Source organism: Oricola sp. (assembly GCF_022763245.1).
Taxonomy (GTDB): Bacteria; Pseudomonadota; Alphaproteobacteria; order Rhizobiales; family Rhizobiaceae; genus Oricola.
This window is the reverse complement of record NZ_JALEGV010000014.1, coordinates 282,997-396,073: the sequence shown is the minus strand read 5'-3', so window position 1 is coordinate 396,073 and position 113,077 is coordinate 282,997. Positions and strand designations below refer to the sequence as shown.

Annotated in this window: 105 protein-coding genes, 1 tRNA gene, 2 pseudogenes and 1 riboswitch (1 of these 109 cut by a window edge); of the genes and pseudogenes, 71 read left to right on the top strand and 37 right to left on the bottom strand. The window is 66.0% G+C overall.

The features are described from left to right. Positions 1–3: 3 nt before the first annotated feature. Positions 4–639, top strand: a complete 636-nt coding sequence (locus MRY80_RS09625; protein ID WP_293290423.1) for a sulfotransferase family 2 domain-containing protein — start codon at positions 4–6, stop codon at positions 637–639. A 45-nt stretch (positions 640–684) separates the two neighbouring features. Here MRY80_RS09625 and secA read toward each other — a convergent pair whose 3' ends face one another. Continuing rightward, entirely contained in the window at positions 685–3,558 is a 2,874-nt protein-coding gene (gene secA / locus MRY80_RS09620) for a preprotein translocase subunit SecA (protein WP_293290421.1), read from the bottom strand. A 246-nt stretch (positions 3,559–3,804) separates the two neighbouring features. On the opposite strand from secA, the gene MRY80_RS09615 reads away from it, so the two are divergent. The 5 genes from MRY80_RS09615 to MRY80_RS09595 all read left to right on the top strand — a co-directional run bounded on the left by MRY80_RS09615 (position 3,805) and on the right by MRY80_RS09595 (position 7,597). Next, positions 3,805–4,695: a peptidylprolyl isomerase gene (locus MRY80_RS09615; RefSeq protein WP_293290419.1), complete on the top strand. Its 891-nt coding sequence runs from the start codon at positions 3,805–3,807 to the stop codon at positions 4,693–4,695. A gap of 21 nt (positions 4,696–4,716) precedes the next feature. Continuing rightward, the gene (gene argJ, locus MRY80_RS09610) at positions 4,717–5,961 is read left to right on the top strand and encodes a bifunctional glutamate N-acetyltransferase/amino-acid acetyltransferase ArgJ (protein WP_293290417.1); all 1,245 of its coding nucleotides are present in this window, start codon (positions 4,717–4,719) and stop codon (positions 5,959–5,961) included. A gap of 8 nt (positions 5,962–5,969) precedes the next feature. Then, positions 5,970–6,722, top strand: a complete 753-nt coding sequence (locus MRY80_RS09605) for a GNAT family N-acetyltransferase (protein WP_293290416.1) — start codon at positions 5,970–5,972, stop codon at positions 6,720–6,722. 17 nt (positions 6,723–6,739) lie between these two features. Continuing rightward, positions 6,740–7,156, top strand: coding sequence for a (deoxy)nucleoside triphosphate pyrophosphohydrolase (locus MRY80_RS09600; RefSeq protein ID WP_293290414.1), 417 nt, complete (start codon positions 6,740–6,742; stop codon positions 7,154–7,156). 129 nt (positions 7,157–7,285) lie between these two features. Next, positions 7,286–7,597: a hypothetical protein gene (locus tag MRY80_RS09595; RefSeq protein WP_293290412.1), complete on the top strand. Its 312-nt coding sequence runs from the start codon at positions 7,286–7,288 to the stop codon at positions 7,595–7,597. Between the two features lie 12 nt (positions 7,598–7,609). Here MRY80_RS09595 and MRY80_RS09590 read toward each other — a convergent pair whose 3' ends face one another. Continuing rightward, a complete protein-coding gene (locus MRY80_RS09590) occupies positions 7,610–8,458 on the bottom strand; it encodes a methyltransferase domain-containing protein (protein WP_293290410.1) in 849 nt (282 codons plus the stop codon). Between the two features lie 50 nt (positions 8,459–8,508). Here MRY80_RS09590 and MRY80_RS09585 point away from each other — a divergent pair, with 50 nt between their 5' ends. The 4 genes from MRY80_RS09585 to MRY80_RS09570 all read left to right on the top strand — a co-directional run bounded on the left by MRY80_RS09585 (position 8,509) and on the right by MRY80_RS09570 (position 10,892). After that, positions 8,509–9,252, top strand: a complete 744-nt coding sequence (locus MRY80_RS09585; RefSeq protein ID WP_293290408.1) for a ComF family protein — start codon at positions 8,509–8,511, stop codon at positions 9,250–9,252. An 80-nt stretch (positions 9,253–9,332) separates the two neighbouring features. After that, positions 9,333–9,590: a glutaredoxin 3 gene (gene grxC / locus MRY80_RS09580; protein ID WP_293290406.1), complete on the top strand. Its 258-nt coding sequence runs from the start codon at positions 9,333–9,335 to the stop codon at positions 9,588–9,590. Between the two features lie 35 nt (positions 9,591–9,625). Continuing rightward, entirely contained in the window at positions 9,626–10,429 is an 804-nt protein-coding gene (locus MRY80_RS09575) for a carbon-nitrogen hydrolase family protein (RefSeq protein ID WP_293290492.1), read from the top strand. 34 nt (positions 10,430–10,463) lie between these two features. Then, complete coding sequence (locus MRY80_RS09570) at positions 10,464–10,892, top strand: DUF1178 family protein (RefSeq protein WP_293290404.1); 429 nt, start codon at positions 10,464–10,466, stop codon at positions 10,890–10,892. A gap of 36 nt (positions 10,893–10,928) precedes the next feature. Here the strand turns inward: MRY80_RS09570 and ubiG are convergent, their stop codons facing one another. Beyond that, positions 10,929–11,675 (bottom strand): bifunctional 2-polyprenyl-6-hydroxyphenol methylase/3-demethylubiquinol 3-O-methyltransferase UbiG, encoded by a 747-nt coding sequence (ubiG, locus tag MRY80_RS09565; protein WP_293290402.1) that lies wholly within the window; start codon positions 11,673–11,675, stop codon positions 10,929–10,931. A gap of 199 nt (positions 11,676–11,874) precedes the next feature. On the opposite strand from ubiG, the gene MRY80_RS09560 reads away from it, so the two are divergent. From MRY80_RS09560 to MRY80_RS09510, 11 genes and pseudogenes are all read left to right on the top strand, one after another. Next, complete coding sequence (locus MRY80_RS09560) at positions 11,875–13,128, top strand: aspartate kinase (protein ID WP_293290400.1); 1,254 nt, start codon at positions 11,875–11,877, stop codon at positions 13,126–13,128. Positions 13,129–13,255: 127 nt separating this feature from the next. After that, positions 13,256–15,475 (top strand): phosphoenolpyruvate--protein phosphotransferase, encoded by a 2,220-nt coding sequence (ptsP, locus tag MRY80_RS09555; RefSeq protein ID WP_293290490.1) that lies wholly within the window; start codon positions 13,256–13,258, stop codon positions 15,473–15,475. A 25-nt stretch (positions 15,476–15,500) separates the two neighbouring features. Next, the gene (prfA, locus tag MRY80_RS09550; protein ID WP_293290398.1) at positions 15,501–16,574 is read left to right on the top strand and encodes a peptide chain release factor 1; all 1,074 of its coding nucleotides are present in this window, start codon (positions 15,501–15,503) and stop codon (positions 16,572–16,574) included. Next, positions 16,571–17,443: a peptide chain release factor N(5)-glutamine methyltransferase gene (gene prmC / locus MRY80_RS09545; RefSeq protein ID WP_293290396.1), complete on the top strand. Its 873-nt coding sequence runs from the start codon at positions 16,571–16,573 to the stop codon at positions 17,441–17,443. Before prfA ends, prmC begins: the two co-directional genes overlap by 4 nt. Positions 17,444–17,726: 283 nt before the next feature. Continuing rightward, positions 17,727–18,413, top strand: a complete 687-nt coding sequence (locus MRY80_RS09540; protein WP_293290394.1) for a DUF4167 domain-containing protein — start codon at positions 17,727–17,729, stop codon at positions 18,411–18,413. 272 nt (positions 18,414–18,685) lie between these two features. Further along, positions 18,686–21,298 (top strand): ATP-dependent chaperone ClpB, encoded by a 2,613-nt coding sequence (gene clpB, locus MRY80_RS09535; RefSeq protein WP_293290392.1) that lies wholly within the window; start codon positions 18,686–18,688, stop codon positions 21,296–21,298. Between the two features lie 151 nt (positions 21,299–21,449). Further along, a pseudogene (locus tag MRY80_RS09530) lies at positions 21,450–22,789 on the top strand (L,D-transpeptidase). Between the two features lie 10 nt (positions 22,790–22,799). Then, the gene (locus MRY80_RS09525) at positions 22,800–23,168 is read left to right on the top strand and encodes an MmcQ/YjbR family DNA-binding protein (protein WP_293290390.1); all 369 of its coding nucleotides are present in this window, start codon (positions 22,800–22,802) and stop codon (positions 23,166–23,168) included. 95 nt (positions 23,169–23,263) lie between these two features. After that, positions 23,264–24,145, top strand: coding sequence for a 3-hydroxybutyryl-CoA dehydrogenase (locus MRY80_RS09520; RefSeq protein ID WP_293290388.1), 882 nt, complete (start codon positions 23,264–23,266; stop codon positions 24,143–24,145). Positions 24,146–24,413: 268 nt separating this feature from the next. Then, entirely contained in the window at positions 24,414–25,256 is an 843-nt protein-coding gene (locus MRY80_RS09515; RefSeq protein ID WP_293290488.1) for a MoxR family ATPase, read from the top strand. Positions 25,257–25,265: 9 nt separating this feature from the next. Then, on the top strand, positions 25,266–25,637 hold the full coding sequence (locus tag MRY80_RS09510; RefSeq protein ID WP_293290386.1) for a hypothetical protein: 372 nt from the start codon (positions 25,266–25,268) through the stop codon (positions 25,635–25,637). A gap of 84 nt (positions 25,638–25,721) precedes the next feature. Here MRY80_RS09510 and MRY80_RS09505 read toward each other — a convergent pair whose 3' ends face one another. Continuing rightward, positions 25,722–26,561, bottom strand: a complete 840-nt coding sequence (locus tag MRY80_RS09505) for a hypothetical protein (protein WP_293290384.1) — start codon at positions 26,559–26,561, stop codon at positions 25,722–25,724. Between the two features lie 651 nt (positions 26,562–27,212). Between MRY80_RS09505 and MRY80_RS09500 the strand changes: the two genes are divergently transcribed. The 5 genes from MRY80_RS09500 to MRY80_RS09480 all read left to right on the top strand — a co-directional run bounded on the left by MRY80_RS09500 (position 27,213) and on the right by MRY80_RS09480 (position 29,317). Further along, positions 27,213–27,599, top strand: a complete 387-nt coding sequence (locus MRY80_RS09500; RefSeq protein WP_293290382.1) for a hypothetical protein — start codon at positions 27,213–27,215, stop codon at positions 27,597–27,599. 160 nt (positions 27,600–27,759) lie between these two features. Next, on the top strand, positions 27,760–28,038 hold the full coding sequence (locus tag MRY80_RS09495; protein WP_293290380.1) for a hypothetical protein: 279 nt from the start codon (positions 27,760–27,762) through the stop codon (positions 28,036–28,038). A 30-nt stretch (positions 28,039–28,068) separates the two neighbouring features. Beyond that, complete coding sequence (locus MRY80_RS09490; protein WP_293290378.1) at positions 28,069–28,194, top strand: hypothetical protein; 126 nt, start codon at positions 28,069–28,071, stop codon at positions 28,192–28,194. 34 nt (positions 28,195–28,228) lie between these two features. After that, on the top strand, positions 28,229–28,498 hold the full coding sequence (locus tag MRY80_RS09485) for a DUF1488 family protein (RefSeq protein ID WP_293290376.1): 270 nt from the start codon (positions 28,229–28,231) through the stop codon (positions 28,496–28,498). Between the two features lie 3 nt (positions 28,499–28,501). Then, positions 28,502–29,317, top strand: a complete 816-nt coding sequence (locus MRY80_RS09480) for a transglutaminase family protein (RefSeq protein WP_293290374.1) — start codon at positions 28,502–28,504, stop codon at positions 29,315–29,317. A gap of 53 nt (positions 29,318–29,370) precedes the next feature. Here MRY80_RS09480 and MRY80_RS09475 read toward each other — a convergent pair whose 3' ends face one another. The 5 genes from MRY80_RS09475 to MRY80_RS09455 all read right to left on the bottom strand — a co-directional run bounded on the left by MRY80_RS09475 (position 29,371) and on the right by MRY80_RS09455 (position 32,806). Beyond that, positions 29,371–29,604: a hypothetical protein gene (locus MRY80_RS09475; protein ID WP_293290372.1), complete on the bottom strand. Its 234-nt coding sequence runs from the start codon at positions 29,602–29,604 to the stop codon at positions 29,371–29,373. A 9-nt stretch (positions 29,605–29,613) separates the two neighbouring features. Next, entirely contained in the window at positions 29,614–29,868 is a 255-nt protein-coding gene (rpsU, locus tag MRY80_RS09470; RefSeq protein WP_293290370.1) for a 30S ribosomal protein S21, read from the bottom strand. A gap of 34 nt (positions 29,869–29,902) precedes the next feature. Next, positions 29,903–30,139: a hypothetical protein gene (locus MRY80_RS09465; protein ID WP_293290368.1), complete on the bottom strand. Its 237-nt coding sequence runs from the start codon at positions 30,137–30,139 to the stop codon at positions 29,903–29,905. A 104-nt stretch (positions 30,140–30,243) separates the two neighbouring features. Then, entirely contained in the window at positions 30,244–30,450 is a 207-nt protein-coding gene (locus MRY80_RS09460; protein WP_293290366.1) for a cold-shock protein, read from the bottom strand. Between the two features lie 427 nt (positions 30,451–30,877). Beyond that, entirely contained in the window at positions 30,878–32,806 is a 1,929-nt protein-coding gene (locus MRY80_RS09455) for a diguanylate cyclase (protein WP_293290364.1), read from the bottom strand. A gap of 279 nt (positions 32,807–33,085) precedes the next feature. Here MRY80_RS09455 and MRY80_RS09450 point away from each other — a divergent pair, with 279 nt between their 5' ends. From MRY80_RS09450 to MRY80_RS09395, 12 genes and pseudogenes are all read left to right on the top strand, one after another. Next, a complete protein-coding gene (locus MRY80_RS09450; RefSeq protein WP_293290362.1) occupies positions 33,086–33,313 on the top strand; it encodes an RNA-binding protein in 228 nt (75 codons plus the stop codon). Next, positions 33,313–33,798: a Panacea domain-containing protein gene (locus tag MRY80_RS09445; RefSeq protein WP_293290360.1), complete on the top strand. Its 486-nt coding sequence runs from the start codon at positions 33,313–33,315 to the stop codon at positions 33,796–33,798. The genes MRY80_RS09450 and MRY80_RS09445 overlap by 1 nt, the downstream gene beginning before the upstream one ends. After that, positions 33,782–34,186, top strand: coding sequence for a hypothetical protein (locus MRY80_RS09440; protein WP_293290359.1), 405 nt, complete (start codon positions 33,782–33,784; stop codon positions 34,184–34,186). The genes MRY80_RS09445 and MRY80_RS09440 overlap by 17 nt, the downstream gene beginning before the upstream one ends. Before the next feature lie 43 nt (positions 34,187–34,229). After that, positions 34,230–35,113: pseudogene (locus tag MRY80_RS09435) on the top strand (IS1 family transposase). 50 nt (positions 35,114–35,163) lie between these two features. Then, positions 35,164–35,241: riboswitch (SAM riboswitch) on the top strand. A 61-nt stretch (positions 35,242–35,302) separates the two neighbouring features. After that, positions 35,303–36,232: a homoserine O-succinyltransferase gene (gene metA, locus MRY80_RS09430; protein ID WP_293290357.1), complete on the top strand. Its 930-nt coding sequence runs from the start codon at positions 35,303–35,305 to the stop codon at positions 36,230–36,232. After that, on the top strand, positions 36,225–36,680 hold the full coding sequence (locus MRY80_RS09425; RefSeq protein ID WP_293290355.1) for a GNAT family N-acetyltransferase: 456 nt from the start codon (positions 36,225–36,227) through the stop codon (positions 36,678–36,680). Before metA ends, MRY80_RS09425 begins: the two co-directional genes overlap by 8 nt. Before the next feature lie 89 nt (positions 36,681–36,769). Continuing rightward, positions 36,770–36,846 (top strand) — tRNA-Arg (locus tag MRY80_RS09420). A 451-nt stretch (positions 36,847–37,297) separates the two neighbouring features. Then, positions 37,298–38,752, top strand: a complete 1,455-nt coding sequence (locus tag MRY80_RS09415) for an NAD-dependent succinate-semialdehyde dehydrogenase (RefSeq protein ID WP_293290486.1) — start codon at positions 37,298–37,300, stop codon at positions 38,750–38,752. A gap of 46 nt (positions 38,753–38,798) precedes the next feature. Continuing rightward, the gene (locus tag MRY80_RS09410; RefSeq protein WP_293290353.1) at positions 38,799–39,389 is read left to right on the top strand and encodes a tripartite tricarboxylate transporter TctB family protein; all 591 of its coding nucleotides are present in this window, start codon (positions 38,799–38,801) and stop codon (positions 39,387–39,389) included. 3 nt (positions 39,390–39,392) lie between these two features. Continuing rightward, a complete protein-coding gene (locus MRY80_RS09405) occupies positions 39,393–40,910 on the top strand; it encodes a tripartite tricarboxylate transporter permease (protein ID WP_293290352.1) in 1,518 nt (505 codons plus the stop codon). Further along, complete coding sequence (locus tag MRY80_RS09400) at positions 40,907–41,872, top strand: tripartite tricarboxylate transporter substrate binding protein (protein ID WP_293290350.1); 966 nt, start codon at positions 40,907–40,909, stop codon at positions 41,870–41,872. Before MRY80_RS09405 ends, MRY80_RS09400 begins: the two co-directional genes overlap by 4 nt. A 101-nt stretch (positions 41,873–41,973) precedes the next feature. Further along, positions 41,974–43,515: a sulfatase-like hydrolase/transferase gene (locus tag MRY80_RS09395; protein WP_293290348.1), complete on the top strand. Its 1,542-nt coding sequence runs from the start codon at positions 41,974–41,976 to the stop codon at positions 43,513–43,515. A gap of 55 nt (positions 43,516–43,570) precedes the next feature. Here the strand turns inward: MRY80_RS09395 and MRY80_RS09390 are convergent, their stop codons facing one another. The 6 genes from MRY80_RS09390 to MRY80_RS09365 form a co-directional block, all read right to left on the bottom strand. After that, positions 43,571–44,263, bottom strand: a complete 693-nt coding sequence (locus MRY80_RS09390; protein ID WP_293290346.1) for a GntR family transcriptional regulator — start codon at positions 44,261–44,263, stop codon at positions 43,571–43,573. Between the two features lie 106 nt (positions 44,264–44,369). Continuing rightward, positions 44,370–46,085 (bottom strand): serine hydrolase domain-containing protein, encoded by a 1,716-nt coding sequence (locus tag MRY80_RS09385; RefSeq protein ID WP_293290344.1) that lies wholly within the window; start codon positions 46,083–46,085, stop codon positions 44,370–44,372. After that, positions 46,075–47,688 (bottom strand): ABC transporter ATP-binding protein, encoded by a 1,614-nt coding sequence (locus tag MRY80_RS09380; RefSeq protein ID WP_293290342.1) that lies wholly within the window; start codon positions 47,686–47,688, stop codon positions 46,075–46,077. The genes MRY80_RS09385 and MRY80_RS09380 overlap by 11 nt, the downstream gene beginning before the upstream one ends. Next, positions 47,685–48,563: an ABC transporter permease gene (locus tag MRY80_RS09375; protein ID WP_293290340.1), complete on the bottom strand. Its 879-nt coding sequence runs from the start codon at positions 48,561–48,563 to the stop codon at positions 47,685–47,687. Before MRY80_RS09375 ends, MRY80_RS09380 begins: the two co-directional genes overlap by 4 nt. Positions 48,564–48,577: 14 nt before the next feature. Beyond that, positions 48,578–49,525 carry an ABC transporter permease gene (locus MRY80_RS09370; RefSeq protein WP_293290338.1) on the bottom strand — a complete coding sequence of 316 codons (948 nt, stop codon included), beginning with the start codon at positions 49,523–49,525 and terminating at the stop codon, positions 48,578–48,580. Positions 49,526–49,669: 144 nt separating this feature from the next. Further along, positions 49,670–51,259 (bottom strand): ABC transporter substrate-binding protein, encoded by a 1,590-nt coding sequence (locus MRY80_RS09365; RefSeq protein ID WP_293290336.1) that lies wholly within the window; start codon positions 51,257–51,259, stop codon positions 49,670–49,672. A gap of 632 nt (positions 51,260–51,891) precedes the next feature. On the opposite strand from MRY80_RS09365, the gene MRY80_RS09360 reads away from it, so the two are divergent. Next, on the top strand, positions 51,892–53,274 hold the full coding sequence (locus MRY80_RS09360; RefSeq protein WP_293290334.1) for an aspartate aminotransferase family protein: 1,383 nt from the start codon (positions 51,892–51,894) through the stop codon (positions 53,272–53,274). 57 nt (positions 53,275–53,331) lie between these two features. Here the strand turns inward: MRY80_RS09360 and MRY80_RS09355 are convergent, their stop codons facing one another. After that, a complete protein-coding gene (locus MRY80_RS09355) occupies positions 53,332–54,246 on the bottom strand; it encodes a LysR family transcriptional regulator (protein WP_293290332.1) in 915 nt (304 codons plus the stop codon). 103 nt (positions 54,247–54,349) lie between these two features. On the opposite strand from MRY80_RS09355, the gene MRY80_RS09350 reads away from it, so the two are divergent. The 3 genes from MRY80_RS09350 to MRY80_RS09340 all read left to right on the top strand — a co-directional run bounded on the left by MRY80_RS09350 (position 54,350) and on the right by MRY80_RS09340 (position 59,377). Beyond that, complete coding sequence (locus MRY80_RS09350) at positions 54,350–55,324, top strand: TAXI family TRAP transporter solute-binding subunit (protein ID WP_293290330.1); 975 nt, start codon at positions 54,350–54,352, stop codon at positions 55,322–55,324. Between the two features lie 64 nt (positions 55,325–55,388). Further along, positions 55,389–57,818 carry a TRAP transporter fused permease subunit gene (locus tag MRY80_RS09345; protein ID WP_293290328.1) on the top strand — a complete coding sequence of 810 codons (2,430 nt, stop codon included), beginning with the start codon at positions 55,389–55,391 and terminating at the stop codon, positions 57,816–57,818. Then, complete coding sequence (locus MRY80_RS09340) at positions 57,815–59,377, top strand: sulfatase-like hydrolase/transferase (RefSeq protein ID WP_293290326.1); 1,563 nt, start codon at positions 57,815–57,817, stop codon at positions 59,375–59,377. The genes MRY80_RS09345 and MRY80_RS09340 overlap by 4 nt, the downstream gene beginning before the upstream one ends. 15 nt (positions 59,378–59,392) lie before the next feature. Here MRY80_RS09340 and MRY80_RS09335 read toward each other — a convergent pair whose 3' ends face one another. The 3 genes from MRY80_RS09335 to MRY80_RS09325 are packed head-to-tail and all read right to left on the bottom strand — an operon-like array spanning position 59,393 to position 70,612. Beyond that, on the bottom strand, positions 59,393–63,046 hold the full coding sequence (locus tag MRY80_RS09335; protein WP_293290324.1) for a CHAT domain-containing tetratricopeptide repeat protein: 3,654 nt from the start codon (positions 63,044–63,046) through the stop codon (positions 59,393–59,395). Positions 63,047–63,056: 10 nt separating this feature from the next. Then, complete coding sequence (gene pbpC, locus MRY80_RS09330) at positions 63,057–65,153, bottom strand: penicillin-binding protein 1C (RefSeq protein WP_293290323.1); 2,097 nt, start codon at positions 65,151–65,153, stop codon at positions 63,057–63,059. A gap of 2 nt (positions 65,154–65,155) precedes the next feature. Then, positions 65,156–70,612 carry an alpha-2-macroglobulin family protein gene (locus MRY80_RS09325; protein ID WP_293290321.1) on the bottom strand — a complete coding sequence of 1,819 codons (5,457 nt, stop codon included), beginning with the start codon at positions 70,610–70,612 and terminating at the stop codon, positions 65,156–65,158. 299 nt (positions 70,613–70,911) lie between these two features. Between MRY80_RS09325 and MRY80_RS09320 the strand changes: the two genes are divergently transcribed. From MRY80_RS09320 to MRY80_RS09240, 17 genes are all read left to right on the top strand, one after another. Then, positions 70,912–71,919, top strand: a complete 1,008-nt coding sequence (locus tag MRY80_RS09320; RefSeq protein ID WP_293290319.1) for a Gfo/Idh/MocA family oxidoreductase — start codon at positions 70,912–70,914, stop codon at positions 71,917–71,919. Then, entirely contained in the window at positions 71,916–73,487 is a 1,572-nt protein-coding gene (locus tag MRY80_RS09315) for a CoA-transferase (RefSeq protein WP_293290317.1), read from the top strand. The genes MRY80_RS09320 and MRY80_RS09315 overlap by 4 nt, the downstream gene beginning before the upstream one ends. Continuing rightward, positions 73,484–74,251 (top strand): enoyl-CoA hydratase/isomerase family protein, encoded by a 768-nt coding sequence (locus tag MRY80_RS09310; protein WP_293290315.1) that lies wholly within the window; start codon positions 73,484–73,486, stop codon positions 74,249–74,251. Before MRY80_RS09315 ends, MRY80_RS09310 begins: the two co-directional genes overlap by 4 nt. A gap of 2 nt (positions 74,252–74,253) precedes the next feature. Continuing rightward, a complete protein-coding gene (locus MRY80_RS09305; RefSeq protein WP_293290313.1) occupies positions 74,254–75,789 on the top strand; it encodes an aldehyde dehydrogenase family protein in 1,536 nt (511 codons plus the stop codon). Between the two features lie 50 nt (positions 75,790–75,839). Beyond that, positions 75,840–77,090, top strand: coding sequence for an ABC transporter substrate-binding protein (locus tag MRY80_RS09300; RefSeq protein ID WP_293290311.1), 1,251 nt, complete (start codon positions 75,840–75,842; stop codon positions 77,088–77,090). A gap of 55 nt (positions 77,091–77,145) precedes the next feature. Then, complete coding sequence (locus tag MRY80_RS09295) at positions 77,146–78,042, top strand: sugar ABC transporter permease (RefSeq protein ID WP_293290309.1); 897 nt, start codon at positions 77,146–77,148, stop codon at positions 78,040–78,042. After that, on the top strand, positions 78,042–78,923 hold the full coding sequence (locus tag MRY80_RS09290) for a carbohydrate ABC transporter permease (protein ID WP_293290307.1): 882 nt from the start codon (positions 78,042–78,044) through the stop codon (positions 78,921–78,923). The genes MRY80_RS09295 and MRY80_RS09290 overlap by 1 nt, the downstream gene beginning before the upstream one ends. Positions 78,924–78,927: 4 nt before the next feature. Then, positions 78,928–80,040, top strand: coding sequence for a sn-glycerol-3-phosphate ABC transporter ATP-binding protein UgpC (gene ugpC, locus MRY80_RS09285; RefSeq protein WP_293290305.1), 1,113 nt, complete (start codon positions 78,928–78,930; stop codon positions 80,038–80,040). Positions 80,041–80,045: 5 nt separating this feature from the next. Next, positions 80,046–81,533: a GMC family oxidoreductase gene (locus MRY80_RS09280; RefSeq protein ID WP_293290303.1), complete on the top strand. Its 1,488-nt coding sequence runs from the start codon at positions 80,046–80,048 to the stop codon at positions 81,531–81,533. Beyond that, a complete protein-coding gene (locus MRY80_RS09275; RefSeq protein WP_293290301.1) occupies positions 81,530–82,288 on the top strand; it encodes a 3-ketoacyl-ACP reductase in 759 nt (252 codons plus the stop codon). The genes MRY80_RS09280 and MRY80_RS09275 overlap by 4 nt, the downstream gene beginning before the upstream one ends. A 9-nt stretch (positions 82,289–82,297) precedes the next feature. Next, positions 82,298–83,884, top strand: a complete 1,587-nt coding sequence (locus MRY80_RS09270) for a GMC family oxidoreductase N-terminal domain-containing protein (protein WP_293290299.1) — start codon at positions 82,298–82,300, stop codon at positions 83,882–83,884. A 2-nt stretch (positions 83,885–83,886) separates the two neighbouring features. Then, on the top strand, positions 83,887–85,050 hold the full coding sequence (locus MRY80_RS09265) for a dihydrodipicolinate synthase family protein (RefSeq protein WP_293290297.1): 1,164 nt from the start codon (positions 83,887–83,889) through the stop codon (positions 85,048–85,050). Positions 85,051–85,059: 9 nt separating this feature from the next. After that, positions 85,060–86,070, top strand: a complete 1,011-nt coding sequence (locus MRY80_RS09260) for a LacI family DNA-binding transcriptional regulator (RefSeq protein WP_293290296.1) — start codon at positions 85,060–85,062, stop codon at positions 86,068–86,070. An 18-nt stretch (positions 86,071–86,088) separates the two neighbouring features. Continuing rightward, entirely contained in the window at positions 86,089–86,400 is a 312-nt protein-coding gene (locus MRY80_RS09255) for a Dabb family protein (RefSeq protein WP_293290294.1), read from the top strand. Between the two features lie 390 nt (positions 86,401–86,790). Continuing rightward, the gene (locus tag MRY80_RS09250) at positions 86,791–87,684 is read left to right on the top strand and encodes a hypothetical protein (RefSeq protein ID WP_293290292.1); all 894 of its coding nucleotides are present in this window, start codon (positions 86,791–86,793) and stop codon (positions 87,682–87,684) included. After that, positions 87,677–88,207, top strand: a complete 531-nt coding sequence (locus tag MRY80_RS09245; protein ID WP_293290290.1) for a hypothetical protein — start codon at positions 87,677–87,679, stop codon at positions 88,205–88,207. Before MRY80_RS09250 ends, MRY80_RS09245 begins: the two co-directional genes overlap by 8 nt. Positions 88,208–88,302: 95 nt before the next feature. Next, positions 88,303–89,388, top strand: a complete 1,086-nt coding sequence (locus MRY80_RS09240) for a nucleotidyltransferase family protein (protein ID WP_293290289.1) — start codon at positions 88,303–88,305, stop codon at positions 89,386–89,388. An 85-nt stretch (positions 89,389–89,473) separates the two neighbouring features. Here MRY80_RS09240 and MRY80_RS09235 read toward each other — a convergent pair whose 3' ends face one another. The 4 genes from MRY80_RS09235 to MRY80_RS09220 form a co-directional block, all read right to left on the bottom strand. Further along, on the bottom strand, positions 89,474–89,614 hold the full coding sequence (locus MRY80_RS09235; RefSeq protein WP_293290288.1) for a hypothetical protein: 141 nt from the start codon (positions 89,612–89,614) through the stop codon (positions 89,474–89,476). Between the two features lie 116 nt (positions 89,615–89,730). Next, on the bottom strand, positions 89,731–90,402 hold the full coding sequence (locus MRY80_RS09230; protein ID WP_293290286.1) for a DUF2461 domain-containing protein: 672 nt from the start codon (positions 90,400–90,402) through the stop codon (positions 89,731–89,733). An 11-nt stretch (positions 90,403–90,413) separates the two neighbouring features. Beyond that, complete coding sequence (locus MRY80_RS09225; protein WP_293290284.1) at positions 90,414–90,788, bottom strand: TfoX/Sxy family protein; 375 nt, start codon at positions 90,786–90,788, stop codon at positions 90,414–90,416. 30 nt (positions 90,789–90,818) lie between these two features. Continuing rightward, the gene (locus tag MRY80_RS09220) at positions 90,819–91,109 is read right to left on the bottom strand and encodes a hypothetical protein (RefSeq protein WP_293290282.1); all 291 of its coding nucleotides are present in this window, start codon (positions 91,107–91,109) and stop codon (positions 90,819–90,821) included. A gap of 136 nt (positions 91,110–91,245) precedes the next feature. On the opposite strand from MRY80_RS09220, the gene MRY80_RS09215 reads away from it, so the two are divergent. Continuing rightward, positions 91,246–92,523, top strand: coding sequence for a DUF4147 domain-containing protein (locus tag MRY80_RS09215; protein ID WP_293290280.1), 1,278 nt, complete (start codon positions 91,246–91,248; stop codon positions 92,521–92,523). Between the two features lie 138 nt (positions 92,524–92,661). Here the strand turns inward: MRY80_RS09215 and MRY80_RS09210 are convergent, their stop codons facing one another. From MRY80_RS09210 to MRY80_RS09195, 4 genes are all read right to left on the bottom strand, one after another. After that, positions 92,662–93,270: a DUF1629 domain-containing protein gene (locus MRY80_RS09210; protein ID WP_293290278.1), complete on the bottom strand. Its 609-nt coding sequence runs from the start codon at positions 93,268–93,270 to the stop codon at positions 92,662–92,664. Positions 93,271–93,310: 40 nt separating this feature from the next. Beyond that, positions 93,311–93,940, bottom strand: coding sequence for a DUF1629 domain-containing protein (locus tag MRY80_RS09205; protein ID WP_346433394.1), 630 nt, complete (start codon positions 93,938–93,940; stop codon positions 93,311–93,313). 2 nt (positions 93,941–93,942) lie between these two features. Continuing rightward, positions 93,943–94,689, bottom strand: a complete 747-nt coding sequence (locus tag MRY80_RS09200) for a DUF1629 domain-containing protein (RefSeq protein ID WP_293290275.1) — start codon at positions 94,687–94,689, stop codon at positions 93,943–93,945. Positions 94,690–94,778: 89 nt separating this feature from the next. Next, positions 94,779–95,963 carry a VWA domain-containing protein gene (locus tag MRY80_RS09195; RefSeq protein WP_293290273.1) on the bottom strand — a complete coding sequence of 395 codons (1,185 nt, stop codon included), beginning with the start codon at positions 95,961–95,963 and terminating at the stop codon, positions 94,779–94,781. 74 nt (positions 95,964–96,037) lie between these two features. On the opposite strand from MRY80_RS09195, the gene MRY80_RS09190 reads away from it, so the two are divergent. After that, positions 96,038–96,412: a VOC family protein gene (locus MRY80_RS09190; protein WP_293290271.1), complete on the top strand. Its 375-nt coding sequence runs from the start codon at positions 96,038–96,040 to the stop codon at positions 96,410–96,412. Between the two features lie 30 nt (positions 96,413–96,442). On the opposite strand, the gene MRY80_RS09185 is transcribed toward MRY80_RS09190, so the two are convergent. From MRY80_RS09185 to MRY80_RS09175, 3 genes are all read right to left on the bottom strand, one after another. After that, the gene (locus MRY80_RS09185) at positions 96,443–96,757 is read right to left on the bottom strand and encodes a hypothetical protein (RefSeq protein WP_293290269.1); all 315 of its coding nucleotides are present in this window, start codon (positions 96,755–96,757) and stop codon (positions 96,443–96,445) included. A gap of 144 nt (positions 96,758–96,901) precedes the next feature. Further along, positions 96,902–97,498: a T6SS immunity protein Tdi1 domain-containing protein gene (locus MRY80_RS09180; protein ID WP_293290267.1), complete on the bottom strand. Its 597-nt coding sequence runs from the start codon at positions 97,496–97,498 to the stop codon at positions 96,902–96,904. A gap of 177 nt (positions 97,499–97,675) precedes the next feature. Continuing rightward, positions 97,676–98,842, bottom strand: coding sequence for a M20 aminoacylase family protein (locus MRY80_RS09175; protein ID WP_293290265.1), 1,167 nt, complete (start codon positions 98,840–98,842; stop codon positions 97,676–97,678). A gap of 190 nt (positions 98,843–99,032) precedes the next feature. Between MRY80_RS09175 and MRY80_RS09170 the strand changes: the two genes are divergently transcribed. The 3 genes from MRY80_RS09170 (at position 99,033) to MRY80_RS09160 (ending at position 103,050) form a co-directional block, all read left to right on the top strand. Further along, the gene (locus MRY80_RS09170) at positions 99,033–100,220 is read left to right on the top strand and encodes a D-alanyl-D-alanine carboxypeptidase family protein (RefSeq protein WP_293290263.1); all 1,188 of its coding nucleotides are present in this window, start codon (positions 99,033–99,035) and stop codon (positions 100,218–100,220) included. Between the two features lie 7 nt (positions 100,221–100,227). Beyond that, the gene (locus MRY80_RS09165; RefSeq protein WP_293290261.1) at positions 100,228–101,265 is read left to right on the top strand and encodes a GTP-binding protein; all 1,038 of its coding nucleotides are present in this window, start codon (positions 100,228–100,230) and stop codon (positions 101,263–101,265) included. 105 nt (positions 101,266–101,370) lie between these two features. Beyond that, a complete protein-coding gene (locus MRY80_RS09160; RefSeq protein ID WP_293290259.1) occupies positions 101,371–103,050 on the top strand; it encodes an alpha/beta-hydrolase family protein in 1,680 nt (559 codons plus the stop codon). Here the strand turns inward: MRY80_RS09160 and MRY80_RS09155 are convergent. The 5 genes from MRY80_RS09155 to MRY80_RS09135 all read right to left on the bottom strand — a co-directional run bounded on the left by MRY80_RS09155 (position 103,040) and on the right by MRY80_RS09135 (position 106,630). Continuing rightward, the gene (locus tag MRY80_RS09155) at positions 103,040–103,282 is read right to left on the bottom strand and encodes a sulfurtransferase TusA family protein (RefSeq protein WP_293290257.1); all 243 of its coding nucleotides are present in this window, start codon (positions 103,280–103,282) and stop codon (positions 103,040–103,042) included. The two genes, MRY80_RS09160 and MRY80_RS09155, sit on opposite strands and share 11 nt — an antisense overlap. A 2-nt stretch (positions 103,283–103,284) precedes the next feature. Next, a complete protein-coding gene (locus MRY80_RS09150; protein ID WP_346433390.1) occupies positions 103,285–104,328 on the bottom strand; it encodes a murein L,D-transpeptidase family protein in 1,044 nt (347 codons plus the stop codon). A 126-nt stretch (positions 104,329–104,454) separates the two neighbouring features. After that, positions 104,455–105,414, bottom strand: a complete 960-nt coding sequence (locus MRY80_RS09145) for an acetyl-CoA carboxylase carboxyltransferase subunit alpha (RefSeq protein ID WP_293290484.1) — start codon at positions 105,412–105,414, stop codon at positions 104,455–104,457. A 98-nt stretch (positions 105,415–105,512) separates the two neighbouring features. Continuing rightward, positions 105,513–106,445, bottom strand: a complete 933-nt coding sequence (locus MRY80_RS09140) for a site-specific tyrosine recombinase XerD (RefSeq protein WP_293290255.1) — start codon at positions 106,443–106,445, stop codon at positions 105,513–105,515. Between the two features lie 35 nt (positions 106,446–106,480). Next, positions 106,481–106,630: a histidine kinase gene (locus tag MRY80_RS09135; RefSeq protein WP_293290253.1), complete on the bottom strand. Its 150-nt coding sequence runs from the start codon at positions 106,628–106,630 to the stop codon at positions 106,481–106,483. 176 nt (positions 106,631–106,806) lie between these two features. On the opposite strand from MRY80_RS09135, the gene MRY80_RS09130 reads away from it, so the two are divergent. The 4 genes from MRY80_RS09130 to MRY80_RS09115 are packed head-to-tail and all read left to right on the top strand — an operon-like array spanning position 106,807 to position 110,251. Further along, complete coding sequence (locus tag MRY80_RS09130) at positions 106,807–107,409, top strand: shikimate kinase (RefSeq protein ID WP_293290251.1); 603 nt, start codon at positions 106,807–106,809, stop codon at positions 107,407–107,409. Next, positions 107,406–108,527 carry a 3-dehydroquinate synthase gene (gene aroB / locus MRY80_RS09125; RefSeq protein ID WP_293290249.1) on the top strand — a complete coding sequence of 374 codons (1,122 nt, stop codon included), beginning with the start codon at positions 107,406–107,408 and terminating at the stop codon, positions 108,525–108,527. The genes MRY80_RS09130 and aroB overlap by 4 nt, the downstream gene beginning before the upstream one ends. Before the next feature lie 7 nt (positions 108,528–108,534). Next, on the top strand, positions 108,535–109,791 hold the full coding sequence (locus tag MRY80_RS09120) for an HlyC/CorC family transporter (RefSeq protein WP_293290247.1): 1,257 nt from the start codon (positions 108,535–108,537) through the stop codon (positions 109,789–109,791). Between the two features lie 22 nt (positions 109,792–109,813). Then, positions 109,814–110,251, top strand: a complete 438-nt coding sequence (locus tag MRY80_RS09115) for a YqaA family protein (protein ID WP_293290245.1) — start codon at positions 109,814–109,816, stop codon at positions 110,249–110,251. 54 nt (positions 110,252–110,305) lie between these two features. Here the strand turns inward: MRY80_RS09115 and MRY80_RS09110 are convergent, their stop codons facing one another. Further along, positions 110,306–111,031 (bottom strand): dienelactone hydrolase family protein, encoded by a 726-nt coding sequence (locus tag MRY80_RS09110; RefSeq protein ID WP_293290482.1) that lies wholly within the window; start codon positions 111,029–111,031, stop codon positions 110,306–110,308. Positions 111,032–111,185: 154 nt separating this feature from the next. Here MRY80_RS09110 and MRY80_RS09105 point away from each other — a divergent pair, with 154 nt between their 5' ends. Continuing rightward, a complete protein-coding gene (locus MRY80_RS09105; protein WP_293290243.1) occupies positions 111,186–111,782 on the top strand; it encodes a class IV adenylate cyclase in 597 nt (198 codons plus the stop codon). Positions 111,783–111,994: 212 nt separating this feature from the next. Further along, entirely contained in the window at positions 111,995–112,417 is a 423-nt protein-coding gene (locus MRY80_RS09100) for a cytochrome c (protein WP_346433389.1), read from the top strand. Positions 112,418–112,487: 70 nt separating this feature from the next. Here MRY80_RS09100 and MRY80_RS09095 read toward each other — a convergent pair whose 3' ends face one another. Next, positions 112,488–112,775 carry a BolA family protein gene (locus MRY80_RS09095; protein WP_293290239.1) on the bottom strand — a complete coding sequence of 96 codons (288 nt, stop codon included), beginning with the start codon at positions 112,773–112,775 and terminating at the stop codon, positions 112,488–112,490. A 178-nt stretch (positions 112,776–112,953) separates the two neighbouring features. On the opposite strand from MRY80_RS09095, the gene MRY80_RS09090 reads away from it, so the two are divergent. Continuing rightward, positions 112,954–113,077: the beginning of a J domain-containing protein gene (locus tag MRY80_RS09090; protein WP_293290237.1), read on the top strand. 500 nt of this gene lie beyond the right edge of the window; the window shows 124 of its 624 coding nt (coding positions 1–124); its start codon is at positions 112,954–112,956; the stop codon falls past the right edge of the window.

Here is a 113,077-nt window from a genome sequence, read left to right as displayed (position 1 = left end):
AGCATGATCCTGTCACTGACCCACCGATTCCTGTTCATTCATGTCCCGAAAACCGCCGGAACGAGCGTTCGGGTCCTGCTGTCGCCCTACTCGATCCGGCCGGACAAGAGCCAGTATCGCCGCTTCCTGTCCCACCTGCCGGTGCGCGAGGATCCGACCAAAGCCGATCTGCGCCAGCACGCGACCGCCGGATTTGCACGGGTAAAACTGGGCGACGAGCTCTTCAGCGACCTCTACAAGTTCACGTTCGTGCGCAATCCGTTCGACCGGATGGTCTCGGCCTATGAATTCACCCGAAGCCACACCGGTCACCACAGGCACGACGCAACCGCCAGGATGAGCTTCTCCGAATTCCTCGCGGCCCGCCGCACGAGACTGTCCGGACGGCGCAAGGACCAGTGCGATTTCATCTTCGACCGGTCCGGCAACCTGCTGATGGACGATGTCTACCGGTTCGAATCGCTCTCCGACGAGATCGCAACGCTGTGTCAGAAGCTGGGTGTGGAGAAGCCGGAAACCTTGCCGCATCGCAAGCGCATCGACCGGCGCGCCTATCGCGAATACTACACCGCGAAAGACCGCGAGATCGCGTCACGCATGTTCGCGCGCGATCTCGAACGTTTCGACTATTCGTTCTGACCCCATGGGCGCGCCGCTGCCCGGCGCGCCAAGAGCGGTCTCTGGTCAGGTGCCGGTCATGTCCTGCGACACGAACGCGCCATGGCAATGCTTGAACTTCTTGCCGGAGCCGCAGGGGCAGGCCTCGTTGCGGCCGACCTTGCCCCAGGTCGCGGGATCGTTCGGATCGCGCTCCTGCTCGGGCACCTGGCCGGTGGGGATCGCCGCGCCATAGGCGGACGGCTCGGACATCTCGTCCTCGCCGGTCGTGGCGTCGGTGTGATGGGCTTCCATCTCGGGCAGTTCGGGCGCCGGCGCCTGGGCCTGCTCGCGCACGATCTCGACGCGCATGAGCTGCGCCGTGACCGCCTGGCGAAGGTTGGCCAGCATCGCCTGGAACATCTCGAAGCTTTCCTGCTTGTATTCCTGCAGGGGGTCGCGCTGCGCATAGCCGCGGAAGCCGATGACGGAACGCAGATGGTCGAGATTGACCAGGTGTTCCCGCCACAGCGTGTCGAGCGTCTGCAGCACGATCGATTTCTCGACATATTCGGTGATTTCCGGGCCGAAGCGCTCGGCCCGTTCCGCCGCCGCCTTCTCGACCGCCTCGCTCAGGCGATCGACGATGTCGTCCTCGGCGATCCCCTCCTCGGCGGCCCACTGGTCCACGGGCACGTCGATGTTGAGCAGCGTGTTGACCGCTTCCTTCAGGCCGGCGATGTCCCACTGCTCGGCATAGGCCTTTTCCGGGATGTGCTTGGAAACGATGTTCCCGACGACTTCCTGGCGCATCTCCTTGACGGTGTCCGAAAGGCCCGTTCCGTCCATCAGTTCCTTGCGCTGCTCGAAGACGACCTTGCGCTGGTCGTTCATCACGTCGTCATATTTCAGGACGTTCTTGCGGATGTCGAAGTTGCGCGCCTCGACCTTCTTCTGCGCCTTCTCAAGCGCCTTGTTGATCCAGGGATGGACGATCGCCTCGCCTTCCTTGAGACCGAGCTTCTGCAGCATGCCGTCCATGCGTTCCGACCCGAAGATGCGCATCAGGTCGTCCTGCAGCGACAGGAAGAACTTGGAGCGGCCCGGGTCTCCCTGGCGGCCGGAACGGCCGCGCAGCTGGTTGTCGATGCGGCGGCTCTCGTGGCGCTCGGTCGCCAGCACGTAGAGACCGCCAGCCTCCAGCGCCTGCCGCTTCAGCCGCTCGATGTCGGCTTCGATCTCGGCGATGCGCTGGCTGCGCTCCTCGCCTTCCGGCATGTCGCCGAGCTCCTGCTCGATGCGCATTTCCAGATTGCCGCCGAGCTTGATGTCGGTACCGCGGCCGGCCATGTTGGTGGCGATGGTCACCGCGCCCGGCACGCCGGCCTGGGCGACGATATGCGCCTCGCGCTCATGCTGGCGGGCGTTCAGCACCTCGTGCTTGACGCCGCCGGCCTTGATCACGGTGTCGAGGCTCGCAAGCGCGGTCTCCAGAAAGTCGCGCAGCTCCTGTTCCTTGCCCTCCTTGATCGCGTCGAGACGCGCCTTGACCGATTCGTGGATCTGCTTGAGCCGCTTCGTGTCGCCGAGAAGCGTGGAGAGAAGTTCCGACTTCTCGATGGAGGCGGTGCCGACGAGAACCGGCTGCCCCTTCTGCTGGGAGGCGATGATGTCCATCACCACGGCGACGTATTTCTCCTCGACCGTGCGGTAGACCTCGTCGTCCTCGTCGATGCGCTGGATCGGCAGGTTGGTCGGAATCTCCATGACGCCGAGACCGTAGATGTCGGCGAATTCCTCGGCCTCGGTCGAGGCCGTGCCGGTCATGCCGGCCAGCTTGTCATACATGCGGAAGTAGTTCTGGAACGTCACCGAGGCCAGCGTCTGGTTTTCCGGCTGGATGGCGACGCCTTCCTTGGCTTCCAGCGCCTGGTGCAGGCCTTCCGAGAAGCGGCGGCCCGGCATCTGGCGGCCGGTGAACTCGTCGATGATGACGATCTCGCCGCTCTTGACGATGTAGTCCTTGTCGCGCTGGAACAGCGTATGCGCCTTCAGGGCGTTGTTGACGTGGTGGACGACCGCGACGTTCTCGATGTCGTAGAGCCCGGCCCCCTTGAGAAGCCCCGCTTCCGCCAGCATCTGCTCCAGCTTCTCGGTGCCGTCTTCGGTGAAGGTCGCCGAACGCTGCTTCTCGTCGACCTCGTAATCCTCCGGCAACAGGTTCGGAATGAACTTGTCGATCGCGATATAGAGTTCGGACTTGTCGTCCAGCGGACCGGAGATGATCAGCGGCGTGCGCGCTTCGTCGATCAGGATGGAGTCCACCTCGTCGACGATGGCGAAGACATGGTCGCGCTGCACCATCTGCGCGCGCTCATACTTCATGTTGTCGCGCAGATAGTCGAAGCCGAGCTCGTTGTTGGTGGCGTAGGTGACGTCGCAGTCATAGGCGGCCTTGCGCTGCGCGTCGTCCATGCCGTGCACGATGATGCCGACGCTCAGGCCGAGGAATTCGTAGAGCCGGCCCATCCATTCCGCGTCGCGCCTGGCCAGGTAGTCGTTGACCGTGACCACATGCACGCCGCGCTCGGTCAGGGCGTTGAGATAGACGGGCAGCGTGGCGACCAGCGTCTTGCCCTCGCCCGTCTTCATCTCGGCGATCTCGCCCTCGTGCAGCACCATGCCGCCGATCAGCTGAACGTCGAAGGGGCGCATGCCGAGCGCGCGTTTGGCGCCCTCGCGGGCGACCGCGAAGGCCGGCACCAGAATGTCGTCGAGCGTCTTGCCGTCTTTCAGCTGCGCCTTGAACTCGTCGGTCTTGGCGCGAAGCTGCTCATCGGTCAGGCCCGCAATTTCGTCTTCGAGCGCGTTGATCGCGGCAACCTTCGGATGCAGCGATTTCAAACGACGATCGTTGACGGAACCAAAAATCTTGCGGGCGATGCCGCCGAAATTGACCATGAAAATGGTCCTTTCCCAAGGATTGGCCGCATTGGGACAGCGGCCTGAAACAATGCGTTGTGCGTCGGTCGTGCGATACTATTTCGCCCGGCGTTCCTGCCATTCGGAGGTGGACGCGATAGCCAAGGACAGATAAGAGGGGCCAATAGTGATGTCAACGCTACGGCGGACCGCGAAAACCGGCGATTTGCAGAGCGTTCCGGTCACATCGAGGCAAAAACTTTCCCGCAACCAAGCGAGTGATCCATGCAGTCTTTCCGTTCGTCCAGTCGTCTTTCCGCAATGTCCGCGCGCGGCCTGGCTGCCGGCGTGATCATGGCGTGCGCGGTCGTTGCCGGCCTGCCGCAGACCGTTCTCGCTCAGGATGGCGACGAGGTTCTCGGCACGGTGAACGGCCAGGCGATCACCCGGCAGGATCTGGACCTGACGCTGAACGACCTCAAGGATCAGCTCGGACAGATGCCGGCTGAACAGCGCGACGGCGCAGCGCTGACGGCGCTGATCGACATCCGTGCGCTGGCCCAGAAGGCCGAGGAAGCCGGTCTCGACGAGACCGACGACTTCAAGCGCGAAATGGAATTCCTGCGTCAGCGCGCCCTTCACAACGCCTATTTCGTCAAGGAAGTCCTCGGCAAGATCACCGAGGACGAGATCCGCGCGCGCTACGACAAGGAGATCGCCGCGACGCCTGCCGAAAACGAGGTGCACGCCCGCCACATCCTGCTGGAGACCGAGGACGAGGCGAAGGCCGTGATCGCGGAACTCGACGGCGGCGCGGATTTCGAGACGCTGGCCAAGGAGAAGTCCACCGGACCGTCCAGCTCCAGCGGCGGCGACCTCGGCTACTTCACCCGCGGCCGCATGGTTCCCGAATTCGAGGAAGCCGCCTTCGCGCTCGATGTCGGCGCCTACACCAAGGAGCCGGTGAAGACGCAGTTCGGCTGGCACGTGATCAAGCTGGAAGACAAGCGCGCCGTGCAGCCGCCCGCCTTCGCCGAAGTGAAGAACCAGATCCAGTCGATCCTGCTGCAGGAGCGCTATTTCGAGACGCTCGGCAAACTGCGTGAAGAGGCCGAAATCGAGATCACGGATCCGGCGCTCAAACAGGCCTACGAAAACGCAACGGCCGCGCAATAAGCGGCCATCCTCGGAGTCAGCATGTCCAGCGTCGCCGTTTCACCGCTTGCACCGAAAACCTATCCCGAGATGCCGGCGATTGACGGCGTGCGCATCGCCACGGCCAAGGCCGGCATCAAATACAAGGGCCGGGTCGACCTGATGGCCATGGTCTTCGACGAGGGCACCGCGGTCGCCGGCGTTCTCACGACCTCGAAATGCCCGTCGGCGCCGGTCGACCTGTGTCGCGAACACCTGGCCGGGGGCCGAGCCCGCATCCTCGTCGTCAATGCCGGCAACGCCAACGCGTTTACCGGCAAGAAGGGCCGCCACACCACGGCGGTCGCCGCCCGCGCCGCCGCCGAAGCGGCCGGCTGCTCGGAAGGCGAAGTCTTCCTCTCCTCCACCGGCGTGATCGGCGAGCCGCTCGACCCTTCGCATTTCGAGCGCCACCTCTCCGACATGGTGGCCGGCGCCGCCGGCGATCGCTGGACCGAGGCCGCCCACGCGATCATGACGACGGACACCTTTCCCAAGCTCGTCACGCGCACCGTCACGCTCGGCGACGCCGAGGTGACCATCAACGCGATCGCCAAGGGCGCCGGCATGATCGCGCCCGACATGGCGACCATGCTGTCCTATCTCGCGACCGACGCGCCGATCGCAGCACCCGTGCTGCAGGCCCTGCTGTCGCGCTACACGGCATCGACCTTCAACGCGATCACGGTCGATAGCGACACTTCGACCTCCGACACTCTGCTCGCCTTTGCCACAGGCAAGGCCTCCGCCCGCGGCGCGCCGACGATCGAAACGATCGACGATCCGCGGCTGGCCGCCTTCGAAACCGCCTTTGAGGCCTGCCTGCTCGATCTCGCGCTAATGCTCGCGCGCGACGGCGAGGGCGCGACCAAGCTGATCCGCGTCGAAGTGATCGGCGCCGTCTCCGGCGCATCGGCGAAACGCATCGCGATGTCGATCGCCAATTCGCCGCTGGTCAAGACGGCCGTCACCGGCGAGGACGCCAATTGGGGCCGCGTCGTCATGGCGGTCGGCAAGGCCGGCGAACCCGCCGACCGCGACCGGCTCGCCATCTGGTTCGGTGACATCCTCGTCGCCAGCGAAGGCGAACGTGCAGAATCCTATTCGGAGGCTGCGACCAGCGCCTACATGAAGAACGACGAGATCGTCATTCGCGCCGATATCGGCCTCGGCGAGGGCCGGTTCACGGTGTGGACCTGCAACCTCACCAAGGAATATGTCGCCATCAATGGCGACTACAGGAGCTGACTTCCGCCATGCCTGGGCTCGCACTGGTCCGCCGCCTGGAAGCCGTCGGTTTTCGCGCCTGGCCCGCCACGTCGGTTCACTATGACGGCAGCTGGGCGGTGCGGCTCACCGCGGGCCACCCGGCGAAACGGCTGAACTCGGTCAACCCGCTCGACCCGTCGGACTTCGGTGACATCGACCAGCGCATCGCCCGGGCCGCCAAGCGTTTCGGTGCCTATGGGCGCCCGCTCATCTTTCGCCTGTCGCCGCTCGCGCCCTCGAAGCTGAACGCCTATTTCGACGCGCATGGCTGGCGGCGGTTCGACGAGACCAACGTCATGATCGCGTCGCTGGATGCCATCGATCTGGAAGGCGGCATCGACCAGATCCCCTTGCAGGACATCGGCCGATACGTCGATGCGTCGATCGCCATCCGCGACGAGGACCCCAGCATCAAGCCGGGCCTGACGGAGGTGGTGGAATCGATCCGTCCGCCGAGCGGCATGTTCGTTCTGGAAGACGAGAACGGTCCGGTCGCCTCGGCGCTCTGCGTCCACGACAACGACCTCGCCGGCCTCTTCGATGTCGCCGTGCGCCCCGACCAGCAGGGCAAGGGCTATGCCCGCTCCATCGTCCGCGCCGCCTTGCGCTGGGCCGCGGCCCAGGGCGCGCAGCGCGCCTGGCTCCAGGTCACCGCCTCCAACAAGCCGGCGCTGGCACTGTATTCGAAGCTCGGCTTCGAGACGGCCTACTCATACGTCTATCGCCAGAAGGGCGAATAGCAACGGAACCCGCCGCCATGACCGAAGCGACGCCGAAACCGATCCTCCTCGTGGCGGCCTGCGCCCTGCTCGACACGGACAACCGCATCCTTCTGGCGCGCCGGCCGGAAGGAAAATCCATGGCGGGCCTGTGGGAGTTTCCGGGCGGCAAGGTCGAAACGGGCGAAACCCCGGAAGCGACGCTGATCCGCGAACTCCACGAGGAACTCGGCATCGTGACCGAAGCGCCATGCCTCGCCCCGCTGACCTTCGCCAGCCATGCCTATGACGAGTTCCACCTGCTCATGCCGCTCTATGTCTGCCGGAAGTTCACAGGCATTCCGATGGCGAAGGAAAACCAGCAGCTCAAATGGGTGCGCGCCGCAGCCCTGCGCGACTACCCGATGCCGCCCGCCGATCTGCCGCTGGTCCCGATTCTCCAGGACCTGCTCTGACGCGCCGGAAAAGCCTAACGGGCAGCGTTAATCAAACATTTATTACAGCATGCGATCTTTAATGAACACGCCGGCGTTTGAAGTAGCTGGCCCGTGAGTTTGTCTCGTCGCCAAGAGGGGATCACAGCCATGTATAACGACCGCGATTGGGCCGACATTCGTTCGCACCACGTCTCCGCCTTCAGCGAAGCGGGACAGAGCATGCTTCGCATCACGCTGCTGTTCGGGTCCTTCGCGATCGCGATCGCCCTGTTCCTCACGCCGATCCTCGACCGCAGCGACGCGTCACGCCCGTCCGCGTCCTCCGGCATCGACCGCACGACCACCGGTTCCGTGCGGCAGGGCAGCCGGCAATACACGATCCATCGCAGTGTCCTGCAGACCTCGCCGAGCTCCATGTGCATCATTCATGCGAACGGCGTGCGCACCGGCGATTGCTGAAGCACCGACCGTTTAGCCCTTCTCCGTTCCGTCCGACTTATCGGTGAGGAAATCGGCCAGCCGGTTCGCCGCACTGCCCGGCCTGAGCGGCTTTTGCTGCGAGTCATGCGGCACCCAGCCAGACATCCAGACGAACTGGAACGTGGCGCGAACCCGCCCGTCCGCGTCCGCATGGTTCGCCGCGTAATGCGCCGCCGCTTCCTGAAACAGTGACCGTGTGGCGAAACGCTTGCTGCGTGACTGGAGCGTGTTCGTCGCGCCCATCGCCCGAAGATCGAGCATCAGGTTGAACATCGTGTCGTAACGCACGGTCAGCGCCTCGGTGTCCGTCACCGGAAGCGCGAAGCCTGCACGCTGCAACAGCCCGCCGGCGTCGCGAACATCCATGAAAGGCAGGACACGGGCATTCGCCGCGCCGGTCAGTTCGGCCTCGGCGGCCAGCAGGCTGTCGCGCAATTCGGCAAGCGTTCCCGCCGCCGGCACGCAGGCCATGAACAACCCGTCCGGCTTCAACGACCGGCGGATCTGCGCCAGCAGGCCGGGCGTGTCGTTCGTCTCATGCAGCGTCAAGAGGCTGATCGCGAGATCGAATTCCGCCTCGGGCAGCCCGAGCGCCTCCGGCGCCTCCTCGTCGCGGACATGCCGTTTCAGCAGGCCTGCCGCCTCGAGCGGCAGCGCCGGCGTGCCCTCGGGTGCGAACAGGACACCGCGCTCGAAGGTACGCGTGACGGCCGAAAGGCGCAGCGCCAAATCATCGGCGACCGCCTGGAAGAGAAAGTCCGCGCCGTCTGCGGCAATGGAGGCGGCCCGCCTTCGATTGGCGGCGGCCTGATCCAGATCGATGATGGTTTTGACGCTCATGGCCGTTTCTGTAACAGTATTTTCCTCTGCCGCCAGCACCGGTCCCGCACATGCGAGAGCTGACCCACAAGACAAGCCGCGCCGTCGCCGCCGTGCTTTTTCCGGACACCTGCCTTGCTTGCCGCATGCATGTGGCCGAGCGCGGCACGCTCTGCCCGAAGTGCTGGAACCGGCTGCACTTCATCGCCGAGCCGATCTGCGCGGTTACCGGCTTCCCGTTCCAGCATGATTTCGGCAACGGGATGGTCAGCGCCGAGGCCCTTGCCGATCCGCCGGCCTATCGCCGCGCCCGGGCCGCCGTTCTGCATTCCGGAATTGCACGCCAGCTCGTCCAGCGGCTGAAATATGGGGATCGCACCGAACTCGCGCCATGGATGGCCCGCTGGATGCTGCGCGCCGGCAGCGAACTGGTCGAAGAGTGCGACGTCGTCGTGCCCGTGCCGCTGCATCCCCGTCGCTTTCTCGCGCGGCGCTACAACCAGGCGGCCGAACTCGGCCGCACCATCGCGACGCGCACCGGCCTTGCCTTCGAACCGGGCGCGCTGCGCCGCGTCAAGCCGACCCGCCAACAGGTCGGCCTCACGGCGAATGAGCGCAAGCTCAATGTGCGTGGCGCCTTCCGCGTCCCGCCCGAACGCGAGATCGCCGTCGCCGGGCGCGATGTCCTGCTGGTCGACGACGTCTTCACGACCGGCGCGACGATCGAGGCCGCCACGAAGGCGCTGCTGCGGGGCGGAGCGAGCCACGTCGATGTCCTGACCTTCTCGCACGTCGTTCCGCACTTCGCTGACTGATCGCGACGCTTCGCGCCCGCGGATGGCCTTTTCACGGTTGTGCGGCGCACATATATTGCGGCTCCAGAAAGGATGCCCGAATGGCCAATGTCACCATCTACACACGCAAGTTCTGCGGCTTCTGCAGCGCCGCCAAGAGCCTTCTCGACAAGAAGGGCGTGGCCTATGTCGAACATGACGCCACCTTCAATCCGGACCTGAAGCGCGAAATGATCCAGCGCTCGCAGGGCGGCATGACCTTCCCGCAGATCTTCATCGGCGAGTTCCATGTCGGCGGATGCGACGATCTTCACGCGCTCGACCGCGCGGGCAAGCTCGACGCGCTCCTGGCGGCGTGACCGTGGCACGCACTCTCACATGTGCCGCCGTGCAGATGCGGTCGGGCACCGAAATCGCCGCCAATCGCGATGATTTCGAACGGCTCGTACGCGAGGCCGCCGCGCGCGGCGCGACCTATGTGCAAACCCCGGAAATGACCGGCCTCATCCAGAAGAACCGCGCCGCCCTGATGGCGGCGATCTTCGCGGAAGAGGCCGATCCGATCGTCGCCGCGGCGGCGTCGCTCGCCGGCGAACTCGGCATCTGGCTGCATGTCGGCTCCACGCCGATCGATCGCGGCGACGGCAAGGTTGCCAACCGCGCGTTCCTGTTCGGGCCGGACGGACGCAAGCGCGCCTCCTACGACAAGATCCACATGTTCGACGTGGATCTCGACAATGGCGAGAGCTGGCGCGAATCGGCGGTCTATGAGCCGGGCGACCGCTCAGTCACGATCGATCTCGACGACGCGAAGCTCGGCTTCGCCATCTGCTACGATGTCCGCTTCCCCGACATCTTCCGCCGGCAGGCGCTCTCGGGCGCGGAAATCCTGACCTCGCCCGCGGCCTTCACCCGCCAGACCGGCGAGGCCCACTGGCATGTGCTCCTGAGGGCCCGGGCGATCGAAAACGGCGCTTTCATGATCGCCGCGGCGCAGGGCGGAACCCATGCCGACACCCGCGAAACCTATGGTCACTCGCTGATCGTCGATCCCTGGGGGCGCGTCCTCGCGGAGAAGGACGACGACGAGCCCGGCGTGATCACCGCGACACTCGATCTCGGCCAAACCCTTGAAGCGAGACGAAAAATACCCAATCTGAAGAACATTCGTCCGTTCGACCTCGTCGAGACGCAATGATGCAAATCATCGAAGACCGCATGGGACACCGCCGGTGATCAAATTCGCGCTCCATTGCGACAACGGCCATGATTTCGAGGCCTGGTTCCGCGACAGCGACGATTTCGAAACGCAGAACAAGCGCGGTTTTCTGGAGTGTCCGACCTGCGGCTCGCATCACGTCTCGAAGTCGCTGATGGCGCCAAGCGTCGCGACGTCGCGCAAGCGCGAGGAGGTCGCGGTCGCGATCGGCAACGCCGCCCAGCGGGAGATTATGGCGAAGCTTCAGGCCATGGCCCGCGAAGTGCGCAAGACCGGCGAGGATGTCGGCGCGAAATTTCCCGAGGAAGCCCGCAAGATCCACTATGGCGAAGCCGACGCCCGCGGCATCTACGGCAAGGCGTCCCGGGAGGAAGTGACCAGCCTGATCGAGGAAGGCGTCGAGATCATGCCGCTTCCCGACCTGCCGGAAGACATGAACTGACGACGGCCTGAAAGGTCGTCGCCCGAACCTCGTTTCCTATCCCTTCGGCCGTTCGGCGACGACCATGTAATTGACGTCCATGTCGCGAGACAGTCGCCATTCGTCGGCCAGCGGATTGTAGCTGACGCCGCTGCGCCGAGAAACGCCGAGGCCGGTGCCCTGCAAGGCGGCGTCGATCTCCGAAGGTCTCACCAGCCGCTCATATTGGTGCGTGCCCCGCGGCAGCCAGCGCAGCACGTGCTCCGCTCCGATGATCGCCAGCCCGTAGGCCTTCATCGTCCGGTTGATGGTCGCGACGAACATCAGCCCGCCCGGGCGCACCATCGCCGCGCACGCCTTCATGTAGAGGTCCACGTCGGCGACGTGCTCGACCACTTCCATGTTGAGCACGACGTCGAAGCTTTCGCCCGCTTCCGCCAGCGCCTCGGCCGTCGTCGCGCGATAATCGACCTCCACGCCGGACTGGGCCGCATGGATTTTCGCCACTTCGATATTGGTCTCCGAAGCGTCCGCCCCGACGACCGTGGCGCCGAGCCGGGCCATCGGCTCGGAGAGCAGCCCGCCGCCGCACCCGATGTCGAGGAAACGCAGGCCCTCGAATGGTTTCGCGGAACGCCCCTCCAGGCCGAAATGCTCGACGACGGTCTGGCGGATATAGCTGAGCCGCACCGGGTTGAACTTGTGCAGCGGCTTGAATTTGCCGGTCGGGCTCCACCATTCGGATGCCATCCGGGAAAATCGCTCGACCTCGCCGGCGTCGATCGTCGTTGCTCCGCTTTCCATTCCGTCTCTTCCTCTGCGTCCTGATCCCCAACTCGGGCGCGACGGCGGGCAAGTCAAGAGGGTGCGTCAAGCAGGCCCTGAGCGGAAAAGCCGACGAAAGGCAAACTTGCGGCCAACCGCGCGATTGTTTAAGGAGCGCTCCGACCTGCGAGACAAAGTCCGCGGCCCGAGAAACGAACCGTCGAGCATCTATTCCGCCATGGCCCGTATCGTCATGAAATTTGGCGGCACTTCCGTCGCCGATATCGACCGCATCCGCAATGTCGCGCGGCATGTGAAACGGGAAGTCGACGCCGGCCATGAAGTCGCCGTCGTCGTGTCCGCCATGGCCGGCAAGACCAACGAACTCGTCGAGCTGACCCGCATGGCCTCGCCGATGCATGACGCGCGCGAATATGACGCGATCGTCGCGAGCGGCGAACTGGTCACGGCCGGCCTCCTGGCGATCGTCCTGCAATCCATGGATGTCGACGCCCGCTCCTGGCAGGGATGGCAGATCCCGATCAAGACCGACAACGCCCACGGTGCCGCACGCATCGCCGAGATCGACGGCCAGCGCCTGATCGAACGCTTCAAGATCGGCCAGGTGGCGGTGGTCGCCGGCTTCCAGGGCGTCGCGCCCGACAACCGCATCTCGACACTCGGCCGCGGCGGCTCCGACACGAGTGCTGTGGCGATCGCCGCCGCGGTGCACGCCGATCGCTGCGACATCTATACCGACGTGGATGGCGTCTACACGACCGACCCCCGCATCGAGCCGAAGGCCCGCCGCCTTGCCAAGGTCTCGTTTGAGGAAATGCTGGAAATGGCTTCGCTCGGCGCCAAGGTGCTCCAGGTTCGTTCGGTCGAACTCGCCATGGTGCATAATGTCCGCACCTTCGTGCGCTCCAGTTTCGAGGCGCCCGACGCGCCCGGCATGGATGATTTCGACAATCCGCCGGGCACGTTGATCTGTGATGAGGATGAGATCGTGGAAAAGCAAAATGTGACCGGTATCGCCTATACGCGCGACGAGGCGCAGATCTCGCTGCGTCGCGTCCAGGACCGCCCCGGCGTCTCGGCCGCCATCTTCGGCCCGCTCGCCGAAGCCGGCATCAATGTCGACATGATCGTCCAGAACGTCTCCGCCGACGGCAAGTTCACGGACATGACCTTCACGATCCCGAGCACCGACGTGGACAAGGCGCTGCGTGCGCTTGAAGGCGTCAAGGAAGAGGTCGGCTACGAGGCGCTGCAGTCCGAAACCGGCCTGGTGAAGGTCTCGGTCATCGGCATCGGCATGCGCAGCCACGCGGGCGTCGCCGCTTCGGCCTTCAAGGCTCTGGCTGAAAAAGGCATCAACATCCGCGCCATCACGACGTCGGAAATCAAGATCTCGATCCTGATCGACGGCGCCTATTGCGAATTGGCGGTGCGCACGCTGCACGGCGTCTACGGTCTCGACAAGGTCTAGCCAGCCCGGCTATGCCATAGGTTGAAGTCTGGCATGCGCCGGACACGCTGTTCTTTGCTGGGAGAAGTCGTTGCTACGTGAGGCGGATGCCGGACCGCGAGTGCTCCTCAAACGCCTCCGCGAGATCATGGCGGAGCCGATGGAGCCGCAGGAGCGGCTTGACGCCATCGTGCGGCAGATCGCCCGCAACATGGTCGCGGAAGTGTGCTCGGCCTATGTGCTGCGCGCCGACGGCGTGCTCGAGCTCTACGCCACGGTCGGCCTGAACCCGAACGCCGTCCACCAGTCCGCCCTGCGCCTCGGCCAGGGCCTCGTCGGCACGATCGCGTCCTCGGCCCGGCCTTTGAACCTCGCCGAAGCGCAGAAACACCCCGCTTTCCAGTATCTCCCTGAAACCGGCGAAGAACTCTACAACTCCTTCCTCGGCGTGCCGATCCTGCGCGCCGGCCGCACGCTTGGCGTCCTGGTCGTCCAGAACGAAGCCCATCGGATGTATGGCGAGGACGAGGTGGAGGCGCTCGAAACCGTCGCCATGGTCCTCGGCGAGTTGATCGCCGCCGGCGACCTGAAAAGGCTTTCGACCACCGGCATCGAACTCGACCTCACTCGTCCCGTCACCTCCAGTGGCCGCGCGCTGGCGGAGGGCATCGGCCTCGGCCATGTCGTGCTGCACGAGCCGCGCATCGTCGTCACCAACCTCTTCAACGAGGACTCCGACACCGAGATCGAGCGGCTCGCCTCCGCCATCAGTTCGCTGCGCCTGACGATCGACGACATGCTGTCGCGCCGCGAGATCGCCTTCGAGGGCGAACATCGCGACGTCCTGGAAAGCTACCGCATGTTCGCCCATGACAAGGGCTGGGTGCGCCGTCTGGAGGAAGCGATCCGCAACGGCCTCACCGCCGAGGCGAGCGTCGAGAAGGTGCAAAGCGACATGCGTGCCCGCATGACCGCGGTCAGCGACCCGTATCTGCGCGAACGCATGAGCGATTTCGACGATCTCGCCAACCGGTTGCTGCGCGAATTGATGGGCGAGGACATCGCCAGCCGCGAGCAGAAATTGCCGCCCGACACGATCCTCGTCGCCCGCTCCATGGGCGCGGCCGAATTGCTGGACTACCCGCGCAAGAACCTGCGCGGCCTCGTGCTGGAAGATGGCGCGGCGACCAGCCATGTCGTGATCGTGGCGCGCGCCATGAGCATTCCCGTCGTCGGCCAGGCCAAGGGCATCGTCGCCCTGTCGGAAAACGCCGACGCCGTCATCGTCGACGGGCTCTCCGGCGACGTGCATCTGCGTCCGCAGCAGGACGTCGAGGCGGCCTACACCGAGAAGGTCCGGTTCCGCGCCCGCCGCCAGCAGGAATATCGCGACCTGCGTGACAAGCCGTCGATCACCCGGGACGGGCAGAGTTTCCAGTTGCACATGAATGCCGGCCTTCTGGTCGATCTGCCGCAGGTCGATGAATCCGGTGCCGAGGGGATCGGCCTGTTCCGCACCGAACTGCAATTCATGATCGCCTCGACCTTCCCACGCGCCGAGGCGCAGGAAACGCTCTATCGCAGCGTCCTGGAGGCGGCCGGGAAGAAACCTGTCACCTTCCGCTCGCTCGACATCGGCGGCGACAAGGTGCTGCCCTATTTCCGCGGCGCGCCGCAGGAGGAGAACCCTGCGCTCGGCTGGCGCGCGATCCGCCTGTCGCTCGACCGTCCCGGCCTGTTCCGCACCCAGCTGCGCGCGCTTCTGAAAGCGGCCGCCGGCCGCGAGTTGAGCGTCATGCTGCCAATGGTGACCGACGTCGCGGAGATTGCCCAGGCACGCGAGATCATCAATCGCGAGGTCCAGCACCTGTCGCGCTTCGGCCACGGCCTGCCGACGCGTCTGAAGCTGGGCGCGATGCTGGAGGTCCCTTCCCTCCTGTTCGATCTCGACGCGCTGATGCGGTCCGCCGATTTCGTCTCGATCGGCTCCAACGACCTGTTCCAGTTCCTGACGGCGACCGACCGCGGCAATGCGCAGATCGCCAACCGGTTCGAGCCGGTGTCACGCCCGTTCCTGCGCGCGTTGCGCGATGTCGCCCGGGTCGCAGACGCCCACTCCACGCCGCTCACCCTGTGCGGCGAACTCGCCGGCCAGCCCTTGAGCGCCCTGGCGCTCGCCGCGGTCGGCATTCGCGGCCTCTCGATGTCGGCGGCGGCGATCGGCCCGGTGAAGGCGGCGCTGCTCGCCACGGACCTTTCCGCCTTGACCGAGCGCCTCGCCGAAGCGATTGAAAACGATCGCGGCGGAACCGATATGCAACCGATCATCCGCGACTTTGCCGACAAGCACGCGATCCCCTACACCTGAGACAAGACAGCCAGCGCCGAGCCGCATGATTGAACTTCCCGCCGACAAGATGGATCAGATGGTCAAGCGCTTCGCCATGCTCGAAAGCGAGATGGCCAGCGGACCGGACAGCGAAACCTATGTGAAGCTCGCCTCCGAATATTCCGAATTGGAAGAAATCGTCGGCAAGATCCGCGCCTACACGGCCGCCAATTCGGAACGCGACGACCTGAAATCCCTCCTCGCCGACAAGGCGACCGATGGCGACATGCGCGCGCTGGCCGAGATGGAATTGCCCGAGGTCGAGGAAAAGATCGAGGCGCTGGAAAAGGACATCCGCATCCTGCTGCTGCCGAAGGACGCCGCCGACACGAAGAATGCCATTCTCGAAATCCGCGCGGGCACCGGCGGCCTGGAAGCAGCACTTTTCGCCGGCGACCTCTTCCGCATGTACGAGCGCTACGCCTCCGTCCATGGCTGGAAGGTCGAGGTGATCTCCGCCTCGGAAGGCGACGCGGGCGGCTACAAGGAAATCATCGCCATGGTGTCCGGCCGCGGCGTGTTCTCGCGGCTGAAGTTCGAATCCGGCGTCCACCGCGTCCAGCGCGTGCCGGAGACCGAGGCAGGCGGGCGCATCCACACCTCCGCCGCCACCGTGGCCGTGCTGCCGCAGGCCGAGGAAGTCGACGTCGACATCCGCGACCAGGACCTGCGCATCGACACGATGCGCGCTTCCGGCGCCGGCGGGCAGCACGTCAACACCACGGATTCGGCCGTGCGGATCACCCATATCCCGACCGGCATCGTGGTCGTGCAGTCGGAAAAGTCGCAGCACCAGAACCGCGCCCGCGCCATGGAAATCCTGCGCGCCCGGCTGTTTGACGCCGAGCGCCAGAAGGCCGCCGACGAACGTGCCGAATCGCGGCGGCTGCAGGTTGGTTCCGGCGACCGCTCGGAACGCATCCGCACCTACAATTTCCCCCAGGGACGCCTGACCGACCACCGCATCAACCTGACGCTCTACAAGCTCGACCGGGTGATGGAAGGCGAACTGGACGATGTCATCGAGCCCCTGATCGCCGATCACCAGGCCAGGCTGATGACCGAGGAAGCGGCGTGAGCGCCGCCATCGCCCCGCATTCTGTCAGCCGTCTGTTTGACGACGCGAGGAAACGGCTCTCGCAGGCCGGGTTCCCGACCCCCGACCTCGACGCCGGCCTGCTGCTCGAATTCGCGACCGGCGCAACCACGCTCGACCGCATCACGGACCCCGGCAAGACCGTCGATGCCGAAAAGGCCGCGCGCTTCGAGGCGTGCCTCGTCCGCCGACTGTCGGGCGAGCCCGCGCATCGCATCCTCGGCGAACGCGAATTCTACGGCCTCCCGCTCAAGCTGAACGCATCGACGCTCGTGCCCCGCCCCGACACGGAGACACTCGTCGATCTCGTGCTGCCCTTCGTTCGGGAGACAGCGGCGCGTACCGGCGCCTGCCGCATCCTCGATGTCGGAACGGGAAGTGGCGCCATCGCGCTTGCGTTGCTCGCCGAGGTGCCGGAGGCCGTCGCCATCGGAACCGACGTCTCCGAGGAAGCCCTCGACATGGCGGACGCCAACGCCGCCGCGCTTGGTCTGGACGACCGTTTCGGCTTCGTCCTGTCAAACTGGTTCGAGGCGATCACCGACGAATTCGACCTCATCGTCTCCAATCCGCCCTACATCCGCAGCGCCGACATTGCGGGCCTCGCGCCCGATGTTCGCGACCACGACCCGATGGCCGCGCTGGACGGCGGCACGGACGGGCTTTCGGCCTATCGGGTGCTCGCATCGCAGGCGCCCGCATTCCTCGCGCCGGACGGGGCACTGGCCGTCGAGATCGGTTACGACCAGAAGGCCGACGTGACGCAGCTGTTCGCGCAAGCAGGGATGCGACTTTCGGCGGAACGCGCAGACTATGCCGGCAATGACAGGGCGCTTTTTTTCATAAAATGACAAAAACTTGCTGGTTGCGGTGAAAAAACCACTTGGCAACGCAGCATTGGAAGGCTACCTAAGTTGAGACGGCTCCGATGAGAGGTCGTCAGTCCGGCACCCAACGAAAACTAGAACGTTCTTCGTGCGGACGACCGCCTTGCACCGATCAGGTTGCAGAATCGGTGCAGAGGCACGCACACAAACAATTCGCAAGTCAGGCAAGGTAGGGGGATTCCTTGGCCTGAAACGAACGAGCGCATTGCGCAATCCATAACGACTGCAATGACAACATGAGAGTCTGATGAGACCACAACAGCAAGGTCGCCGCCAGCGCAATCGCGGTAATGGCGGAGGCGGCCGGCGTAACCAGAATCCGCTGTCCCGCAACTACGAAAGCAACGGACCGGACGTCAAAATCCGCGGCAACGCACAAGTGATTGCCGACAAATACACCACTCTGGCCCGCGACGCCCTGTCGTCCGGCGACAGCGTGATGGCTGAGAACTACCTTCAGCACGCCGAACACTACAATCGGATCATCATGGCCGCCCAGGCGCAGGCCCAGGCCCAGCGCGACGAACGCGCGCAGGGCGGCGATCAGGATGACGACGGCGACGACTCGATGTCGTCGGCCGACAACGAGAACGCCCGTCAGGACAATCCTCGCCAGGAAAATGCCCGGCAAGAGAATGCCCGCCAGGACAAAGAACCGCGCAAGCGCGACCGCGAACCCCAGGCGGCCAAGACCAATGGCGAGGCCCAGCCGAACGGTCAGGACGCCGCCGAGGCGCCCCAGCCCGTGATCGGCGAAACCCCGGTCGAGGTGGCCCTCGAAGAGCAGGAACAGGAGCGCGCCGCAGCACCGGCCAAGCGCGCCCCGCGTCGCCCGCGCAAGCCGCGCCGCACCGCGGAGGAAAGCGAAGCAGCAAGCGAGATGTCCGAGGACGCCGCCTCCGGCGACGCCGAAGCAGTGGCTGCCGAAGCCTGATCGCCAGACACACGGCATTCCTTTCAAACCGCGCCTCAACCGGCGCGGTTTTTTTATGCCTGTCCGCAGCCCGACCTGCCTCCCGAAGAGCCCGCCCAGGGCCGCGGACCTCCCCGCTGATTTTTCCTGCAGCGCATAAGCGGCCCCCTTTTATTCCCCGGCGCACGCCACCATATCCTGTTTCGACACAGGGGTTTGCCGCTTGCGGGAACCCGTCAACGATGAACCGGTCGGTGCTCGCGCGAGGCTGTCCGGACGATTGGAGACCGATAATGAACCTTGAGAAATATTCCGACCGCGTTCGCGGTTTCATTCAATCCGCCCAGACCTATGCGCTCGGGCAGGATCACCAGCAGTTCACGCCCGAACACCTTTTGAAAGTCCTCGTCGATGACACCGAGGGCCTCGCCGCGTCGCTGATCGAGCGTGCCGGCGGCAAGGCCAGCGAAGTGCGTCTCGGCGTGGAAGCCGCACTCGGCGCCTTCCCGAAGGTGCAGGGCGGCAATGGCCAGCTCTACATGGCGCAGCCCCTCGCCAAGGTGCTGAACACCGCCGAGGACATCGCCAAGAAAGCCGGCGATTCCTACGTCACGGTCGAACGCCTGCTCTTGGCACTTGCGATGGAAAAGTCCGCGAAGACCTCGGACATTCTCGCCAAGGCCGGCGTCACGCCGACCGGGCTGAACCAGGCCGTCAACGACATCCGCAAGGGCCGCACGGCCGACAGCGCCAGCGCCGAACAGGCCTATGACGCGCTGAAGAAATATGCGCGCGACCTGACCGCAGACGCCCGCGAGGGCAAGCTGGACCCGGTGATCGGCCGCGACGACGAGATTCGCCGCACGATCCAGGTCCTGTCGCGCCGCACCAAGAACAACCCCGTCCTCATCGGCGAACCCGGCGTCGGCAAGACCGCCATCGCCGAGGGCCTTGCGCTGCGCATCGTCAACGGCGACGTGCCGGAAAGCCTGAAGGACAAGCAGCTGATGGCGCTCGACATGGGCGCGCTGATCGCCGGCGCGAAATATCGCGGCGAGTTCGAGGAGCGCCTGAAGGCCGTCCTCAACGAGGTGCAATCGGCCGCCGGCGCGATCATCCTCTTCATCGACGAAATGCACACGCTTGTCGGCGCGGGCAAGGCCGATGGCGCCATGGACGCGTCGAACCTCCTGAAGCCCGCCCTGGCCCGCGGCGAACTGCACTGCGTCGGCGCGACCACGCTTGACGAGTACCGCAAGCATGTCGAGAAGGACGCCGCGCTCGCACGCCGCTTCCAGCCGGTCTTCGTCGAGGAACCGACGGTCGAGGACACGATCTCGATCCTGCGCGGCCTGAAGGAGAAATACGAGCAGCACCACAAGGTGCGTGTCTCCGATAGCGCGCTGGTCTCGGCCGCCACCTTGTCGAACCGCTACATCACCGACCGTTTCCTGCCCGACAAGGCAATCGACCTTGTCGACGAGGCTGCGTCGCGCCTGCGCATGCAGGTCGACTCCAAGCCCGAGGCGCTGGACGAGATCGACCGCCGCATCATGCAGCTGAAGATCGAGCGCGAGGCCTTGAAGCTGGAAAAGGACAGCGCCTCCAAGGATCGCCTGGCGAAACTTGAAAAGGAACTGTCCGGCCTCGAAGAGGAATCTGACAGCCTGACCGCGACATGGCAGGCCGAGAAGGAAAAGCTTGGCGCGGCCGCGGAACTCAAGAAGCAGCTCGACGCGGCCCGCAACGAACTCGCCATCGCCCAGCGCAGCGGTGAGTTCCAGAAGGCCGGCGAACTCGCCTATGGCAAGATTCCGGATCTGGAACGCAAGCTCACCGAGGCCGAACAGCGCGGCGAGGGCGAGGCCGGCTCCATGGTCGAGGAGACCGTGACCCCGGATCACGTCGCCCATGTGGTGTCGCGCTGGACCGGCGTTCCGGTCGACAAGATGCTGGAAGGCGAACGCGACAAGCTGTTGCGCATGGAAGACGACCTGGCCGAACGCGTTGTCGGTCAGGGCGAGGCCGTGCAGGCCGTTTCCAAGGCTGTCCGCCGCGCACGCGCCGGCCTGCAGGATCCGAACCGGCCGATCGGCTCGTTCATCTTCCTCGGCCCCACCGGCGTCGGCAAGACGGAACTGACCAAGGCGCTCGCCGACTTCCTGTTCGACGACGAGACCGCGATGGTGCGCATCGACATGAGCGAATTCATGGAGAAGCACGCCGTGTCGCGCCTCATCGGCGCGCCGCCCGGCTATGTCGGCTACGAGGAAGGCGGCGTCCTGACCGAGGCGGTCCGTCGCCGGCCCTATCAGGTGATCCTGTTCGACGAGATCGAAAAGGCGCATCCGGACGTCTTCAACGTGTTGCTGCAGGTCCTCGACGACGGACGCCTGACCGACGGCCAGGGACGGACCGTGGACTTCAAGAACACGCTGATCATCATGACGTCCAACCTGGGCGCGGAATATCTCGTCAATCTGGCCGAAGACCAGGACACCGACAGCGTTCGGGAAGAAGTGATGGCCGTGGTCCGCGCCTCCTTCCGGCCGGAATTCCTCAACCGCGTGGACGAGGTCATCCTGTTCCACCGCCTGAAGAAGTCCGAGATGGGCCGGATCGTGACGATCCAGCTGCGCCGGCTGGAAGACCTGCTGGCCGATCGCAAGATCGCGCTGCATCTCGATCCGGACGCGCTGCAATGGCTCGCCGACAAGGGCTACGACCCCGCCTATGGCGCACGCCCGCTGAAGCGCGTCATCCAGCGCGAGGTCCAGGATCCGCTGGCGGAACTCATCCTGTCGGGTGAGATTCACGACGGATCGACGGTCGAGGTGCTTGCCGGCTCCGATCGCCTGAACTTCCGGACGTTCTCCGGGGCGGTCGAAACCGACCAGGCCGCCTGACCGGCCCGCAGATAGTCTCGTCTGACCCGGCCTTCGTGCCGGGTCAGTCATGTTGAGGCCGCGATTGTATTCGATCTAAGTTCCGTTGGGACGCAATCGATTCGGGCGGGACCGGTCTTCGGACGGTAGGCCGCCTTCTGGGGATTTCCGAATGAAACCGCTCATTCCGGTCGGCCTGCTGGTTTTTCTGGCGACCTTAACCCTTTCTTCGGCCTCGGTACCCGTGCGAGCCGACACCGCAGGTCAGGCCGATCGCGTCGCGCAGGCCGAGGTCGGCTATTTCATCGACCGGCATGGCCGCAAGGTCTATTTCGACCGGCGGACCAACCGCATCATCGCCATCGAGGAACCCCAGCCGCTGCGCAATCTCTTCGAGCGGGCCCTGCCGCCCCTGCTCGCCAGCCCGCCGGGTCCCGAGGCGGACCTTTATCCTCCGGCGCCGCGCGACACGAACCCGCCCTATCCGTCGACCGATACCGTTCCGGCTCCGTCGAGAGTAGGTCGCGCGCCGCTCGATCCCGCTCCGCAAGGAACCGAAACGACAGCCGAGCCGGCCTTGCCGCCGGCCGAAGCCCCCGCCCAGACCGAGACCCGGCCCGCCGTGGAGACGGCCGCCATTCCGCGCCCCGAGATACCCGAGGTGCCGACCCGCGGACCAGCGATCGCCAAGCTCCAGGTCCTGCTCGACCGGCAGGGCTATTCGCCCGGCGTGATTGACGGCGTGATGGGCGGCAATGTTCGAAAGGCCATCGCCGCCGCCCGCCAGCAGACCGGCCTCGCCTACGACCCGGCCGACGAGGTCGCGATCGAAGCCGCGCTCGCCCAGACCGGCGGCGAGGCGTTTGCCCAATATGTCATCACGCAGGAAGACGTTGACGGCCCTTCGTCGAAACCATTCCTGCAGATTATGCCGAGAAGGCCAAGCTGCCGGCCATGTCGTTCACCTCGCCGCGCGAGATGCTGGCGGAACGTTTCCACATGGCGGAATCCTACCTGTCCGCGCTCAATCCGGAGGTCAATTTCTGGGTGCCCGGGACCGTGATCCGCGTTGTCGCGGTCGGCCAGAACGTGGAGACGCCCGTGGCGCTGATCCAGGCCGACAAGGCCGCCGAACAGGTGCGCGCCTATGACGGCGCCGGACGCCTGGTCGCCGCCTATCCCGCCACGATCGGCTCCTCCGACACGCCCTCCCCGTCGGGATCGGTTCAGGTGGAACGCGTCGCCATCGACCCGAACTACACCTACAATCCGAAGGTCAATTTCGTGCAGGGCGACAATCACAGCGTCCTGACGATCCCGCCGGGGCCGAACGGGCCGGTCGGCTCGATCTGGATCGCCCTGTCCAAACCGACCTACGGCATCCACGGCACGCCGGAGCCTGACCGCATCGGCAAGAACAACTCCCATGGCTGCGTTCGCCTGACCAATTGGGACGCCGCCGAACTGGCCCGGCTTGTCGCCAAGGGCGTCGCGGTCGAGTTCATCGAGTAGCGCGACCTCGATGCAGCTCGACGCATACAACGCCTTCTGCGCCACGCTGCCGGCAACCACTCACGTGGTGCAATGGGGCGGGGCGCATGTCTGGAAGGTCGGCGGCAAGGTCTTCGCCATCGCCGGCTGGAGCGACGGCGACACGCTGGGCGTGACGTTCAAGGTTTCCGGACTGGCCTTCGACATCCTGAAGGAGCAGCCGGGCCTGCGCCCGGCGCCGTATCTCGCCTCGCGCGGGATGACCTGGATCCAGCGGCAGACCGATGCGACCATGGATGACGAGGCGCTGAAGGAGTACCTGGCCGAGAGCCATCGCATCGTCGCAAGCGGGCTGACCCGCCGGCTGCGCCGCAAGCTCGGCCTCGAACCGGCCCCCTGACGTCCTTCGGCGGGCCCGCAATATTCCCGGTTTACATTGCAGCGCAGCAATCGCAAGATGCTCAAAAAAGCGGCGCTCAACCAGCGGGAAAGACAATGACGGGAAACATCAGGACGATTGGCGTCATCGGCGCCGGGCAAATGGGCTGTGGCATCGCACAAGTCAGCGCGACGGCCGGCTATGACGTCAAGCTGAACGACATCGCGCTGGAAAACGCCGAAGCCGGCAAGGCGAAGATCGTGGAGGCGATGGCCCGCGCCGTCTCCGGTGGCAAGATGGACGCCGCCGACGCCGACGCAGCCGGCGCCCGCATCACGGCATGCGGCACGCTGGAGGATCTCGCCGATTGCGACCTCGTGATCGAGGCCGCCAGCGAGAAGGAGGAGGTCAAGCGCTCGATCTTCTCGAAATTGTGCCCGGTCCTGAAGCCCGAGGCGATGCTCGCGTCCAACACCTCCTCGATCTCGATCACCCGGCTGGCCGCCTCGACCGACCGGCCGGAGCGCTTCATGGGCATCCACTTCATGAACCCGGTTCCGCGCATGAAGCTGGTGGAACTGGTGCGCGGCATCGCCACGGAAGACGTGACCTTCGAAGCGTCCAAGGCCTATGTGGCTTCGCTCGGCAAGACCACGACCGTGTCGGAAGACTTCCCGGCCTTCATCGTCAACCGCATCCTGCTCCCGATGATCAACGAGGCGATCTACACCCTCTATGAGGGTGTCGGGTCGGTCGAGGCGATCGACACGGCGATGAAGCTCGGCGCCAACCATCCGATGGGTCCGCTCGAACTGGCCGACTTCATCGGTCTCGACACCTGCCTGGCGATCATGCAGGTCCTGCACGAAGGGCTGTCGGATTCGAAATACCGGCCCTGTCCGCTGCTGGTGAAATATGTGGAGGCGGGGTGGCTCGGCCGCAAGACGGGCCGCGGCTTCTACGACTACCGCGGCGAGACGCCGGTTCCCACCCGCTGAGGCGACAGCCGACCCGGCGGCGGCAAACCTGCCGCCGGCCGAAGTCGGATGAGGGGCCCCGCGCGCGATCCGTGGGGCAACTGGGATCGATGCGAGGCCCCCCACCACCGGAAGTCGGGTGCGCCCTCCCCCGGCACAACTCACCTAGCATTCGCCGGCTGCGCGCGGTGTGCGATTGCGCACAGACGCGACAGGCCAAATCACCATTGCCGGCTTGCCGGTGGCAGCCGGCATGCCTATGACGAGGGCGAGGATCGAGGATTTGCGCATGCTGTTTGAAGGCACCGAAGCCTATGTCGCCGAGAAGGACCTGACCGTCGCGGTCAATGCCGCCATCAAGCTGGAGCGGCCGCTGCTGGTGAAGGGCGAGCCCGGCACCGGCAAGACCGAGCTGGCGAGGCAGGTCGCCGCCGCGCTGGGGCTCGACCTGATCGAGTGGCACATCAAGTCCACCACCAAGGCGCAGCAGGGCCTCTACGAGTACGACGCCGTGTCGCGGCTGCGCGATTCGCAGCTGGGCGACCCGCGTTTCGAGGACATCGCCAACTACATCAAGCGCGGCAAGTTGTGGGAGGCGTTCACCGCCGGCCGCAAGACCGTGCTCCTGATCGACGAGATCGACAAGGCCGACATCGAGTTTCCCAACGACCTCCTGCAGGAACTCGACCGCATGGAGTTCTTCGTCTACGAGACCGGCGAGACGGTGCGCGCGGAACACCGGCCGATCGTCATCATCACCTCCAACAACGAGAAGGAACTGCCCGACGCGTTCCTGCGCCGCTGTTTCTTCCACTACATCAAGTTCCCGGACATGCAGACGCTCAAGGCGATCGTCGACGTCCACTATCCGGGCATCAAGCAGAACCTCGTCCACGCCGCGCTGACCCAGTTCTACGAGATCCGCGAGGTCGCCGGGCTGAAGAAAAAGCCCTCGACCTCCGAGGTGCTCGACTGGATCCGCCTGCTGGTCGCCGACGACGTCGAGCCGGAGACGCTGCGCGGCGACGCGAAGAACGCCCTGCCGAAACTGCATGGCGCGCTGTTGAAGAACGAACAGGACGTGCACCTGTTCGAACGGCTGGCCTTCCTCACCCGCCAGCGCGGCGGCTAGGCGCCGGCCATGCGCACTCGGCTTCTCCCCGCGATCGCCATCGCGCTTCTGTCCGCCCCGGCGCTCGCGGACGATCCCGCCGGACGGCCGGTCATGCTCGACGCCGACCCGGAACATGGCGCCTGCAGCGTCGGCTTCCGCGTCGAACGCGACGGGACGGAGCTGCGCGCCGGGCCGGGCGACGCCTATCCCGTGATCGCCACCCTGCCCGAGGGCGCCGTTGTCGCCGGCTGCGACGCCGAGGGCGACTGGACCGGCGTCATCGAGGGCGAGGACGAGACATGCGGCATCGGCATCGTCTTCGAGGAACCGACGCCCTATGACGGACCCTGCCGCAGCGGCTGGGTGAAGACCGGGCTGATCCGCCAGATCTACGGCTGACGCGCGCCGGCGCCGCCACGCCCCGGATTCGGGACGGGCGCGCCAGGCGGCAAGGCTTCCAGCAAGGCTGCAAACGGGGCTCGGTCAGGACGTGTTCCAGGCGTCGAGCGCCAGGACCTGGCACTCGCGCAACACCCGCTCGACCGGCTTTTTCGGCCGCTTCGGCAGGCCCGGCGGGCGGCCCGGCCGCATGACGCGCCAGCGCCGCGGCCGGCAGACCCCGCGATCGCGCCGCGCGCGCCAGCGGGCAAGGCGCAGCGCATGGCCCCGCAGGTCCTCCAGCGCCCATTCCAGCGCCCTGATCCGCCCGCAAAGCCCCGCCGCGCCGACCGGCTCCCATGGATAGAAGGCCGGTTCGTCGTCGAGCCACGGCTCGGCGAAATCGCCCGGCTCGAGCCACGGATGGCGACGGCGCTTGAGCGGATCGAACAGCATGAAGGCCCCGCCCCGCGCGCGCTCGGCCGCGTCGCGCGCGGCCGCGCCCCGGGCGTCGTCGCCGGGGTTGATCCGGGGACCGGCGGCCTCGGGCGGGCGCTCGCTTTGCATGACGAGAGACGTGGCGCAGGCCTCCATCCGCCCGGCGCCAACGGCATCCGGCGCCGCCCGCGCCGGCGCCGCGTCGGCCGCCTTGGGGTCGGGCGCCTTGGGGTCGGGCGCGGAACCGACGGCGCGCACCGGCCGGACCCCGCGCGTTTCGGCGCGCCGCACGGTGACCACGACCAGCATGCAGGCCGCCATCAGGATCAGCCGCCGCGCGGCGGCCTCCGCCGGCCGCAGCACGCCGAGAATGCGCAGATAAAGCGCGTGCGGCAGCGTCTCCACCGCCACGCCGGTGCGAATGCCCGCCAGCACGAACAGCGTCGTGACGATGCCGATCAGCTCGTCCCGGTTCTTCTCGATCGCCCGCGCCCACTCGAACGCCATGCCATGCCTCTCCGCTTCCAAAAAAGGTGCGGGCAGTGTGGCGGACCGTCAGGCGCGGTGGACGGATGGGCGCGGGGAGGACGGGAAAGGCGAGCGGGGAGAAGGGTTTGGGTGGAGAGGCGGTGGAGGTGTGTCCAACGGGTGCACATCGGCCTGAGAGGTCGGAGGCGAAGGGGCCTTCTTTGTGCCGATGTCAGACCTAGGACAACCTTGCGCCCTCAAGGCGGACTTCCAGACGCCGACTACGAAACTCGAGAGCATCAAGATATTACAGGAGTTGTTAAGACGTCTGCGCTCTCATGCCAACATCCTGCAAGTCGATATGCACCATTCATGCTCCCGAAGCCTCAAACTCTATTCGAACATCTTGATAATTCGAGGCACGGGAACGAGAACGACCATGTCAGGACCGGCGAGGTGATTGGTTCGCGAATAGCGAATGGAAATACCGCGCACATGAAATCGACGACTGGCAAAGGGCGATAGCGCGCTTACAACGGCAGGCCGTCTCGGCGACACCGCTTCTATCTCAAGAACTTGATGATTTCAAAACCGTACCCAGCCGGTCACGTAATTTTACATTGTGTTGCGCGTCGTGTAAGCTGTGCGAAGCGCGCAATACTGCGTGCATTTTCAGAGATCGGAAATTCAATGCAAATCCCTTCGTGGATAAGCCCCGCGCTCACCGGCGCGGCGGCCGGGGCTGCCGCGCTCGCCGTTATCGGCTTCAGCTTCGGCGGCTGGGTCACTGCTGGCACTGCAAGCGCGTCCGTGCGAGAGGCGCGGACACAAGTCGTCGCAAAGTTTTGCGTCAACAAGTTCGCCGCGGACCCCGACGCCGTCGCGCAATTCGCCAAGTTGAAAAAGACAAAGAGCTGGGAGCGCGACCAACTCATTGTGGAAGGCGGTTGGGCGAGCTTTCCCGGTATCGATGGGGGTATTCTGGGCGTCGCAGATGCCTGCGCCAAGCAACTGGCGAAAATGGATGCCTTGCCGCCCATGGCGCAACCCGTGCCTACAGGCGCCGACAACAGCTAGGACGCCACCAATAAACCTCAATGTGGAGCGACGGTGAGCTCCCCGCAAACGAAAAACGCCGCCTCTATCAGGATGGGGCGGCGTTGCTGAAAGTTCCTGCGCGGCATCGGCGACCAGTGATGCATTCCAACGGCGGATACCCGCCAAGGCAGGAGCATCGATGCGAACGCGCACACGCCATTCCACAGTTCGGTTTCAATTCCCCTTCTCGCTCACAGGTTCTGGCAATGTCCACGCGGCAGGCTCCTATGAATTGATGGAGATGGACGAGGTCATCGAGGGATTGAACTGGGTCGTTTGGCAACGCGTCGCCACCTATCTCTATCTCCCTCTCTCAAGCCCAGGAATATGCAGCCGAGTTAGGTTCGAGATCGACTACGGGCAACTTTGTGCAGCCCTTGAACTCGACCGCGAACAGGCAACCAAGGGCGTCGATTGATTCATCAGAAAACGAACGAGGAGACATTGCATGGCAAAAGGCCAGAAACGCGGGAACCGCGAAATCCGGAAGCCCAAACAGCCGAAGGAAGCCGTGCTCGCCTCCGGCAGCACGACGCCGATCGAGACCGTCACACCTTCCGGTAGAAAAAAGTGACATTGGGGAACGCAACCATCCGGCGGGAGATAGCATGGCACTGAAATTCCTCGATGATATGAGCTACTTCGATCACAGGCGCCAGCAGATGCGCTTTGTTGCACATGACGGCTCGAAAGCCGTGTCGTTTCGCATAGAACTCGACGCGTTCTATTCGCCGGGCATTGAGGACAGCGGAGGGGAAACCGACTATCTCGGCGCCTTTTACCAGAACCTCGATGCAATCCATGCCGCAGCGCAAGCCGCCTACCAGAAGGGTGGGCGATCTTCCTATTTTCTTTCAAACGAGGATTTGCGGTCCTAACCCATGTTCATCCGATTTGGCTACGATCTAACTGTAACGTGCGAACAGCCCACGCCGATGGTCTGCCTCATGGAAATCCGCCCCGAGCGGGAAGCCACGCTGCAGGCACCGCAACGGATAGTGACGACGCCGGCTGTCGAAACCCATACCTATGTCGACCTGTTCGGCAACCGGTGTCGACGTTTCGTCGCGCCCGCGGGCGACTTTTCGATCTGGGCCGACGGCACCGTGGAGGATACGGGCGAGTTGGACCCGGTAAGGCCAGATCTGGCGGAGATTCCGGTCGCCGAATTGCCTGACGACTGTCTGACTTATCTGCTCGGGAGCCGATACTGCGAAACTGACAAGCTTAGTCAAACGGCGTGGGACTTGTTCGGCACTTTACCGCCCGGCTGGGCGCGCGTGCAGGCGATCTGTGACTACGTCAACAACCACCTTTCCTTCGACTACATGAACGCACGGGCGACACGCACCGCCGAGGAAGCCTATGTCGAGAAAGTCGGCGTTTGCCGCGATTTCGCCCATCTGGCGATCACGTTCTGCCGCTGCATGAATATCCCGGCGCGGTATGTGAACGGGCATCTCGGGGATATCGGAGTGCCTATCCTGGATCCGATGGATTTCTCAGCCTGGATGGAGGTCTATCTCGGCGGAGAATGGATAACATTCGACCCGCGCAACAACATTCCGCGCATCGGACGGATAGTAGTGGCGCGCGGCCGAGACGCTGCCGACGTGCCACTGATCAACTCCTTCGGCCAGCATTTGCTGAAGTCGTTTCGGGTGTGGACGTATGATGTCACGGCGTTGCAGAAATAGGGAAACGCCGGGACCGCGCCCCCGAGACTGTCGGCGGCGAACGGCCGGTGCCGTCAGCCGCGAATGCGGCGGGCTCGGCCCTTGCCGGCTTTCGCCCGCTTGCCCTCGGGGGTCTCCGCGCTCTCTTCGGCTTCCTTCGCGAGCCGCAACGCACGCAGGCGCGCGGTCTTCTGGGTCCGCGCATCCGCTTCCTTGTCGGCGATGGAACGTGCGGCCATGTCCGTGTTGGACATCTTGGTCTCCGACCGCGTAGGCTTGAACAGCGTGTCCTTGGTCAATTGCACCATTGTTTCTCCTTAGCGTGCGGGGCGCGCAGCCACCGGACGCGGTTTGCGTTTCGGGCCGGGCAGCAATCCCTCGCGCTGCGCCAGCTTGCGCGCCGCCTTGCGGCTGCGGCGAATGGCTTCCTGCTTCTCGCGCGCCCGTTTTTCGGACGGCTTTTCATAGGAACGCCGGGCCTTCATTTCCCGGAACATGCCTTCGCGCTGCAGCTTTTTCTTCAGGACGCGGAGCGCCTGGTCGACATTGTTGTCCCTGACGAGAACCTGCATGGTGATCTGTCCTTTCCGACGGCGGCGCCGTCAATCAGTTGCGCAGATGCCGGGGGACATTGCTGTTGGCGGGGCGGTCGGAATGAACCAGCTCGATGTCGTCTTCCTGGACCACGCGTTCGAACCGTTCGTATTCGCTCTTGATCTTGTATTGGACGACGCCGTCGCGCTGCGGCATCAGCGCCGTCACCTCAAAGGAATCCGGGAGTTTGACGGGCGCGCGGCTTTGAAAGCAGACGATATCGCCGAGGGTGAAATTGTGGCCAGGCATACTGGTGCTCCGAAAACAAAAAAAGCGGGGACCATTCCCCGCTTCATATGATGAAAGACGCCGGACATCGGTATCGCGAGATGACCTCCGTCCGGGCTGCGCAATCAGAGCGACTGAATGTTTGCCGCGTTCGTGCGACCGTCGCGACCGGTCTCGAGCTCGAAGCCCAGCTTCTGGCCTTCGACGAGGCCACCCAGGCCGGCGCGGTCGAGCGCGCTGATATGGACGAAGACATCCTTGCCGCCGTCTTCCGGGGTGATGAAGCCAAAGCCCTTCTGGCCATTGTAGAATTTCACGGTACCAGTTTGCATGTGAGTAGTTCCTAAGAATAAATCGCGTCGTGCCGCAACATGCGGACACAATCACATATCGAGAATTTGGAAAGAGATGGCGGGTCGAAAGCATTGACGCCGCGAAAAGCCAAAGCTGGCCAAAAGAACGATGTCCTTATGTAGGCCCATAATGTGGCTTGTTCAAGGCAAATCATTCATGGAGTGAGAAAAACATTTCAGCCGGAAACAAAAAAAGCGGGCGTCTGCCCGCTTCCCTCGTTCACCGAGACCCGTGAGGCGCCAGTACATCCGTGGTCGCCAGACTGTCGATCGGTTCTCTGCCGGCCAACGCGCAAGACCTCGCGACACATCTGGAAGGAGCCCAGGCGGCGATTGTCCGGTGAAGGACATGTAAGATGCGCCGCGCCGATTTCAAGGGCGTCCGGCAGGCGCCGTCGCGGCGCCTTCAGCAGACCTTGCGGCCGGGCGACTGGTCCTCGGCGGGGTCGGCGATGACGGAGCCGAGCAGGCGGGAATACTGCATGACGCGGTTGCGGCCGTTGCGCTTGGCGCCGTAGAGGGCGATGTCGGCCATCTTCAGGAGGTCGGCCGCCGACAGGCCGGTGACGCCGGCGGGAAGCGTCGCGACACCGAGGCTCGCCGTCACCACGCCGGCTTCCGACGCGCCGTGCGCGATGCCGGCCGCCTCGACCGCCGTCCGCAGCGTTTCGGCGAAGACCAGCGCGCCGTCCTCGTCGGTGTCGGGCAGCACGACGCCGAACTCCTCGCCGCCATAGCGCGCAAGCATGTCCGACCCGCGCCGCATCTGCGAGGAGAGGATGTTGGCGACGCGCTTGAGGCAGGCGTCGCCTTCCGGATGGCCGTGAAAATCGTTGAAGGCCTTGAAGTGGTCGACGTCGAGCATGATCAGGCTGACCGGTTCGCCGTTGCGCCGGCTGCGGGCGACTTCACGCTCCAGCTGCTCGTCGAAGGCCCGCCGGTTGACCACGCCGGTCAGCCCGTCGGTGCGCGCCAGCGTCTCCATCTCCGACACGAGCCCGGCGAGCCTCTTCTCGCTGAGCCGCATGTCGGTGATGTCGGAGACCACGGAAATCGAGCCCAGGCCCGGAACGACCCGGGTGCGCGCGATGATCGTGCGGCCGTCGAACAGGCGGACTTCCTCCTCGCCGCCGCGCATCATGCCCTGCGCCACCGTCTGCACCCACTCCTCGACATTGTCCCTGGGGATGTCGAGCTGCTCGCGCCGCTCGGCCGCGGCCCTGAGGATCGCGGCCAGCTCGACGCCGGGAACGCGGACGTCCCGCGTCAGCGAGAAGAAGGCGTGATACTGGTCGTTGCAGAAGACGAGCCGCGCCTCGTCGTCGAAGAGCGCGACGCCGTCGGTCATCTTCGACAGGATCGACACCAAGAGGCGCTGGTCCTCGTGCAGCTGCAGTTCCGCCTCCACCGCGTCGGTGATGTCGCGCGTGATGCCGACCAGGCCGATGACCTGCCCGTCGACGTCGCTGACCGAAACCTTGGTGGTCTCGTAGACGCGCGTCTCGCCTCCCGGCAGGTCCAGCGTCTCGCGCAGATGCATCTGCCCCTCCGGCTTCTGCATGAGCGCCTGCTCGGCGGCGAAGAGCTCGTCGGCGCGATCGGTCTCCAGGTCGCGGTCCGACTTGCCGACCAGCGACTTCCTGAGGCTCGGATCGTGATGCGCGGCGACCGTCTTGTTGACGGCGACGAAGCGGCTCTGGCGGTCCTTGACGTAGAAATAGTCCGGCGCCTGCGCGATCGCCGCAATCATCAGCGCGCGCTCCCTCAGCCGCAGATTGCCGTTCCAGACGGCCGCGACGACGAACAGCATGCCGATGAAATTCATCACGGTCATCATCGCCAGCGCCCTGCCCAGCCTCGCGTCGATCAGCTCGATCGGCAGGAGCAGGGCGGCGACGTTCGGCAGGACCGAGGCCGCAAACGTGACCAGCAGGACCCGCGGCACGCATTGCCGGAAGTTCCAGCGCAGCGGCAGCCATTTGTGGGCCGCGACGCCGATCAGGACCGTGAGGAAGATGCCGACGCAGCCGGCAAACCACCCGGCCCCGCCCGACGCGAACCGGAACGCCATGGCCGCGATCCCGGCGATGATGCCGACGATGGGCCCCTGGATGTAGGCGGCCGTCGCCAGCAGCGCGAAGCGCAGGTCGAAGAGGACGCCGTCACCGGTCCGCACCGCCATGGCCATGGTCGCGATCGAGCCGAGCCCGATGAGGACGCCCAGCACGACGGCCCGCTTGCGGCGATCATGCCGCACCAGCGCCTCCTTGGCGAAGAGCCAGACGGAGACAAAGAGCCCTACGACGGCTAGGTTTGCTATCAGGCCATGGATCATCTCGGTTCCGAATCGCGTTTGTTGCCGTCCAGATTAGTCAGAAATCGCAAAAAATATCATAACGATAGGGAAACTCGCGAATCCGGCGGTTTTTACGTCCGTATATCCGGTAGTGTCCCAGTTTGAAAATGAGCGATGAAATGCCGGGAATCGCGCGCACTCCACGGCGAAAGTCAACCGTCGCTATCGCATTCCACACGCTGTGCACATATGTTAAGTTAAACTTGACAAGAGCGAGCGATTCTATTCGCGCGCCCTTAGCCGTAATGGTGCGGCACGTTGAAAGGGAAAACCATGCCCAAAGGACCGAGGGGCGAGAAACGCCCCGGCGATCTGATCGGCATGTCGGTCATGGTCGCCAAGATCGCAACTGGCGAAATCGAAGATAATCACAAATCTGGTCGTGTCCGTTCTGGAAAGGCCGGAGCGAAGGCTCGCGCCGAGAAGCTGACCAGCGAGGAACGGAGCGAGATCGCCCGCAAGGCTGCGAACGCGAGGTGGGAGTGATGCCTAATCATAGGGCTGTTGCCATCGCGAATGAGTTTTTAAGCCGGCGAGCGGATGAAGCGTGGCCGCAACAGATGTATATTCAGAAGCTGGTTCACATCGCGAATGGCTGGAATCTGGCCGTGAACGGATATCCGTTGGTCGATGAACTACCACAAGCGTGGGATAATGGACCAGTATTTCGGTCTATTTGGGACCACATTAAAGAGTACGGCTTTCGAGGAAAACATAACACCCTTGTCGATCCGGAGAAAAAGACTGTAATTAGTGAGGAACTTACAGATAATGAGCGGCGTATTATCGACCACGTTTGGGCGAAGTATGGCCATTTGTCTGGCGGGCAGCTTTCCAAACTAACCCATGAACCCGATACCCCTTGGGAAAGGGCTTATTTTGGTCGGGGGCGAAACTCGCGTTTGGACCCGGAAGATATCAGAAATCATTACATCGATTTAGCGTTGGCCGGGCGTGGATCAGCGGCCTAAACAGGTAAGTATCGAGGACCTCGATAAAGCGCCCCTTTCCGAACCCGGGGCGCAATCTCCCGTAGATGCAGATCAATGGAGGGAGAAGCATAACGAGGTTGCTGATGAGAATTTCTCGCTAAAAGAAGAAATTAGCTCGCTAAAGCAGAAACTCAATACAAAAAATATCTTGGATGATATGCTGAAGCCGTATGCGCTCTATGCATATGTTTTTATGTGTTGTTATTCTGCGTTTGTAGCCGCCATATTGCTAATGAACGGATTCGGTTGCTTTGACAACCCAATTCCAGAATCCGTTATGCAGTTTCTTGTAGGGAGTACAGCGGCAACGGTCATTGGCCTCGTTGGGATGGTTCTAACCGGGATATTTATCGGCGCTCGAAAATGAACAAGATGCTTGCTAATGCGAGATAAGTTACTTTGTAATGGGTATGGCAAACGTCCTACCTACCGCAAAGCGTGCTCAAATCCTCTCGATACTGGTCGAAGGTTCGTCCATGCGATCGGTCTCGCGGATCACGGGCGTTTCAATCAACACGGTAACAAAGCTGCTTGTTGATGCTGGCGAAGCTTGCGCCGAGTATCATGACAAGACGGTTCGCGGCGTGAAGGCCGAGCGCATCCAGTGCGATGAAATCTGGTCGTTCTGCTATTCCAAGTAAAAGAACGTCGAAACAGCAAAGGCAGCACCGGAAATCGCCGGTGATGTTTGGACTTGGTCCGCATTGGACACCGACAGCAAGATGATCTTCTCCTATCTGGTCGGCGGTCGTGACGGTCGTTACGCAATGGCCTTCATGGACGATGTCGCCGACCGCCTCGCTACCCGCGTCCAGATGACCACAGACGGCCACAAGGCGTATCTGGAGGCCGTTAAGGGTCATTCGGTGCCGATGTCGATTACGCGCAGCTTGTGAAGATTTACGGCGAAGCCCCCGAAGGTGCGAAGAGCCGCTATTCCCCGGCTGAATGCACCGGCATCAAGAAGAACAAGATCGAAGGCGAGCCGGACGAGAAACACATTTCCACGTCCTACGTGGAGCGCATGAACCTGAATATCCGCATGGGCAATCGCCGCTTCTCGCGCCTGACCAATGCCGTCTCAAAGAAGGTCGAGAACCACCTTCACATGCTATCGCTGTATTTCGTGCATTACAATTTTTGCTGCATTCACAAGAGCCTTCGCATGTCTCCCGCTATGTCTGCTGGCATCACTGATACGCTGCGCGACATGGAATGGGTTGTTGGGTTGATTGACGCCCGCGCGCCGAAACCGGGGCCGCGTGGCCCGTACAAGAAAAAGAATTCAAACTGAGACACTACCGTATATCTCCACAGATTGACGTTTTGACGGCGGAGGCCTAAATGCGGAGACGTGGTGATTTGGCCGGCCGGCTTGCAGCCACTTTAAACAAGTCGCTAAAGGGCCGAGACGACATCCAGACAGGCGTCCCGACCGGTAGCGACATTCTCGCCGCCGGTTTTGTTTTTTGGAGTAACCGCAATGCCGATCCGCATCCCCGACCAGCTTCCCGCCCGAGACATTCTCGTTCGCGAGGGCGTGATGGTGATGGACGACACGACGGCGCTGCGCCAGGACATCCGGCCGCTGCAGATCGGCCTGTTGAACCTGATGCCCAACAAGATCAAGACCGAGACCCAGATCGCCCGCCTGCTCGGCTCGACGCCGCTTCAGGTGGAGATGACGCTGGTGCGCGTCGGCAGGCACCAGCCCAAGAACACGCCGGAAGACCATCTGATCTCCTTCTACCACACCTGGGAGGAAGTGAAGCATCGCAAGTTCGACGGCTTCATCATCACCGGCGCGCCCATCGAGACCCTGCCCTTCGAGGAGGTGACCTACTGGGACGAATTGCAGCAGATCCTCGACTGGACGGAGACCAACGTCCACTCGACCTTCAACATCTGCTGGGGCGCGATGGCGGCGATCTGGCATTTTCACGGCGTGCCGAAATATACGCTGCCGAAAAAGGCCTTCGGCGTCTATCGCCACCGCAACCTGAACCCCGCCTCGCCCTATCTGGCCGGCTTTTCCGACGACTTCCAGATTTCGGTGTCGCGCTGGACCGAGGTGCGCGGCGCCGACATCACGCCGGACATGGGACTGGAGGTGCTGATGGATTCATCGGAGACCGGCCTTTGCCTGATCGCCGAGAAGAAATGCAACCGGCTCTACATCTTCAACCACGTCGAATATGATTCCACGACGCTGGCCGACGAATATTTCCGCGACGTCGCCAACGGCACGCCGATCGAGGTGCCGGTGAACTATTTCCCGGACGACGACCCGGACAAGAAGCCGCTCAACCGCTGGCGCAGCCACGCCTTCCTGCTGTTCGGCAACTGGATCAACCAGGTCTACCAGACCACGACCTACGACCTCGCCGAGATCGGAAAGCACCGCCATGACTGACACCGTCGACATCCGTCCGCTTCAAGCCGGCGACGAGGCCGAATGGCGCCGGCTGTGGACCGCCTATCTGGAATTCTACGAATCCTCGGTCGGCGAAGAGGTCTACGCCTCCACCTTCGCGCGCATGCTGGCGGGCAATGCCGGCGCGCCGAACGAGTTCCGCGGCCTGATCGCGCTTTGTGACGGCAAGCCGGTCGGCCTCGTCCATTACCTGTTCCACCGCCATGGCTGGAAGATCGAGAATGTCTGCTACCTGCAGGATCTCTATGCCGATCCGCAGATGCGCGGAAAAGGCGTCGGCCGGGCGCTGGTCGAGGCGGTCTACGCCGCCGCCGACGCCGAGGGCTGCCCGGCCGTCTACTGGCTGACCCAGGATTTCAACGAAACCGCCCGCCGCCTCTACGACCGCATCGGCAAGCTGACGCCCTTCGTCAAATACACGCGCTAGCCGCCCCGCAGGCGGCTGCAACAAGGCGACACCGCGCGTCGGGAATGGTTTTCAAATCACCCGCGTTTTGATATCAGTCGCGCCGGCAAGGTCCCGTAGCTCAGCAGGATAGAGCATCAGATTCCTAATCTGAGGGTCACAGGTTCGAATCCTGTCGGGATCGCCAGTCTTTCCAGAGCGTGACAGAGCGACAGCGTCGCGGCAGACCGTGGCGCCTGGCCCGCTCGCCGTCTGACGCGCACCCGCGCGCATTCGCGGATTTGTCCGTCATCTTTTCGCGCCGCCACCGTCATTTCCTCCGACAATCCTTCGCCGCGCCTCGCCCGGAATGACCGGTCGGTGCGACGCGCGCGGCCGAGACATGCGGCGTTTCCGGGCTTCCGTAAGGATATTTGACGCCGGCATGGCCCTGCGCCCGCCCGTTTCGGCGCGATTGCCGACTCAAGGCTCTTGACATTTTTGTCTGACATTATTTTCAATAGAGCGATGACAACTCGTCGATCGACGGAGTTTTGTCGACATATCTGAAATTCAGCACTGACAATGGAGAAAGCCGTATGGTTGCGGTATCGGGTTTGAGCGAAGCGGGCGATGCCGGGGAATCCGCGGCGGCGATCATGCGCGGCTCGCAGGCGCCAAACGCGGTGATTGACGGACAATTTCTGGAATCCGACACCGGCAAGCGCTTCGACGTCACCGACCCCGCGACCGGAGCGGTCGTCGCCTCCGTGCCCGACATGGGCGCGGCCGAAACGCGGCGGGCGATCGAGGCGGCGGACCGCGCGCTTGGCGCCTGGCGGGCGCGCACCGCGCAGGACCGCGCCGACATCCTGATGCGCTGGTACGCGCTGATCCTCGACAACCAGGAAACGCTGGCCCAGCTGCTGACGGCGGAAAACGGCAAGCCGATCGCGGAATCGCGCGGCGAGGTCGTCTATGGCGCGAGCTTCGTGCGCTGGTACGCCGAAGAGGCGCGCCGCATCTATGGCGACATCATCCCCACCAACAAGGACGGCGCGCGCATTCTGGTGCTGCGCCAGGCGATCGGCGTGGCGGCCGCGATCACGCCGTGGAACTTCCCGATCGCCACCGTCACGCGCAAGATCGCGCCCGGCATCGCCGCCGGCTGCACGCTGGTGCTGAAGCCTGCCGAACAGACGCCGCTTTGCGCCATGGCGCTCGCCGAACTGGGTCTTGAGGCCGGCCTTCCCGCGGGCGTGCTCAATGTCGTCACCGGCGCGGACGCCGCGGCGATCGGCGGCGAACTCACCGCAAACGACACGGTGCGCAAGCTCACCTTCACCGGCTCGACCGAGGTCGGACGGCTGCTGATGCGCCAGTCGGCGCCCTCCATCAAGAAGCTGAGCCTGGAACTGGGCGGCAACGCGCCCTTCATCGTCTTCGACGACGCCGATCTCGACACCGCCGTCGAGGCGGCGATGGCGTGCAAGTTCCGCAATGCGGGCCAGACCTGCGTCTGCGCCAACCGCATCTACGCGCAGGACGGCATCCACGACGCCTTCGTCGCGGCGCTGGCCGCCCGCGTTGCGGCGATGCAGGTCGGCGACGGACGAGGCGCCACGGTCGAGATCGGCCCGCTGATCGACACCGAGGTCCTCGCCAAGGTGGAGCGGCACATCGCCGACGCCACGTCGAAGGGCGCCGAGATCCGCGTCGGCGGCGCGCGCCACGCGCTCGGCGGCACCTACTACCAGCCGACGCTCCTGACCGGCGCGGGGCCGGACATGGTGCTGGCGCGCGAAGAGACCTTCGGCCCGGTCGCGCCTGTGTTCCGCTTCCGCGACGAGGACGAGGTCGTGGCGCTCGCCAACGACACGGAATACGGGCTCGCCGCCTATTTCTGCGCGACCGATCTCGGCCGCGTCTGGCGCGTCGCCGAGGCGCTGGAATACGGCATGGTCGGCATCAATTCCGGCCTCATCTCAAACGAAATCGCCCCGTTCGGCGGGGTCAAGCATTCCGGCCTCGGCCGCGAGGGCTCGCGCTACGGGATCGAGGAGTTCACCGAGATGAAATACCTGCACATGGGCGGCATCAACCGGGCCGCCTGACGGGCGCGGTCCGACCGGCAACGACGCGGCATACGAAGGGGACGGTATGCAGACTGAGAAAGCCAAAGACCTGACGCTCGGACTGGTCGTCCTGGCGATCGCCATCGGCGGGTTCGTGTTCATCAACCCCACCGGCGCCGCCGTCTCCAAGGGCGTCGGCGGCCTCACCTGGCGCACCCTGCCCTTCATCTATTCCGGCCTGCTGCTCGTCTTCACGCTGCTGTTCCTCGGGTTCACCCTATTCAAGGGCGCCCAACCCGTCTCCGAAGAAGGGGAGGCCGAGAACGAACTGGCCGCGCAGGCCGCAGAGATCGACGGGCCGGCGCCGGAGGAAGGGCCGAAACTCCTCGGCTTCGACCTCGCCGACGTCCGCCGCGTCGCGGTGATCGCCCTGCTGATCGCCTATTCGCAGGCGATCGGCGCCTTCGGTTTCGCGCTGTCGACGCCGGTCTTCCTGTTCGCCGTCCTCTACGTGTTCGGCAAGATGAAGCCGGTCGAGAACCTGCTCGTCTCGCTGATCGGCGGCGCGGTGCTGTGGATGCTCTTCTCCTACCTCCTGCACATGCCGCTCACCGGCAGCGTCTGGGATCCGGTCACGCCGGGGCTGAACCACGCCCTCCGCGCGATGGGGGTCTGAGCGATGATCGAGGGAATGCTCCACGCCTTCGCCACGGTCAGCATGCCGTCGCACCTCCTGCTGATCCTGCTGGGAACCGTGCTCGGCCTGATGGTCGGCGCGCTGCCCGGCCTGTCGTCGCCCATGGCGATCATCGTGCTCCTGCCGATCACCTATTCGCTGGAACCGCTCTCCGCCTTCGAACTGATGATGGGGATCTACGTCTCCACCAAGCTCGGCGGGTCGTTCGCCTCGATCCTCCTGCGCACGCCGGGCACGCCGGCCGCCGCCTGCACCGTGCTCGACGGCTACCCGATGGCGCAGCAGGGCAAGGCGAGCCTGGCGCTCGGCTATTCGGCGATGGCCTCGACGGCGGGCGGGCTGATCTCGTGGATCGTCGCCATCGCCTTCGTGCCGATCATCTCGGCCGTCGCGCTGCATTCCGAACCGGCCGACATCGCCCTGCTCGCGGTCGCCGGCCTGACGCTGGTCGCCTCGTTCACCCGCGCCTCGATGGTGCGCGGTATGATGGGCGTCCTGATCGGCCTTCTGATCTCCAGCGTCGGCTATGACGTGCAGGAGGGCATCGAGCGCTATTCCTTCGGCCACCCGATGCTGGCGTCGGGCGTGTCGTTTTCCGCCGTGCTCGTCGGCTTCTTCGGCATGGCCGTGGTGCTGAGCGACCTCGACATGGTCGGCAAGGGGTCGACGCTGGTCTCCGACAAGATCGGCATGCAGCTGCCCTCGCTCGGCGACATGCTGCGGCGCTGGCGGGCCTGGACGATCGGCACCGTCTACGGCGTCGTCGTCGGCGCCATTCCGGGCGTCGGCTCCGACGGCTCGGTCTGGATGGCCTACGCCACGGTGCGCGGCCAGTCGAAGAACCCGGAGAATTTCGGCAAGGGCGAGCCGGACGGCATCCTGGCGCCGGAAAGCTCCAACAACGCCACGACCGGCGGCACGATGATCCCGATGCTGACGCTCGGCATTCCGGGCGACGGCTCGACGGCGGTCATGCTCGGCGCGATGATCCTGCACGGGCTCCAGCCCGGCGTGACGCTGATGCAGACGAGCGGCGACTTCGTCTACGGCATCCTCGCCTCGCTGTTCTACGCCAACATCTTCATGCTGGTCGTGGCGCTGGCCTCGATCCGGCTGTTCATCGCCATCCTGCGGCGCGACCGCGCCTCGATCTTCCCCTTCATCCTCGTCTTCACCGTGATCGGCGCCTTCGCCGAGGACAACCAGATCTTCCCGGTCTATGTCGCGATCGCCTGCGGCGTGGCCGGCTACATCCTCGAAGCGCGCAAGTTCCCGGTCGTGACCATCGTGCTGGGCACGATCCTGGGTCCGATCATCGAATACAATGTGCGCCTGGGCCTCGCCTATTCGGCCGGCGACTGGTCGACCTTCGTCGGCACATGGCCGCGCGCGATCATGGTCGCTGCGATTGCCTTCCTGGTTTGCCGGGAAGTCTACCTCGTCTTCACGTCGATACGCGCGAAGGCATCCACCCAGCAGACGAAGAGGGAAACTGCATGAGACACTCATTCACGGGACGGGGCCGCCTGGCGGCGGCGCTCGCCGGCATCGCGATGCTGACCGCGCCGTTCGCGGCGGCGGCACAGGACTACCCCGACGACACGATCCACATCGTCGTGCCGTGGCGCGCAGGCGGCGGTTACGACACCGTGGCGCGCGCGCTCGCCAAGCCGCTCGAGACGGTGTCCGGCCAGTCGGTCGTGGTCGACAACATCACCGGCGGCGCGGGCAATGCCGGCATGCTGGCCGTCAAGCAGTCGCGCGCCAACGGCTACACCATGCTGCTGAACGGCTCGGCCGACATCACCGCGCCGATCGTCTATCGCGAGGTGCCCTATGCGCTCTCCGACTATATCTGCGTCGGCGGCGTCTACCAGACGCCGGCGTGGGTGATCGCCAATTCGGCCAAGGGCTTCAAATCCTGGGGCGACTATGTCGAGGCGGCCAAGGCGGCCCCCGGCACGATGACGCTCGGCGTCACCGATCTCGCGACGCCGGATTCGACGCTCGCCGAGGCGCTCGTCAAGAAGGCCGGCATCGACGTCCGCATCATCCCGTTCAACGGCGGCGCGCCGCTGAAGAAGGCGCTGCTCGGCAACCAAGTCGACGCCGGCGTGCTGATCGCGCCCGTGATGCTGGAAGAGATCAAGAACGGCGACGCGGTGATGCTGGTGTCAGGCGGGTCGCTCGCCAACATCAACTACGAGCCGCTGCAGGCCGCCGAGACGCCCGCCGCCTACGGCCTCGACATCGAGATCGGATCGACGCGCGGCATCTTCCTGCCGAAGGACGTGCCGGCCGAGATCGCCGCCAAGGCCGAGGAACTGATCGGCGCGGCGGCCAAGAGCGACGAGTTCAAGGAATTCGGCGACAATTTCGGCTTTGCCCCGATCTGGATGCCGGGCGAGGAATTCTGCACCTTCATGCAGGAAGAAGACGCGATCTACCGTTCGATCCAGTAGGCTGGAACGAACGGGACATCCGGACCGGAACGATCACCGGCGGCGCGCCTGGCACGGCGCGCCGCCGGCCGATCTTGAAAAAGACAGGAAGCAGGAAACCCATGAGCAGGCGCCAGCCAAACATCGTCTTCATCACCACCGACCAGCACCGGGCCGACTGCTACTCCTTCGCCCGCTCCGACATCGCGACGCCGCATATCGATTCGATCGCCGCGCGCGGCACCCGCTTCGACCGCTGCTACTGCCCCTCGCCGATCTGCCAGCCGGCCCGCGCCTCGCTTCTGACCGGCGTCCTGCCCCACACCCATGGCGTCCGCGACAACGGCATCGACCTGCCCGACGACATGATCGAGCGGGGCTTCGCCGCGCAGGTGAAGAAGCAGGGCTACAAGACGGCGATGCTCGGCAAGGCGCATTTTTCGACGCAGCACACCTTCGAGCCGACCGGCCGGCCCGAATGCCGCTACACCATGGCCGACCATTACGACGGCTGGACCGGCCCCTATATGGGTTTCGACTATCTGGAACTCTTCATCGACGGCCCGGTGAAATGGCCCTACTGGACGCCGCCGCAGGGGCTGCATTTCACCCGCTGGCTGGACGAGACCGGCGCCGGCGCGCATGCCGGCAAGCGCTATGACAGCGGCAAGCGCCCGGCGAGCGCGGCCCAGCAGGTCCACACGCCGGACCTGCCGCTCAACTGGCACACGTCGAGCTGGCTCGGCGACCGGGCGACCGACTTCATCTCGCGCTACGAGGACGACGATCCCTTCATGCTGTGGGTCTCCTTCCCCGATCCGCACCACCCCTTCGACCCGCCCTCGCCCTATGACCGGATGTACGATCCCCAGGACGTCGACCTGCCGAAACATCGCGACCTCGACCTCGGCCGCCGGCCCTGGTGGCATTCGGCCAGCCTGACGGGCACGCCGCAGACCAACGAGGAGTTCCGCGAGATCCGCGAGAACCTGTCGCGCCAGAAGCGGCTGACCGACCGGCAGTTGCGCGACATCACCGCCGCCTATTTCGGCATGATCTCTCTGGTCGACCACAATGTCGGGCGCATCCTCGCGGCGCTGAAGGCGAAGGGGCTGGAAGACGACACGATCGTCGTGGTCAGCGCGGACCATGGCGAGTTCCTCGGCGACCACGGCCTGCTGTTCAAGGGGCCGATGCTCTATGACAGCCTGATCCGCGTCGGCCTGATCGCGGCCGGGCCGGGCATCGCCAGGGACTGCAAGGTCGACCAGGTCGTCTCGACGCTCGACCTCGCGCCGACCTTCGTCGATCTCGCCGGCGGAACGCCCGCCGACTATCACGGCCAGTCGCTGCGGCCGGCCCTGGAGACCGGCACGGCGCAGGACGACATGCGCAATCACGCCCTGATCGAATGGGGCCTCGCGGCATCGCGTTGCGGCATCGACCTCGACCTCTTCACCGTGGTGACCCGGGACTACCGCGCGACCTTCGAGAACCTGTCCGGCGACGGCGAGATGTATGCGCTGAAGGACGATCCCTACGAGCTGAACAACGTCTTCGACGATCCGGCCTTTGCGGCGGCGCGCGCCGAGATGGAGGCGATCGGAAGCACGCGACCCGACGACGCCCGCAGGGAGCCCCTGCCGATCGCCGGCATGTGCTGACGACAAGAAACCGGCCCCTGCGCGCGCGGGGGTCGGTTCGCAGATCGGGGATCGGTCAGCCCTTGGAGCTCTGCAGCTCGATCAGCTTGAAGAGCAGGCGCTCGCCATGGGCGTTGATGTGGTCGCGCAACGCGGCGGCCGCGCCTTCGGCGTCGCGCTTGCGCACCGCCGCGAGAATGGGCGCATGCGATTCCACCTCGCCTTCGGCATCGGTGCCGTAGACCTTCATGTGCAACAGTGAGAGCCGCGTGGCCGATTGCAGCCGCTGCAGCGTGTCGAGCAGCAATTCGTGCTCGCAGAGCCGACACAGCACCCAGTGGAAATGCATGTCGGCCTCGACGAGGCCCGGAATGTCCTCGTTATGCGCGCATTCCGCCATCTGCCGGTAGGCTTCCTCGATCTCCTGCATCTCGGCTTCCCGAATGCGGCCGTCGACCAGAGCGGTGCGCAGCGCGTAGGATTCAAGCAGAGCCCTCAGCGTATAGGTCTCCTTGGCGCGCCGCGGCGTGATCTGCGGAATGCGCACGCCGCGCCGTTCATGCAGCTCCAGCAATCCGAGATTGGCGAGTGTGCGCAGCGCCTCGCGGATCGTCTGGCGCGAGGTCTCGAAACGCTTGGCGAGCGCGACTTCGCGCAGCGGCATGCCGGGCTCGAATTCGCCCGACAGGATTTCCTCGCGCAATTGCTGCACGACCTCCGAAACCAGCGTCGGCAAAGGTTCGTCGGAATGTTTGATCGTCTGTTTCATGTCTATGCGTCTCGTTCCTCGGCGCCCGAATGACCCGGTTCAGGAACGGGATTCGCCTCCAGGAAGCCTATCGTTACGTTCAATCGGGCGAAATTGCACATGCGTTCTACTCCTGCGCGCGCGCCGCTTCACCGAATGCGGGCAGTTTTTCGTAGCGGTAGTCGCGCGCGTGGCAATTCGAGATCGAAAGCCCCGCAACCGCGCCGTCCGCGTCGCGCAGAACCTTGACGTAATAGGTTTGCGCGCCGGCATAGCGCGGGCTTTGCGCGTCGTTGAAGGTGCCGCGGTCGAGCGGCGTCCATGTCGCCATGTAACAGTCGCGCGCCGTCTGATGGAGCGGCAGCACCTGCGCGACCGCATGCCCCGGCCCCCATTGCAACACCGCCCGCCCGTCGTCGAGGCGAATGCGCACGAGCCCGTCGAGCACCGGGCAGAGATAACGTCCTTCCAGCGCCGCGAACTCCCCGGCCGTGACGGCCGCGGGCCGGCACCGCGAAAACGCCATGGCGGGGTTGTCGCCGAACGCGATCGCCAGGCCTTCGGGCGTCCGGCGCACCTCGTATTCGTAGAGGCCCCAGCTCGTCATGCGATCTTCTCCCGCGGCGTGAAGCGACGCCGTCGCCGCGCCGAAGCGCAGGGAATGGGTCCGCGTCCGGCCGGTCGGGCGGTCGCGCTCCTCGCTTGCGATCTCGACCAGATAGCCGGTCTCCTCGTTGACCCAGAGCCCGGCGAACCCCTCCGGCAGCGCCGCGCCGGCAACGCCGCGCCCCGCGCCGATGCCTTCGCACGCCCAGGCGGCGACGTCGTTGGCAAGACCGAGCCCGCCCAGAAACGGCTGGTTGGAGAACAGGAGCACGAAGAGGTCGTGCTCCGGAACGCGCACGAAGCCGGAGGTATGCGCGTAGGAGTGGCCGCCCTTGCCATAGGCCGGCGTTCCGCCGACGGTCAGCCGGTTTGTGCCGCAGCCATACATGAGGCCGTGGCCGTCCTTATCCTCGCGAAACGCGCCGAATTGCTCGAACCAGCGTCCCGCGAGCGCGTCGCGGCGGATGTGCTGATGCCAGGCGATCATGTCGGCCGCCGTAGAGACCACCGACCCGTCGCCCAGCACCTCCATGTTGTTGTGATACTGGTGCAACGCGCCGTAATGCGACATGCGGTAGGTGCCCGCCATGCGCGGATAGGCCTCGCCGTAATGCAGCCCGTAGAAACTGTCGCCCATGCCGGCGGGGGCGAACACCGCCTCGCGTGCGTAATCGTCGAGCGACATGCCCGTGACGGCTTCGACGACTTCGCCGAGCAGGGTGAAATCGGTCGCTTGGTAGAAGGTCTGGCTGCCGGGCGGAACGTCGAGATGGCTCTTGTCGTAGATGAAATCCAGCCGCCGCCGGAAGGTCAGGCCGGCTTCGGGCGTGGAGCCGCACAGGAGCACGAAATGCTCGTCGTGCTGCAGCCCCGACCGGCTGTCCAGAAGGTGGCGCACCGTCACGGCCTCCGACACGCGCGCCAGCCGCGGAAGATAGGTGCAGGCGGGCGCGTCGAGGTCGATCAGCCCCTTTTCGGCGAGCTGCAGGGTCGCGTAGGCGGTGAAGTGCTTGGAGATCGACGCGATCCAGAACGGCACGGTCAGCGCGTCCGGGTCGCGCCAGTGCTGGCCCGGATGGATCTGCCGGTCGCCCCAGCCGCGCCACACGGCCGGCTCGTCGCCCCGCTGCACGACAGCGAGGATGCCGGTGCCGGGCACGCCGAGCTTCGCCTCGAAATACCCGTCGAGTTCGGCGAGCGGCGGAAGGCTCACGGTCCGGGCGGTCTCAACCGGCATCGTCGTCGTCCTGCAGGCGGTACATCTTCGGAACGGCGCCGATAAGCGCGCGCGTGTAGTCGTGCTTCGGCGCGCGGAACACGTCCACCGTCGTGCCGCGCTCCACGATCTTGCCGGCGGTCATGACGATCACGTCGTCGCAGACATATTTGGCGAGGCTCAGATCGTGGGTGATGAAGACGATCGAGCAGGCGTTTTCGCGCCGCAGCTTCAGGAACACCTCCAGCACCCCGTCGCGGGTTTCGGTGTCGAGCGCGGAGACGGCCTCGTCGGCGATCAGCAGGTCCGGCTTCGGCGCGATGGCGCGCGCGATCGCCACGCGCTGGCGCTGCCCGCCGGAGAGCTGGTGCGGATAGCGGTCGGCCATGGCGGCGTCGAGCCCGGTGGCGGCGAGCGCTTCGGTCACCCGCGACGCCACCTCGTCCGGGCCCAGTTCGCGGCGGATGGCATAGAGGCTCTCGGCGACGATGTCGCGGATGCGCCAGCGCGGATTGAGGCTGGCGCCGGGATCCTGGAAGACATACTGCACCCGCGGCCGCAGCCGGTCGCGCTCCCGGCGGCCGAGCGTCGCGACGTCGCGTCCGAAGATCTCGATCGTGCCGTATTGCGGCTTCTGGAGCTTGACCAGGGCGCGCGCCAGCGTCGACTTGCCGGACCCGGATTCGCCGACGACACCCAGGATGCGGCCTTCCGAGGTTTCGAAGGAGACGTCGTCGACGGCCCTCACCTCGCGATCGCCGGCCCGTCGTCCGCCATAGACATGGCTGAAGCCGGTCAGGCGGACCGTGGTCTTTCTCGGCGCGTCGGTTTCCTCGGCGACCGCGCGAAACCTCGCGAGCGAGGTGGAGCGCTCGATCAGCGCGCGCGAATAGGCATGCGTCGGGTTCTCGATCACCTGCGCACGCGCGCCGGATTCGACGATCTCGCCGTCGCGCATGACGATGATCCGGTCGGCGATCTCCGCGGCAAGCCCGATGTCGTGGGTGATGAACAGCATGGCGACGCCGTACTCGCGCGTCAGCGTCATCAGGAGCGAGACGATCTCCTTCTGGATCGTCACATCGAGCGCCGACGTCGGTTCGTCGGCGATGATAAGCTTCGGCCGGTTGGCGATCGCCATGGCGATCACGACGCGCTGGCGCTGGCCGCCGGAGAGTTCGTGCGGGTAGGAATCGGCGCGCACGCCCTGCTGTGCGAGACCGACCTGGGCCAGAAGGTCGGCCACCTCCTGCTTCATCTGCGCGGCGCCCGGCGAGCGGTGATAGGAGATGCCCTCGGCGATCTGCCGGCCGATGGTCATCAGCGGGTTGAGCGCCGACAGCGGTTCCTGGAAGACGAAGCCGATGTCGCCGCCACGCAACGAGCGGATCTCCTTGCGCGACAGGCGCGTCACGTCGCGTCCGTCGAAGACGACCTCGCCCGACGGCGTCAGCATCTTCGGCAGGAGGTCGATCACCGCCGACGCGGTCAGCGACTTGCCGGAGCCGGAGCGCCCGACGACGACGACGACCTCGCCCGGCTGGACCTGCAGGTCGACGCCGCCGATCAGCGTGTGCCGGCCGAGCGAGACCTTGAAGTCGCGGATGTCGAGAAGCGCGCTCATGCCTGCGCCTCCATGCCGGCCGCTTCCTCGCGGAACGCGCCGGACAGCGTCGGATCGAGCCGCTCGCGCAGATGGTCGCCGACGGCGTTGATGACATAGACCGTCACCGCGACGAAGGCGCCGGGAAAGACGATGGTCCAGGGCGCGACGACGAAGACGTCCTTGCCGATGGCGATCATGTTGCCCCAGCTCGGGATGGACGGCGGAACGCCGGCGCCGAGGAAGCTGAGCGCCGCCTCCGCCATGATGACATGGGCGAACAGGAAGGTCGCGTGCACGAGGATGACGGGCAGCACGTTGGGCAGGATGTGGACGACGAGGATCTGCCAGTGCGGCCGCCCGTTGAGCCGCGCAGCCTCGACATAGGGCTGCGCCGCGATGGCGAAGACGGCCGAGCGCACGATGCGCGACACGCCCGGCAGCTCGGCCACCGCGATGGCGAAGATGACGACGAAGAAGCCGGCCCCCATGATCGACGACAGCGCGATGGCGAGCAGGATGGTCGGCATGGTCATCAGCGCGTCCATGAAGCGCATGCCGAACAGGTCGAAGAGCGGCGAATAGCCGGCCAGAAGGCCGATCGAACCGCCGACGACGCAGGTGACGAGCGTGGTCGTCACGGCGACGAAGAGCGAGACGCGCGCGCCATAGATGCAGCGACTGAAGATGTCGCGGCCCAGCTGGTCGGTGCCGAACAGCGCCTCGGCCGACGGCGGCTTCATGCGGTTCAGGGGATCGATGTAGAGGGGATCGGCGAGATGCAGCGCCGACAGGACGGCGAGCACGACGATCGCGGCAAGGGTGATCGCCACCAGGACGCCGACGCTGCCGCGCGGCAGAAGCCGGAAAGGCGCCAGGAGGATATGTCTGTCCACGAATTGGCTCCTGTTCACTTGGCGGCGGTGCGCGGGTCGAGCACGACATAGAGAATGTCGAGCAGGATGTTGACGACGAGATTGATCATCACGAACAGGATCAGGATGCCCTGCAGGACGGGGAAGTCGCGGTTGGAAATCGCGCCGACCAGCAGGCGCCCGATGCCGGGCAGCGAAAATACTGTCTCGACGATGATCACGCCGTTGATGAGGTTGAGGAAGGCGAGCCCGATCACCGCGATGATGGCGGGGGCGGCGTTGCGCAGCGCGTGGCGGGTGATGACGCGGAACTCAGGCGCGCCCTTCGCCCGGGCCGTGCGCACGAAGTCGCGGGCAAGCTGCTCGATCATCGACACCCGCGTGATGCGCGACATGAAGGCGATGGAATGCAGCGTCACCGCGACGGCCGGCAGGGCGAGGTGGCGCAGGAAGTCGACCGGGCCGTCCTGGATGGAGACATAGCCCTGGACCGGGAACCACTGCATCTTCAGCGACAGCGAATAGATCAGCAGATAGCCGACCAGGAAGACCGGCAGCGAGATCAGGACGCCGGTGAAGGCGACGAAGAACCGGTCGGTGCGCGCCCCCTGCATCGCGCCGGTGAGGCAGCCCATCGGCACCGCGATGACGATCGTCAGGCAAAGCGACAGGATCGCCAGCGAGATGGTCGGCTCGACGCGCTGCATCAGGAGGTCGAAGACGGGCAACTGGCTGAAGATCGACTCGCCGAGATCGCCGGAGACGAGGCGGCCGAGCCAGGCGACGTATTGCAGCGGGATCGGCTCGTTGAGGCCCAGCTCTTCCTCCAGCGCGGCGATCTCCTCGATCGTCGCTTCCTCGCCCGCCAGGATGCCGGCGGGGCCGCCCGGCAGAAGGCGCACCATCAGGAAGACGATCAGCGTCGCCAGCAAGGTGACGGGGATGAGCAGCGCAAGACGTCTGCCGATGTATCGTAAGGCCATCGAGGCTACCTTGTCAGCGGGCGCGATCCGGACGCAAGCACGCCGATCGGAAGAAACGGGCATGCCGCCGGGGGACGGCTCCGTCGGGACATGCCGGACGGGATTTCGCGCCGGACCGAAGCCCGGCGCGAACCACGGACCGTGTTACTCGGCCTTCTTCATGCCGAAGAAGGTGCTGATCATGGGTGCGTCCTGAACGGTCAGGTCGCTGCGATAGGCGACCGGCAGCGTCCACTGGCCGAACACGACATAGATCGCCTCCTCGTTCATCATGTCCTGCAGCTTCGCCGCGTTCTCCTTCAACTCGTCGCCGGTCTTGGAGAACACCCAGTCGTCGCGCAGGGCGGCGATCTCGTCGTTGCAGGCGAAGCCCGTGCCGCTGCCGCAATTGGTGCGGCCGAAATTGTTGAGCACGGGCAGCGCGCCGTCGGGACCGCGCGCGCCGTTGACATAGACGCTCCAGCCTTCCTCGGTGCGGCGGTGTTCGACCACGCCGGCCCAGTCCAGCGGCAGGAGTTCGACATTGACGCCGATGTTGCGCAGTTCCTGGGCGAGCAGCAGCATGGCGCCGTCTTCCGGCGGCTCCTCGACATTTTCCAGGAGCACGACCTTCTCGCCGTCATAGCCGGCCTTGGCGAAGAGTTCCTTGGCCTTTTCCGGATCGTAGCCGGCGATCGCGTCGGAATTGACATGCGTCTCGTAGGGCGAACCGCAGGTCCACAGCGTCAGGCAGGTCTGGTAGAGGTCCTCGCGCCCGACGGCGACCTTGAGGAACTTGTCCTGGTCGACCAGCCACTGCACCGCCTGGCGGGCATACTTGTTGTCGAAGGGCGGCTGGGCGTGGTTGAAGAGAAACACGCCCTGGCGGCCGTAATCGTCGAGGCTGCGCACCGTGATGGCGCCGGAGGCCTCGAGCACCTGGAAGGTCTCGAAGGGCGGGTTCTCCATGAAGTCGATCTCGCCATTGATCAGCGCGGCCTGCGCGGTCTGCAGGTCGTTCATCACCAGCCACTCGACCCGGTCCACGAACGGCTCCTTGGACCCGGTGAACCCGTCGGTCGGCTCGGAACGGGGCACGTAGGCCTCGTTCTTCACATAGACGACCTTGGCGCCGGGCACCCATTCGTCGGCGGCGAACTTGAACGGGCCGGAGCCGATCATGTCGCCGGCTTCGAGCGCCTCGCGCGAGGCGGCGATGTCGGCCGGCATGACGACGGCGGGCGACTGCGTCGGCCGTGCCAGCAGTTCCAGAAGGAAGGGGAACGGACGCTTGAGCTGCCATTCGATCTGGTTGTCGGCGATCGCCGTGACGCTTTCGGTCTGCTCCGCTGCGGTCTGGCCGTTGCGGACCATTTCCATCCAGCGCTCCATCGAGGCGACGACGTCGGTCGCTGTCACCGGCCGGCCGTCATGGAAGGCGAGGCCGTCGCGCAGCGTGAACAGATAGGTCATGCCGTCGTCCGACACCTGGTAGTCGCCCACCATCTGCGGCTTGACGTAGAGCGCGGTGTCGAGCCCGAAGAGCTGGTCGTAGATCATCTGGGCGTGGGTGGCGGTGACGCGCGAGCGGGTCTTGTGCGGATCGATGGTCGCGACGTTCCAGCCCATCACCGCCTTGACGGTCGTGGCCTGGGCCGGAATGGCGGCGGCGAGCGCGACCGCGGTCGCAAGCATCGCGGCGATCGGCGCAGCGCAGAGTCTGCGCAATGTCGGTCTGGCTTTCATTGGGCTCATACGGCCAACTCCTCTCAAGGGTTCAAGGCTCCCGGGTTGAAGGCTCCCGAAGGTTGTGCGGTTGCGGTGGGCAGCTAAGCGGACGATGGAAAGCCTGTCAATGTTATGTCAGACAATCTTTCCGATTGAGTTGACCCTGTCGAAGGCCCGAAGCTCAGCGCCGTTAGCGGCTAAGCGGTTGATGAACATGATCAAATGCCGCAGGCACCGATGCAGCGGCGCGGAGCGCGAGAACGCGCACTCGTCGCAACCCTCAAATTTCAAGCCATTGTAATTAAAGAGATAATTGCTCCGAAGAACGCGGAAAGCCTGGAAAATTCACCATTCAACGGCGCCGCGACCTCGAACGCGCGCGGGGAGGTCCTCCGATTCACCTAGCCACGGGACATGAAGCGTCGCTGTCGACAGCGCATTCCCCACCCTGATCGCGGCGATCCAGCGCCGGAATTCACCGTATTCCCGCGAAAAACGCCGGAAATTCGCCGCTTCTCGGGCCAAAATCGCACGCTTCTTGCGCAAATTTCAGGCAGAGCCGTGGCGGAAACGTGGGCAGCCGCGCAGAATGCGTTTGACAAAATTGTCCGCCAAAATATGAATAGCCCACACCTGCAAACCCGATGGAAGGCGTTGCCATGAACGAGCACAAGCCCAATTCCGCCGCCGCACGCGACGTGCGCCATGTCCTGCACCCCTATACGGACGCGCGCCGGCACGAGGAGCGCGGACCGACCCTGATGGAGCGCGGCGAGGGCATCTACGTCTTCGACGACGACGGCAATCGATACATCGAGGGACTGGCGGGCCTGTGGAGCGTCGCGGTCGGCTTTTCCGAACAGCGGCTGGTGGACGCGGCCACCCGCCAGATGCAGCGCCTGCCCTATTCCCACATCTTCAGCCACAAGGCGCACGCGCCCTCCATCGACCTCGCAGAAAAGCTGGCGGAGATGACGCCGGAGGGGCTGAACCACGTCTTCTTCACCAATTCGGGCTCGGAGGCCAACGACACGGTCGTCAAGCTCGTGCGCTACTACAACAACGCCATCGGCCGGCCGGAAAAGAAGAAGTTCATCGGCCGCATTCGCGGCTATCACGGCATCACGGTCGCCTCCGGAAGCCTGACCGGCCTGCCGCTCAACCACCAGGATTTCGACCTGCCCATCGCCGGCGTCCTGCATGTCGGCTGCCCGCACCACTATCGCTACGCCCGCGACGGCGAGAGCGAGGAGGATTTCGCGACGCGGCTCGCCGAAGAGCTGGACCAGGCGATCCTGGCGGAAGGCCCGGAGACCATCGCCGCCTTCATCGGCGAACCGCTGATGGCCGCCGGCGGCGTGCTGCCGCCGCCCGCGACCTACTGGCAGAAGATCCAGGCGGTCTGCCGCAAGCACGACATCCTGGTGGTGGCCGACGAGGTCATCACCGGCTTCGGACGGCTCGGCACCACCTTCGGCAGCGACTATTACGGCATCGAGCCGGACGTCATGGTGCTGTCCAAGCAGATCACCTCCTCCTACCAGCCGCTCGCCGCGGTGATGATTTCCGACGCACTCTATGAAGGCGTCGCCGACAATTCGGCGCGGATCGGCGGGTTCGGCCACGGCTTCACCGGCTCTGGCCATCCGGTCGCCACGGCGGTGGCGCTGGAGAACTTGAAGATCATCGAGGAACGCGGCCTCGTGCAGCGTGCCGCCGACCTGTCGCCAGTGCTGCTGAACGGGCTCGCGGCGATGTCCGACCACGCACTGGTCGGCGAGGTGCGCGGCGCAGGGCTGATCGCCGCCGTCGAGCTCGTCGCCGACAAGGAGACCAAGGCGCCCTTCGACCCCGCAATGAAGCTCGGCATGTTCGTCTACGAGCAGGCGCAGAAGAACGGTCTCGTGGTCCGCGCCATCGGCGACACGATCGCGTTCTGCCCGCCGCTGATCATCAGCGAGGAGCAGATCGGCGACATGCTGGGCTGCTTCGAGAAGACGCTCCGGGAAACCGAGACCTGGGTCGCGCAGCAACGCGGCTGACCATCGAAGACATTGCAGATCGACGGCGGCGACTGTCGCCGTCGGTCACGCGGGTCGCTATCCCTCCGCCGAATTCTGCGTGAAGGCGATGAAGCGTTCGCGCAGCAGGCGGATCGCGGGAAGGTCGTGATTGGTGCCCGACGTCCAGATCGCGACATTGCGAGCGGGCAGGTCGACGCCCACCCGGACCTCGGTGAAACGCTTCTCGCCCGGCAGCAACTCGACCAGCCGGCGCGGCAGGACGCACATCACGTTCGACGAATTGAGAAGGTGCAGCGTCATCGTCGCGTCGCCGCTGAAATTCATGAACACGCCGTCATTCTTCAAGCCGAGCATATGAAGCACCTCCCGGGTCGATCCGCGCAGGCCCGACACCGCACCCATCGCGATCCACTTCTGGCCTGACAGTTCCTCGCTGGGAACGATGCCCTCGCGGCCGGCGAGCGGGCTCTTCGCGCCGGCATAGATCGCGATCCGGTCGTCCAGCACGACCTCCTGGGTCAGCCTTGCCTGCGCCCGGTTGATCCGCGACGGCGCGAAGACGACGTCGAGCTCGCCCTGGTCGAGGCGGTTGATCAGCCGCGCGACGGACCCGACCTCGATCCTGAGCGCGCTCTTCCAATCATTGGCGAGAGCGTCCTCCAGGAACCGCCCCATCAACGCGACGGCGAGAACCGGCCCCACGCCGATCCGCAACTCCTTGGTCAGGCCGAGACGCCACTGGTCCACCGCGTCGTCGGCGCGCAGCGCGCTGCCGGCGATCGCGCGCCCCTCCTGCGCCAGCGTTTCGCCGATCTGCGTCGGCGTCACGCCGTAGCGGTCGCGGCGCAGGAGCGAGGAGCCGACCTGGTCCTCCAGGATGCGGACCATGCGGCTCAGCGTCGGCTGCGTCACGTTCAGCCGGCGCGCCGCGTGCTTCATCGAACCGAGGTCCACGATCACGGCGAATTGGTAGAGATGCTTGGGGTCCATCAGGTATGCACTGGCGTATCGAAGAGCGGAAATACGAATTTTACTCAAGACCTGAGAAAAGGCAAAGTCGCGCGCAGCATCAGCTCATCAAGGGAGGAGAACGATGAATCTGATCCGCGCAACGGCGCTTGTCGCCGGCTTGTCCGTGACGCCCGCATGCCTTGCCGAAACCCTGACCGTCGAAACGGGCACGCCCTCGGGCCTGACCACGCTGTCCATGCAGGTCATCGCGACCTATGGCGACCTCGACCTTCAGATCAATTCCGGCCAGACGCTCACCCGCGCCTGCCTGAAGGCCGGCATGGGCGAGATCGACGTCTCGATCTGCCCGCCACCGGCGATGGGCGCCATGTCGAAGGGCGTCGGCCCCTACAAGGACGTCTCCGAGGACGCCAAGGCCGCCTACCAGAACCTGCGCGGGCTGTTCGCCTTTTCCGCCGGATTCTTCCACGCCATCGTCAAGGCCGACAGCGGCATCGAGGACTGGCAGGACGCCTTCGGCAGCCGCATCTTCACCGGTCCGCCGGCCGGGTCCGCCAACGGGCAGAGCCAGTCGATCATCGAGGCCGCGTCCGGCATGAAGGCGGGCGACGACTACGAGGCGGTGAACCTCGGCTGGGGCGCCGGACTGCAGGCCTTCCAGGACGGCCAGTTCGAGGTCTTCATGCGGCCCGCCCCGATCGGCGTCTCGGTCATCGAGCAGCTCGGCCCGATCCGTCTCCTGACGCTCTCCGAGGAAGCCCAGCAATCCGAGGTGTGGAAGGAATACACCGCGCAGGAAAGCCGCTTTGCCGGCACCATTCCCGCCGGAACCTACGCCAACGCCGTCAACGAGGAGGACGTGACGGTCGCCGAATACTCCATGCAGGCCGCCGTGCATGCCGACATGGACGAGGAGACCGCCTACCAGCTGACGAAGCAGTTCTGGGGCAATCTCGACGCGGCAAAGTCCGACATCAAGGTCCTGGCCGGCATCAACGCCGAACAGCCCTTCATCGGCATGAACCTGCCGCTGCATCCGGGCGCCATCCGCTACTACAAGGAAATCGGGATCGAGATCCCGCAGGAGCGCATGTAACAGGCGCCGGCCTCCCGGGCGCAGGGACCGCGCCCGGGAAACCCCCACTTGCGGAAACATCGACATGACTGAGACCGAACGGGACAGGCAGCGCAGGCGACTGGCGTCGCGCTGCTTCGGATGGGGCGCGCTCGCGATGACGGCGGCCTCCATCGAAATGATCATCGCGCTGAAATTCAACCTCCAGCGCTATCCCGAGATACCGCTCGGATTTGCCGACATCAATTGGGCGCGCGCGCTCCTTCTGGCCTCGTTCGCGCTGTTCGCGCTCGCGCTGGCGCGGTTTCGCGCCGTCGAGCCCTCCGCCGGGCGCGGTCTCGCATGCGTCGTGCTCGCGCTCGCCGTGGCCGCCGCCGACGCCGTTATCGGCTTCGATTTCTCCAGCGTGACCGGCGAGGCCGCGATGTCGATCTCGACCGCCTCCGTCGCTGTCGGCAGCTTCGCCGTGCGCGTGATCCCGTGCACGGCTCTCGTCTGCGCCTTCCTCGCCCTGGCGCTGACGCGCCTCGACGCCGAGGCGGGCGCGCTCGAACGCTGGAGCCGCACCGCGGGCCTTGCCATGGGCGTCATCGGCATGCTCGCCGTCCTGCCCGGCCTGCCGTTCGAATATGTCGGCATCGGCGACTTCAACGTCCGCGAACTGTTCGCCGCCGACAACCGGCTGTTCCGCGGCAATTTCCAGATCGGGCCGGCAAGCCCGACCCATGTCTACTACGCGGCGATGTTCCTTCTCGCCTCCTTCATCACGGTGCTGACGCTCGGCGCCGACGGGGAGGAAGGCGTCGCCGGCCAGCACACGACGTGGATCGACTGGCTCGCCTTCGCGGCGATCGCCTTCTCCGTGTTCCAATATGTCTTCGTCGGCATCGAGAAGATGTCGTTCTCGACCTTCGACGCCCATACCGCCGTGCTCGGCTGCGTCGCGATCCTCTATCTGTGCTACCGCGTCTATGGCGTCGCGCTGGCCGTCTGCGGGCTGGTCGCCTTCGCCTATTTCTTCGTCTCCGGCATCCTGCCCGGTATCTTCAACGCCGAATATGGCGGCTACGCCTCGGTGGCCGAGAACCTCTGGTTCAACAACAACAAGGCAGTCCTCGGCAGCAAGCTCGGCATCCTCCTCAACAACGTCCTGCCGTTCATCGTCTTTGGCGCGCTTCTGGCGGCGACGGGGGCCGCGAAGTCGCTGATCACCATCTCGTTCGTGCTGATGCGCAACACCAAGGGCGGGCCGGCCCATGCCGCCGTCCTCGCCTCGGGCATGTTCGGATCGGTGTCGGGATCGGCGGTCTCCAACGTGGTGGGAACCGGCGTCATCACCATCCCGATGATCAAGAAGCGCGGCTACACGGCGGAATTCGCCGGCGGCGTGGAGGCGACCGCCTCGACCGGCGGCCAGATCATGCCGCCGATCATGGGCGCGGCGGCCCTCGTCATGGCCGACCTCACCGGCACCGCCTATCTGCACATCATGATCGCGGCGCTGATCCCGGCGCTCGCCTACTACCTGTCGCTGTTCGTCACCATCGTCTTTGAATCGCGGCGGCTCGGCATCGCCCCGCAGCGGCTGGAGGACCTGCAGCAGATCACCCGGCAGGACTACATCAACGTCATCCTCCTGGTGCTCGTCCCGCTCTTGATCGTCATCTGGCGCCTGATCCAGGGCGCGTCGCCGGCCGGCTCGGCGGTGACCGCGATCCTGGCGCTCATCCTGCTGTCGGCCATCAGCCCGACGGTGCGCAGGAACCCGGCCGTGCTGTTGCAGGCGATCGCGTCGGGCGGCGTCACCTTCGGGCGGCTGCTGATGGTCGTCGGCGTCGTCGGCATCATCGTCGGCGTCATGTCGACGACGGACCTGCCGTCGAAACTCGGCCGCGAGATCAGCGACCTGGCCTCCGTCGCGCTGGTCCTGACGCTGGCGATCAGCGCGGTCGTCTCGCTGCTGCTCGGCATGGGCATGCCGACGCTGCCCGCCTATCTGACCGTGATCATCATTCTCGGCCCGGCGCTGCACTCGCTCGGCCTGTCGGTGATGACCGCGCACATGTTCGTCTTCTATTACGGCGTCGCCTCGGCGATCACGCCACCCGTGGCGGTGGCCGCCTTCGCCGCGGCCGCGGTGGCGGGCGCGAAACCCGTGGCGACGGGCATGACAGCGGTCAGGATCGGCATCGTCATCTTCGCAGTGCCGTTCATGTTCGCGCTCAATCCCGACATGCTGATCGTCTCCGCCGCCTTCAACGAGGGCGACGCGTTCTCCATCGTCGGCCTCGTCTCGGTGCTGATCCGCACGGCCGGGATGATCTATCTCTTCGCCAGCGCGACCAGCCGCTACGACAAGACGCGGCTCGCCGGCTGGGAAATCCTGGCACGGCTGGGCCTGGCCGCCCTCCTGGTCGCGCCGGGCTACGAGATCCACCTGCCGGCCGCGATCGCCGCGCTGGGCCTCGTCCTCCTTCACCACTACCGGCAACCGAACATGAAACAGGCAGCATGACCGAGCGCCCCGATTTTCTCTTCATCATGACCGACCAGCACCGGGCCGACTGGCTCGGCTGCTGCGGCCATCCCGTCGTGCGGACCCCGAACATCGACGCGCTGGCGGCGGGCGGCACGCGGTTCGACCAGTTCTTCGTCGCCACCCCCGTCTGCATGCCCAACCGGGCGAGCTTCATGACCGGGCGCTACCCGACCGTGCACGGCCTGCGCTACAATGGCTGCCTGCTGTCGCAGCGCGCCAACACCTTCGTCGAGGTGCTGCGCGCCGGCGGCTACCGCACCGCCTCGATCGGCAAGTCGCATCTGCAGCCCTTCACCGACAACGAACCCTTTGCCCGCAACCCGTTCCAGTCCGGCCCGATCGAGGAGGCCTGGAAGCCCGACACCGGCGACTACACGGCCGAAGAGCCCGGCCGCTACGACGCCGAGGGGCGCTACCGGGTTCCCACGCCCTATTACGGCTTCGACCACGTCGACATGGTGACCGGCCACGGCGACCAGGCCGGCGGCCATTACCGCCAGTGGTTCCGCGAGACCTATCCGAACTGGCGCGAGCTCACCGACCCGGCAAACGAGTTGCCGCACAACTACACCTGCCCGCAGGCCTTCCGCACGCCGATCCCCGAGGAGGCCTACCCGACTGCCTATATCCGCGACCGCGCGGTCGATTACCTGAGCGCGAACGCCGAAAGCGACGCGCCGCTCTACACCTTCGTCTCGTTTCCCGACCCGCACCATCCGTTCAATCCGCCGGGCCGCTACTGGGACATGTACAGCCCCGACGATTTCGACCTGGACGTCCGCTTCGAGGATCACGAGAACCCGCCGCCGCCGCTCCTGCATGCGCGCCGCGAATTCGAGGCCGGCCGCCTGCCGCAGGTCCGGCAGATGAGCTTCATGGCCTCCGACCAGCATGTGCGCGAGGCGATGGCGTTGACGGCGGGGATGATCACGATGATCGACGACGCGGTCGGCGCGATCGTCGACGAGTTGAAGGCAAGCGGCCGCTTCGACAACACCGTGATCGTCTTCAACGCCGACCACGGCGACTATCTGGGCGATTTCAACCTGATGCTGAAAGGCGCCTGGCCGAAGGATTCCATCACCCGCGTGCCGATGATCTGGTCGGACCCGGCCCGGCGCGAGGCGGCCTCGACGGCGGCGCTCGCCTCGACGGTGGACCTGGCGCCGACGATCATCGAACGGGCCGGCCTGCGCCCCTATTACGGCATGCAGGGCAAGAGCTTCTGTCCCGTGCTGGAAGGCGGCGACGGCGCCCGCGAGAACGTCTTCATCGAGTACAATGACGGCGGCAAGCGCATGGGCTTCGACCAGCCGGCGCGGGTGCGCACGCTGGTGACGCCCGACTGGCACCTGTCGCTCTACAAGGATCTCGACTGGGGCGAACTCTACGACCGCCGGTCCGACCCGCAGCACCGCAGGAACCTCTGGGAATCGCCCGAGCATGCCGATGTCAGGGCCGAACTGGTCCTGACGCTCACCCATGCGCTGATCAACCAGATGGACGAAAGCCCGCGCTCCAAGCGGCTGGCCTGAGACGCAGCTTTCCCGTCAGCCCTGCGGCGGGGTGCGGCTGACGCCGATGATCTGGAACGGAGCCCATGCCGACGGGTGGGCGAGCGACAGGCTGGCGTCGCTGGAGGGATCGGCCGCCACCTCCTGCATCGCGGCGCGGAAGGCGCGGGCGCGCGGTTCGCCCTTACGCATCGCGGCAAGCGCGCCGGTCGTCAGGCGCGCCGTCGTGTTGTCCTGCACCTTCCAGTAGGAGACGAGCAGGCTCTGCGCGCCGGCATAGAAGAAGCCGCGGGCAAGCCCGGTCAGGCCGCCCGCGTCGGGCGCCCCGCCGGCGGCGGTGTCGCAGGCCGACAGGATGACCCAGTTCGCCGAAAGCCGCAGCTGGGCCGCCTCCGACGCCGTCAGCAGTCCGTCATTCTCGGGTCCCTCCGGCTGTTGCGGCGGCGTCAAGGCGAGCGCCGGCTCGGCTAGCGTTCCGAAGGTTCCGGCGATCAGGCCGTGGGTCGCGAGAAGCACGGTGTCGGCGCTGGCGAGCGTGCCGCGTTCGGCTTCCGCGCGCAGCCGGGCTTCGCTCGCCTCGGCGCCGAGAAGCACCGTGCTGCGGTCGGGACCGTAAAGGGCGGCGAGTTTCTGCACCTCGGCGCGCGTGCCCGGCAGGCGCGCCAGCGCGTTCACGCCGGCGGCCCGGCTTTGCGGCGCGGCCGGCAGGGTCAGGCGCGCATCCGGCGCCGACGCTTCCGCCGCGCCCTGGAACTCCGGATCGCCGAGCGCGAACAACAGGCCGTTGTCGGACCGGGTCTCGCCCCCGCGCTGCCGCTCGCTGCGCAGCGTGGAAAGCGTCGGCAGGATCGACAGCGAATGTTCGAGCCCGAGCCAGGCGGTGTCGCGCAGCGCCGCCGGATCGGTGTCTTCGCCCTGCGGCGGCCGGGCGACGAGCGCGTTCAGCTGCAGGCTGAGCAGCGCCCCCTGCGGCGAGACGATCCAGTCCGGCTTGTCGGCGATCAGCGCCGCGATCGCCTCGGCGCCGAACAGCGCGGCGTAGAGATCATGCGCCATCGTCCGGTCGTAGCCCTGGACCCGCCGCTGGCGTTTGGCCGCCGCAGCGCGGGTGCCACTGCCGCCGTCGAGCTGCCGGTGCAGGGTTGCGATCATCGTCTCGATGCGGTCGGCGGGCAAGGGCAGTTCGGCCCATGCCGCGTCGTCGCGGGTGACGGCCCAGACGAGGCCGGTCTCCCGTCCGCGCCCGGGAAACAGCAGGATCAGCGCTTCTGTCGGTCCCAGCAGGGTCCGCGCTTCCGCAAGGTCGAGCGGCGGCGGGGCGACCAGCTCGTAGAAATCGGGAAAGCCGGTGCGGATGCGGCTCTCGCTCGCCAGCACCTGCTCCTCCGCCGCGTCGCGGGCCTTGAACAATTGCCGGCGCAGCGGCGCGTCACCGGCCATGTCGCTTGCGGCAAGCTGCACGTCGAGCTGGTCGCGCGCGGCCCGCGCGTCGTCCCAGGCGGCGACCTCCCGGCTGAGACCGACGCGCCCGGCGGCGATGCGGGCCTGGGCCCGGGCCATGGCTTCCGCTGCGCCGTCCATGCTGCGCGACTGGATTGCCGCGAAGGCCTCGTCGCGCAGCGTCCCCGCGCTGTCGGTCTCGGCAATAGCGAGAGCATGGGCCGCAAAGGCGACCATGGCGCCGGCCCGCGCCGAAGTCTCCGCCGCGGTCTCGCGCCCGCTTCCTGCCGCGCCCGCGCGCGCCGTCAGCACTTCGCGTTCGCCGGCCAGCGCCTTGCGGGCCGCGGCCAGCGCGAGGCGCGGTTGATCGTTGGCCAATTGCGCCTGAGACAGGGTGGTGTAGCTGAGCAGCGTCTCCGGGTTCAGCGGACCCAAAACGGCCTCGCGCGTCTCGGCGGCCGCAGACAAGAGCGCCAAGCCGTTTTCCAGGTCCCCCGTCTTGAAATGGCCGACGCCGGCGTTGAACAGGCTGGTGAGCCGTTCGGGATGATCGGCCGGAAGCAGCGCGCTGCGGACCTTCAGCACCGCATCGTACTGCATGGCGGCCGCATCGCGCTCACCCAGCGCGGAAAGAGTCACCGCCAGATTGTTGCGCGCGGTCAGGGTGTAGGGATGGTCCGGCCCGTAACCCGACTCGCTGAGGCGCAGCACCTCGCGGTTGAGCGGTTCGGCGGCAGCCGGATCGTCGATGCGCAAATAGCTGGAGGCGAGGTTCCCGGCCGCAGCGAGCGTGTCAGGATGGGCCCTGCCGAGCGTTTGCGCCGACAGGTCGAAGATCGCCTCCTGGTGGCGGATGGCTTCCTCGGTCCGGCCGGTCTTCGCCAGCAGCAGGGCGAGGTTTCCGGCCGTCGACAGCGTGTCGCGATCACCCGCCTCCAGCACCGCCTCCTGCGCGGCGAGCGTGGTGCGGAACAGGCTCTCGGCCTCCTCGAAGCGGCCCTCGGCATTGAGCGTCGTCGCAAGGCTGTGCTGCGCGAACAGGGTCTGCCGCGCCTCCGGGCCGACGACGTCGCGGAGCGTCTCGGCAGCGCGGCGCTGGATCGTTTCCGCCTCGCTCAGCCGGCCGAGTTTCGCGAACGCGATGCCGAGCTCCGTCATGCTGTGCAGCGTTTCGGGATGGTCGGCGCCGAGCGTCGCGGTGCGCACATCCAGCACCTCGGCCTGCAGCGCGGCGGCCTCGCGATAGCGCCCGAGATTGGAGAGCGTGGACGCAAGATTGGCGCGCGCGATCAGGGTTTCCGGGTCGGTCTCGCCGAGCACCGTCGCCCGCATCGCGGCGACCCGCCGGTCGAGCGGCAGCGCCTCGTCATAGCGGCCGGCCGCGTTGAGCGCGACGGCGAGATTGTTGAGGGTGACGAGCGTATCGGGATGGTCGGGCCCGAGCGCCGCCTCGCGCCGCCGCGCAAGATCGCGGTAGAGCGCGATGGCGTCGTCGGCCTTGCCCGATTGCTGCAGCAGCAAGGCGAGCTGTTCGCCGAAGGCCAGCGTCGTCGCGTCGTCGGGACCGGCGAGGCTCGACTGCAATTCGTAGGTCTGACGGCGTAGCGGAAGCGCCTCCGACGGGCGGTTGCGCTCGGCGAGCACGATCGCCAGCGCGTCGAGATTGTAGAGCGTGTTCTCGCTTTGCGGGCCGGTGGCGCTTTGATTGAGCGGCAGGGCTTCCTTCAGGCGCAGTTCCGCCTTTGCCAGATCGCCCTCCTGGAGCGCGCCGATGCCGAGGAAGAAACCGACATAGCCGAGCGCTTCCTCGAACCGCGCCGTCAGCGGGTCGGTGGCGCCGAGGCGACGCCGGGCGATCGAAAGTCCCGTCCGGTAGGCGTCGGCCGCGCCCTCAAGGTCGCCCGTCTCCTCCGCGACCCGCCCGAGAAAATAGTGCGTGCCGGCGGTCTGGCCGTGCTCGGGGCCCCAGGTCGCCTGCTCCATGGCCAGAAGGGCGCGCGCCGCCGTCGCCGCGGCGGCGTGGTCGCCGGCCGAAAAGGCGTCGCGCATGGCGCTTTCCAGATCCGCCATCCGCGCCTGCTCGGCGGCGTCCGGCTCGCGAATGTCGGGACCGGCGTGCATGGTTTCCTGTCCCTGCCCCTCGACCGGCGAGGTCTCGCCTGCGGCGGGAACGGGCATGGCGGCGATCGAGGCGGTCAGGGCCGCCGATGCCGCAAGCGATCGCAGGATGCGCCGGATCACGAATGTCATTCCTTCATGCTCACTGGATGAGGATGTCGACCGTCGTCGCCTTGCCGGCCGCATCGATGACCGTCAGCTTGGAGACGCCCTTGCCGTCGGGCACCCAGGCGGCGGTGCGGCGGCGGAAGAGGCCGTCGAGCGGCCGGCCGTTGGCGATCCAGCGGAACGGCGCGCGGCCGCCCTGCAGCTTCAGGATCAGCGGCGAGAATTCATCGCCCGACGCGCTGGCCAGTTCGACGCGGGCGCCCTGCGGCGGATAGACGATCTCCGGATCGCTGGTGGCGCCGGCGACCGGCACCAGCTCCGCGCCCTTCGGCACGAAGCGCTTCAGCCCCTCCGGAAGGTCCGCGCGCTCGATGCGTCGGGCGCCGGGCGGCGGGCCGGCAAACGGTTCGGGCGCCAAGCCGGAGCGCGCGAAGGCCTCGAACAGGATCGGCGCGGCGGCGGTGATGCCGGTGGAGCCCGGAACCGCGCCATTGTCGGGGCGGCCGACCCAGACGCCGAGCACGTAGCGGCCGTCGAAACCGACCGACCAGGCGTCGCGATAGCCGTAGGAGGTGCCGGTCTTGTAGGCGATGGGCCGCGCCGCGGACGCTGCCGGCGCGGGGATGCCGGACAGGATGTCGCTCACCTGCCATGCGGCCTTGGCCGAGAGGACGGTGCTGAGCTTGTAGGGTTCGCGCACGCCATGGATGCCGTCGGTCAGCGTGACCGCGTTGCCGCCATTGGCGAACGCCGCATAGGCCTGCACGAGGTCGGCCAGCGAGAGGCCGATCCCGCCGAGCCCGATCGCGAGACCGGGCTGCTCCTCCTTCGGCAGGACCGGCTCCGCGCCCCCTCGTCTCAATCGCTGCATCAGCGCCGCCGGGCCGACCGTCTCCAGAAGCTGCACGGCCGGCACGTTGAGCGACATCTGCAGCGCCGCGCGCACGCTGACGTCGCCCTGGTAGGTCGTGTCGAAATTCTCGGGCCGATAGCCGGCGAAATTGGTCGGCCGGTCGCGCATCATGGTTTCGGGCATGATGACGCCCTGTTCCAGCGCCAGCCCGTAGATGAAGGGCTTCAGCGTCGAGCCGGGCGAGCGCGGCACGCGCGTCATGTCGACCCAGCCGGCGCGCGAGGAATCGAAATAGTCCGCCGCGCCGACTTCGGCCAGGATGTCGCCGGTGCGCGCATCGGCCAGCATCAGGGCGAGCGACAGTTTCGGCCCGAGCCGGGTCGCGGCGTTGCGGGCGACGGTCTCCAGCGCCTGCTGGATGTCGCGGTCGAGCGTCAGCGCGATGCGCGTCTCGTCCGGCTTGGCGCGGATGGCGGCCTCGGCCAGATGCGGGGCGAGCGCCGGCAGGCGGCGGCGGTCGCCCGACAGGCTCGCCGCCGACGCGCGTGCCACCTCGACCGGCTCGATCACCCCGGCATCGGCCATGCGCTGCAGAACGCGGTCGCGCGCGGTTCGGGCCGCCTGCGGATGCCGGTCCGGCCGCCGCGTTTCCGGCGCCTGCGGCAGCGACACGAGCAGCGCGGCCTCCGACAGGCGCAGCTTCTTCGGCTCCTTGCCGAACCAGGCGAGCGACGCCGCGCGGATGCCCTCGATATTGCCGCCATAGGGCGCGAGCGTCAGGTAACGCTCGAGAATCTCGTCCTTGGTCAGCCGCCGCTCGATCTGCAGCGCGCGGAACATCTGGGTGAGCTTGGTCGACAGGTTGCGGCCGCCGCCGACATCGCTCAGCCGGGCAAGCTGCATCGACAGCGTCGAGCCGCCGGAAACGATGCGGCCATTGGCGATGAACTGGAGCCCGGCGCGCAGCATCGCCGCCGGATCGACACCGGCATGGTCGCGGAACCGCTTATCCTCATAGGCGATCAGCAAGCGGACGAATTGCGGATCGACCTCGTCGAGGCCGACCGGCAGGCGCCAGCGGCCCTCTTCGGTGGCGAATGCGCGCAGCAGCCGGCCGTCGCGATCGACCACCTGCGGCGAGACGGCGATCTCACCGAGCGGCGGCAGGGGATAGGCGCGGTCGAGCGCGAGGAACGCGCCGGCGCCGACAAGCGGCAGCGCCACGGCGACAAGTCCCGCCGCCGCGGCGATCCGCCATCTGCGTCGTGACCGCGTCATGGTCACTCGGCGGTCACCAGCATGCGGCCGGTCGCCGTGCGCGCCGACAGGCCGGGCCGGTACATGTCCTCAACGCTGGCGGCCGGATGGGCGTAGTTGCCCGGCGTCACCGCGCGCACGACATAGGCGAACGAGAACTCCCGGTCGCCCCGGCCCGAGCGGTTGAACGCGGCGACGAAGCGGTCGTCGCGATACTCGCTATGGGCGTAGGAGACGTTGCCGAGCCACGGGAAGTTGGTCAGTTCGGCCGATCCGACGATGTTCGGATTGTCGATCTCGAAGCCCGCCGGCAGCAGGTCCGTGACGAGGATCCGCGACGGCCAGGCGTTGAGCTCGTTCACCGTCAGGACGACGACATAGCGCTCGTTCTGCTTGACCTCCGTGACGCTGACCTCCTCGCCCTCCAGCGAATAGTAGCGGCGCTGGATGGCAAAGCCGTCGCCGCCGGCCGGCAGCGGCTGCTTCGGCGCGGCGACCGTGGTGATCGTCACGTCGACCGGGTTGTCACCGCGATTGGTCACGCGGATCGGCGCTGTTACGAGCAGCGATCCCTCGACGCGCTCGGCGAACGGCCCGTCATGGGTCGTGCCGTTGACGTCGAGATCGATGCCGTTCTCGTCGGCCGCGAGCGCGCGGGCGGCGAGCAGCATCCAGGCCTCGTCCTGCGTCGAGGTCCAGCGCGTCGATTTGCGGATGCCGGAGACGTAGCCGATCATTTCCTCGACCGAGGAAACGGAAGGTTGGGTCTCGGCGGCCAGCGCCAGCATGGCCGCCCCGTCACGCAGCCGCGAACCGTAATCCGTCCGCCAGACCGATTGCGGCCCGGTGGCCCGCGCCAGCGTCAGCGCCGAACTGAACGCGTTTTCCGCGCCTGTTTGGTCGCCGTAGAGCGCCAGGCTCGCGCCGAGCTGCGCACGCGACATCGGACTCTTGAACGCGTCGATCTGGGTTTCCGAATAGTAGCGCAGATCGGTAAGCGAGGCCCGCCGGTTGCGCGCCAGGACATAGAGCGCATAGGCGATCTCGCTGCCCTGCGAGGCCAGGTCGCTGGAATAGGCGAGCGTGTTCTGGAGATTGTCCAGCGCCTGCATCATCGCCTGTTCCGGCACGTCGTAGCCCTGCTCGCGCGCCCGGGTGAGGAAATCCGTGACATAAGCGTCGAGCCATTCGTCGCCGCCGCCGGGACCCCACAGCCCGAAGCTGCCGGAGGAGGACTGGTAGTTCAAGACCCGGTCGATCGCGCCCTGGATGCGCTTGGCAAGGTCCGGATCGTCCGGCAGGCCCGCATTGCGCGCCAGCTGCGAGACATAGAGCAGCGGCAGGGCCCGGCTCGTGGTCTGCTCGGCGCAACCATAGGGGTACCGGTCGAGCGTCATCAGCAAGGACGGGATGTCGAAGGCCGTGTCGCGCGACACGCCGACGGAGACGGACGCCCCGTCGAGGATGCTGGCGGCCAGCAATTCCCGGTCGATGGAAATCGCGCCGCCATTGGCCGCGAGCGGCACCTCCATGCGCGTCGTGACCGGCAGGGTCTCGGCACGCACCGGAACGTAGCGGGTGGCCGCCAGCGCAATCCCGTCGGCATGGGCGAGCCGCACGGTGACCGTGCCGCTGCCGATCTCTTCGGCGGAAAGCTGCAGCCGCACGGACTCGCGGGCGCCCGAGGCAAGCGCGACGGTCATCGTCTGGACGCTGGCGGACAGTTCCTCGCTCGGCGCGATGCTGAGCTCGTAGTCGCCCGCCGGCCCGTCGGTGTTGGCGAGTTCGACCAGCATCTGCGTCGTGTCGCCCACCGCCATGAAGCGCGGCGTGCTGGCCATGATGACCACCGGATCGCGGATGATCACGTCCTGCGTGCCGTGGCCGACGCCCTCGCCCGACCAGGCAACCGCCATCAGCCGTGCCGTGCCGTTGAACTGCGGCACGTCGAAACTGACGGTCGCCTTGCCGTCGGCGTCGAGCCGCACGATGCCCGAATAGAGCGCCAGCAGCTTCTCGGTCGGAGGGCTGCCATTGGGACGCAGCCCCATGCCGTCGCCGCCGGTGCGCAGCTTGCCCATCTCGCCGGCCGAGCCATCGATGAGCCGGCCGTAGAGGTCGCGCATCTCCAGGCCGAGACGGCGCTGGCCGAAATACCAGCCTTCCGGCGCCGGCGGCTCGTGGCGCGTCAGGTTGAGAATGCCGACATCGATGGCGGCCAGCGTGACATAGGCCTCCTCGCCCGCCTTCAGCCCGGCCACGGAGACCGGAACCGTCAGGGTCGAGTTGGGTTCGATGCGCTCCGGCGCATCAAGCGTGACGGCAAGCGCCCGCTCGCCCGGATCGACGCCCAGCCATTTGACGCCGATGGCGCGCATCGGCATGCGCGTCTTCTCCGCGTCACCCGGCCGGAAAAGCGTGGCGGTCACATAGGCGCCCGCGCCCCAGTCGGCGCTGACCGGAATGTCGACGGTCGTCCCGCCTTCCGGCACGGAGGCCGAGAAGGTCGCGAGCAGCCGCTCGGAGCCGACCGTGATCAGCGCCTCGCCGGCAAAGCGCGGCGAGATCTTGAGCTTCGCCGTCTCGCCGGGCGCGTATTTGCCCTTGTCGAGCGCGATCTCCAGCCCGTCGGGCGTGTCGGTCGACGAAGCCTCGACATAGTAGCCGGCATGGAACTCGACGCTCGAAATCGGTCCGGCTACATCGGGCGACGAGACGTCAAGGCGGTAGCGGCCCCAGTCGACGGGCGCGGAAATGGTGCCCGCGTCGTCGGCGGTGACGTCGATCGTCCCGGAGGCGATCTTGGTCGTCATTTCAACCGGCTCGTAGCGCCAGTAGGTGCCGTCGCGATACCATTGGTAATGCGTCTCGACGCGCACCAGCGACCATTTCATGCCCTGCATGTCGATGCGCCGGCCGTCGGTGCCGGCCGCGATCACCTGGAAGCCGGCCGTGCCGCCTTCGGGAACCTGGAAGTCGGCGAAATTCGGCCGGATGCCGATCATCTCGGTGGTCGGCGCGATGTCGAGGGCGAGCGACCGCTCGACCGGCCGGCCGCCATTCTCGCGCATGCGCACGGTGACCGTTCCGGTCAGGAGCCGCGTCGTGTCAGCGGCCTCGTCGAGACCGACCTCGAACACGGCCTTGCCGTCCCCGTCGAGCGCCGGGAGGTCATAGAGCCCCTCGGTGCGTTCGACCTCGCTGACATCCTCGTCGGTCAGGCCGAAGACGTAGCCAGGAAAGGCGCTCCAGCTCTGCGTCGTGGCGACGGAGAGATCGCCCTCCAGCGTCAGACCCGCCGCCGGCGCGCCATAGAGGAAGCGTCCGTCGACCTGCAGTTCCGTCGGCTGGCCGATGACCATGCCGCCGCCGGTCAGCGTGAATTCCGCCCGGTCCGGCACGAAATCCTCGACCAGGAAGTTCTTCTCGGCCAGCGGCTCTTCGTCGGGATCGGTGTAGACGCGCATCGTCCAGGCGCCGCGTTGCGCGTTGCTCTGCAGCGTCAGGTCGACCGAATGGCCGCCGGCTTCAGCGCCCCTGGAGACGATGCGGCGGTCTTCCATGCCGTCGGGACGGGTGAAGATGAACACGACGGGCAGGTCGGCAACGGCACGCGCCGCGCCGTCACGCGTCAGCGCCTGGGCGTGCACGGTCTCGCCGGCGCGATAGATGCCGCGTTCCGTCCAGGCGAACACGTCGAGCGCGCCCGCGGCCGGACGGCCGGTGACGCCGCGGTCGGAGAAGTCGAAGCCCGCTTCCACGAGGTCGAGAAAGACGAAATCGTCGCCCTCGCCCTGCGCGGTCAGCGCGACGGGCTCAAGCCCGGCCTCGCCGCGCGTCAGGCCCGGCTCGAAGCGCGCCATGCCCTCGGCATCGGTCACCACTTCGCCCAGCACCTCGTTGTTGCGCGCGATCAGGGTCAGCGCCACGCCGTCGATCGGCTGCGCACCGCCGAGCGACCGGGCAAAGACGGTCAGCCCGTCCTCGCCGGTAAACGTCGTCAGCCCGATGTCGGAGACAACGAACCATTGCGTGGCCTTCGGATCCCAGTAGTCGCTGCGGTCGCCCGCCGCCTTGGCCGTCATCACATAGACGCCCGGCTTGCGCTGCGGCACGGCCTCGTCGACCGGGAAGCTGGTGGTGACTTCCTTGTTCAGCTCGTTGCGGATGTCGATCTCGCCTTTCCAGACAGGCTCGCCGATCTCGGCGCGGATCTGTTCCAGCGAATAGCCGCGCAGCTGCGTCAGGAAACGCTCCTCGGCCAGGGCCCGGGCGAGGCCGCGATCGCCGACGCGATAGAGCTCGATATCGGCCTTGTCGGTGTTGACCGAGATGATCGGAATGCCGCGGCGCGCGGTGCCCGGCAGCACGAAATTGTCGCCGGTGAAGCGCAGGCTCGGCTGGCGGTCCGGCACGAAGATGTTGAGCGCCACCGGCTTTTCCAGCACCTCGCCGATCTTCGACGGCAGGCCGGCGCGCAGCGTGATGCGGTAGCGGCCGCCATGATCGAGACCGTCGATGCAGATCTCGCGGCTGTTGACGACGAGCGACTGCGGCGACGCGCCGTCCAGCGTGACGAAGCTGGAGAAGTCGGCGGCGGCGAGGTCTTCGGAGAACTGCACGCAGGCGCGCGGCGTCGCCGCCTCGGCGTCGACCGTGTGTTCGAGCATGCGGAAGCCGTAGCGGCTGCGCGCGGCGGCATAGGCGTCGCGGATCTCGGCGGAATCGGCCAGTTCCAAGCTCGCCTTGTAGGCTTCGATGGCGGGCCGTCCGTCGGTCATCGCCTCGAAGGCGCGTCCCATCAGGGCCAGCGCGTCGGCGCGGTTCGAGAGGGTCCGCGAGGTCTGGTAGGCGTTGAAGGCGGCGGCAGCGGCGGTCTCGCGCAGCTTGCGGCGCTCGTTCGACTGCGCGTCGATGGCCATCGCGGCCCGCGCTATGCCCGCCCAGGAGGCGGAGTCTTCCGGCGCGAGCGCGGCGGCGAGGCCGAACTTGGCCAGCGCGGTGCGCGGATCGCCGGATCGCGCGGCCGCCTCGCCCTGCGCCGACAGGGCCCCGACGCTGTCAGCGAAATTGGCCGGCAGGGCGGCGATGAGATTGCTGCGGTAATTGGTGGCGAGCGTCGTGTAGCCGCTGGCGAACGTCAGTTCGCGGGGCGCGCCGAGATCCGGTTCCGATCCGTTTCCGACGACGCGACCGGCGATCGAGCCGGGGGAAGGCTGCAGCCGGCCGAAGTCGGATTTGAGGAAACACCAGTTGACCTTGGCGTTGTAGGTGAAGGCCCGGCAGCTGCCGTTGGACAGGCACAGCGTCTGGCACTGGTCCAGACTGACGTCCTTCGCCGTCGAAATGTCGAAGCCGTAATAGTCACCGTCCTGGCTGACGATGGCCCGGCGCCCGTCCTGTTGGGCGGCGGCGAGATTCACCGCAAGAAGGCTCGATACGAGAGCGGACAGGGCAAGAAAGAGTGCGCGCTTGATCACAGTGACGGACCTCCCCTGGTCAGGACAGGAGGCAGCCTCGCGCTGGTCCTGTCATAAGCGGCAAGCATTCGATCGTCGCACGATTGCGCCACGGCGACCGGTGTTGGGACCATTACAGGGGAGCTTTGCGCACAAAATGTGACACGCCGCATTATCGCGTTATCGATGCTGCATTTTCCCCTGCGTAAGCCCGGTTTCATTTCGTTTCCGGCGAAGGGTCAGCTTCCTGTGGAAATCGCCTTGACAGGAATTGGAACGTTCCAGTATGAATTGGAACGTTCCAGTTCAGGGGAGGATGGATGATGCGCTGGGCGCTCATCGGTGCAAGCACGATCGCTGCTCAATACATGATCCGGGCAATGCGGGCGCAGCCCGACGGCGAGGTCGTTCGCGTGGTCAGCGGCTCCGCCGAGCGCGGCGCGGCCTATGCCGAAACCCATGGCATCGCGACCTCGGGCACGGATCTCGACACGGCGCTCGCCGACGCGTCCGTCGACGCCGTCTACATCTCCACCACCAACGAGAAGCACTTCGCACAGGCCATGGCGGCGATCGACGCCGGCAAGCACGTGCTCTGCGAGAAGCCGCTCGCCATGACGCTGGCCGATGCCGCCGCGATGGTGCGGGCGGCGGAAACAGCCGGCGTCGTGTTCGCCACGAACCACCATCTGCGCTGCTCGGGCAGCCACCGCGCCGTCCGCGACCTGATCGCGCAGGGTCGCGTCGGCCGGGTCCTGTCGCTGCGCGTCCATCACGCGGTCTACCTGCCGGAGAACCTGCAGGGCTGGCGCATCAAAGCGGCCGAAGCCGGCGGCGGCGTCACCCCGGACATCACCGTCCACGACGCCGACGTCACGCGCTTCCTGCTCGGCGAGGATCCCGAAACCGTGGTCGGGCAGATCGGCGAGACCGGCCTCGGCCAGGGCGTCGAGGATTCGGCGATGTCGGTCTGGTCGATGCCCTCGGGCGCGATGGTGATGAGCCATGAGAGCTTCACCCACCCCTTCGCCGGAAGCGGCGTCGAGGTGCACGGCACCGAAGGGTCGATCTTCGCGCGCGGCGTGATGACCCAGAACCCCGTCGGCGAGATCGAACTCGTGACCGCGGAAGGACGCGAGGCCGTCCCGTTCGACGATCACGATCTCTACGTGGAGGGCGTGCGCCTCTTTGCCGAGGCGGTGGCCGGCAGGGGCCAGCCCGCGGCGACCGGATGGGACGGCGTGAAATCGCTGGCCGTCGCGCTTGCCGTGCGCGAGGCCGCGCTGAGCGGCGTCCGCCAGACTGTCGACTACGGAGACGCGAAGTGAGCAAGCTGGTCAGCGCGGCGGAAGCGGCGTCACGCATACCCGACGGCGCGGTGGTGACGGTCTCGTCGTCCTCGGCGCTCGGCTGCCCCGACCTCGTGTTGAAGGCGATCGGCGAGCGCTTCGAGGCCGAAGGCCATCCGCGCGGCCTGACCACGCTGCACCCCATCGCCGCCGGCGACATGTACGGCGTCAAGGGTATCGACCACATCGCCCGCGACGGCCTGCTGACGCGCATCCTGGCCGGCTCCTATCCGTCCGGTCCGTCCAACCTGCCCATGCCCGAAATCTGGAAGATGATCGTCGAGGAACGGGTCGCGGCCTACAACGTGCCGTCCGGCATCCTGTTCGACATGCATCGCGAGGCGGCGGCGCGGCGCCCGGGCGTGCTGACGAAGATCGGCCTGGAAACCTTCGTCGACCCGATCCGCGAAGGCTGCGCGATGAACGCCAAGGGCGCCGACGGACCGATCGTCTCGCGCGTCGATTTCGCCGGAGAGACCTGGCTGCACTTCCCCAACATCGTGCCGGACATCTGCATCCTGCGCGCCACCACGGCCGACGAGCGCGGCAACCTGACCTACGAGCATGAAGGCGCCTATCTCGGCGGGCTCGAACAGGCGATCGCGGTGCGCAATCACGGCGGCATCGTCATCGCCCAGGTCGAGCGCGTGACCGCATCGGGCAGCCTGCGGCCGCACGACGTGCGCGTGCCCGGTCACCTGGTCGATCTCGTCGTCATCGACGCCGACCAGAAACAGACCTGCGAAACGCCCTACGACCCGGCGATTTCCGGCCAGATCATGCGCCCGTGGTCGAGCTTCACGCTGGCCGAGCACGGCGTGGAGAAGGTCATCGCGAGGCGCGCCGCGATGGAACTGAAGCGCGGCATGACGGCCAATCTCGGCTTCGGCATCAGCGCCATGGTGCCGCGCATCCTGCTGGAGGAAGGCCATCCCGAGGCCGTGACCTGGGCGATCGAGCAGGGCGCCGTCGGCGGCATGCCGCTCACCGGCTTCGCCTTCGGCTGCGCGTCGAACGCCGACGCCTTCGTGCCGTCGCCGCAGCAATTCATCTATTTCCAGGGCGCCGGCTTCGACATGTCCTTCCTCTCCTTCCTCGAGGTGGACGTCGAAGGCAACGTCAACGTCTCCAAGCTCGGCAAGAAGCCCTATCTGACCGCGGGCTGCGGCGGCTTCGTCGACATCACCGCCCATGCGAAGAAGATCGTCTTCTCCGGCTGGTTCGAGGCCGGCGCGGCGATCGCGCTGACCGAGGACGGCGTGACGGTCGAGCGTCCCGGCAAATTCACCAAGATGGTGGAAACCGTCGAACACGTGACCTTCTCCGGCAAGCGTGCCCGCGCGCAGGGCCAGGAGGTCCTCTACATCACCGAGCGCTGCGTCATGCGCCTCGGCGACGAAGGCCTCGTCGCCACCGAGATCATGCCGGGCATCGTTCCCGAGACCGACATCGTCGCCGCCTCGCGCGGCCGGGTGCAGGTCGCGCCGAATGCCGTGACCATGCCGAGAGCGCTTCTGTCGAACGCGCCGATGGGGTGGACGCCATGAGCGCGCTGCACCTCCTGGTCGACGGGCCGGTCGCGGAATTGCGCCTCGACAACCCGTCGAAACTGAACGCCCTCACCGTGCCGATGCTGGAAGCGCTGGACGCCCATTGCGCCGCGCTGGAACGCGACGCCACGGTGCGCGCGGTGATCCTCACCGCCGAGGGCGACCGCGCCTTTTGCGCGGGCGCGGACATCACTGCCTGGTCGGAACTGCCTCCCGCCGAATTCGCCAGGCACTGGGTGCGGGACGGTCACCGGATTTTCGACCGTCTCGCACGCCTTTCCAAGCCGACCGTGGCGGCAATCTCCGGCCACGCCTTCGGCGGCGGGCTGGAGCTGGCCTCGGCCTGCGATCTGCGCGTCATCGCCCCGACCGCAACCCTGTCGCTGCCCGAGGCAGGCGTCGGCATCGTGCCGGGCTGGTCCGGCACGCAGCGCCTGGCGCGGCTGCTGCCCGAACCGGTGATCAAGGAAATGGCGGTGTTCGGCCGACGAATCTCCGCCGAACGGGCGCTGGCGCTCGGCTATGTGGCCGAAATCGCCGACGACCCGCGGGCCGCGGCCCGCGCCATCGCCGAGGCGACGCTCGGCGCGTCGCCCCGCGCCGCCGAAGTGGCGAAATACATGATCCACGCGGCCGCCGGCGAAGACCGTGCCGCGATGGTCGAGGCGCTGGGCAGCGGCATGATCGCCGCCAGCGCCGACAAGGCCGAGGGCGTCGCCGCCTTCCGCGCCAAGCGCAAACCGCAATTCCCGGGCAACTGAGCATGACGACGCACGACCTCAACCTCATCTCCGCATTCGACCCGTCGGGCATTCCCGCCGATCCCTTCGTCGCCCGCCACCTGATCGCCGGCGAATGGCGCGACAGCGCCGGCGGCGAGACGGTCGAACGCGTTTCGCCGGCGCATGGCGTCGTCGTGAGCCGTGCGGCCAAGGGCGGCGAAGACGAGACCAACGCGGCCATCGCGGCGGCGCGCGCCGCCTTCGAGAGCGGCGTCTGGAGCCGCATCTCGGGCAAGGAACGCGCGGCCGTGATGCTCAAGGTCGCCGACCTGATCGAGGCCAATGTCGAGCGCATGGCGCTGATCGAGACGCTGGAGAGCGGCAAGCCGATCACCCAGTCGCGCGGCGAGGTGTCGGGCGCGGCCGATCTCTGGCGCTATGCCGCCTCGCTTGCCCGCACGCTGCATGGCGACAGCCACAACACTCTGGGCGAGGACATGCTCGGGGTCGTGCTGAAGGAGCCGATCGGCGTCGTCTCGATCATCACGCCGTGGAACTTCCCGTTCTGGATCCTGAGCCAGAAGCTGCCCTTCGCGCTGGCCGCGGGCTGCACCTGCGTCGTCAAACCGTCGGAAATGACGCCCTCGACCACTGTGATGATGGGCGAATTGCTGATCGAGGCCGGCCTGCCGGCCGGCGTCGTCAACATCGTGCTCGGTTACGGCCAGCCGGTGGGCAGCCTGATGACGACCCATGCGGACGTCGACATGGTGACCTTCACGGGTTCCACCGCCGTCGGAAAGTCGATCACGGCTTCGGCCGCCGCGACGCTGAAGAAGGTGGCGCTGGAGCTCGGCGGCAAGAACCCGCAGGTGATCTTCCCCGACGCCGACCTGGAAAGCGCCGCCGACGCCGTCACCTTCGGCATCTATTTCAATGTCGGCCAGTGCTGCAATTCGTCGAGCCGCATCATCGTGCACGAGGACATCGCCGACGCATTCATCGCGCGCGTCGTCGAACTGTCGCGCGACGTGGCCTTCGGCGATCCGCTGGACCCGGCGACGCAGGTCGGCGCGATCGTCACGCCGGAGCACCAGGCCAAGATCGACACCTATGTCCGCCAGGCGGTCGCCGAAGGCGCCAATGTCTGTCTCGGCGGCGGCGTGCTGTCGGTCCCGGGGCTCGACGGCCAGTTCTACCAGCCGACCGTGATCGCCGGCGTCCGCCCGGAGATGGCGATCGCGCGCGAGGAGGTGTTCGGCCCGGTCCTGTCGGTGCTCACCTTCAAAAACGCCGACGACGCGATCGCGCTTGCCAATGACGCATCCTATGGCCTGTCGGCCGGCATATGGAGCGACAATGTCCATACCTGCCTGGACTTCGCGCGGCGCACGCGCGCCGGCACCATCTGGACGAACACCTGGATGGACGGGTTCCCCGAAATGACCTTCGGCGGAATGAAACAGTCCGGACAGGGACGGGAGATCGGGCCATACGGCCTGGAGGAGTTTCTCGAGGTGAAGACCGTGGCGATGCGGATCGGCCGCACGCGCGCGCCTTGGGTAAGAAAACGCTGACCGATATGACATCCCGGCAGCGGAATAAAACGCAAAAGAGGAGGAAGTCCATGCGTTCGACAATCGGAAAGACAGTCGCGGCTTTCGCGGTGCTCGCCTCGTCGGTGAGCTTTGCCCATGCCGGCGACGTTGAGGTCCTGCACTGGTGGACGTCAGGCGGTGAAGCCGCGGCGCTCAACGTGCTGAAGCAGGATCTCGAGAAGCAGGGCATCGGCTGGCAGGACATGCCGGTCGCCGGTGGCGGCGGCACCCAGGCGATGACCGTGCTGCGCGCCCGCGTCACCTCCGGCAACGCGCCGACCGCCGTGCAGATGCTCGGCTTCGACATCACTGACTGGGCCAAGGAAGGCGCGCTCGCCAACCTGAACGACGTGGCGTCCGCCGAAGGCTGGGACGACGTCGTGCCGGGCGCGCTGCAGAAGTTCTCCAAGTATGATGGCCAGTGGGTCGCCGCTCCGGTGAACGTCCACTCCACCAACTGGGTCTGGGCCAACAAGGCGATCCTCGACGAGCTCGGCATCGCCCAGCCGACCACCTGGGACGAACTGGTCGCCGCCATGCAGGCGGTCAAGGACGCCGGCAAGGTCGCCGTCGCCCATGGCGGCCAGGCCTGGCAGGACGCAACGGTGTTCGACGCCGTCGCCATGGCGACCGGCGGACCCGAGTTCTACCAGAAGGCCTTCATCGACCTCGATCCCGACACGCTCGGCTCCGACACGATGAAGGAAGCCTTCGACCGCATGGCCGTGATCCGGTCCTTCGTCGACGACAACTTCTCCGGCCGCGACTGGAACCTGGCCTCTGCCATGGTCATCAACGGCGAAGCCGCCTTCCAGTTCATGGGCGACTGGGCGAAGGGCGAGTTCCTCAATGCCGGCAAGGCGCCGGGCGAAGACTTCCTGTGCTTCCGCTTCCCGGGCACGCAGGACCAGGTGACCTTCAACTCCGACCAGTTCGCGCTGTTCAAGCAGGGCGACACGCCGTCGGATGAGCAGGCCGCCCTCGCCAAGGCGATCATGTCGCCGACCTTCCAGTCGGCCTTCAACGTGGTCAAGGGCTCGGTCCCGGCGCGCGTCGATGTTCCGGACGCCGATTTCGACGCTTGCGGCAAGCAGGGCATGAAGGACCTGGCCGCCGCGTCGTCCTCCGGCAACCTGTTCGGCTCGATGGCCCACGGTCACGCCAATCCGGCGTCGATCAAGAACGCCATGTATGACGTGATCACCGCCCACTTCAACGGCGAGTACGATTCCGAGACGGCCGTCTCCGAACTCGTCTCCGCCGTCGAACTGGCGCAGTAAGTCGCGACAAGGGGACGGGCGGGCGATCCGCCCCTCCCCGTTCAGGAGGAGACCCATGGCAACCACCGCGAACACCCGTGCGGGGAATGACTGGCTGCGCAACGCGCTGCCGAAGCTCGTGCTGAGCCCGAGCTTCGCGATGGTCGTCATCTTCGTCTACGGCTTCATCCTGTTCACCTTCTACCTGTCGTTCACCGACAGCCGCATCCTGCCCAGCTACGGCCTTGTCGGCTGGGAGAACTACGCCAAGCTGTTCAAGCTGCGCGCGTGGGGCATCGCGATCGACAACCTGCTGATCTTCGGCTCGCTCTACATCATCATCTGCTGCCTGCTCGGCCTGGCGCTTGCGATCCTGCTCGACCAGAAGATCCGCGCCGAGGGCTTCATCCGCACGATCTATCTCTACCCGATGGCCCTGTCCTTCATCGTCACGGGCACGGCGTGGAAATGGTTCCTCGACCCCGGCATCGGCCTGCAGGCGGTGATGCATTCCTGGGGCTGGGAAAGCTTCGCCTTCGAATGGATCAAGGATCGCGACATGGCGATCTACACCATCGTCATCGCCGCAGTCTGGCAAACCTCCGGCTTCGTCATGGCGATGTTCCTCGCCGGCCTGCGCGGCATCGACAACGAGGTCCTGAAGGCGGCGCAGATCGACGGCGCGTCGAACTGGGCGCTCTACCGCCGCATCGTCATCCCGCAATTGCGCCCGGCCTTCATGTCCGCCTTCGTCGTGCTCGCCCACATGGCGATCAAGTCCTACGACCTGATCATCGCGCTGACCGGCGGCGGCCCCGGCACGGCGACCGAACTGCCGGCGACCTTCATGTATTCCTACACCTTCACCCGCAACCAGATGGGCATCGGCGCTGCCTCGGCGACGATCATGCTGATGTCGATCGCCGCGATCATGGTGCCCTATATCTGGTCCGAACTCAGGGAGAAGAAGTGATGGCGACCAACGCTTCCTCCCAGGTCGTGCGCACGGGCGCCGGCGCCCGCTTCGTGATCTACACGCTGCTCGCGATCTTCTGCCTCTATTACCTGCTGCCGCTCTACGTGATGGTGGTCAACTCGCTCAAGCCGCTCTCCGAGATCCAGGCCGGCGGGATGATGTCCCTGCCGCGCGAATGGACCGTCGCGCCTTGGCAGAGCGCCTGGGCGACCGCCCAGATCGGCGTCGCGGCGACGGGGCTGAAACCCTATTTCGTCAATTCGATCCTGATGGTTGTGCCGGCCGTCGCGATCTCCACCGTGCTCGGCGCGCTGAACGGATACGTCCTGACCAAGTGGCGCTTTCGCGGTGACACGATCATCTTCGGCCTGTTGCTGTTCGGCTGCTTCATCCCGTTCCAGATGGTGCTCATCCCGATGGCGCGGATGCTCGGCCTGATGGGGCTCGCCGGCACGGTGCCGGGGCTGGTCTTCGTCCACCTCGTCTACGGCATCGGCTTCTCGACGCTCTATTTCCGCAACTACTACCAGCAGTTCCCGACGGAACTGGTGCGCGCGGCGATGATCGACGGGGCCGGCTTCTTCACCATCTTCCGCCGCATCATGCTGCCGTCGTCCGGCCCGATCGCCGTCGTCTGCATCATCTGGCAGTTCACGAACATCTGGAACGACTTCCTGTTCGGCGCGTCCTTCTCGGATTTCGACAGCCAGCCGATGACCGTGGCGCTCAACAACCTCGTCCAGTCCTCGACGGGCGTGAAGGAATACAACGTCCATTTCGCCGGCGCGATCATGGCGGCCCTGCCGACGCTCCTCGTCTACATCGTCGCCGGCCGCTACTTCGTGCGCGGCCTGATGGCCGGATCGGTAAAAGGGTAAGACAATGGGTTTTCTCGACATCAGAAACGCCACGAAATCCTACGGCGCGGTCAAGGTGCTCCACGAGACCAACATCGCGGTGGAAGAAGGCGAGTTCCTCGTTCTTGTCGGCCCGTCCGGCTGCGGCAAGTCGACCCTCCTGAACATGATCGCCGGGCTGGAGGAGGTCACCACCGGCGACATCGCCATCAAGGGCCGCTCGATGAACGGCGTGCGCCCGGCCGACCGCAACATCGCGATGGTGTTCCAGTCCTACGCGCTCTATCCGAACATGAACGTCGCCCAGAACATGGCCTTCGGCCTGGAGATGCATGGCATCCCGAAGCCGGAGCGCGACAAGGCGGTGGCGGGCGTCGCCGACCTTTTGCAGATCAGCCACCTGCTCGACCGCAAGCCCGGCCAGCTCTCCGGCGGACAGCGCCAGCGCGTCGCCATGGGCCGCGCCCTGGTGCGCGATCCGGACGTCTTCCTGTTCGACGAGCCGCTGTCCAACCTCGACGCCAAGCTGCGCGTCGACATGCGCACCGAGATCAAGAAGCTGCACCAGAAGCTCGGCACCACCATCGTCTACGTCACCCACGACCAGATCGAGGCGCTGACGCTTTCCACGCGCATCGCCGTGATGTTCGGCGGCCACGTCCAGCAACTGGGCACGCCGAAGGAGATCTACGACAACCCCGCCAACATGTTCGTCGCCGGCTTCATGGGATCGCCCTCGATGAACCTGTTCCCCGCCAAGGTCGCGGTAAAGGACGGCGCGGCGGTCGCCCGGATCGACCTCGTCGACGGCGGCGTCGCCTCCCTGCCGTTTGCCGCCGGCAACGCCATGGCCACCCATGACGGGCGCGACATCATTCTCGGCATCCGGCCGGAAGCGATCACCGACGAGGACGGCGCCGACCGCAAATCGAAGGCGATCCACCGCATCGACGCGCGCGTCGAGGTCACCGAACCGGCCGGCTCCGACACCTTCGTGGTCAGCAATCTCGGCGGCAAGGAGGTGACCGGCCGGTTCCGCGCCGATGTGGACGTCAAGGCGGGCGATGTCTTCCCCTTTGCCGTCAACATGGAAAAGGCCGTCGCCTTCGATCCGAAGACCGAGCAGCGCCTCGGCTGACATCCATGTCTTCATCATCGCCGGACATCGTCATCATCGGCTCGGGCATGGGCGGCGCGACACTCGCGGCCGGCCTTGCGCCGACCGGCGCGCGCATCGTCATCCTGGAACGCGGCCAGCAGATCCCGGACGACGCGCCCGCTCGCGACCCGAATCGCATCTTCCGCAACAGCGCCTTCCTGGCCGACGAGACCTGGCTGGACGAGACGGGCGCCCGCTTCGCGCCCGGCAACTACTACCAGGTCGGCGGCAACACCAAGCTCTACGGCGCGGTGCTGATCCGTTACCGGGAGCGCGATTTCGACGAACTGCAGCATGCCGAGGGCGTCTCGCCGGCCTGGCCGTTTTCTTATGACGAACTCGCGCCCTGGTATGACGCCGCCGAGAGGCTGTATCAGGTGCGTGGCGACACGTCTTCCGACCCGACCGAACCGCCCCATGCCGGGGCCTATCCCTTCGCACCGGTCCCCGACGAACCGGCGATCGCCCATGTCCGCGCCCGGCTGGAGAAGGCCGGCGCGCACCCCTTCTCGCTGCCGCTCGGCGTCGACATCGAGCGCTGGCTCGCGCATGGGAAGACCGGCTGGGACGGCTATCCCGACACGCGCTGCGGCAAGATGGACGCCGAGACCTGCGGCCTCGCCAAAGCGCTTTCCCACGACAATGTCGAGCTTGTGACCGGCGCCCGCGTCACCGGGCTGAAGGCCGGGCCGGACGGCAGGCGCATCACGGACGTCGTCTACGAGAAGGACGGCGAGACCCGCCGCCTGACGCCGCGCGTCGTCGCGCTCTGCGCCGGCGCGGTGCAATCGGCGGCGCTGCTGCTCGCTTCGGGTCTAGCCAACACGTCCGACCAGGTCGGCCGCTGCTTCATGAACCACAATGCCAGCGCGCTGATCGCCTTCGATCCGCGGTTCCGCAACGATTCCGTCTACCAGAAGACCTTCGGCATCAACGACTGGTATTTCGACGACGGCGCGGGCGGCCCGCCACTCGGCAACATCCAGCTGCTCGGCCGCGTCGTGCCGGACATCCTGCGCGCCAACGTGCCGTCGCTGCCGATGCCGCTTGCCCGCTACGTCTCCGGCCACGCCGTCGATCTCTACGCCATCTCCGAGGACTTGCCCGACCCGGAAAGCCGCGTCGTGCTGTCCGGAGGCGACATCCAGCTCGTCTGGCGGCGCTCCAACATGGTCGCCCATCACGGGCTGGTGTCGAAGATCAAGGAGACCCTGCGCGCCGCCGGCTTCCCGGTGGTCCTGTCGCGCCTGTTCGACGGCCGCGTGCCGTCGCATCAATGCGGCACCGTGCGCATCGGCGCCGATCCCGCCGCCTCGGTCCTCGATCCGCAATGCCGGTCCTGGGATCATCCGAACCTCTTCGTCACCGACGCCGGAGCCTTGCCGACCTCGGCCGCCGTCAATCCGGCGCTGACCGTGGCGGCCATGTCGCTGCGCGCCGCCGACACCATCCGAAAGGACCTCGCGGCATGAAGCCGGTCGCATTGATCACCGGAGGCCAGCAGGGGATCGGTCTCGGCATCGCCGAGGCGCTGGCGGGCGCCGGTTTCGCGATCGCGCTCGCAGCCGAACGCGCACCCGACGACGTCGCCGTCACGACCGCCCTCGAACGGCTCGGGCCGGACGCCTGCTATGTCCGCCATGACGTCGCCGATGTCGGCCATGTCGCCGCTCTGCTCGACGCCGTCGAGGACCGGCTCGGCCCGGTCGACTGCCTCGTCTCCAATGCCGGCGTGCCGGCGAAGGTGCGTGGCGACATGTTCGACGTCACGCCGGCGAATTTCGACTTCGTGCTCGACGTCAATCTGCGCGGCTCCTTCTTCCTGGCGCAGGAGACCGGCAAGCGCATGGCCGCCCGTGAAGCGGACACCTATCGCTCGATCGTCTTCGTCACCTCGGTCAGCGCGGAGGCGGTGTCGATCGAACGCGCCGAATACTGCATCTCCAAGGCCGGCGCCTCGATGATGGCGAAGCTGTTTGCCACGCGCCTCGCGCCGCTGGGAATCGGCGTTTTCGAACTTCGGCCCGGCATCATCGAGACAGGCATGACCGCCGGCGTGAAGGACGCCTACACGGCCCGCATCGAAGGCGGGCTGGTGCCGGCCGGACGCTGGGGCCATCCCGCCGACATCGGCTCGATCGTGGTGCCGCTCGCCACCGGACAGATGGCCTTCGCCAACGGCGCGGTCATCCCGGTCGATGGCGGCCTTTCCATTGCGCGCTTGTGAGGACTGACGATGCCCGCGGGTTACGATTTCATCATCATCGGCGGCGGCTCGGCCGGCAGCGTGCTGGCCGCCCGCCTGTCCGAGGACCCGGCGGCCAAGGTCCTGCTGCTGGAAGCCGGCGGCAGCGACCGCCACCCCTTCTACCACCTGCCGGCAGGCTTCGCGAAGATGACCAAGGGCATCGGCTCGTGGGGCTGGTCGACCGTGCCGCAGCGCCACATGAAGGACCGGGTGTTCAACTACACGCAGGCCAAGGTCATCGGCGGCGGTTCGGCGATCAACGCGCAAATCTACACGCGCGGCAACGCGCAAGATTACGACGAATGGCGCCAGATGGGCTGCGAGGGCTGGGGCTACGAGGACGTCCTGCCCTATTTCAGGAAGGCCGAGGACAACGACACCTACGAGAACCGCTATCACGGCAAGGGCGGACCGCTCGGCGTGTCGCAACCCTCCGCGCCGCTCCCGATCTGCGACGCCTATTTCGAGGCGGCAGCGCAGCTGGGCATCCCACGCAACACGGACATCGCCGGCGAGACGCAGGACGGCGTCTGCTTCTACCAGCTGACCCAGCGCAACGCCCGCCGCTCCTCGGCGGCGATGGCCTATCTCGCGCCGAACCGCGGACGGCCGAACCTGACGGTGCGCATGGGCGCTCAGGTGAAGCGCATCGTCGTGGAGGCGGGCCGCGCGACCGGTGTCGAACTCGTCGACGGAACGGTTCTGACGGCGTCGGCGGAGGTGATCCTGTCGTCCGGCGCCATCGGTTCGCCGCGGCTCCTGCAACTGTCCGGTATCGGCCCTGCCGACGACCTTTCCGGCCTCGGCATCCCGGTGGCCCTCGATCAGCCGCAGGTGGGTGCCAACCTGCAGGATCATCTGGATCTCTACTGCATCTGCGAGGTGAGCGGCCCGCACACCTATGACCGGTTCGCCAAGCTGCACTGGTCGGCCGTCGCCGGGCTTCAATATCTGCTCACGCGCAAGGGCCCGGTCGCCTCGTCGCTCTTCGAGACCGGCGGCTTCTGGTATGCCGATCCGGAGGCGCGTTCGCCCGACATCCAGCTGCATCTCGGCCTCGGCACCGGCATCGAAGCCGGCGTCGCCGCGATGCCCGACGGCGGCGTGACGCTGAACGCCTGCTATTTGCGGCCTCGCTCGCGCGGCTCGGTGCGGCTGCAAAGTGCCGACCCGGCCGCCGCACCGCTGATCGACCCGAACTACCTCGCCGACCCGCGCGACCGCGAATTGTCGATCGAAGGCCTGAAGCTCGCCCAGAGGATCCTCGCCCAGGCACCGCTGAAGCCCTTCATCAAGGCCGAGCGCCTGCCCGGACCGGACGTGACGAGCGACGACGACTATTTCGATTTCATCTGCGCGCATTCCAAGACCTCGCACCACGCCGCCGGCACCTGCCGGATGGGCATCGACCCCGACGCCGTGCTCGACCCGCAACTGCGTTTCAACGGCATCGAGGCGCTGCGCGTCGCCGACGCCTCGATCATGCCGACCGTCATCTCCTCCAACACCAATGCCGCAGCGATCATGATCGGCGAGAAGGCCGCCGACATGATCCGCGCCAGCCACGGACTGTAGCCATGCTGACCCTGCCCACGAAGGACAACCGCCTCGAAGCCTATGCGCTGACCGGCACGCCGCTTGAGCCCCGCGCGCCGCGCGTGCCGCTGACACGCACCGCGTTCGCCGCCGCGCATGTGGTCTCCGACCCCATCGCCGAGCGCAATCCCTGGGACACCCGGCCGGCCGTCGACTGGGACGCCACGCTCGCCTTCCGGCAGGGGCTGTGGGACCAAGGCCTCGGCTTGGCCGAAGCCATGGACACCGCCCAGCGCGGCATGGGCGTCGACTGGCTGACCGCAAGGGAACTCATCGAACGCACGATGGCCGCGGCAAAGACGCATCCGATGAAGCCGCGCGTCGCCTGCGGGGCCGGCACGGACCATGTCGCGCTCGACGCGTTGAGGGATGCCGACGCGATCATCGCGGCCTACGAGACGCAGATGGCGGCCATCGAGGCGGCCGGCGGACAGCTGATCCTGATGGCGTCACGCGCCTTTCCGGCGATCGGCGCCGGCGCGGAGACCTATGCGCGCGTCTATGGCCGATTGCTCGACCAGGCGGCCGAACCGGTGATCCTGCACTGGCTCGGCGACATGTTCGACCCGGCGCTGACCGGCTATTGGGGTTCGACCGACGTGGCCGAGGCCTCCGATGCGGTGCTGCGCATCATCGAGGCCAATCCGGCCAAGGTCGACGGCATCAAGATCTCGCTGCTCGACCAGGCGCATGAGGAGGCGTTCCGGGCGCGCCTGCCCGACGGGGTGCGGCTCTATACCGGCGACGATTTCAACTATGCCGACCTGATCGCGGGCGACGGCACGCATTATTCCCATGCGCTATTGGGCATCTTCGCCGCCATCGCGCCGGCGGCCGCACAGGCGCTGGAAGCGCTCGCCATGGGTGACATGGACACCTATCACCGGCTGTTCGCGCCGACCGTGCCGCTCAGCCGCGAGATCTTCCGCGCGCCCACCCGCTTCTACAAGGCGGGCATCGCGTTTCTGTCGTGGCTGAACGGCACGCAGTCGCATTTCATCATGCCGGCGGGCTTCCAATCGAGCCGCGACATCGTCCATTATGCCGAGGTGTTCCGGCTCGCCGATCGTGCCGGACTGTTGTCGAAGCCGGAGCTGGCGGAAGAACGCATGCGCATCCTGCTGGCCCTGCATGGGATCGAATAAGGCAAAGCCATGGAGCGCAGGCCGACGATCATCGACGTGGCGCGCAAGGCGGGCGTGTCGAAATCCACCGTCAGCCTCGTCCTGCAGAACAGCCCGCAAGTGCGCGAGGAAACGCGCAAGCTGGTGCGCGAGGCGATGGCCGAGATCGGCTATTTCTACAATCGCTCGGCCGCCAATCTGCGCACCGCCAATGCCGGGTTGATCGGCCTCGTCATCAACGACCTGCGCAACCCCTTCTTCACCGAGTTCGCGACCTCGCTGCAGATGGCCCTGTCGGCGCGCGGCTACGCGGCGGTCGTCGCCAACACCGACGAAGACCCCGCGCTTCAGGCGCAGGTCGTCGGCGCGATGATCGAACACGGCGTTTCGGCACTGATCATCTCGCCCACCTATGGCGGGGAAGCGGCCAGTTTCGACGCCATCGCCCGGGCGGCGATTCCGGCGATGCAGGTGTTGCGCAATGTCGACCCGCGCGTCGATCTGTTCCCCTTTGCCGCGCCCGACTATGTCGGCGGCAGCCGCTGCGCGACCGAGCATCTTCTGGAGACGGGACCGGGCCGCGTCGCCTTCGTCGGCGGGCTGGAAGGCCGGGACGTCACGCGCGAGCGCATGTCGGGTTACTGCGCCACGCTCAAGGCGGCAGGCGTGGAGCCGCTGGTTGTGACCGGCCGCGCCAGCCGGGCCTTCGGGCGCGAGACCGCGATCCGGCTGGCCGAGGAACATCCCGACGTCGGCGCGGCGATCTGCTTCAACGATCTCGTCGCGCTCGGCATGCTGTCGGGCTGCGCCCAGATCGGCCGCAAGGTGGGCTCGGATTTCCGGATCGTCGGCTTTGACGACATCGAGGAATGCGCCCAGGCCTATCCGCGGCTCTCCACCGTGCGCTGCGACATCGCCGGCTTCGGCGTGCGGATCGCGGGCACCGTCCTCGACTGGCTGGAGGAAGGCACCGTGCCTGCGCCGGAACTGCGCACGCCCGTCGAACTCGTCATCCGCGATTCCAGCGGACACCCCGCCTGACCCCTTCGGAGGCCCGACATGCTCAAGCACTGCGTTTTCCTGTCCCTGCGCTCACCGGCCGACATGGCGGCCATCGACGAGGCCATGGACCTCCTGCAGGGGCTGGTGGAGAAGATCGACGGCATGACCGGCTTCGCCTGCGGGCCGAACCGGGATTTCGAGAACAAGTCGTCGGACTATCCCTTCGGGTTCGTCGTGGATTTCACGAACCGCGAAGCCCATCTCGCCTATGAGCGCCACGAGGACCACCTCAAGGCCGGCACCCTCCTCGTCGCCGCCTGCCGTGGCGGCCATGAGGGCATCTTCGTCGCCGATCTCGACTGCGGCTGAAGCCGCGGCGAGACCGCCGGACACATAGCCGAACATCACCGCCGGACGACTTGTGATTCGCCGCGCCCGCCCGCCGGGGCGGTTTGTCAGCGCGCACGCAAAGTAGAGTTTTCGCGACGCCTTTGTTCCAGCAGTATATATAGACTAACAATTTGACTAGTATTTCGAATCAGAACGGACGGCCCCTCGACGCAAAGCGCTCGACCCGAAACTCCATTAAATAAATGATTTTTAGGGAAAATTGTCGTTCTGCCCTCGCATTTCCCGAGTGAAAAATCACCAACGCATCCCATTATTCGCAGGCTATTTCTCTCCTAAGGGAAGTTTATTGCCAAGCGGACGCTGTGCTCTATACTTCATCCATGAGCAACATTACGCAAAGGAGTGTCAGTGCTCGAGTCCTCGATCGACGCCCGCTCCTTCCGCCTCGTTGACGAATGGGCGACCCCCTGTTTCGACAAGCTGAGCCGGCTCGACTGGAAAGACGGGTTTGCGTTTGAAGTGGAGGGGGTGCGGATCGGCGTGCGGGTGAACGACCCGAACATCTGCGACGAATTCCGCAACCGCCTGCCCGCCATGGCCAAACCGACATCCGCGGCCGAATTCGATTGCGTCTTCTCCATCATCCGCGGCCAGCCATCATCCGATCGCCGGATCCGCAATCACCATCTGCTCTACTGCAATCACACGCGCCTGTTTCGGTCCGAGACCTTCGACGATCTGTTCCAGCCTTTCTCGAGCGCGTTGGCGCTAGTCGTCGCGAGCCTCGCGAAGCGACGGGTGTTCGTTCATGCCGGGGCAGTCGCCTGGAACGGCTGGGCGATCATCCTTCCGGGACCTTCGATGGCCGGCAAGAGCACGCTTGTCGCTGCCGGCGCGGACTATCTCTCCGACGAGTTCGCCATCATCGACGCGGATGGCCTGGTCCATCCCTACGCGAAGCCGATCTCGCTGCGACACGGTGGCGGCACCGCACAGACCGATCACCCGATCGAGGCCTTTGGCGGACGATGTCGCGATCGTCCCGTGCCGCTCGGGCTGGTGCTGATGTGCCATTTCGACAGCGAGGCGGTCTGGCGGCCAATGGCGCTGACCCCCGGCCAAGGGCTGCTCGCCCTCCTGGCCAACACGCCGTCATCACGCATTTCGCCACATGATGTCGTTCCGGTTCTGAGTTCGGCCGTGACGCGAGCGACCCTCTTCAGTTCGGCGCGCGCGGAAGCCGACGCGGTTGCCGGCCAGATCCTGCAGATGACAGACACCCAGGGAGGTTCCCATGCCTGAACAGTCAAAACCGACGCACCAAGCCGGCCGCCCCGCGGATGCGGGCGATCACCCTGTTGCGCGCACGGCGGATCTGATCGTCAGGCGACTTCCATCGGAAACCCTGATCTACGACCTGAAAACGCATCGCGCGACCTGCCTCGACGCACGCGCGACGGCCGTCTGGGACGAGTGCGACGGAACGAAATCCCCCGATCAGATCAGATCGATGCGAAGCGGCATCGGGGCATCGGGAAACGATATTGACGGGATTCTGCGGAGCCTCGCCGAAAGCGGGTTGATAGAGGGTGTCGAGCCGTCGGTGAAGCCGGAGCCGGAAACGATCGATCGGCGTCGCGCGCTGGCGAGCCTGGGCACTGCGCTGGCGGCCACGGCCTCTTCCGTGATGACACTTTCCGTACCGACTCCGGCCATGGCCGCATCTGGAAATGTCTGCGCGGGTGACGGCGACTGCGAGGGCGTCTTGAACATCTGCATCAACATCGACCCGATCACGATGCTCGGAGTGTGCGCATTGGGGTAACGGCAATCGAAGCCGGCTCGGGAGCTAAACGGCTCGTCTTGAGGAGCGGAAAATCCAGCACTAACGAAAGGCTCGGCCAATCCGTCTCCCTCGTCTTGCGCGGCGCCTGGCGGGACACTGCCCCGCCCCTGACCTCGGACGCCACCGTCTCACTCGATGCGCAGACCAGGCTGGCTGCGCCGGACGTTGCGCCGTTGACATGGAAGCGACTGTCCGAATCGCCGGGTTCGTTGCCCGACAGCATGGCCGCGTCTCTGCAAGCGGCCTACCGCTACAGCGAACTCCAGGCGCATATGCAATCCATGGCGATCCGGCATGTTGCCGCCTGCCTGGCTGATGCCGGCATCGATGCGCTGCTGTTCAAGGGGTTTGCAATGGCCTCCCGCGGCTACGCTTCGCCCGGTCTCCGCCCGGCCGGGGACATCGACATCGCAGTGGACGAGAACGATTACGCCGACGCGGCGCATGTGCTGGGCAAGATCTGCCATGGCACGCCAAACGGGCTCGATGCGCCCGGCAAGGACCAGGCCCTTCTGTCCCTCGACAGCCCGCTGCCGGCGCTTCTGGGACAGATCGACCTGCATCGTGGAATCGATTGCTACGGCTCTGCGCCCTTCGCCGAACTGGTCGAGCGGTCGATCGCGGTCGCGACCGAGGACGGATCACCGGCACGAACGTTGGGCGACGAGGATCACCTGCGCCTGCTCTGCCTGCACTTCCTGAAGCATGGTGGCTGGAAACCGGTCTGGCTGTGCGATGTCGCAGCGATGCTGGAAACCGTCCGTGACGATTTCCTGCCGTCGCTTTGCCACGAGGGTAACCCTCTCACGAGGCGCAAGATCGAGGTCGTGTGCAGCCTGGCGGTCGACATTCTCGGCGCGCGGCCCCGAAGCGCGGCGCAAATCTTCGCACGCGACCCGGCTCCCGAGTGGATGCGCCGATCGGTCCTCAAACAATGGGGACGGCCGGCAGGCCTCCACCGGTCGCGATTGGCGTTCCGGAAGTCGATCACGCGCCGGCCGGGGTGGTTGTTAAGCGATATCGCCGCGCGGTGGCCGGATCCGGTCAGCGCTGCCGACTGGGCAGGCGGGCGTTTCGACGGATGGGGCGTGCGGCTGTTTCAGATCGCCAAATTCAGCCGGATGGCGTTCGATTTCGTCGGCCGCGGCGGCCGCATTTGAAGGGCGTGTGGATTTCTGTCGGAAGGTGTCTGGATCGGTCCATGTGCCATGAGGTCCGATCGAGAAGGTCTTTCGCAGCGAAGTGTCAGCTGCGCTCGAACGTCGTCTCGGTGAAGGCCTCGGCAGAGAACTCGACGGCCGCGCGGGTGGACTTGACGGCGAAACCGAGCGCGATGATCGAGAAGAACATCGCCGCGAGCATCAGACGGGGTAAATACTGTACCATGGCTGCCTCTCCTGTTTCCCTGCCGGCGTCTTTGCGCCGTTTGTTGCATGCTCGGAGAATAGTCCTTCCAAACCCTTGCGCCTGTGCGTTTGGTCACAGTCGCATTCCCGGCTTGATTAATGGTCACTTAATATGGCGACAAAGCGCCACAACGGCAGCAGTATTGTGAAATGATCGAGGCATCGCGTCATGATGTCGGGGCTGGTGGCGGCCTGCGGATTTTCCAGGTCTCGCCAGACCGCGATACCCTTGTGGAGCGAGAGGTTCAGGTGCGGATGATCGTCGGGAAAGCCCGCCGGAACCCGTTTCAGCGCCGGCTCCTGAACCCGGCAGCCCTGCGCCACCATCCCGTCGATCATCCGGACGAGATCGTCACCGTCCGCGCCGGCGATGGCGCTGCGATAGGCGGCAAGTCCCGGCTTTGAGAATTCGAACACGCCGCAGCCAAGCGTGCAGTATTCGGTCGACAGGCCGAACATGAAGGCAGGGCTGTCGGCCGTGCCGCCCATGGGCGTCCACGAGATGTGGATGTGGGTGTTGTAGGGCGTCTTGTCCTTGGAGAAGCGCAGGTCGCGATTGATGCGGAAGATCTTCGGCTTCTGCGCAACGCCGGTCAGCCGCTCGAGTTCGCCCGCCATCACCTGCGCGAAGGCCTGGGCCGGCTTCTTGACCGCCGCCTCGTAACTCGCCTTGTTGGCGGCGAACCACTCCTTCGTGTTGTCGGTCTTCAAGCCGCGAAGAAAGGCGAGCGTCTCGTCGGTGAAGCCGGTGAAATCGGTGGCGGCCATGGCATCGGGTCCTATTTCGGTGGCAGAGCGGTGACGAAGGACAACGCCAGCGAAGTCAGAGCGCGCAGCGTCTCCGGTTCGGCCATGTCCTCGTCGAGATAGATGAAGCCGCCCATCTTGCGGCCGCCATGGATCATCGGCCGCGTGCCGGGAAGCGCCAGCGCCTTTTCCTCGTTCTCCTTGCCGACACGGAGCATGAAATGGCCGTCGCCGGATTTCTCGCGGCGCGCGGCACCGACCATGTTGCCGTCGAGCAGGAAGCAGATCCCGCCCATCATCTTCTTTTCCGAGAGACCCGGCAGGCCGTCGAGCAGCTCGCGCATGCGCGCGGCAAGGGCTTCGTCATGGCGGTGTTTGGGCTTGCTGCCCGGGCTCAATCCTTCCAACGGACCCCCTCCCCTCGACCGAAGGCCGGCCTATTCAATGCCCTTGCCTTCGTCATACAGATACAAGGTCACTTTTCCGGGCGCTGCGTCCGCCCATTTGATGGCTTCGTGAATGGACGCGCCTTTGAGCTCTTCGAACATCGGCGCTTCCGCATTGTCCTCGTCAAGCTGATCGGCGTCGTTGCATGCATTGTCCGCCGTCGTATCCTCGATGACCGCGTTGACGCGTGCCCAGCGATACCGGCGCTTCCGGTGGTCGACGATATTCCAGATCACCAGGCGGTCTCCTCGCTCAACTCTCACCATGTCGGCAGATGCCATTTCAACATCGTAGCGGATTTGCGGCACCAGCGAAGTGATTTCGCGCCCCGGCCCCGCCCCTGCTGACAAATACGGACGTGACAGCGGCGGCTTCCCGCTGCAAAAAGCGGGGAAGCATGCAACGCGGAAGGGGCACATGGCCGGACAGGACGAACTGAAGCAGGACGCACGCGCGATCTTCATGGCCGGCGTGGCCGAGGCCGATCCCCATGACGCCGTCGTCAACGCCCTCGAGGTACATGACGGCGAATGGTCGGAGGCGGGAAAGGTGCATGTGATCGCCGCCGGCAAGGCGGCTGTGCCGATGATCCAGGCGGCGCTCGAATTGCTGCCGGCCGGCAAGATCGGCGAGGCGCTGGTCGTCACCAATGTCGAGAATGTGCTCGACATCAAGGGTGTGACGGTCATCGGCGCGTCGCATCCGCTGCCCGACGAGAACGGCGCGCACAGCGCCCGCGAGGCCGAACGGATCGCCCGCGATGCGGCGACCAGCGATCTGGTCCTGTGCCTGATTTCCGGCGGCGCCTCCGCGCTGCTGCCGGCCCCGGTGGAGGGCGTGACGCTCGCCGAGAAGATCGCCGCCAGCGAATTGCTGTTGAAATCCGGCGCCGACATCGTCGCCATGAACACGGTGCGCAAGGCGCTGTCGCGGCTCAAAGGCGGCGGGCTGGCGCGGGCCATCTCGCCCGCGCAGGGGCTGGCGCTGATCCTCTCCGACGTGCCGGGCGACGATCTCGCCATCATCGCGTCGGGCCCGACCGTCGCGGACCCGGCCCCGCCGGAAAAGGCGCTGGAAATCGTGCGCGGCCTCGGCCTTTCGGACCGAATGCCGGCCAGCGTCATGGCGCATCTGGAAAAACGCGCCGGCGAACCGTCGCAGGACTTCGTCCACACGACCGAGAACCTGCTGATCGGCTCCAACCGCATTAGCCTGCAGGCGACCGACAACGCCGCCAGTCACCGCGGCTACGAGACGGTCATCCTGTCGGAATGGCTGGAAGGCGACGTGCAGGACGCGGCCGATGCCTTCCTTGCGGCCGCGGCGAAGGCGCCAAGCGGCAAGGTTGCGATCCTGGCGGGCGGCGAAACGACCGTGCATGTGACCGGCACCGGCAAGGGCGGCCGCAACCAGGAGATGGCGCTGCGCTTCGCGGCGCTGTGCGAAGGCACGCCGCTGCCGAGGCCCTGGGCGTTCCTCTCCGGCGGCACCGACGGCCGCGACGGGCCGACAGACGCGGCCGGCGGCCTCGTCACGCCGGACACCATCCCGGCGCTTGCCGCCAAGGACATGTCCGTGAAGGCCTATCTGGATGACAACGACGCCTATCACGCGCTCGAGGCAGCCGACGCGCTGCTGATGACCGGCGCGACCGGCACCAATGTCGCGGATCTCCAGGTGCTGTTGCTGGGATAAGCGGCGACTAGCCTTTGGCCCCAGACAGTCGCGCGCGGCATCAGAAAGAAAGGCACGCCACGCGCTCCGTGATGCGCCCATGCCGACAGCAGGAAGCAAGCAAGCCCCGGGCTCTCGCCTTGCGGATGCGCGGCACAGTCATTCGACCTCATCGAAGCGTTGGAGCTTCATGCCGGACAGGCCGGCCTCCTGGAGCCTTTCGGCGAAGACATCGCTGATGAAGGGACGGTTGAAGCCCGAGATGAGCTTCTCGGCCCAGGCGTGGCGGGCGCCGATCCTCTGGCGGCTGAATACCAGCGTCTTGTCGGGCGAACCGTCGAGAAACCAGATATTCCGAAACTCGAATGTCGTTCCTTCCGGGCTGACGCCGTCGATCCTGTTGCAGACATTGAACCAGAAGCGGTCGCCGGCCGGGCTGCCGTCGGACCATTCAAGTATGATGGGAAAGAACTGGTGCAAGACGGGTTCCAGCTCTTCCAGCAGTGCGCGGAACCTGGCGGGCACGAGCAGGGACATGTAACCGGGCAGCACATCCGTCAACCGGCGCTTCGGGCCTGCGACGCGCATGCGCGTCGGCATGAACGCCGTTTCGAGTGGGCGGCCCTGATTGGAGCAGCTCGATTTGATCCTGATCCCGTCGTCCGGCGTCACGTCGGCAGGCCTGATTCGCGCAATGTCGCCATCGAGCGCTTCGATGCCGCCATGGTCGAGGATTTCGCCCGACTCCTGGCCGAGAAAACATGCCATCTACAAGCGCCTCATTTTTCGCTGCCGCCGGGCCTCCACCTTACACCTCGTCGTAGTGACACACCTTGTCCCAGCCCTTGAAGCCGGCCTCTTCCATCGCTTCGACGAACGCATCTGAAGCGAAAATGCGGGCGGGGCTTCCATCGTCGCGCCAGATGTGCCTGCCGCCGATCGCGTCGCGGCTGAAGACCGGGAGCGGGTCCTTGCCGCTGCGCCTGAACCAGAAGTGTCGGGCGTCGGGGCCTTCGCCGATACGTTCGATCCGGAGCAATTCTTCGTCCAACACGATCGACGGGATCCGGTTGCAAACGTTGAGGATGTGATAGGTGACCGGCATCTCCTCGCCCGTCGATTTGGCAATAAGGCGGATCGGGAAGAACTCATGCACGCCGGGTTCCCATTTCTCGATGAAGTCGCGCAGTTCCTCGGTCACGCCGAGCTGGTCCATCATGCGCATGACCGCGTAAAACCGCTTGCGCGGCTTCGGGATGCGGCCGGTCGTCGGCATGCGCTCGGGATGGCGCAGCGGACGGCCCTCTTTCAGCAGCTGGACCACGCCGTCGAAGAAGGACTGCCCGCCGCGCCCGGCATCGTGGTCCGGGCTCTCCTCCGGGTGCCGCACACCCGGTGAATAGCGTCCGTCATAGGCCGCCTCGATTTCCCAGACCATGGTCACTTGTCCCTTCGTCTCAGGAGACCGTTTTCGACCAGTTCGATGCCGCGCGGCAGGAAGTCGCCAAGCGTGTCGACGAGTCTCTGCGAAACCATCACGCCGCCCCTGGCGCGACGATCCCGGAACATGTGGCGGTCGCCGAGGCAGTCGGCCCAGAGGAAATAGGTTTGCGTCCGCTCCGGGGGCGAAGCCCAGTAGGGCACGCCGTTCGGGCTCGTCTTCTGCCGGAAGCCGGAAAGCGGCAGGCACATGCAATCCGTCTGTTCGAGGAACTGGACGAAGTAGTACCGGTAGCTCTCGCCGCCGTCGTGACGCGTCACGGTCAGCGGAAAGAAGCGGTGCCTGCCCGGCTCCAGCGCATGCACCGCGTCGTGGACGCGCTGCGAGACGATCCTGATCCCGTTGAACAGCGAGAATTCGGGAAGCGTCGCAGGCGCGCTCTTCTTCAGCCGCGCCGTTTTCGGCATGTGCTCCGGATCGACGGGCACGATGGGCATTTCGGCGAAGACGTCATGCGGCCGGTATCCGTTCGGATGGTGCGCGGCGAAGGCGCTGACGCGCAACTGGCGCAGCCGTTCCCATTCCCTGTTGTCGGACATGAAATGGTCGCCCAATTGTCCCGACAGCTTGGCGTAGGAATCGACGATGTCGTAGACCCGGGCGCCCGGAATGACCTCGGCCTGTGCCGCCTCGATCTCCTCCTGCCGCCTGCGCGCGCCGAACACGCCTTTCAGTCCGAATGCCATCGTCGCCCCATCTTCGCCTTCGCTGTCGAAAATGGATGGGATTCGTCAACTTTCGGTTGAATATCCGACCTGAATTTCGGCCGCTCGCCTCAGCGCGACAGTTCCCGCGTCGCCTCGTCCAGACCCTTCAGCGTCAGCGGATACATGCGCCCGCCCATGATGTCCTTGAGCATCTGGGTCGATTGCGTGAACTGCCAGCGATCCTCGCGTTCGGGATTGAGCCAGAGCGTGCGCGGGAATTTCTCCAGCACGCGGCTCATCCACACCGCGCCGGCTTCCTCGTTCCAATGCTCCACCGAGCCGCCGGCCATGGCGATCTCGTAGGGGCTCATCGCCGCGTCGCCGACGAAGACGACGCGGTAGTCCGACCCGTAGGTGTGCAGCACGTCGAAGGTCGGGATGCGCTCGGCGAAACGGCGGCGATTGTCCTTCCACACGCTCTCATAGAGGCAGTTGTGGAAGTAGTAGTATTCCATGTGCTTGAACTCGGCGCGGGCGGCCGAAAACAGCTCCTCGACGACGCGGATGTGGTCGTCCATGGAGCCGCCGACGTCGAAGAACATCACCAGCTTCACCGCATTGCGCCGCTCGGGCCGCATCTTCACGTCCAGATAGCCGTGTTCGGCGGTCGAGCGGATGGTGTTGTCGAGGTCGAATTCGTCATGAGCGCCCTGGCGGGCCCAGCGGCGCAGGCGCTTCAGCGCGACCTTGATGTTGCGGGTTCCAAGCTCGACGGAATCGTCGAAATTCCTGAATTCGCGCTTGTCCCAGACCTTCACGGCACGCCGATGCCGGCTTTCGTGCTGGCCGATGCGCACACCCTCCGGATTGTAGCCATAGGCGCCGAAGGGCGAGGTGCCGGCGGTGCCGATCCACTTCGAACCGCCCTGGTGGCGGCCCTCCTGCTCCTTTAGCCGCTCCTTCAGCGTCTCCATAAGCTTGTCGAAGCCGCCCAGCGCCTCGACCAGCTTCTTCTCCTCCTCGCTCAGATGCTTCTCGGCAAGCTTGCGCAGCCACTCCTCCGGCAGGTTGGCGACATCGACGCCGCCTTCCCCCGACACGGCCTCGACGCCACGGAAGATGTGGGAGAAGACCTGGTCGAAACGGTCGATGTGACGCTCGTCCTTCACCAGCGCGGAGCGGGCGAGATAATAGAAGCCCTCGACGTCATAGGTGACGAGGCCCGCCTCCAGCCCCTCCAGCAGCGAAAGATATTCGCGCAGCGACACCGGAACCTTGGCGGCCTTGAGTTCGAGGAAGAACGGAATGAACATGGCGTGTTTCTAGCGCCGTTGGCGGGGCGTGTCATCAGGCCGCCCGGCCCCGCGCCGCCATCGAAGGAGAGAGCATGTCCGACTACAAGCCAACCGGCTATACCAGCGCCGCGCCCTATCTCATCGTGCCCGACGCGCGGAAAACGCTCGATTTCCTGAAGGCCGTCTTCGGGGCCGAGGACCTGCGGCTGCATCGCCGCGACGACGGCTCGGTGATGCATGCCGAGGCCCGCATCGACGACACGGTCGTGATGATGGGCGAGATGGCGGACGGGCCGAAGACGAATGTGCATGTCTATTGCGCCGACGTCGAAGAGGCGTTCCAGCGCGCGCTCGAGGCCGGCGGCACGGTGGTCCAGCCGCTGGAGCTGAAACCGGACGGCGACCGGCGCGGCGGCATCGACGACGGCAACAACACGGTCTGGTGGCTGGCGCGCCAGGAAGGCTAGGCTGTCGGCGGCGCCCGATCAGGCCACGCTTCAACCGCCCGCGCGCGCAATCAGGATCAGCCCGACCATCCCCACGAGCAGCAAGACGGAGACCGCCAGCGGCACGCGGCTGATCCAGCGCACGAGCGAACCGCGCGGATGGGCCCGACCGGTGAGATAGGCCGGAACCGACACGATGCCGGCGGCGAACTGCCAGAGCAGGAAACCGGCGATCCGGTTGAAGCCACGGGTGAACCCGTCGCCGGTCGCCTCGGTCGTCATGAAGTCGATGAAGGACCACGCGAACAGCCCCGCCCACACGATAACGAGCGCCGCAACGAGCCTATCTTCACGCGAAGTGAACACCGACCGATCCTCCCGGCCCGATGCTAGCGCGAATCGCGCCCGGACGCCAACGATCGGGTCATGCACCGTACGAGGCTCCAGACCGTCTACTGACCAGTTGCGTGGGCACACGCCATTCCGAGAGTTACGCTGAGCGCAGACGGACTAAGGTTCCCGCAGACGTCTTCCTGCTCCTCGCATGAGCTGACCCGTAATGTGCCAATATACGTCGATATCGTCGAGAGCCAGGTTCGAAACCTCATCTTCGCCACCTAGGAACAACGGCTTGATGTAGCCGATGCACTGCTGATACTGCGGCGCAGCGCCGCCGGCTGCGGCCCATCTTTTCCGAAAACCCCGAGCAAGAGCAGCTTCAGCGAACTCGAGAAGCCCCCTATCGTGAAACGTTACGACATCGCACGGGACTTCTAGCGCTTCTCCCGCACCGGGGTCGAACATGAGGACCTCGGCACCATCCTTCTCGCGCCGGGTCGATTCTGCGGCGAATGCACGTCCCAGCCAATCATATCCGAAGCATGTGACCTTGCCTGCAAATTCCGGGTAGGCGAAGCCGATGCGCGCATTCCAGCGGCCCATATCCACCGCCCTCACAACCCGGTACGCGCCCCGCTCAAACGAACTGCCCCCGAAACGGCAAACTAACTCGGTCAGGCCCGCAATACTTGAAGACCCGGCATGGCCATGGTTGCCTACGCAGAGGTCGGAATCCCTTGCAAAACTGTTCTCAAGGGCGCTGAACATCACAACTCAACATATCCCGTTACGCGTTCATGCTCACCTCTGCGAAACGGCGGTCGCCACGGAAAGCCCAACCGTTCGATCAGGCGTCATTGCCAGTAGAACGGAGACGACGAAGTCCGTCGCAAAAGTCCATATTCCGCGAAACCACCCGCCTCCAGAACCGCTGGATCAGCGAACTTACCCCCTCTGCGCGTTGTTCTCCGCAAGCCCGGCCCAGTAGCTGATGCCAAGCGGTATGATGTCGTCGTTGAAGTCGTAGGCGGGGTGGTGCAGGCCAGCGGTGTTGCCGTTTCCGATCAGGATCATCGCGCCCGGCCGCGCTTCGGTCATGTAGGCGAAGTCCTCGCCGCCCATCATCGGCGCGGCCTCGGTTTCGACTGCGTTGTCGCCGACCACGCGGCCGGCGACCTGCGCGCAGACGTCGGCTTCGCCGCTGTGGTTGATCATCACCGGATATCCCTTGCGCCACTCGACCTCGGCGGTCGCGCCGTGCGCGGAGGCGATGTTCTGGGCGAGCGCGCGCAGGCGCACTTCGCCGAGTTCGCGATTCTCCGGAGAGAGCGCCCGGATCGTGCCGCCGATCTCGGCGTCCTCGGGAATGACATTGTGCGCGGTGCCGGCGTGAAACTGGGTCACCGACACGACGATCGCGGAAACCGGATCGACATTGCGCGAGGCGATCGTCTGCAGCGCCTGGACGATCTGCGCGCCGATGACGATCGGGTCGATCGTCTGGTTCGGCCATGCGGCATGCCCGCCGCGCCCGGTGATGGTGATCTTGAATTCGTCCGTCGATGCCCACAGCGCGCCGGTGCGGATGGAAAACTGGCCGACCGGAACGCCCGGCATGTTGTGCATGCCGTAGACCCGATCGACGCCGAAGCGCTCCATCAGCCCGTCATCGACCATTTCGCGACCACCGCCGCCGCCCTCCTCGGCCGGCTGGAAGATGACCACGACCGTGCCGGCGAAATTGCGGGTTTCGGCCAGATATTGCGCCGCGCCGAGCAGCATCGAGGTGTGGCCGTCATGGCCGCAGGCATGCATCTTGCCGGGCGTGGTGGACGCGTAGTCCTTGCCGGTCATCTCCTTGATGGGCAGTGCGTCCATGTCGGCGCGAAAGCCGAGCGTCTCGCCCGCCCCGCGATTGCCGTGGATGACGCCGACGACGCCGGTGCGCCCGAGACCGGTCACCACCTCGTCGCAGCCAAAGGATCGCAGCTTCTCTTCGACGAAGGCCGCCGTCTGGTGGACGTCGAACAGCAATTCGGGATGGCGATGCAGGTGCCGCCGCCATTCAACGACATCGCCCTGCATTTCATGCGCTCGATTGAGAACCGGCATCGATTGCGTCTCCCGAAACATTCCGTTTGTCGAAGATGGAGGCGTGAAGGCCACAGGGCAAGCCCCGGCGCATTTCGTTTCGCTCCTGCTGCGACGCTCTCCTTGTTTCGCCGCGCGCAATCGCCTACACAACTGCGGGGCCGCTGTCATCACTCAGGAAACGTCCATGCTTGCCGGGACAAGGATAGCCATGCTTCGCCTTCCCCTCGTCGCTCTGCTTTGTTTCTTCACCGTCTTCGGCGGAACCGCGGGCGCGGTGCAGACCGACGCGCCCTCCATGGTGGTGGAGATGGCGACGGGGCGGGTGCTGGAGGCCGAGCGGCCGTTCGCGCGCTGGCACCCGGCCTCGCTGACCAAGCTGATGACGGCCTATGTCGCCTTTCGCGAGATCGAGAGCGGCGCGCTGACGCTGAAATCTCCGGTGCGGATTTCGCTGGAGGCCGCGCGCAAGCCGCCGAGCCATATGGCCTATCCGGTGGGCACCATCATCACGCTGGACAACGCGCTGAAGATGCTGCTGGTCAAATCCGCCAACGACATCGCAGTGGCAATCGCGGATTCGGTGTCCGGCTCGGTGGAAGCCTTCGCCGAGCGCATGAACGCCGAGGCCAGGCGGCTCGGTCTGGAGGACACGCATTTCGTCAACCCGCACGGGCTGCACGATCCCGAACAGTATTCCTCGGCGCGCGACCTCGCGGTTCTGGCCAGCACCATCCGCCGCGACTACCCGCAATATGACCACTACTTTTCCACCGAAGCGCTGAAGGACGGCGAGACGGTCTACGATTCCTACAACCTGCTGCTCGGCCGCTTTGCCGGCGCCGACGGCATGAAGACCGGCTACATCTGCGATGCGGGGTTCAACCTGGTCGGCTCTGCGACGCGCGAAGGCACGACGCTGATCGCCGTGGTTCTCGGGGAAATGAGCTCCAAGGCCCGCGCCGAAAAGGCCGCCGACCTGCTCGAAGCCGGCTTCGCCAGTCTCGGCTCCGAAGGCTTCCAGCCGGTGCTGGCGTCGATGACGCCGCCGGAAGACCGCTCGCTCAAGGTCGAGAACGTCCGCAACATCGTCTGCTCGCAGGAGGCCAATGACGCCCGCTGGGCCGACCGGTCGCTCGATCATTTCGCCACCACCGCGCTGGCGCCGCTGACCCGCCCGCTGGTGCCCGACACCATCTTCAAGGGCGGCGCGGAGGGCGCGAGCATGTCGGCCATCATGCTGGCCGGGCGCTATATCGGCGAAGTGCCGGTGCCCGAATACCGGCCCGTGCGCCTGACCGACGAGGTGGCCGAGGCACGCCGCGCCGCCGGATTGGACCTCGACGCCAAGCGCGCCATCCCGGTGCCCGAATTCCGGCCCGCCGACAGCGGTGCCTGACGCGACCATGCCCGTCCTTCCCGTCCATGTGGTCACCGGCTTCCTCGGCGCAGGCAAGACCACGCTCCTCAACCGGCTGATCGGCGCCGGCGGCTTCGCCAACACGGCGGTCATCATCAACGAGTTCGGCGATGTCGGCATCGACCACCTCCTGGTCGAGGCGGCCGAAGGCGGCGAGCCGATGATCGAATTGTCCGACGGGTGCCTGTGCTGCACGGTGCGCAGCGACCTCGTCGACACGCTGTTCCAGATCGCCGCCCGCGTCGATGCCGGTTCGACGCTCGACCGCGTGGTGATCGAGACCACGGGCCTCGCCGACCCTGCCCCCGTGCTGCAGGCGGTGATGGCCACGCCGGGCCTGAACGAACGGTTTCGCGTCGCGAGCCTCGTGACCGTCGTCTGCGCGGCAACGGGGCTGACAAGCCTGCGCGAGCACGATGAGGCGCGCAGCCAGGTCGCGCTCGCCGACCGCATCGTGCTGACCAAGACCGACATGACGCCGCCATCCGAGGAGTTGCTGGCGGCCATCGCCGCGCTCAACCCGATGGTGACGCCCGTCGACAGCCGGGCCGACGGCTTCGCGCTGGTGCTTGACGACGCGGCCGTCTCGGCGGCCGACCTGCCCGAAGACGAGCCGCACGGCCATCACCATCATCACCACGACGTCAATCGCCACGATGCGACGATCGAGGCCTTCACGCTGACGCATGACCGGCCGATCCCCGCCTCGACGGTCGAGATGTTCATCGACCTGCTGCGTTCGTCGATGCCGCGCCAGTTGCTGCGCATGAAGGGCATCGTGCGCACCGTTGAGGATCCGGAGCGGCCACTTGTCGTCCACGGGGTCCAGTCGGTCTTCCATCCGCCGGTTCGCCTCGACGGCTGGGGCGGCCGCACGCCGCAGACGCGGCTGGTCGTCATCACGAAGAACGGCAATCGCGCCCATGTGGAAGGCCTGTTCGCCGCCTTCACCGGACAGATCGCGCCCGACCGCCCTGACGCCCAGGCCCTGACCAACAATCCGCTCGCCATTCCCGGCATGTGACCGCGGACAACTGGTCGCAGCCATGTGATTGTCGGCATGTCGACAGGCCGGAAGGCCCGTGCCATCTTCATTCGTAACGCCTGCCGAACCGAACGGAGCGCTGGGGTGGCGACGAAGGCTGAACCCGTCATCAACGACAATGACTGGCTGATATCCGCGCCGGGCGTGTTGATGGCGTCGCTCCTGTTCGCCGCCTCGCTCACCCCGTCGCTGATCCCGCGCGAAGCGGCCATGCAGGGTGTCCTGGCGGGATTGTCGGCAACCCTCGGCTATGCCATCGGCGCTCTTGCCATGTGGCTGTGGCGCATCATGCTGCTGCCAGAGCCGGGCGAGAGGCTCGCACCCTATGTGCGTTGGCCGCTCTTCGCGATCAGCCTCGCGGTCTGCATGCTGTCGCTCTGGTATGCCGCCGACTGGCAGAACGCCACGCGCGCGGTGATGGACCTGCCGCCGGTGCCGACCGCACATCCGCTGACGGTTTCGACGACGGCCTTCCTCGTCTTCGGCTTCCTCTGGCTTGCCGGCAGCGCCTTTCTCTTCGTCACGCGGCGCGCCGGGCGGGCGCTGGCCCGCATCCTGCCCGGCCGCACCGGGCCGGTCATGGGCATCCTGGTTGCCGTCGCCCTGTCCTGGGCGCTGATCGACGGCGTCCTCATCCGCAATTTCATGGAAGCCGCCGACGCCTCCTTCGAGGCGGCCGACCTGCTGATCGACGCCGAGACTTCCGCGCCCGACGATCCCATGATGACCGGCAGCAGCGCGTCGCTGGTGCGATGGGAGCAGTTGGGCGCCAATGGCCGCGACTTCATCGCGAGCATGCCGTCACGCAACGAGATCACCGAGTTTTCCGGCGACGCGGCCATGCGGCCCATCCGCGTCTATGTCGGGCGGCGCTCCGCCCGCACGGCCCGGGCGCGCGCCAAGCTGGCGCTGGCCGAAACCATCCGCGTCGGCGGGTTCGACCGCGAGGTGCTCGTCATCACCACGCCGGTTGGCACGGGATGGATGGACCCCGGCTCCCACGACGCGCTCGATTTCATGTTCGGCGGGAACGCGACCCAGGTGGCGGTGCAGTATTCCTACCTGATCTCCTACCTGTCGATCCTCACCCATGTGGATTACGGCTTCGACCAGGCGCGTGCGTTGTTCGACGTGTTCTACGCCTACTGGACAACGCTGCCCGAAGACGACCGTCCGCGGCTCTACGTCCACGGGCTGAGCCAGGGCGCGCTGAACAGCCAGGCCACGCTGCCCTTCCTCGACACATTGGGCGACCCGCCGAACGGCGCACTGTGGGCCGGTTCGCCGTTCCTCAGCCCGCTCTGGGCCCGGATCCGCGACGACCGCAACCCCGAAAGCCCCGCCTGGCGGCCGCGCTACGGCAACGGCTCGCTGGTGCGCGTCACCAATCAGGACAACGTCCTCGACGAGGCGGACGCGCCGTGGGGCCCCGTGCGCTTCGTCTTCCTGCACTATGGCAGCGACCCGATCGTCGTCTTCGACTTCGCCACCATCTGGCGCGCCCCCGACTGGCTCTCGGAGCCGCGCGCGCCCGATGTCGCGCCGCAGATGCGCTGGTATCCGGCCGTCACCGCGTTCCAGATCGGCCTCGACATGCTCGCCGCCCTCAATGTCGAGGGCTACGGCCACTACTATGTCGCGGAGGACTATATCGACGCCTGGGCGGCGCTCGCCGACCCGCCCGGCTGGACGGAGGCCCGCGCCGATCAGCTCAAGGCGATCTTCGAACGGCGCCCGCCGAGCTTCACATTGTTCAAGAAATAGCGGCCGGACCGGCTCCGCATTCGATCAGGAAGCGGTGGCCGTCCCCGGCCTTCTCCGATTCGATCAGCGGATTGCCGCTCTCGCGGCACCAGTGCGGAATGTCGATGACGGCGAGCGGATCGCTGGTGCGCACCCACAGCCGATCGCCGGGCTTCAGGCTCTTCAGGCGCTTCTGGGTCTTGAGCACCGGCATCGGACAGGAGAGGCCGCGCAGGTCGTAGATGTCGGCCATGGTCAGCGGTTGGAGCCGCCACCGGGCAACAGGCCGAGCAGTCCGCGCAGCGGCGAGGACGACTTCTTCTCCGGGGCTTGCGCCGCCGCAGCGACGCGCTCGGCCTCGGCCAGCTCTTGTGCGGCCTTCTTCTCGGCAGCCGCGGCAGCCTCCTGCTCGGCAACCGCCGCCTTGGCTTCCAGAGACGAGACCGCCTTGTCGAAGGCCAGCGCCTGCTGCGACTGCAAGGTCTGGTAGGCCGTCTGCAGCTTGGTCGGCAGGCTCATCGGAGGACAGGCCGCCGTGGCCCGGAAAGCACCGCTCTCCGGCTCGGCGTTGAATACGTAGCGCCGTCCGCAGACGTCGACCTTCGGCGGGATCTTGGTCAGCTCGAAATGGTCGTAGCCTTCCTTGAGCATTTTCCAGAAGGCGAAGCTCGCATCGTTGCGATGCCGGGCCATGTTTTCCGGCGTCATGCGGAAGGGGAAGGCCTGGACCTGGAAGGCCTGCTGCCGGCCGCCCTGCAGCGCCTCGCGCGCGAAGGCGTAGATCTCGGTGATGTTCTCGTCGGTCATCGAGTAGCAGCCGGCCGAGGAACAGGACCCGTGCACCATCAGATGCGACCCAGTGCGCCCGTTGGCGCGGTCATAGGTGTTCGGGAAACCGGTGTTGAAGGCGAGGTGATAGTCGGACTTCGGGTTGAGGAGGCCCTTGGAGATCCAGTAGAAGCCCTCCGGCGCCTGCCGGTCGCCTTCCTTTATCTTCGGCCCCAGCTTGCCGGAATAGGCGCAGATCTCGTAGCTCTTGACGAGCCCGTAGCGGCCGGTGTCCTTCTGCTTCCAGACCTCCAGCACCGCCTCTTCCTTGAAGATGCGGACCATGATCGGCGATGACCGGGTCATGCCGTTGGCCTTCATGTGATTTTTCACGTCTTCGGGCAGCGGCGCGTTGGCGCTCAGGGACAGCAGGTCGCTCGATTCGCATCCGGCAAGCGCCGTCGCGGCAGCCAGCGCCATGACGAGCGCGCTGCGGCGGACAGACAGACCTGAAAGCGCCGGAAGAATCATCAACCCCCGATTACAGCCGGCGAGGATTCGCCGCAAGATTTCCCCGCGCCGCATGATGCGACGACTGGGAGACGACTCCATGGCAAATGCGGCGTCGATATGGCGATTTCCCTTGCGGGACCGCAATCAGCCCAGATCGCGGCCGATCGCCAGGAACTTCTCGCGCCGGGCGTGCTTCAGCGCGGGGCCGTCGAGCGCCGACAGGTCGCCGAGCGCGTCGGTGAGCGTCTTGCGGGCCGAGGCCATCACCGCCGCGCGATCACGATGCGCGCCGCCCAGCGGTTCCTCGATGATCCCGTCGATGACCTTCAGCGCCAGGAGGTCCTGCGCCGTGATCTTCATCGCGGTGGCGGCATCCTTGGCGCGCGCGGCGTCGCGCCACAGGATCGAGGCGCAGCCTTCCGGAGAGATGACGCTGTAGATGGCGTGTTCGAGCATATAGACGTGGTTGGCCGTCGCGATCGCGATCGCACCGCCGGAGCCGCCCTCGCCGACGACGATCGAAACGATCGGCACCTCGAGATTGAGGCACATCTCCGTCGAACGCGCGATCGCCTCGGCCTGGCCGCGTTCCTCGGCGCCGATGCCGGGATAGGCACCCGCCGTGTCGACCAGCGTGACGACCGGAATGCCGAAGCGGTTGGCCAGTTCCATCACGCGCACCGCCTTGCGGTAGCCCTCAGGCCGCGCCATGCCGAAATTGTGTTTCAGCCGCGCCTGCGTGTCGGACCCCTTTTCCTGGCCGATCACCGCGACCGGATTGCCCTCGAAACGGGCAAAACCGGCGATGATCGCCAGATCTTCCGCAAAATTGCGGTCACCGGCCAGCGCCGTGAATTCGGTGAACAGCGCATCGACGTAATGCTGGCAATGCGGCCGGTCGGGATGGCGCGCCACCTGCGCCTTCTGCCAGGGCGTCAGCTTCTTGTAGACCTCGACCAGCGCCTCGGCCGAGCGCTTCTCCAGCCGCGCGACTTCCTCGGCGACGTCGACGCCGCCGTTCTCGCCCTCGGAAAGCTTCTTCAGCTCCATGATCTGGCCGTCCAGATCGGCGATCGGCTTCTCGAAATCCAGATAGCTGTACATCGACATGAATAAAGGCAGCCCGTCGCTTTCTTGTTTTGCGGTGAGGTGGAGGCAAATGCCCCCGATGTCAAGAACCGCGCACCGCGCGCGCCTTGGCCTCAGGCTTTCGCCAAGGGATGCCGCTCGGTGACGAGGCGGTGCAAACGCTCCTCCAGGACATGGGTGTAGATCTGCGTCGTTGAGATGTCGGCATGGCCGAGCAACTGCTGCACGACGCGCAGATCCGCCCCGTTTTGCAGCAGGTGGCTGGCGAAGGCGTGACGCAGCACATGCGGCGACAGCTTCACCGCGGTGATCCCGCAGCGCGCGCCCAATGCCTTCAGCTCGCGGGCGAAGACCTGCCGCGCGAGGTGGGTCTCGTGGTTCTCAGCCGGGAACAGCCAGGCGCAGTCGTCGGCGCGCGGATCGCGGTCGCGCAGCGCAAGATGCGCGGCGACCGCCTCGCGGGCCGTCTCCGTCATCGGCGCCATGCGCTCCTTGGCGCCCTTGCCGACCACGGTGAAGAACGGCTCGTCGCGCCAGGCGACGCTGACCGGCAGCGACACCAGTTCGCTGACGCGCAGGCCGGAGGCGTAGAGCAGTTCCAGTAGAGCCCGGTTGCGCACGGCGGTGGCATGCACCTTCGGCGAGGCCGCCGGATCGGCCGCTTCCTCGGCCGCCCGGTCCAGCAGGCGGCTCACCTGCTCCTCGCTCAGGACCTTCGGCAGGGGCCGCGCCTTCTTCGGCGAGGCGATGACGCCGGTCGGATCGTCGCCGCGCAGGTTCTCGGCATGCAGGAAGCGGAAATACTGCCGCAGCGCCGACAGGCGTCGCGCCTGCGAGGAGGCCGCGAAGCCCGACGCGTCCATGCTCTTCAGATAGGCCGAGATATCGGCCGCGCTCGCGCCCCGCAATCCGCCGCCGCGCGACGCGCGCATGAAGGCGTCCGCATCCTCCAGGTCGAGCCGGTAGGAGGCGAGCGTGTTTTCGGCGGCGCCGCGCTCGGCGCTCATCATTTCCAGGAAGGCGTCAATCATGGCGCCAGTCTGCACGGCGAAAGTTTACCGCCGGTTTCGCCCGGAAAGGATCAGAAGTCCGGATTGATCGTCCGGGCGGGGATGCGCACGGTCATCTCGCGCGGCGTCGGATCGACATACAGGACGAGCGCCCACATGCCGCCATAGACGAGGCCGCCAAGGACGGCGAGCGTGACGATGAACCGGATCAGGCTTGGCATGGCGACGCGATTCGAAAAAGCCTCTCGTTTCTACCGGTATGCGATCAAATAGAGGCAAAATCAAACCCCATGACGCCCGATGCCCGCAATCCTTGACAGCGCGCGCGGGTTCGTGCGCTAAGCGGAACCAGGATCAGGCCCCGTTTCGCGGGGCCGGTTTCGGGCGGAAATGACAGATGACACCGGAAGAAAAAGCCAGTTGCGAGACCGTTGCCAAGCTGATCGGCCCGCGTTCGATCGTGCTGATCGGACTGATGGGCGCCGGCAAGTCGGCGGTCGGGCGCAAGCTGGCCGGCTTCGTCAACCTGCCCTTCGTCGATGCCGACACCGAGATCGAGACGGTCTCCAAGATGACCATCCCCGACCTGTTCGCCCAATATGGCGAGCCGGAGTTCCGCGCGCTTGAACAGCGCGTCATCACGCGTCTGCTGGCCTCCGGCCCGCAGGTGCTGGCGACGGGCGGCGGCGCCTTCATGAACGAGGCGACGCGCCGAGCGGTCCGCGACAATGGCGTGTCGGTGTGGCTGTCCGCCGATATCGACCTGTTGATGGAACGCGTCTCGCGCCGCCAGAACCGCCCGCTTCTGCGCGACCCCAACCCGCGCGGCGTCATGCGCCGGCTCATGGATGAACGCTATCCGGTCTACGGCACCGCCGATATCGAGGTCCGGTCCCAGGACATCGCCAAGGAAGAGATGGCGTTGCGCGTCGCGTCCGCCGTCGCAGAACGGCTGACCGCCGAAGCGCTCGCTCCAACGACAGGAACCGCACAATCATGACCGCAAGCGCCGCCGAGACCGTGCATGTCGAACTCGACGACCGGTCCTACGACATCCTGATCGGACCCGGCCTCTTGGCCGACGCCGGCGCGCACCTGTCTGCCCTGCTGCCGGGCGCCCGCGCCGCCATCGTCACCGACGAGAACGTCGCCCGCCATCACCTGCCGACCGTCAAGCAGAGCCTTGAGGACGCCGGCATCGCGACGACCGAGATCGTGCTGCCGGCCGGCGAGCCGACCAAGCGCTTCGAGATGCTGCAGGAGGTCGTCTACCGCATCCTCGACGCCAAGCTCGAACGCGGCGACGTCGTCGTCGCGCTCGGCGGCGGCGTGATCGGCGACCTTGCCGGCTTTGCGGCGGCCGTCGTGCGCCGCGGCATGCAATTCGTGCAGATGCCGACGAGCCTCTTGGCGCAGGTCGATTCCTCCGTCGGCGGCAAGACCGGCATCAACGCGCCGCACGGCAAGAACCTGATCGGCGCCTTCTACCAGCCACGCCTCGTGCTCGCCGACACCGCCGCCCTCGACACGCTGCCCGAACGCGAGTTCCGCGCCGGCTACGCCGAGGTCGTGAAATACGGGCTGATCGACCGGCCGGACTTCTTCGGCTGGCTGGAAGAAAACTGGCCGAAGATCAAGGCCGGCGGCGCCGAGCGCATCCACGCGATCGCCGAATCCTGCCGCGCCAAGGCCGCCGTCGTCGCCCGCGACGAGCGCGAATCAGGCGACCGGGCCCTGCTCAATCTCGGACACACATTCGGCCACGCGCTGGAAGCGGCGGCGAAATACGATCCCGCAATCCTGATCCATGGCGAGGGCGTGGCGATCGGCATGGTGCTGGCGCACCAGTTCTCCGCGCGCATGAACCTCGCCAGCCCCGACGATGCCGGCCGCGTCGCCGCCCATCTTGAAACCGCCGGCCTGCCGACAAATCTCAATGCCATGAAAGCGCATCTGCACGATGCCGACACGATGCTGGACTTCATCCGCCAGGACAAGAAGGTGACGCGCGGCGCGCTGAACTTCATCCTGACGCACGGCATCGGCCAGTCCTTCATCGCCAAGGACGTTCCGGCATCGGAAGTGCGCTCCTTCCTCGTCGACAAGATCGGAGCCTGAAGACGTCATGGAAATCTGGATAACGGCGGGTGTCGTCCTGGTCCTGATCGTGCTGTCGGCCTTCTTCTCGGGGTCCGAGACGGCGCTGACCGCGACGTCGCGGGCCCGCATGCACCATCTCGAAGGCGCCGGCGACCTGCGCGCCAAGAGCGTCAACCTGCTGCTGACCCGGCAAGACCGCCTGATCGGCGCGCTGCTGATCGGCAACAACCTCGTCAACATTCTCGGCTCGGCGCTGGCGACCAGCCTGTTCCTGGCGCTGTTCGGCCAGACCGGCGTCGCCTATGCGACCATCGCCATGACGGTGCTGCTCGTCATTTTCGCCGAGGTGCTGCCGAAATCCTGGGCAATCTCCAATCCGGACCGCTTCGCGCTCGCCGTCGCGCCGATCATCCGCCGTTTCGTCGTCGTGGTCGGCCCGCTGTCGAGCCTCGTCAACGCCATCGTGCGCCGCATCCTGAAGCTGTTCGGCGTCGATCTTGCCGACAATGTCTCCATGCTGACGGCGCATGAGGAAATCCGCGGCGCGGTGGAAGTGCTCCACAAGGAAGGCTCGGTGGTCAAGGAGGAGCGCGATCGTCTGGGCGGCCTGCTCGACCTCGCCGAACTCGAGGTCTCCGACATCATGGTCCACCGGACCAACATGAAGATGGTCAACGCCGACCAGGAGCCGGCGGCCATCGTCGCCGAGATCCTGGAAAGCCCCTATACGCGCATGCCGGTGTGGCGCGGCGAGACCGACAACATCATCGGCATCGTCCACGCCAAGGACATGCTGCGCGCGCTGCACGCCGTCGACAACGATCCGACGCGCATCGACATCGCCAAGGTCGCCAACAAGGCCTGGTTCGTGCCCGACACGACCACCCTGCGCGACCAGCTGGACGCCTTCCTGCGCCGCAAGGCCCATGTCGCGATCGTCGTGGACGAATATGGCGAGGTGGAAGGCCTGGTGACGCTGGAGGACATCATCGAGGAGATCGTCGGCGACATTGCCGACGAGCACGACGTCGATGTGCAGGGCCTGCGCACGGAGGCCGACGGCTCGGTGGTTGTGGACGGATCGGTGCCGATCCGCGACATCAACCGCGCGCTCGACTGGAGCCTGCCCGACGAGGAGGCGACGACCATTGCCGGCCTCGTCATTCACGAGGCACAGACCATTCCGTCCGAGAAACAGGCCTTCACCTTCCACGGCAAGCGCTTCGTCGTGATGAAGCGCGAGAAGAACCGCATCACCAAGCTGAGGATCAGGCCCGTCTGACGCGCGATCCCCGATCGACGCCATGCAGGACCTGCCATCGCTGACCGGGCTTTTCGCCCTCGCCTTCGCCGCCGCCACGATCCTTCCGGCCAATTCGGAAGCCGCTTTGGCTGCGCTCTTGGCATTCGGGGACCGATCGCCCGCGGCACTGCTGATCGCCGCGACAGCCGGCAACGTGCTCGGATCGGTGGTCAACTGGCTGCTCGGACGATGGGTAGAGCATTACCGCCACCGCCGATGGTTTCCGGTCAGCGAAAAGGCGCTCGATCGCGCCATGGGCTGGTATGCGCGCCGGGGCCGCTGGACCTTGCTGTTGAGCTGGGCGCCGATCGTCGGCGACGCGCTGACCGTGGCCGCCGGCGTCCTGCGCGAACCGTTGTGGAGTTTTCTGCTGCTTGTGACAGTCGCCAAGGCCGGCCGCTACCTGGTCGTGGCCGCGGTGACGCTCGGCTTGCTGTGATCACGGGACCGGGCCACGATGTGCGGCCCGGTCGCCTTGGCGATCGCGCTCGGATCAGCCTTCGAGGCGTTCGGTGAGGAATTCGGAGAAGGCCTCCCAGCTCTCCCGGTCGGCCCGCTCCTCGTAGCGGTTGGAGCCGAAGACGGTGAAGGCGTGCGGCGCCTTCGAATAGACCTCGATCGTGTAGGTCGCGCCGGCCTCTTCCAGTTCGCCAGTCAGCGTCGCGACATCGCTCATCGGGATCGCCGTGTCGGCGCCGCCATGCATGATCAGGAGCGGCGGAACCTCGCTCGACCAGCCCTGCCCCTCCGGCGTCGCAAGGCCGCCATGGAACGTCGCGTAACCCGCCGCCTCGGAGGTCTTTTCGCTGCGCGCCATCTCCAGCGCCACGGCCCCGCCGAAGCAATAGCCGGCGACGACGAGGCCGCCATCCGGCGCCATTTCACGCGCCTTGGCGACGCCCGCATCGATCAGGGCACGCATGCGGTCGCGGTCGCCATAGAGCGCGCCGGTCGCCGCCTGGCGCTGCTCGACGGTCTCGGCCGGCGTGTCGCCGAACATGTCGAGCGCGAACGCGTTGAAACCCATCTCGGCCAGCATGTCGGCGCGCTGGCGCTCGTAGTCGGTCATGCCGTCCCAGTCGTGCACGATCAGCACGAGGCCCTTGGGTTCGCTGGCGGCGGCGAAATAGCCGTTGAGCGTCTCGCCGTTCAGCTCGTAGCTCACATTCTCGGCAAGAGCCGGCGTCGCCGCCAGAAGCGCGGCCGAAGCAAGAATCATGTGTTTCAAAACCTGTTCTCCCTGTTGCGCCGGCAGCGTAGCAGTGCTTTCACGGCCGACAGTGATCCGACAGTAGTGACAGCCAAGACATGGCGCAGGACGGCCCGCCGGCAAGCCCGGCACCGCGCGCCGGCACGAGCAAGGCGGCCCCGCGATGGTGACGAACCCGACCTCCGATCTCGCCCGAAAGGGCATGCTCGCCGATCCCGGCGACCACTTTGCGGGCCGCTACGAGGTGGAGCGCAAATATGCCGTCGCCGATCTCGCGCCGGTCGTCGCGCTGCTGAAGACCCGCGGCGCGACCGCCTTCACGCTCGGCAATCGCGAGACCGACGTTTTCCTCGACTGGCCCGACGGCCGGCTCGCCGCGGCGGGCAAGCAACAGGTCGTCCGTTCCATGCAGCCCTCGGGTCGGGTGCTCTGGTTCGTCAAGGGCCCCGGCGCGGACGAATGCGTGGCGACCGACATGCCGGAACTCGACAAGGCGCTCGCCGTCCTGGGCGGGCTCGGCTGCGTCGAGATCGACCGCGTGGACAAAGAGCGCGACATCTGGTTCCTGGGCGATTTCCACGTCACGCTGGACCGTGTGCCGGGCCTCGGCGATTTCGTCGAACTCGCCGTGATGACCGATGACGAGGCGAGCCTGCCCGGCTGGGCCCTCAGGGTCGAGACGCTGGCGGCCGAGTTTGGCCTGCACGAGGATGCCCTCCAGGCGCGATCCTATCGCGCGATGCTGGCGGCGAGCCGCTGACCTTCGAGGAAGCTCTTGAGCTTCCACCTGCTGGAAGCCTTATGACGTGAAGTCAAAGAGGAGGCTTCGCGATGATGTACGGTTTCGGCGACGGAGGCTTTTTCGGAATGGGATTGATGGCGCTGCTGTTCATCGCCCTGATCTTTCTCGCGGGAATGGCAGTCGGCTTCCTTTTGGGACGCTTGCGCTAGAGCGTACGGAGGCGTTTGGTCTTGGCAAGAAAATCCATCATCGCAGCGGTCGCGATCGCGGTTGCGGCCATCCTCGTCTGGCGCTTTGCGCTGCAGCCCGCGCCCACCGGGATGGCGGCAGCGGGCGCGCCGCTCGTGCAGGTGACCGTCCCGGACCTGCCGGCCGAGGCGTCGGCCGGCGAGGCCCTCTTCAATGCCAACTGCGCGAGCTGCCACGGCACGAACGCCGCCGGACAGGACGGCGTGGCACCGCCGCTCGTCCATCTCATCTACGAGCCCAACCATCATGGCGACGCCGCCTTCCACATGGCCGCCCAGCGCGGCGTGCGGGCGCATCACTGGCCGTTCGGCGACATGCCGCCGGTCGACGGCGTCGATGGCGAGGACATCGACAAAATCGTCGCCTATGTCCGCCTGCTACAGCGCGCCAACGGAATTCACTGAGGAACGCGAGCCGGCGTCACGATGACCGTTTGCCTTGGATGACCGGCGAAAGCCGGCTATCGCTCGGCCCTTACCAGCGCACCTTCTCGCCCGGCGCGGCTGGCTCCAGTGCCAGCGCGTGAACGCCGTCGGCGATCTCCGCGGTCAGGAGGTCGTTCAGCGCCCGATGCCGCTCGATCCGGCTCATCGCGGCGAATGCCGGGGACACCACGCGGACACGGAAATGCGTCTCGCCGCTGCCGTCGGGCGAGCCGCCGGCATGGCCGGCATGAAGATGGCTTTCATTGATGATCGCGAGACGCTCCGGCGCAAAGGCCGCCTCGATCTTTGTTGCGATGCGTTCTTCAATCGGGCCCATCGGAGTCGTACCTTCCCAGTTGCCTGCCATCTTGCCTGCTATCTTGCCTTGCCACCCATACGATTGACGGGTAAACCAGTGCGTCCTCTTTTCAGGGCGCTGCAGCGGCACTTGCCGCTTTGAATCTTCCACTGTCAATGCTTGTGTGCGGCGCAGCGCCGCCCGATATCACGGTCAGATGAAACCCAGTTCGAAATATTTCGATTCCATCCGGATCAATCCCGGCGGAAAGAAGAAAAAGAAGTCCGCGACGGAAGAGCCGGCCGCGCAGACCTGCCAGTGGGCGGGGTGCGAGAAGCCGG

What these genes read in the sequence shown, in the direction of transcription:
- MRY80_RS09615 (WP_293290419.1), top strand. Translation starts at nt 3,805, where the DNA reads ATGCAGTCTTTCCGTTCGTCCAGTCGTCTTTCCGCAATGTCCGCGCGC.
- MRY80_RS09230 (WP_293290286.1), bottom strand. Translation starts at nt 90,402, where the DNA reads ATGGCCGCCACCGATTTCACCGGCTTCACCGACGAGACGCTCGCCTTT.
- MRY80_RS09200 (WP_293290275.1), bottom strand. Translation starts at nt 94,689, where the DNA reads ATGGCATTCGGACTGAAAGGCGTGTTCGGCGCGCGCAGGCGGCAGGAG.
- argJ (WP_293290417.1), top strand. Translation starts at nt 4,717, where the DNA reads ATGTCCAGCGTCGCCGTTTCACCGCTTGCACCGAAAACCTATCCCGAG.
- MRY80_RS09590 (WP_293290410.1), bottom strand. Translation starts at nt 8,458, where the DNA reads ATGAGCGTCAAAACCATCATCGATCTGGATCAGGCCGCCGCCAATCGA.
- MRY80_RS09465 (WP_293290368.1), bottom strand. Translation starts at nt 30,139, where the DNA reads ATGCCTGGCCACAATTTCACCCTCGGCGATATCGTCTGCTTTCAAAGC.
- MRY80_RS09405 (WP_293290352.1), top strand. Translation starts at nt 39,393, where the DNA reads ATGATCGAGGGAATGCTCCACGCCTTCGCCACGGTCAGCATGCCGTCG.
- MRY80_RS09300 (WP_293290311.1), top strand. Translation starts at nt 75,840, where the DNA reads ATGCGTTCGACAATCGGAAAGACAGTCGCGGCTTTCGCGGTGCTCGCC.
- MRY80_RS09625 (WP_293290423.1), top strand. Translation starts at nt 4, where the DNA reads ATGATCCTGTCACTGACCCACCGATTCCTGTTCATTCATGTCCCGAAA.
- MRY80_RS09335 (WP_293290324.1), bottom strand. Translation starts at nt 63,046, where the DNA reads ATGACATTCGTGATCCGGCGCATCCTGCGATCGCTTGCGGCATCGGCG.
- MRY80_RS09520 (WP_293290388.1), top strand. Translation starts at nt 23,264, where the DNA reads ATGACGGGAAACATCAGGACGATTGGCGTCATCGGCGCCGGGCAAATG.
- MRY80_RS09310 (WP_293290315.1), top strand. Translation starts at nt 73,484, where the DNA reads ATGAGCGCGCTGCACCTCCTGGTCGACGGGCCGGTCGCGGAATTGCGC.
- MRY80_RS09340 (WP_293290326.1), top strand. Translation starts at nt 57,815, where the DNA reads ATGACCGAGCGCCCCGATTTTCTCTTCATCATGACCGACCAGCACCGG.
- MRY80_RS09510 (WP_293290386.1), top strand. Translation starts at nt 25,266, where the DNA reads ATGCGCACTCGGCTTCTCCCCGCGATCGCCATCGCGCTTCTGTCCGCC.
- MRY80_RS09575 (WP_293290492.1), top strand. Translation starts at nt 9,626, where the DNA reads ATGCGGTCGGGCACCGAAATCGCCGCCAATCGCGATGATTTCGAACGG.
- MRY80_RS09605 (WP_293290416.1), top strand. Translation starts at nt 5,970, where the DNA reads ATGCCTGGGCTCGCACTGGTCCGCCGCCTGGAAGCCGTCGGTTTTCGC.
- grxC (WP_293290406.1), top strand. Translation starts at nt 9,333, where the DNA reads ATGGCCAATGTCACCATCTACACACGCAAGTTCTGCGGCTTCTGCAGC.
- MRY80_RS09480 (WP_293290374.1), top strand. Translation starts at nt 28,502, where the DNA reads ATGTTCATCCGATTTGGCTACGATCTAACTGTAACGTGCGAACAGCCC.
- MRY80_RS09115 (WP_293290245.1), top strand. Translation starts at nt 109,814, where the DNA reads ATGCAGGACCTGCCATCGCTGACCGGGCTTTTCGCCCTCGCCTTCGCC.
- MRY80_RS09425 (WP_293290355.1), top strand. Translation starts at nt 36,225, where the DNA reads ATGACTGACACCGTCGACATCCGTCCGCTTCAAGCCGGCGACGAGGCC.
- MRY80_RS09415 (WP_293290486.1), top strand. Translation starts at nt 37,298, where the DNA reads ATGCGCGGCTCGCAGGCGCCAAACGCGGTGATTGACGGACAATTTCTG.
- MRY80_RS09370 (WP_293290338.1), bottom strand. Translation starts at nt 49,525, where the DNA reads ATGGCCTTACGATACATCGGCAGACGTCTTGCGCTGCTCATCCCCGTC.
- MRY80_RS09515 (WP_293290488.1), top strand. Translation starts at nt 24,414, where the DNA reads ATGCTGTTTGAAGGCACCGAAGCCTATGTCGCCGAGAAGGACCTGACC.
- MRY80_RS09365 (WP_293290336.1), bottom strand. Translation starts at nt 51,259, where the DNA reads ATGAGCCCAATGAAAGCCAGACCGACATTGCGCAGACTCTGCGCTGCG.
- MRY80_RS09475 (WP_293290372.1), bottom strand. Translation starts at nt 29,604, where the DNA reads ATGGTGCAATTGACCAAGGACACGCTGTTCAAGCCTACGCGGTCGGAG.
- MRY80_RS09235 (WP_293290288.1), bottom strand. Translation starts at nt 89,614, where the DNA reads ATGGTACAGTATTTACCCCGTCTGATGCTCGCGGCGATGTTCTTCTCG.
- MRY80_RS09380 (WP_293290342.1), bottom strand. Translation starts at nt 47,688, where the DNA reads ATGAGCGCGCTTCTCGACATCCGCGACTTCAAGGTCTCGCTCGGCCGG.
- MRY80_RS09095 (WP_293290239.1), bottom strand. Translation starts at nt 112,775, where the DNA reads ATGGGCCCGATTGAAGAACGCATCGCAACAAAGATCGAGGCGGCCTTT.
- metA (WP_293290357.1), top strand. Translation starts at nt 35,303, where the DNA reads ATGCCGATCCGCATCCCCGACCAGCTTCCCGCCCGAGACATTCTCGTT.
- MRY80_RS09130 (WP_293290251.1), top strand. Translation starts at nt 106,807, where the DNA reads ATGACACCGGAAGAAAAAGCCAGTTGCGAGACCGTTGCCAAGCTGATC.
- MRY80_RS09445 (WP_293290360.1), top strand. Translation starts at nt 33,313, where the DNA reads ATGCCTAATCATAGGGCTGTTGCCATCGCGAATGAGTTTTTAAGCCGG.
- MRY80_RS09485 (WP_293290376.1), top strand. Translation starts at nt 28,229, where the DNA reads ATGGCACTGAAATTCCTCGATGATATGAGCTACTTCGATCACAGGCGC.
- MRY80_RS09165 (WP_293290261.1), top strand. Translation starts at nt 100,228, where the DNA reads ATGCCCGTCCTTCCCGTCCATGTGGTCACCGGCTTCCTCGGCGCAGGC.
- MRY80_RS09495 (WP_293290380.1), top strand. Translation starts at nt 27,760, where the DNA reads ATGCGAACGCGCACACGCCATTCCACAGTTCGGTTTCAATTCCCCTTC.
- MRY80_RS09350 (WP_293290330.1), top strand. Translation starts at nt 54,350, where the DNA reads ATGAATCTGATCCGCGCAACGGCGCTTGTCGCCGGCTTGTCCGTGACG.
- aroB (WP_293290249.1), top strand. Translation starts at nt 107,406, where the DNA reads ATGACCGCAAGCGCCGCCGAGACCGTGCATGTCGAACTCGACGACCGG.
- rpsU (WP_293290370.1), bottom strand. Translation starts at nt 29,868, where the DNA reads ATGCAGGTTCTCGTCAGGGACAACAATGTCGACCAGGCGCTCCGCGTC.
- MRY80_RS09110 (WP_293290482.1), bottom strand. Translation starts at nt 111,031, where the DNA reads ATGATTCTTGCTTCGGCCGCGCTTCTGGCGGCGACGCCGGCTCTTGCC.
- MRY80_RS09280 (WP_293290303.1), top strand. Translation starts at nt 80,046, where the DNA reads ATGTCTTCATCATCGCCGGACATCGTCATCATCGGCTCGGGCATGGGC.
- prfA (WP_293290398.1), top strand. Translation starts at nt 15,501, where the DNA reads ATGATTGAACTTCCCGCCGACAAGATGGATCAGATGGTCAAGCGCTTC.
- MRY80_RS09260 (WP_293290296.1), top strand. Translation starts at nt 85,060, where the DNA reads ATGGAGCGCAGGCCGACGATCATCGACGTGGCGCGCAAGGCGGGCGTG.
- MRY80_RS09345 (WP_293290328.1), top strand. Translation starts at nt 55,389, where the DNA reads ATGACTGAGACCGAACGGGACAGGCAGCGCAGGCGACTGGCGTCGCGC.
- MRY80_RS09170 (WP_293290263.1), top strand. Translation starts at nt 99,033, where the DNA reads ATGCTTCGCCTTCCCCTCGTCGCTCTGCTTTGTTTCTTCACCGTCTTC.
- MRY80_RS09560 (WP_293290400.1), top strand. Translation starts at nt 11,875, where the DNA reads ATGGCCCGTATCGTCATGAAATTTGGCGGCACTTCCGTCGCCGATATC.
- MRY80_RS09505 (WP_293290384.1), bottom strand. Translation starts at nt 26,561, where the DNA reads ATGGCGTTCGAGTGGGCGCGGGCGATCGAGAAGAACCGGGACGAGCTG.
- MRY80_RS09245 (WP_293290290.1), top strand. Translation starts at nt 87,677, where the DNA reads ATGCCTGAACAGTCAAAACCGACGCACCAAGCCGGCCGCCCCGCGGAT.
- MRY80_RS09525 (WP_293290390.1), top strand. Translation starts at nt 22,800, where the DNA reads ATGCAGCTCGACGCATACAACGCCTTCTGCGCCACGCTGCCGGCAACC.
- MRY80_RS09180 (WP_293290267.1), bottom strand. Translation starts at nt 97,498, where the DNA reads ATGTTCAGCGCCCTTGAGAACAGTTTTGCAAGGGATTCCGACCTCTGC.
- MRY80_RS09220 (WP_293290282.1), bottom strand. Translation starts at nt 91,109, where the DNA reads ATGGCATCTGCCGACATGGTGAGAGTTGAGCGAGGAGACCGCCTGGTG.
- MRY80_RS09585 (WP_293290408.1), top strand. Translation starts at nt 8,509, where the DNA reads ATGCGAGAGCTGACCCACAAGACAAGCCGCGCCGTCGCCGCCGTGCTT.
- clpB (WP_293290392.1), top strand. Translation starts at nt 18,686, where the DNA reads ATGAACCTTGAGAAATATTCCGACCGCGTTCGCGGTTTCATTCAATCC.
- MRY80_RS09255 (WP_293290294.1), top strand. Translation starts at nt 86,089, where the DNA reads ATGCTCAAGCACTGCGTTTTCCTGTCCCTGCGCTCACCGGCCGACATG.
- MRY80_RS09460 (WP_293290366.1), bottom strand. Translation starts at nt 30,450, where the DNA reads ATGCAAACTGGTACCGTGAAATTCTACAATGGCCAGAAGGGCTTTGGC.
- MRY80_RS09290 (WP_293290307.1), top strand. Translation starts at nt 78,042, where the DNA reads ATGGCGACCAACGCTTCCTCCCAGGTCGTGCGCACGGGCGCCGGCGCC.
- MRY80_RS09135 (WP_293290253.1), bottom strand. Translation starts at nt 106,630, where the DNA reads ATGCCAAGCCTGATCCGGTTCATCGTCACGCTCGCCGTCCTTGGCGGC.
- MRY80_RS09390 (WP_293290346.1), bottom strand. Translation starts at nt 44,263, where the DNA reads ATGAAACAGACGATCAAACATTCCGACGAACCTTTGCCGACGCTGGTT.
- ptsP (WP_293290490.1), top strand. Translation starts at nt 13,256, where the DNA reads ATGGCGGAGCCGATGGAGCCGCAGGAGCGGCTTGACGCCATCGTGCGG.
- MRY80_RS09215 (WP_293290280.1), top strand. Translation starts at nt 91,246, where the DNA reads ATGGCCGGACAGGACGAACTGAAGCAGGACGCACGCGCGATCTTCATG.
- pbpC (WP_293290323.1), bottom strand. Translation starts at nt 65,153, where the DNA reads ATGACGCGGTCACGACGCAGATGGCGGATCGCCGCGGCGGCGGGACTT.
- MRY80_RS09190 (WP_293290271.1), top strand. Translation starts at nt 96,038, where the DNA reads ATGTCCGACTACAAGCCAACCGGCTATACCAGCGCCGCGCCCTATCTC.
- MRY80_RS09540 (WP_293290394.1), top strand. Translation starts at nt 17,727, where the DNA reads ATGAGACCACAACAGCAAGGTCGCCGCCAGCGCAATCGCGGTAATGGC.
- MRY80_RS09195 (WP_293290273.1), bottom strand. Translation starts at nt 95,963, where the DNA reads ATGTTCATTCCGTTCTTCCTCGAACTCAAGGCCGCCAAGGTTCCGGTG.
- MRY80_RS09600 (WP_293290414.1), top strand. Translation starts at nt 6,740, where the DNA reads ATGACCGAAGCGACGCCGAAACCGATCCTCCTCGTGGCGGCCTGCGCC.
- MRY80_RS09270 (WP_293290299.1), top strand. Translation starts at nt 82,298, where the DNA reads ATGCCCGCGGGTTACGATTTCATCATCATCGGCGGCGGCTCGGCCGGC.
- MRY80_RS09500 (WP_293290382.1), top strand. Translation starts at nt 27,213, where the DNA reads ATGCAAATCCCTTCGTGGATAAGCCCCGCGCTCACCGGCGCGGCGGCC.
- secA (WP_293290421.1), bottom strand. Translation starts at nt 3,558, where the DNA reads ATGGTCAATTTCGGCGGCATCGCCCGCAAGATTTTTGGTTCCGTCAAC.
- MRY80_RS09105 (WP_293290243.1), top strand. Translation starts at nt 111,186, where the DNA reads ATGGTGACGAACCCGACCTCCGATCTCGCCCGAAAGGGCATGCTCGCC.
- MRY80_RS09150 (WP_346433390.1), bottom strand. Translation starts at nt 104,328, where the DNA reads ATGATTCTTCCGGCGCTTTCAGGTCTGTCTGTCCGCCGCAGCGCGCTC.
- MRY80_RS09155 (WP_293290257.1), bottom strand. Translation starts at nt 103,282, where the DNA reads ATGGCCGACATCTACGACCTGCGCGGCCTCTCCTGTCCGATGCCGGTG.
- ubiG (WP_293290402.1), bottom strand. Translation starts at nt 11,675, where the DNA reads ATGGAAAGCGGAGCAACGACGATCGACGCCGGCGAGGTCGAGCGATTT.
- MRY80_RS09595 (WP_293290412.1), top strand. Translation starts at nt 7,286, where the DNA reads ATGTATAACGACCGCGATTGGGCCGACATTCGTTCGCACCACGTCTCC.
- MRY80_RS09210 (WP_293290278.1), bottom strand. Translation starts at nt 93,270, where the DNA reads ATGGCATGTTTTCTCGGCCAGGAGTCGGGCGAAATCCTCGACCATGGC.
- MRY80_RS09265 (WP_293290297.1), top strand. Translation starts at nt 83,887, where the DNA reads ATGCTGACCCTGCCCACGAAGGACAACCGCCTCGAAGCCTATGCGCTG.
- MRY80_RS09455 (WP_293290364.1), bottom strand. Translation starts at nt 32,806, where the DNA reads ATGATCCATGGCCTGATAGCAAACCTAGCCGTCGTAGGGCTCTTTGTC.
- MRY80_RS09305 (WP_293290313.1), top strand. Translation starts at nt 74,254, where the DNA reads ATGACGACGCACGACCTCAACCTCATCTCCGCATTCGACCCGTCGGGC.
- MRY80_RS09360 (WP_293290334.1), top strand. Translation starts at nt 51,892, where the DNA reads ATGAACGAGCACAAGCCCAATTCCGCCGCCGCACGCGACGTGCGCCAT.
- ugpC (WP_293290305.1), top strand. Translation starts at nt 78,928, where the DNA reads ATGGGTTTTCTCGACATCAGAAACGCCACGAAATCCTACGGCGCGGTC.
- MRY80_RS09145 (WP_293290484.1), bottom strand. Translation starts at nt 105,414, where the DNA reads ATGTACAGCTATCTGGATTTCGAGAAGCCGATCGCCGATCTGGACGGC.
- MRY80_RS09205 (WP_346433394.1), bottom strand. Translation starts at nt 93,940, where the DNA reads ATGGTCTGGGAAATCGAGGCGGCCTATGACGGACGCTATTCACCGGGT.
- MRY80_RS09175 (WP_293290265.1), bottom strand. Translation starts at nt 98,842, where the DNA reads ATGCCGGTTCTCAATCGAGCGCATGAAATGCAGGGCGATGTCGTTGAA.
- MRY80_RS09275 (WP_293290301.1), top strand. Translation starts at nt 81,530, where the DNA reads ATGAAGCCGGTCGCATTGATCACCGGAGGCCAGCAGGGGATCGGTCTC.
- MRY80_RS09120 (WP_293290247.1), top strand. Translation starts at nt 108,535, where the DNA reads ATGGAAATCTGGATAACGGCGGGTGTCGTCCTGGTCCTGATCGTGCTG.
- MRY80_RS09320 (WP_293290319.1), top strand. Translation starts at nt 70,912, where the DNA reads ATGATGCGCTGGGCGCTCATCGGTGCAAGCACGATCGCTGCTCAATAC.
- MRY80_RS09490 (WP_293290378.1), top strand. Translation starts at nt 28,069, where the DNA reads ATGGCAAAAGGCCAGAAACGCGGGAACCGCGAAATCCGGAAGCCCAAA.
- MRY80_RS09400 (WP_293290350.1), top strand. Translation starts at nt 40,907, where the DNA reads ATGAGACACTCATTCACGGGACGGGGCCGCCTGGCGGCGGCGCTCGCC.
- MRY80_RS09385 (WP_293290344.1), bottom strand. Translation starts at nt 46,085, where the DNA reads ATGCCGGTTGAGACCGCCCGGACCGTGAGCCTTCCGCCGCTCGCCGAA.
- MRY80_RS09395 (WP_293290348.1), top strand. Translation starts at nt 41,974, where the DNA reads ATGAGCAGGCGCCAGCCAAACATCGTCTTCATCACCACCGACCAGCAC.
- MRY80_RS09410 (WP_293290353.1), top strand. Translation starts at nt 38,799, where the DNA reads ATGCAGACTGAGAAAGCCAAAGACCTGACGCTCGGACTGGTCGTCCTG.
- MRY80_RS09295 (WP_293290309.1), top strand. Translation starts at nt 77,146, where the DNA reads ATGGCAACCACCGCGAACACCCGTGCGGGGAATGACTGGCTGCGCAAC.
- MRY80_RS09355 (WP_293290332.1), bottom strand. Translation starts at nt 54,246, where the DNA reads ATGGACCCCAAGCATCTCTACCAATTCGCCGTGATCGTGGACCTCGGT.